107 protein-coding genes and 3 pseudogenes (2 of these 110 running past the window's edge) are annotated in these 115343 nt (G+C 49.0%); 47 read left to right on the forward strand and 63 right to left on the reverse strand.

Going from position 1 to position 115343, the window contains the following annotated elements; all coding sequences use genetic code 11:
• The 3 genes from DCX48_01380 to DCX48_01390 form a co-directional block, all read right to left on the reverse strand.
• On the reverse strand, positions 1 to 312 hold the beginning of the coding sequence (locus tag DCX48_01380) for a carbohydrate porin (protein QXE13271.1). 1068 nt of this gene lie to the left of the window's left edge; 312 of the gene's 1380 nt are visible here — the first part of the coding sequence; its start codon is at positions 310 to 312; the stop codon falls past the left edge of the window.
• Positions 313 to 482: 170 nt separating this feature from the next.
• Complete coding sequence (locus DCX48_01385) at positions 483 to 791, reverse strand: PTS lactose/cellobiose transporter subunit IIA (protein ID QXE13272.1); 309 nt, start codon at positions 789 to 791, stop codon at positions 483 to 485.
• 315 nt (positions 792 to 1106) lie between these two features.
• Positions 1107 to 2417 carry a PTS cellobiose transporter subunit IIC gene (locus tag DCX48_01390; protein QXE13273.1) on the reverse strand — a complete coding sequence of 437 codons (1311 nt, stop codon included), beginning with the start codon at positions 2415 to 2417 and terminating at the stop codon, positions 1107 to 1109.
• Positions 2418 to 2876: 459 nt separating this feature from the next.
• Between DCX48_01390 and DCX48_01395 the strand changes: the two genes are divergently transcribed.
• Positions 2877 to 3836: a LacI family transcriptional regulator gene (locus DCX48_01395; protein QXE17117.1), complete on the forward strand. Its 960-nt coding sequence runs from the start codon at positions 2877 to 2879 to the stop codon at positions 3834 to 3836.
• 93 nt (positions 3837 to 3929) lie between these two features.
• Here the strand turns inward: DCX48_01395 and znuB are convergent, their stop codons facing one another.
• Both znuB and znuC read right to left on the reverse strand, forming a co-directional pair.
• Positions 3930 to 4715 carry a zinc ABC transporter permease subunit ZnuB gene (gene znuB, locus DCX48_01400; GenBank protein ID QXE13274.1) on the reverse strand — a complete coding sequence of 262 codons (786 nt, stop codon included), beginning with the start codon at positions 4713 to 4715 and terminating at the stop codon, positions 3930 to 3932.
• Positions 4712 to 5470: a zinc ABC transporter ATP-binding protein ZnuC gene (gene znuC / locus DCX48_01405; GenBank protein ID QXE13275.1), complete on the reverse strand. Its 759-nt coding sequence runs from the start codon at positions 5468 to 5470 to the stop codon at positions 4712 to 4714. Before znuC ends, znuB begins: the two co-directional genes overlap by 4 nt.
• Positions 5471 to 5546: 76 nt before the next feature.
• On the opposite strand from znuC, the gene znuA reads away from it, so the two are divergent.
• The 3 genes from znuA (at position 5547) to msbB (ending at position 9037) form a co-directional block, all read left to right on the forward strand.
• Positions 5547 to 6548 carry a zinc ABC transporter substrate-binding protein ZnuA gene (gene znuA, locus DCX48_01410; protein ID QXE13276.1) on the forward strand — a complete coding sequence of 334 codons (1002 nt, stop codon included), beginning with the start codon at positions 5547 to 5549 and terminating at the stop codon, positions 6546 to 6548.
• A gap of 12 nt (positions 6549 to 6560) precedes the next feature.
• Positions 6561 to 7883, forward strand: coding sequence for a murein DD-endopeptidase MepM (gene mepM, locus DCX48_01415; GenBank protein ID QXE13277.1), 1323 nt, complete (start codon positions 6561 to 6563; stop codon positions 7881 to 7883).
• Positions 7884 to 8059: 176 nt separating this feature from the next.
• Positions 8060 to 9037, forward strand: coding sequence for a lauroyl-Kdo(2)-lipid IV(A) myristoyltransferase (msbB, locus tag DCX48_01420; protein ID QXE13278.1), 978 nt, complete (start codon positions 8060 to 8062; stop codon positions 9035 to 9037).
• 110 nt (positions 9038 to 9147) lie between these two features.
• On the opposite strand, the gene pyk is transcribed toward msbB, so the two are convergent.
• Together pyk and DCX48_01430 are read right to left on the reverse strand one after the other, a co-directional pair.
• Positions 9148 to 10590, reverse strand: coding sequence for a pyruvate kinase (gene pyk / locus DCX48_01425; GenBank protein ID QXE13279.1), 1443 nt, complete (start codon positions 10588 to 10590; stop codon positions 9148 to 9150).
• A gap of 375 nt (positions 10591 to 10965) precedes the next feature.
• The gene (locus DCX48_01430) at positions 10966 to 11835 is read right to left on the reverse strand and encodes a MurR/RpiR family transcriptional regulator (protein ID QXE13280.1); all 870 of its coding nucleotides are present in this window, start codon (positions 11833 to 11835) and stop codon (positions 10966 to 10968) included.
• A gap of 388 nt (positions 11836 to 12223) precedes the next feature.
• On the opposite strand from DCX48_01430, the gene zwf reads away from it, so the two are divergent.
• Both zwf and DCX48_01440 read left to right on the forward strand, forming a co-directional pair.
• Complete coding sequence (zwf, locus tag DCX48_01435) at positions 12224 to 13699, forward strand: glucose-6-phosphate dehydrogenase (protein QXE13281.1); 1476 nt, start codon at positions 12224 to 12226, stop codon at positions 13697 to 13699.
• A gap of 167 nt (positions 13700 to 13866) precedes the next feature.
• On the forward strand, positions 13867 to 14508 hold the full coding sequence (locus DCX48_01440; protein ID QXE13282.1) for a bifunctional 4-hydroxy-2-oxoglutarate aldolase/2-dehydro-3-deoxy-phosphogluconate aldolase: 642 nt from the start codon (positions 13867 to 13869) through the stop codon (positions 14506 to 14508).
• Between the two features lie 188 nt (positions 14509 to 14696).
• Here DCX48_01440 and DCX48_01445 read toward each other — a convergent pair whose 3' ends face one another.
• Positions 14697 to 15875: a formate-dependent phosphoribosylglycinamide formyltransferase gene (locus tag DCX48_01445; GenBank protein ID QXE13283.1), complete on the reverse strand. Its 1179-nt coding sequence runs from the start codon at positions 15873 to 15875 to the stop codon at positions 14697 to 14699.
• A gap of 200 nt (positions 15876 to 16075) precedes the next feature.
• Between DCX48_01445 and DCX48_01450 the strand changes: the two genes are divergently transcribed.
• On the forward strand, positions 16076 to 18127 hold the full coding sequence (locus DCX48_01450; protein QXE13284.1) for an oligopeptidase B: 2052 nt from the start codon (positions 16076 to 16078) through the stop codon (positions 18125 to 18127).
• 354 nt (positions 18128 to 18481) lie between these two features.
• Here the strand turns inward: DCX48_01450 and DCX48_01455 are convergent, their stop codons facing one another.
• A complete protein-coding gene (locus DCX48_01455) occupies positions 18482 to 18712 on the reverse strand; it encodes a DNA polymerase III subunit theta (GenBank protein QXE13285.1) in 231 nt (76 codons plus the stop codon).
• 372 nt (positions 18713 to 19084) lie between these two features.
• Here DCX48_01455 and ftnA point away from each other — a divergent pair, with 372 nt between their 5' ends.
• The 3 genes from ftnA (at position 19085) to cspA (ending at position 20972) form a co-directional block, all read left to right on the forward strand.
• Positions 19085 to 19591, forward strand: coding sequence for a non-heme ferritin (gene ftnA, locus DCX48_01460; protein QXE13286.1), 507 nt, complete (start codon positions 19085 to 19087; stop codon positions 19589 to 19591).
• A gap of 281 nt (positions 19592 to 19872) precedes the next feature.
• Positions 19873 to 20229 (forward strand): DUF2511 domain-containing protein, encoded by a 357-nt coding sequence (locus DCX48_01465; GenBank protein ID QXE13287.1) that lies wholly within the window; start codon positions 19873 to 19875, stop codon positions 20227 to 20229.
• Positions 20230 to 20759: 530 nt separating this feature from the next.
• The gene (gene cspA, locus DCX48_01470) at positions 20760 to 20972 is read left to right on the forward strand and encodes an RNA chaperone/antiterminator CspA (protein QXE13288.1); all 213 of its coding nucleotides are present in this window, start codon (positions 20760 to 20762) and stop codon (positions 20970 to 20972) included.
• Between the two features lie 218 nt (positions 20973 to 21190).
• Here cspA and DCX48_01475 read toward each other — a convergent pair whose 3' ends face one another.
• The 3 genes from DCX48_01475 to DCX48_01485 all read right to left on the reverse strand — a co-directional run bounded on the left by DCX48_01475 (position 21191) and on the right by DCX48_01485 (position 22888).
• On the reverse strand, positions 21191 to 21499 hold the full coding sequence (locus DCX48_01475) for an excalibur calcium-binding domain-containing protein (protein QXE13289.1): 309 nt from the start codon (positions 21497 to 21499) through the stop codon (positions 21191 to 21193).
• 423 nt (positions 21500 to 21922) lie between these two features.
• On the reverse strand, positions 21923 to 22405 hold the full coding sequence (locus DCX48_01480; GenBank protein ID QXE13290.1) for a hypothetical protein: 483 nt from the start codon (positions 22403 to 22405) through the stop codon (positions 21923 to 21925).
• A gap of 255 nt (positions 22406 to 22660) precedes the next feature.
• Entirely contained in the window at positions 22661 to 22888 is a 228-nt protein-coding gene (locus DCX48_01485; GenBank protein ID QXE13291.1) for a DUF1471 domain-containing protein, read from the reverse strand.
• 171 nt (positions 22889 to 23059) lie between these two features.
• On the opposite strand from DCX48_01485, the pseudogene DCX48_01490 reads away from it, so the two are divergent.
• Both DCX48_01490 and DCX48_01495 read left to right on the forward strand, forming a co-directional pair.
• A pseudogene (locus DCX48_01490) lies at positions 23060 to 23212 on the forward strand (lactate dehydrogenase).
• A gap of 39 nt (positions 23213 to 23251) precedes the next feature.
• A complete protein-coding gene (locus DCX48_01495; GenBank protein ID QXE13292.1) occupies positions 23252 to 23947 on the forward strand; it encodes an extensin family protein in 696 nt (231 codons plus the stop codon).
• An 18-nt stretch (positions 23948 to 23965) separates the two neighbouring features.
• Here DCX48_01495 and DCX48_01500 read toward each other — a convergent pair whose 3' ends face one another.
• The 4 genes from DCX48_01500 to DCX48_01515 all read right to left on the reverse strand — a co-directional run bounded on the left by DCX48_01500 (position 23966) and on the right by DCX48_01515 (position 29795).
• Positions 23966 to 24157 carry a DUF1482 family protein gene (locus tag DCX48_01500; protein QXE13293.1) on the reverse strand — a complete coding sequence of 64 codons (192 nt, stop codon included), beginning with the start codon at positions 24155 to 24157 and terminating at the stop codon, positions 23966 to 23968.
• A 133-nt stretch (positions 24158 to 24290) separates the two neighbouring features.
• A complete protein-coding gene (gene rsmF / locus DCX48_01505; protein QXE13294.1) occupies positions 24291 to 25745 on the reverse strand; it encodes a 16S rRNA (cytosine(1407)-C(5))-methyltransferase RsmF in 1455 nt (484 codons plus the stop codon).
• Positions 25746 to 25869: 124 nt separating this feature from the next.
• The gene (locus DCX48_01510; protein ID QXE13295.1) at positions 25870 to 28512 is read right to left on the reverse strand and encodes a PqiB family protein; all 2643 of its coding nucleotides are present in this window, start codon (positions 28510 to 28512) and stop codon (positions 25870 to 25872) included.
• 2 nt (positions 28513 to 28514) lie between these two features.
• Positions 28515 to 29795: a paraquat-inducible protein A gene (locus DCX48_01515; GenBank protein ID QXE13296.1), complete on the reverse strand. Its 1281-nt coding sequence runs from the start codon at positions 29793 to 29795 to the stop codon at positions 28515 to 28517.
• A gap of 303 nt (positions 29796 to 30098) precedes the next feature.
• On the opposite strand from DCX48_01515, the gene DCX48_01520 reads away from it, so the two are divergent.
• From DCX48_01520 to DCX48_01530, 3 genes are all read left to right on the forward strand, one after another.
• Positions 30099 to 30605 (forward strand): GAF domain-containing protein, encoded by a 507-nt coding sequence (locus DCX48_01520; protein ID QXE13297.1) that lies wholly within the window; start codon positions 30099 to 30101, stop codon positions 30603 to 30605.
• Positions 30606 to 30689: 84 nt separating this feature from the next.
• Entirely contained in the window at positions 30690 to 31439 is a 750-nt protein-coding gene (gene proQ, locus DCX48_01525) for an RNA chaperone ProQ (GenBank protein QXE13298.1), read from the forward strand.
• Positions 31440 to 31458: 19 nt separating this feature from the next.
• The gene (locus DCX48_01530; GenBank protein QXE13299.1) at positions 31459 to 33474 is read left to right on the forward strand and encodes a carboxy terminal-processing peptidase; all 2016 of its coding nucleotides are present in this window, start codon (positions 31459 to 31461) and stop codon (positions 33472 to 33474) included.
• A gap of 241 nt (positions 33475 to 33715) precedes the next feature.
• Here the strand turns inward: DCX48_01530 and DCX48_01535 are convergent, their stop codons facing one another.
• The 3 genes and pseudogenes from DCX48_01535 to DCX48_01545 all read right to left on the reverse strand — a co-directional run bounded on the left by DCX48_01535 (position 33716) and on the right by DCX48_01545 (position 35676).
• Positions 33716 to 34582 carry an AraC family transcriptional regulator gene (locus DCX48_01535; GenBank protein ID QXE13300.1) on the reverse strand — a complete coding sequence of 289 codons (867 nt, stop codon included), beginning with the start codon at positions 34580 to 34582 and terminating at the stop codon, positions 33716 to 33718.
• On the reverse strand, positions 34579 to 35211 hold the full coding sequence (locus DCX48_01540; protein QXE13301.1) for a YbhB/YbcL family Raf kinase inhibitor-like protein: 633 nt from the start codon (positions 35209 to 35211) through the stop codon (positions 34579 to 34581). The genes DCX48_01535 and DCX48_01540 overlap by 4 nt, the downstream gene beginning before the upstream one ends.
• Before the next feature lie 258 nt (positions 35212 to 35469).
• Positions 35470 to 35676, reverse strand: a pseudogene (locus tag DCX48_01545) (AraC family transcriptional regulator).
• On the opposite strand from DCX48_01545, the pseudogene DCX48_01550 reads away from it, so the two are divergent.
• Both DCX48_01550 and DCX48_01555 read left to right on the forward strand, forming a co-directional pair.
• Positions 35673 to 36779: pseudogene (locus DCX48_01550) on the forward strand (MFS transporter). The pseudogenes DCX48_01545 and DCX48_01550 sit on opposite strands and share 4 nt — an antisense overlap.
• 182 nt (positions 36780 to 36961) lie before the next feature.
• Entirely contained in the window at positions 36962 to 37498 is a 537-nt protein-coding gene (locus tag DCX48_01555; protein ID QXE13302.1) for a methylated-DNA--[protein]-cysteine S-methyltransferase, read from the forward strand.
• 67 nt (positions 37499 to 37565) lie between these two features.
• On the opposite strand, the gene potD is transcribed toward DCX48_01555, so the two are convergent.
• The 4 genes from potD to potA all read right to left on the reverse strand — a co-directional run bounded on the left by potD (position 37566) and on the right by potA (position 41432).
• Positions 37566 to 38609 (reverse strand): spermidine/putrescine ABC transporter substrate-binding protein PotD, encoded by a 1044-nt coding sequence (gene potD, locus DCX48_01560; protein ID QXE13303.1) that lies wholly within the window; start codon positions 38607 to 38609, stop codon positions 37566 to 37568.
• A 90-nt stretch (positions 38610 to 38699) separates the two neighbouring features.
• Positions 38700 to 39476: a spermidine/putrescine ABC transporter permease PotC gene (potC, locus tag DCX48_01565; protein ID QXE13304.1), complete on the reverse strand. Its 777-nt coding sequence runs from the start codon at positions 39474 to 39476 to the stop codon at positions 38700 to 38702.
• A complete protein-coding gene (gene potB, locus DCX48_01570) occupies positions 39473 to 40333 on the reverse strand; it encodes a spermidine/putrescine ABC transporter permease PotB (GenBank protein QXE13305.1) in 861 nt (286 codons plus the stop codon). The genes potC and potB overlap by 4 nt, the downstream gene beginning before the upstream one ends.
• Entirely contained in the window at positions 40317 to 41432 is a 1116-nt protein-coding gene (gene potA, locus DCX48_01575) for a spermidine/putrescine ABC transporter ATP-binding protein PotA (protein QXE13306.1), read from the reverse strand. The genes potB and potA overlap by 17 nt, the downstream gene beginning before the upstream one ends.
• Before the next feature lie 367 nt (positions 41433 to 41799).
• On the opposite strand from potA, the gene pepT reads away from it, so the two are divergent.
• Complete coding sequence (gene pepT / locus DCX48_01580) at positions 41800 to 43032, forward strand: peptidase T (GenBank protein QXE13307.1); 1233 nt, start codon at positions 41800 to 41802, stop codon at positions 43030 to 43032.
• A 78-nt stretch (positions 43033 to 43110) separates the two neighbouring features.
• Here the strand turns inward: pepT and DCX48_01585 are convergent, their stop codons facing one another.
• The 8 genes from DCX48_01585 to rluE form a co-directional block, all read right to left on the reverse strand.
• On the reverse strand, positions 43111 to 44232 hold the full coding sequence (locus tag DCX48_01585) for a cupin domain-containing protein (GenBank protein QXE13308.1): 1122 nt from the start codon (positions 44230 to 44232) through the stop codon (positions 43111 to 43113).
• 136 nt (positions 44233 to 44368) lie between these two features.
• Entirely contained in the window at positions 44369 to 45823 is a 1455-nt protein-coding gene (gene phoQ / locus DCX48_01590) for a two-component system sensor histidine kinase PhoQ (GenBank protein ID QXE13309.1), read from the reverse strand.
• Positions 45820 to 46509: a two-component system response regulator PhoP gene (gene phoP / locus DCX48_01595; protein QXE13310.1), complete on the reverse strand. Its 690-nt coding sequence runs from the start codon at positions 46507 to 46509 to the stop codon at positions 45820 to 45822. The genes phoQ and phoP overlap by 4 nt, the downstream gene beginning before the upstream one ends.
• Before the next feature lie 360 nt (positions 46510 to 46869).
• Complete coding sequence (locus DCX48_01600) at positions 46870 to 48240, reverse strand: adenylosuccinate lyase (protein QXE13311.1); 1371 nt, start codon at positions 48238 to 48240, stop codon at positions 46870 to 46872.
• A 175-nt stretch (positions 48241 to 48415) separates the two neighbouring features.
• Positions 48416 to 49051: a lysogenization regulator HflD gene (gene hflD / locus DCX48_01605; protein ID QXE13312.1), complete on the reverse strand. Its 636-nt coding sequence runs from the start codon at positions 49049 to 49051 to the stop codon at positions 48416 to 48418.
• Between the two features lie 2 nt (positions 49052 to 49053).
• Positions 49054 to 50160, reverse strand: coding sequence for a tRNA 2-thiouridine(34) synthase MnmA (gene mnmA / locus DCX48_01610; GenBank protein ID QXE13313.1), 1107 nt, complete (start codon positions 50158 to 50160; stop codon positions 49054 to 49056).
• Between the two features lie 141 nt (positions 50161 to 50301).
• The gene (locus DCX48_01615; GenBank protein ID QXE13314.1) at positions 50302 to 50748 is read right to left on the reverse strand and encodes an NUDIX hydrolase; all 447 of its coding nucleotides are present in this window, start codon (positions 50746 to 50748) and stop codon (positions 50302 to 50304) included.
• Positions 50741 to 51397 (reverse strand): 23S rRNA pseudouridine(2457) synthase RluE, encoded by a 657-nt coding sequence (gene rluE, locus DCX48_01620; protein QXE13315.1) that lies wholly within the window; start codon positions 51395 to 51397, stop codon positions 50741 to 50743. The genes DCX48_01615 and rluE overlap by 8 nt, the downstream gene beginning before the upstream one ends.
• 101 nt (positions 51398 to 51498) lie before the next feature.
• Between rluE and DCX48_01625 the strand changes: the two genes are divergently transcribed.
• Positions 51499 to 52752, forward strand: a complete 1254-nt coding sequence (locus tag DCX48_01625; GenBank protein ID QXE13316.1) for an NADP-dependent isocitrate dehydrogenase — start codon at positions 51499 to 51501, stop codon at positions 52750 to 52752.
• Between the two features lie 117 nt (positions 52753 to 52869).
• Here DCX48_01625 and DCX48_01630 read toward each other — a convergent pair whose 3' ends face one another.
• The 3 genes from DCX48_01630 to DCX48_01640 form a co-directional block, all read right to left on the reverse strand.
• A complete protein-coding gene (locus DCX48_01630; GenBank protein QXE13317.1) occupies positions 52870 to 53979 on the reverse strand; it encodes a 4Fe-4S binding protein in 1110 nt (369 codons plus the stop codon).
• Positions 53980 to 54453: 474 nt separating this feature from the next.
• Entirely contained in the window at positions 54454 to 54804 is a 351-nt protein-coding gene (locus tag DCX48_01635) for a DNA-binding protein (GenBank protein QXE13318.1), read from the reverse strand.
• Positions 54805 to 55257: 453 nt separating this feature from the next.
• Complete coding sequence (locus DCX48_01640) at positions 55258 to 55992, reverse strand: helix-turn-helix transcriptional regulator (GenBank protein QXE13319.1); 735 nt, start codon at positions 55990 to 55992, stop codon at positions 55258 to 55260.
• 393 nt (positions 55993 to 56385) lie between these two features.
• Here DCX48_01640 and DCX48_01645 point away from each other — a divergent pair, with 393 nt between their 5' ends.
• The 20 genes from DCX48_01645 to ihfA all read left to right on the forward strand — a co-directional run bounded on the left by DCX48_01645 (position 56386) and on the right by ihfA (position 78703).
• A complete protein-coding gene (locus tag DCX48_01645) occupies positions 56386 to 56643 on the forward strand; it encodes a hypothetical protein (GenBank protein QXE13320.1) in 258 nt (85 codons plus the stop codon).
• 392 nt (positions 56644 to 57035) lie between these two features.
• Positions 57036 to 59204 (forward strand): GGDEF and EAL domain-containing protein, encoded by a 2169-nt coding sequence (locus DCX48_01650; GenBank protein QXE13321.1) that lies wholly within the window; start codon positions 57036 to 57038, stop codon positions 59202 to 59204.
• Positions 59205 to 59351: 147 nt separating this feature from the next.
• Positions 59352 to 61094, forward strand: coding sequence for a sensor histidine kinase (locus DCX48_01655; GenBank protein ID QXE13322.1), 1743 nt, complete (start codon positions 59352 to 59354; stop codon positions 61092 to 61094).
• On the forward strand, positions 61091 to 61840 hold the full coding sequence (locus DCX48_01660; protein ID QXE13323.1) for a response regulator transcription factor: 750 nt from the start codon (positions 61091 to 61093) through the stop codon (positions 61838 to 61840). Before DCX48_01655 ends, DCX48_01660 begins: the two co-directional genes overlap by 4 nt.
• 183 nt (positions 61841 to 62023) lie before the next feature.
• Complete coding sequence (locus DCX48_01665) at positions 62024 to 63247, forward strand: MFS transporter (protein QXE13324.1); 1224 nt, start codon at positions 62024 to 62026, stop codon at positions 63245 to 63247.
• 250 nt (positions 63248 to 63497) lie between these two features.
• Positions 63498 to 64835, forward strand: a complete 1338-nt coding sequence (ugpB, locus tag DCX48_01670) for a sn-glycerol-3-phosphate ABC transporter substrate-binding protein UgpB (protein ID QXE13325.1) — start codon at positions 63498 to 63500, stop codon at positions 64833 to 64835.
• Positions 64836 to 64865: 30 nt separating this feature from the next.
• On the forward strand, positions 64866 to 65714 hold the full coding sequence (locus DCX48_01675; GenBank protein QXE13326.1) for a glycerophosphodiester phosphodiesterase family protein: 849 nt from the start codon (positions 64866 to 64868) through the stop codon (positions 65712 to 65714).
• A gap of 164 nt (positions 65715 to 65878) precedes the next feature.
• Positions 65879 to 66760 carry a protease HtpX gene (gene htpX, locus DCX48_01680; protein ID QXE13327.1) on the forward strand — a complete coding sequence of 294 codons (882 nt, stop codon included), beginning with the start codon at positions 65879 to 65881 and terminating at the stop codon, positions 66758 to 66760.
• Between the two features lie 342 nt (positions 66761 to 67102).
• Entirely contained in the window at positions 67103 to 68269 is a 1167-nt protein-coding gene (locus DCX48_01685; GenBank protein QXE13328.1) for an oligogalacturonide lyase, read from the forward strand.
• Between the two features lie 214 nt (positions 68270 to 68483).
• On the forward strand, positions 68484 to 69275 hold the full coding sequence (gene kdgR / locus DCX48_01690) for a DNA-binding transcriptional regulator KdgR (protein QXE13329.1): 792 nt from the start codon (positions 68484 to 68486) through the stop codon (positions 69273 to 69275).
• 229 nt (positions 69276 to 69504) lie between these two features.
• Positions 69505 to 69768 (forward strand): hypothetical protein, encoded by a 264-nt coding sequence (locus DCX48_01695; protein ID QXE13330.1) that lies wholly within the window; start codon positions 69505 to 69507, stop codon positions 69766 to 69768.
• 113 nt (positions 69769 to 69881) lie between these two features.
• Positions 69882 to 71258 (forward strand): amino acid permease, encoded by a 1377-nt coding sequence (locus tag DCX48_01700; GenBank protein QXE13331.1) that lies wholly within the window; start codon positions 69882 to 69884, stop codon positions 71256 to 71258.
• Positions 71259 to 71537: 279 nt separating this feature from the next.
• Entirely contained in the window at positions 71538 to 73466 is a 1929-nt protein-coding gene (thrS, locus tag DCX48_01705; GenBank protein QXE13332.1) for a threonine--tRNA ligase, read from the forward strand.
• 2 nt (positions 73467 to 73468) lie between these two features.
• On the forward strand, positions 73469 to 74011 hold the full coding sequence (locus DCX48_01710) for a translation initiation factor IF-3 (protein ID QXE13333.1): 543 nt from the start codon (positions 73469 to 73471) through the stop codon (positions 74009 to 74011).
• A gap of 95 nt (positions 74012 to 74106) precedes the next feature.
• Entirely contained in the window at positions 74107 to 74304 is a 198-nt protein-coding gene (locus DCX48_01715; GenBank protein QXE13334.1) for a 50S ribosomal protein L35, read from the forward strand.
• Between the two features lie 43 nt (positions 74305 to 74347).
• Positions 74348 to 74704 (forward strand): 50S ribosomal protein L20, encoded by a 357-nt coding sequence (locus DCX48_01720; GenBank protein ID QXE13335.1) that lies wholly within the window; start codon positions 74348 to 74350, stop codon positions 74702 to 74704.
• 104 nt (positions 74705 to 74808) lie between these two features.
• Complete coding sequence (gene pheM / locus DCX48_01725; protein ID QXE17118.1) at positions 74809 to 74853, forward strand: pheST operon leader peptide PheM; 45 nt, start codon at positions 74809 to 74811, stop codon at positions 74851 to 74853.
• Between the two features lie 163 nt (positions 74854 to 75016).
• Positions 75017 to 76000 carry a phenylalanine--tRNA ligase subunit alpha gene (locus DCX48_01730; protein QXE13336.1) on the forward strand — a complete coding sequence of 328 codons (984 nt, stop codon included), beginning with the start codon at positions 75017 to 75019 and terminating at the stop codon, positions 75998 to 76000.
• 14 nt (positions 76001 to 76014) lie between these two features.
• On the forward strand, positions 76015 to 78402 hold the full coding sequence (locus DCX48_01735; protein QXE13337.1) for a phenylalanine--tRNA ligase subunit beta: 2388 nt from the start codon (positions 76015 to 76017) through the stop codon (positions 78400 to 78402).
• A gap of 4 nt (positions 78403 to 78406) precedes the next feature.
• Complete coding sequence (gene ihfA, locus DCX48_01740) at positions 78407 to 78703, forward strand: integration host factor subunit alpha (GenBank protein ID QXE13338.1); 297 nt, start codon at positions 78407 to 78409, stop codon at positions 78701 to 78703.
• Between the two features lie 41 nt (positions 78704 to 78744).
• Here ihfA and DCX48_01745 read toward each other — a convergent pair whose 3' ends face one another.
• The 4 genes from DCX48_01745 to nadE form a co-directional block, all read right to left on the reverse strand.
• On the reverse strand, positions 78745 to 79179 hold the full coding sequence (locus DCX48_01745; GenBank protein ID QXE13339.1) for a nitrous oxide-stimulated promoter family protein: 435 nt from the start codon (positions 79177 to 79179) through the stop codon (positions 78745 to 78747).
• 137 nt (positions 79180 to 79316) lie between these two features.
• Positions 79317 to 81035, reverse strand: coding sequence for an ABC transporter ATP-binding protein (locus tag DCX48_01750; GenBank protein QXE13340.1), 1719 nt, complete (start codon positions 81033 to 81035; stop codon positions 79317 to 79319).
• A gap of 114 nt (positions 81036 to 81149) precedes the next feature.
• Entirely contained in the window at positions 81150 to 82037 is an 888-nt protein-coding gene (locus tag DCX48_01755; GenBank protein QXE17119.1) for a drug/metabolite DMT transporter permease, read from the reverse strand.
• A gap of 143 nt (positions 82038 to 82180) precedes the next feature.
• Positions 82181 to 83005: an ammonia-dependent NAD(+) synthetase gene (gene nadE, locus DCX48_01760; GenBank protein ID QXE13341.1), complete on the reverse strand. Its 825-nt coding sequence runs from the start codon at positions 83003 to 83005 to the stop codon at positions 82181 to 82183.
• A gap of 225 nt (positions 83006 to 83230) precedes the next feature.
• Between nadE and osmE the strand changes: the two genes are divergently transcribed.
• Positions 83231 to 83560: an osmotically-inducible lipoprotein OsmE gene (gene osmE / locus DCX48_01765; GenBank protein QXE13342.1), complete on the forward strand. Its 330-nt coding sequence runs from the start codon at positions 83231 to 83233 to the stop codon at positions 83558 to 83560.
• 110 nt (positions 83561 to 83670) lie between these two features.
• On the opposite strand, the gene DCX48_01770 is transcribed toward osmE, so the two are convergent.
• The 11 genes from DCX48_01770 to DCX48_01820 form a co-directional block, all read right to left on the reverse strand.
• Positions 83671 to 85065 carry an L-cystine transporter gene (locus tag DCX48_01770; GenBank protein QXE13343.1) on the reverse strand — a complete coding sequence of 465 codons (1395 nt, stop codon included), beginning with the start codon at positions 85063 to 85065 and terminating at the stop codon, positions 83671 to 83673.
• A 176-nt stretch (positions 85066 to 85241) separates the two neighbouring features.
• A complete protein-coding gene (locus tag DCX48_01775; GenBank protein QXE13344.1) occupies positions 85242 to 85817 on the reverse strand; it encodes a metal-dependent hydrolase in 576 nt (191 codons plus the stop codon).
• Between the two features lie 108 nt (positions 85818 to 85925).
• Complete coding sequence (locus DCX48_01780) at positions 85926 to 86888, reverse strand: alpha/beta hydrolase (protein QXE13345.1); 963 nt, start codon at positions 86886 to 86888, stop codon at positions 85926 to 85928.
• Between the two features lie 339 nt (positions 86889 to 87227).
• On the reverse strand, positions 87228 to 87944 hold the full coding sequence (locus DCX48_01785; GenBank protein ID QXE13346.1) for a porin: 717 nt from the start codon (positions 87942 to 87944) through the stop codon (positions 87228 to 87230).
• A gap of 256 nt (positions 87945 to 88200) precedes the next feature.
• Positions 88201 to 89490 (reverse strand): carbohydrate ABC transporter substrate-binding protein, encoded by a 1290-nt coding sequence (locus DCX48_01790; GenBank protein QXE13347.1) that lies wholly within the window; start codon positions 89488 to 89490, stop codon positions 88201 to 88203.
• A gap of 15 nt (positions 89491 to 89505) precedes the next feature.
• Positions 89506 to 90633 (reverse strand): ABC transporter ATP-binding protein, encoded by a 1128-nt coding sequence (locus DCX48_01795; protein QXE13348.1) that lies wholly within the window; start codon positions 90631 to 90633, stop codon positions 89506 to 89508.
• Positions 90634 to 90646: 13 nt separating this feature from the next.
• Entirely contained in the window at positions 90647 to 91552 is a 906-nt protein-coding gene (locus DCX48_01800; GenBank protein ID QXE13349.1) for a carbohydrate ABC transporter permease, read from the reverse strand.
• Positions 91545 to 92435, reverse strand: coding sequence for a sugar ABC transporter permease (locus DCX48_01805; GenBank protein QXE13350.1), 891 nt, complete (start codon positions 92433 to 92435; stop codon positions 91545 to 91547). The genes DCX48_01800 and DCX48_01805 overlap by 8 nt, the downstream gene beginning before the upstream one ends.
• A gap of 47 nt (positions 92436 to 92482) precedes the next feature.
• Complete coding sequence (locus DCX48_01810; protein QXE13351.1) at positions 92483 to 94114, reverse strand: pectate lyase; 1632 nt, start codon at positions 94112 to 94114, stop codon at positions 92483 to 92485.
• Between the two features lie 274 nt (positions 94115 to 94388).
• Entirely contained in the window at positions 94389 to 95150 is a 762-nt protein-coding gene (kduD, locus tag DCX48_01815; GenBank protein ID QXE13352.1) for a 2-dehydro-3-deoxy-D-gluconate 5-dehydrogenase KduD, read from the reverse strand.
• Positions 95151 to 95231: 81 nt separating this feature from the next.
• Entirely contained in the window at positions 95232 to 96068 is an 837-nt protein-coding gene (locus DCX48_01820; GenBank protein QXE13353.1) for a 5-dehydro-4-deoxy-D-glucuronate isomerase, read from the reverse strand.
• Positions 96069 to 96433: 365 nt separating this feature from the next.
• Between DCX48_01820 and DCX48_01825 the strand changes: the two genes are divergently transcribed.
• Complete coding sequence (locus DCX48_01825; GenBank protein QXE17120.1) at positions 96434 to 96766, forward strand: cupin domain-containing protein; 333 nt, start codon at positions 96434 to 96436, stop codon at positions 96764 to 96766.
• A 90-nt stretch (positions 96767 to 96856) separates the two neighbouring features.
• Here DCX48_01825 and hxpB read toward each other — a convergent pair whose 3' ends face one another.
• Positions 96857 to 97522, reverse strand: a complete 666-nt coding sequence (gene hxpB, locus DCX48_01830; protein ID QXE13354.1) for a hexitol phosphatase HxpB — start codon at positions 97520 to 97522, stop codon at positions 96857 to 96859.
• Positions 97523 to 97821: 299 nt separating this feature from the next.
• On the opposite strand from hxpB, the gene DCX48_01835 reads away from it, so the two are divergent.
• The gene (locus tag DCX48_01835; protein ID QXE13355.1) at positions 97822 to 98370 is read left to right on the forward strand and encodes a hypothetical protein; all 549 of its coding nucleotides are present in this window, start codon (positions 97822 to 97824) and stop codon (positions 98368 to 98370) included.
• A gap of 69 nt (positions 98371 to 98439) precedes the next feature.
• Here the strand turns inward: DCX48_01835 and DCX48_01840 are convergent, their stop codons facing one another.
• The 5 genes from DCX48_01840 to DCX48_01860 all read right to left on the reverse strand — a co-directional run bounded on the left by DCX48_01840 (position 98440) and on the right by DCX48_01860 (position 103208).
• On the reverse strand, positions 98440 to 99300 hold the full coding sequence (locus tag DCX48_01840) for a fructosamine kinase family protein (protein ID QXE13356.1): 861 nt from the start codon (positions 99298 to 99300) through the stop codon (positions 98440 to 98442).
• 389 nt (positions 99301 to 99689) lie between these two features.
• Positions 99690 to 100547, reverse strand: coding sequence for a metal ABC transporter permease (locus tag DCX48_01845; protein QXE13357.1), 858 nt, complete (start codon positions 100545 to 100547; stop codon positions 99690 to 99692).
• Positions 100544 to 101407, reverse strand: a complete 864-nt coding sequence (locus DCX48_01850; GenBank protein QXE13358.1) for a metal ABC transporter permease — start codon at positions 101405 to 101407, stop codon at positions 100544 to 100546. The genes DCX48_01845 and DCX48_01850 overlap by 4 nt, the downstream gene beginning before the upstream one ends.
• Positions 101407 to 102297: a manganese/iron ABC transporter ATP-binding protein gene (locus DCX48_01855; GenBank protein QXE13359.1), complete on the reverse strand. Its 891-nt coding sequence runs from the start codon at positions 102295 to 102297 to the stop codon at positions 101407 to 101409. The genes DCX48_01850 and DCX48_01855 overlap by 1 nt, the downstream gene beginning before the upstream one ends.
• A complete protein-coding gene (locus DCX48_01860) occupies positions 102294 to 103208 on the reverse strand; it encodes a metal ABC transporter substrate-binding protein (GenBank protein ID QXE13360.1) in 915 nt (304 codons plus the stop codon). The genes DCX48_01855 and DCX48_01860 overlap by 4 nt, the downstream gene beginning before the upstream one ends.
• Positions 103209 to 104145: 937 nt before the next feature.
• On the opposite strand from DCX48_01860, the gene DCX48_01865 reads away from it, so the two are divergent.
• From DCX48_01865 to DCX48_01875, 3 genes are all read left to right on the forward strand, one after another.
• Positions 104146 to 104262: a DUF2627 domain-containing protein gene (locus DCX48_01865; GenBank protein QXE13361.1), complete on the forward strand. Its 117-nt coding sequence runs from the start codon at positions 104146 to 104148 to the stop codon at positions 104260 to 104262.
• A gap of 41 nt (positions 104263 to 104303) precedes the next feature.
• Positions 104304 to 104513 carry a cold shock-like protein CspC gene (gene cspC / locus DCX48_01870; GenBank protein ID QXE13362.1) on the forward strand — a complete coding sequence of 70 codons (210 nt, stop codon included), beginning with the start codon at positions 104304 to 104306 and terminating at the stop codon, positions 104511 to 104513.
• A gap of 107 nt (positions 104514 to 104620) precedes the next feature.
• The gene (locus DCX48_01875; GenBank protein QXE13363.1) at positions 104621 to 105451 is read left to right on the forward strand and encodes a 23S rRNA (guanine(745)-N(1))-methyltransferase; all 831 of its coding nucleotides are present in this window, start codon (positions 104621 to 104623) and stop codon (positions 105449 to 105451) included.
• 170 nt (positions 105452 to 105621) lie between these two features.
• On the opposite strand, the gene mntP is transcribed toward DCX48_01875, so the two are convergent.
• The 5 genes from mntP to manX form a co-directional block, all read right to left on the reverse strand.
• Positions 105622 to 106185, reverse strand: coding sequence for a manganese efflux pump MntP (gene mntP / locus DCX48_01880; GenBank protein ID QXE13364.1), 564 nt, complete (start codon positions 106183 to 106185; stop codon positions 105622 to 105624).
• A 428-nt stretch (positions 106186 to 106613) separates the two neighbouring features.
• Complete coding sequence (locus DCX48_01885) at positions 106614 to 107072, reverse strand: DUF986 domain-containing protein (protein QXE13365.1); 459 nt, start codon at positions 107070 to 107072, stop codon at positions 106614 to 106616.
• Between the two features lie 74 nt (positions 107073 to 107146).
• Positions 107147 to 107989, reverse strand: a complete 843-nt coding sequence (locus DCX48_01890) for a PTS mannose transporter subunit IID (GenBank protein QXE13366.1) — start codon at positions 107987 to 107989, stop codon at positions 107147 to 107149.
• A gap of 14 nt (positions 107990 to 108003) precedes the next feature.
• On the reverse strand, positions 108004 to 108801 hold the full coding sequence (locus tag DCX48_01895; protein QXE13367.1) for a PTS mannose/fructose/sorbose transporter subunit IIC: 798 nt from the start codon (positions 108799 to 108801) through the stop codon (positions 108004 to 108006).
• Between the two features lie 177 nt (positions 108802 to 108978).
• The gene (manX, locus tag DCX48_01900; GenBank protein QXE13368.1) at positions 108979 to 109947 is read right to left on the reverse strand and encodes a PTS mannose transporter subunit IIAB; all 969 of its coding nucleotides are present in this window, start codon (positions 109945 to 109947) and stop codon (positions 108979 to 108981) included.
• A 566-nt stretch (positions 109948 to 110513) separates the two neighbouring features.
• On the opposite strand from manX, the gene DCX48_01905 reads away from it, so the two are divergent.
• A complete protein-coding gene (locus DCX48_01905) occupies positions 110514 to 112070 on the forward strand; it encodes a TerC family protein (protein QXE13369.1) in 1557 nt (518 codons plus the stop codon).
• Between the two features lie 122 nt (positions 112071 to 112192).
• On the opposite strand, the gene DCX48_01910 is transcribed toward DCX48_01905, so the two are convergent.
• A complete protein-coding gene (locus tag DCX48_01910; GenBank protein ID QXE13370.1) occupies positions 112193 to 113023 on the reverse strand; it encodes an isochorismatase family protein in 831 nt (276 codons plus the stop codon).
• 30 nt (positions 113024 to 113053) lie between these two features.
• Positions 113054 to 113686 (reverse strand): NADPH-dependent F420 reductase, encoded by a 633-nt coding sequence (locus DCX48_01915; protein QXE13371.1) that lies wholly within the window; start codon positions 113684 to 113686, stop codon positions 113054 to 113056.
• Between the two features lie 102 nt (positions 113687 to 113788).
• Here DCX48_01915 and DCX48_01920 point away from each other — a divergent pair, with 102 nt between their 5' ends.
• Entirely contained in the window at positions 113789 to 114730 is a 942-nt protein-coding gene (locus tag DCX48_01920; protein QXE13372.1) for a LysR family transcriptional regulator, read from the forward strand.
• Between the two features lie 158 nt (positions 114731 to 114888).
• On the opposite strand, the gene DCX48_01925 is transcribed toward DCX48_01920, so the two are convergent.
• Positions 114889 to 115343, reverse strand: the 3' end of a protein-coding gene (locus tag DCX48_01925; protein ID QXE13373.1) for an L-serine ammonia-lyase. Its footprint extends 910 nt past the window's final position; the window shows 455 of its 1365 coding nt (coding positions 911-1365); its start codon lies off the right edge, out of view; the stop codon is at positions 114889 to 114891.

Below are 115343 nucleotides of genomic sequence, written 5' to 3' on the forward strand. Positions count from 1 at the left end.
ACCGTCAACCGCAACATATTTCTGGTCACCGCTCTGGAATTGCGCGCCGTAACGCGCATAGCCAGTGAATGCGACGCCATACGGTATCGCCATGTCAGGGGTTTTGGGGGACTCAGGCGTCGTCAGAGGATCGACCTGTTTGCTGGCAATCGCGTCTAACTTGGCCTGACGCTCCGCCAGCGCTTTTTCCACGGCCTGAGCAACGGCACGATCGAGTTGTTCCTGAGTAATGATTTCTTGTGCGAGTGCGGAACTGGAGCAAAGGGCGGCCAGCACTGCCAGCGTAACTGGAAGTTTTTTGCAACTTTTCATAGTCATCTCAATTCAGTAAGTTATTATTCAGACAATAACCATCCCGCTCTGATTGACGTGAATAATGGCACGGCGCTCAGAACAAGGTGATTGTTATTTTTCTAATAGTGCAACGTAATTAAATAACCGACGTAATCGACCCTCCCTTTAAGAGGCGTTCATTATTTACATTATTGTCGTTGATAAAGGTGAATTATTTCTTCTGATAATTCGCGGGCGAGTAATGATGTCATTAAATGATCTTGAGCATGAACCATAATTAACGTCATCGGCTGTCTGGCTTCACCTGCATCCTGTTCGATCAGCTGAGTTTGCATATGGTGTGCCTTGCGCGCGTAGCCATCGGCTTCTTTCAACAGATTTTTGGCTTCATCAATGTTGCCTTTACGTGCAGCGTGCAGTGCCTCAAAACACAGGCTGCGTGACTGCCCAGCATTGACGATAATTTCCATTACTGCATCTTCTAATGTAATCATCATATGACCTATTTTTTTATGTGACAGAATACTCGCGGCAATAGTTTTATTCCCTATGCCGCGCTCTTAAATACTAGTCAGAACGGTGAATATGAATAATAAAAATATGCCGCGTCCGAACGCTTTATTTTCTTTCTTCTATTTAATATGTTTAACTCGTTCTTTATTCACTTCATTAATTACTACTCGCTGTTTTTGTCATCGATATACCCGTAATACTTCAAGTTGCATGTACGTTGGCTACGTTCACTTACCCGAATCACTTACTTGAGTAAGCTCATCGGGATTCCTTCTCTTGCCGCCTTCCTGAAACTCGAATTATTTGGTGTATAGATTGCTCTGCATTTTTTGTTCCTCGCTTTTCATCAACGTATGTTCATAAGCCCGCAGGAACGGTAAATACATTAATGCGGAAAACAGCATACACAGCATGCACATGATAAACGGGCTGAAACTCCAGTTTGCGGCCCACGATGCACCAATGGGTGCTGGTGTCGTCCAGGGCGTTAGCGATACGACCTGTGCCAGCCACCCCATTTTGGTTGCCGTGTAAGCCAGCACGGCGTTAACCATCGGTACGAAGACAAAGGGGATGAACAACATCGGGTTCATAATGATGGGTGCACCGAACATGATAGGCTCGTTGATGTTAAAGAAGCTCGGTACGATGCCCATTCTGCCTATGGTGCGTAGGTGAGTCACTTTGCTGCGTAACAGCAGGAAAGCCAGCGGTAGCGTTGACCCTACGCCACCAATCAACAGATAGTGATCCCAAAAACCCTGTAAATAGATATGTGGCAGCACATCGCCTGCCGCGAGCGCGGCTTGATTCACGGCCAGATTGGTCATCCAGAATGGATTCATGATGCCCGTTACAATCAGTGAGCCGTGGATCCCCGAAAACCAGAAAAGCTGACACAGCAGCACAGACAGAAGGATGGCAGGCAGAGAGTCTGAGGCAGAAACCAGCGGCGCCAGCAGATGCATAATCGCTTCGGGAATGATCATGCCCGTTTGCGCTTCAATGAAGAGGTTGAGTGGATGCAGTGTCGCGACAATAACCAACACGGGAATGAGGATTTCAAACGAGCGAGCAACCCCCGTCGGCACTTCTTTCGGTAAACGAATGGTAATGTTGTGCTGTTTCAGCGCGGCATAAACACGGGTGGAATAGATAGAGGTCAGTAAAGCGGTGAATATCCCTTGCCCTGACAGGTATTCAGTAGAAATTTTGTCATCGGCGTAAGGAGCAGCGACGAGCAGAAAAGCCATAAATGCCAGCAGACCGGACATCACTGAATCGAGGTTAAACTGTCGCCCCAGGCTGGCCCCGACGCCCACGGAAATGAAAAATGTCATCACGCCCATGCTCAGCTCGAAAGGCAGCATCAGCTGTTCGCGGTAGGTGATGGAAAAGTCCAACCAGGTGCGGGCAAATCCGACGGTGGTATTGGCAGAGAACGGGGGGAAAATAAACACCAACATAAATGAGCCGATGATCATAAAGGGGAGCGCGGCGGTAAAACCATCGCGGATAGCGATCACATACTTTTGTTGCCCCAAACGCCCAGCCAGCGGGGTAATCGATTGTTCGATAGTGGCAATCATCGATTGATATAAGGAACTCATGTGAACACCTTCTCGTGTGCCACCGCAACGGCGACAGATCATCATCAAGTACATATCGCCACGTTGCATACCGTAACCCATTGTATTAGCAGGTCGGATAGATAAATCGTATGTGGCAGCCTTTTGTGAAAGTGAGCCTATATCCGTTATATGTCTTCCGCGACGGACCGCATTTTCCGCCAAGCAGGATGTAAAAACTTATTGCTAAGATGATTGGATATCATATGGAAACCGTTTTCCATGCAAAGAAAAGAGAAGTGTGATGACCGTCAATATGTGATGGTTTCTGGCGGTATTAATTAGATTTACATCACATCTTATTGGCAGGAATGCCTATTGGATGTTAAATGGATAATCGGTTTCCATGCTGAATGGAAACGGTTATACTGCGAAGCAATACAATGCGCTGTTGGTGTTAAGGGTTTCAAGTCGGGTTTAGCGTTTTTCCAGGGGCAAATGATGTCTACAATCAACGATGTATCGCGTTTAGCTGGGGTGTCCAAAGCCACAGTCTCCCGGGTGTTGAGTGGTTCACGCGGCGTAAAGGAAGCCAGCCGCCTTGCAGTGTTAAAAGCGGTTGATGAGCTGAAATATCGGCCAAACGTCATCGCCCAATCGCTGTTAAGCCAGTCAACCGGATGTATTGGCGTCATTTGCGCTCAGGACAACATCAACCAGACAACTGGCTATCTTTATGCGTTGGAAAAACACTTTAGTCGGCATCAAAAACATCTCTTGTTGCGGTTTGCCAGCAGCAGGGCAGAAGTGATGAATGTGCTGGATGAACTGACTAGTGGCTTGTGTGATGATATTTTAATCATCGGTGCGCGCTTTCCACTGAATCTGGCCGATAAGAGCATCATTCTGATCGATTGTATGGAGGCGGATACCACCAACAGCCTGCAATTCGATCACGCTTTCGCCACAGAAACGGCATGTAATTACCTGATTCGTCAAGGAAGGCGTCAAATCGCGCTGATCAATCCTGCTGCCAGCAGCTCTGCGGAACAGGTTCTGTTAGGGTATAAACGGGCACTGGAAAATAACTTCTTGCCGTTTAACCGCAACCTGATTTTTATGGATGCGTCTTCCTCGTCGTCGGTTGCGCTGCAAGTGTTGCTCAATAACAGCACGACGCTGAATTTCAATGCGCTTTTGGTCGCTGATGAGCAAGAAGCAAAACGTGTCATCACACAGCTTCAGGCGTTTAATAAATCTGTGCCAAAAGACATTATGGTATTCAGCCTTGCCGGTTCTCTTGATATTCCTGGCATTCCGGCGATACCGGCGATTGAATATTCGATGGATGCGGTGGCGGCCAGAATCGTGTCTTGGCTTAATGAAAAAACGCAGGGTGTGTTGGGATCGTATGTCTTGCGCGGCGATTTAATTATCCCCGATATGGCTAATAGGAACTAACGCTGTTCGCGCGAAATTACCGATCTTAAAAAGAAAAAGCCCCTCTGAAGCGTGTGCTCAGAGGGGCTTTTTCTTTTTAGTTTTTATTGTTGGCTAAGCGGGTTGTGGCTTAAGCAGGCTGACAATAAATAGCAGTGATGCACACAGCACCACAGACGGTCCGGCTGGTGTATTGTAGCCAGCTGAGAAAGCTAAGCCGCCCGTTACAGCAATCATTCCAATCATAACGGCGATGATTGCCATTTGTTCCGGCGTCCGTGCGAAGCGTCTGGCGCTGGCGGCGGGAATAATCAACAGTGAGGTAATGATCAGTGCGCCAACAAATTTCATGGCGATGCCAATCGTTAATGCGGTAGTCAGCATTAAAAGCAGCTTGGTGCGTTGTATCTTCACTCCATCGACGTGTGCCAGTTCTGGGCTAATCGTCATGGAAAGCAGTGCGCGCCATTGCCAACGCATAACAGCGACAACGATTATCACACCAGCACCGATCACCCACAGGTCCTCTGTTGTGACGGAGAGTAAATCACCAAATAGGTAGGCCATTAAATCCACACGTACATTGTTCATCAGGCTGACGACAACCAATCCAAGCGACAGGGCGCTGTGAGCCATGATGCCGAGTAACGTATCGACAGCCAGGTAGGGACGACGCTCTAGCCAGACGAGGCCCAGTGCAAGAATGAGCGTCACGGCAATGACGGCAGAAAACAGGTTAATGTTCAGCAGTAGGCCGAATGCGACGCCAAGCAAGGATGCGTGCGCCAGCGTATCGCCAAAATAAGACATCCGCCGCCAGACGACGAACGAACCGAGTGGGCCTGCCGCAATCGCCAGTAAAATCCCTGCCAACCAACCGGGAAATAGCAGTTCTATCATGCGTCGTTTCCACCTTGTCTTTTCAGAATGATACGTCCTTGTAGGTCATGACGATGATTATGATGATGGCGATAAATGGCTAATTGCTCCGCGCCGCGGTGGCCAAACATCGCTAAAAATTCGGGGTGAAGGGAAACGACTTCAGGCGTGCCGGAGCAGCAAACATGTTGATTAAGGCAGAGAACTTCATCGGTTTTTGCCATCACCAAATGCAGATCGTGCGACACCATCAGCACGCCGCAGTGGAATTCCTGCCGCAACTGATTAATCAGATCGTACAGTGCCATTTGCCCATTGACATCGACACCCTGTGTCGGTTCATCCAGAACTAGAAGTTGGGGCTGATTGAGCAGTGCGCGGGCTAACAGCACGCGCTGGGTTTCGCCACCGGAGAGTTTCTGCATCGGCTGTTCCAGCAGATGTGCAGCCTGAACACGTTTGAGGGCGGGTAAGATATCCTGCTTTTTCACGCCGGGGCGCAGTTGCATAAAGCGGCTGACGGTCAGGGGCAGGGTGGTATCCAGATGCAGCTTCTGCGGAACGTAACCGATACGCAATGCGGGATCCCGCACCAGTGAACCGGAGGTGGGTGCAAGCAGCCCCAATACCACGCGCACCAGCGTCGATTTCCCTGCGCCATTTGGCCCCAGCAGCGTCAGAATTCGACCTGCCTGCAAGGTCAGAGAGATATCTGACAGGATCTTCCGACTGCCAAATGTCACTGAAATATTATTAAGTGATACCAATGTAGACATATAATTCGGTTTGCATAACCCATGTAATGTTATAATATAACAAACAACACGACAAAAATCGATGGGATCGACTTTCATGCAGCAATCTATTCAGCAAAAAAAATGGTTAAAAAGTGTGTTTGTTGCCAGTGCGCTACTCGCATGCGGGATGTCAATCAGCGCGGCATCCGCTGCGGTAATTACGTCAATTCGTCCTTTAGGGTTCATTGCGTCGGCCATTGCCGATGGTGTGACGCCAACCGAGGTTTTGTTACCTGATGGCGCGTCGCCTCACGATTATGCCTTGCGCCCGTCTGATGTCCAGCGTTTACAGTCTGCCGATCTGGTGATTTGGGTCGGGCCGGAAATGGAAGCTTTCCTTGGGAAACCGTTAGCGAAAATTCCATCCACAAAACAGATCGCGCTTTCCGTACTACCCGGCATTAAATCTGAGCTGGAAAAAGAAGCCGGACACGATCATGAAGATGACCATGGGCAGGCACATGATGAGCATGAAAAAGGCCACGATCATAGCCATGCGGCCCATGATGACGGCGACGATGGTCACCATCATGGCGAGTACAATATGCACATTTGGCTCTCACCGGAGATGACAAAACAGGCGGCAACCGCCATTCATGCAAAATTATTGGAACTTATGCCTCAGAATAAGGACAAACTAGACGCGAATCTGCTTTATTTTACGGATAAAATTGCGCAAGCAGATGAAAAAATTGTTAAGATGCTAGCGCCTGTGCAGGGTAGAGGCTATTTCGTGTTTCATGATGCCTATGGCTACTTTGAGAAACACTACGGGTTAAATCCCTTGGGTTACTTTACGGTTAACCCCGAAATTCAGCCCGGTGCACAGCGTTTACATCAAATACGAACACAGTTGGTTGAGCACAAAGCCGTATGCGTTTTTGCTGAACCACAATTCAGGCCAGCCGTTATTAATGCTGTTGCCAAGGGAACCGACGTGCGCTCGGGTGTGCTCGATCCATTGGGAAGCAACATTGCACTGGGTAGAGATAGCTATGCCGATTTCTTGTTGCAGCTATCGAACCAGTATGTGAGCTGTCTGGAGGAAAAATCATGAGGATACGAATAAGTGCAGCAGATAGTCCGAACTATCGCTCTGGCGTATAACAGTTTACCTCGGCCCCATCGCGTCATGCTGGGGTCGCTTACCGTTGTGACATTGGCCGTTGCTGTTTGGCGGCCTTTTGTTTACCCCCATGTCGATGATGCTCCCGCCATCGTGAAAGATATCGACCTGGAAACCAGCCAACTGCGTACGCTGACGCCTGAAGCCAGTGAACCGATAGACCAACCCTCGCCAGATGACGACATTCCGCAAGATGAGCTCGATGATAAGGTTGCCGATGAAGGTGGCGTACATGAGTACGTGGTTTCTACGGGTGATACCTTAAGCAGCATTTTGACACAGTACGGTATCGATATCGCGGATGTCACTCAGCTCGCAGAGCAGAATAAAGATTTACGTAACCTGAAAATTGGTCAGCAAATTTCGTGGACTCTGGCAGAAAACGGCGATCTGCAAAGTTTGACCTGGCAGATGTCTCGCCGCGAAACACGTATTTATGAGCGCGTAGGTGCCGATTTCAAAGAGCGTATTGAGACGCTGAAAGGCGAGTGGCGCAACAGTGTTCTGAATGGTCGGGTCAGTGGCAGCTTTGTCAGTAGCGCGAAAAGCGCCGGTTTGACCAGCACAGAAGTGCGGGAAGTGATCAAAGCGCTGCAATGGCAGTTGGATTTCCGTAAGTTACGCAAAGACGACACCTTCTCTGTCCTGATGTCCCGCGAAATGCTCGATGGCAAAAGTGAACAGAGCGAACTGGTCGGCGTTCGTTTGAATACTGGCGGTAAAGACTATTACGCTATTCGGGCAGAAGACGGTAAATTCTACGATCGTGAAGGTTCCGGTTTGACGCGTGGCTTTATGCGTTTTCCGACCATGAAACAATTCCGTATTTCCTCCAACTTCAATCCGCGTCGTTTGAACCCGGTGACTGGGCGTGTTGCGCCGCATAAAGGGGTCGATTTTGCCATGCCAGTCGGTTCGCCAGTTCTGGCCGTCGGGGATGGTGAAGTGGTGATTGCGAAACGCAGCGGTGCAGCGGGTAACTATGTAGTGATTCGTCATGGTCGCCAGTATACGACGCGATTTATGCACCTAAATCGCATATTGGTTAAACCTGGGCAGAAAGTGAAACGTGGCGATCGCATCGGGTTGTCTGGTAACACTGGTCGTTCCACTGGCCCGCACCTGCACTACGAATTCTGGATAAACCAGCAGGCGGTAAACCCGCTGACGGCTCAGCTGCCGCGTTCTGAAGGGCTGGCGGGTAAAGATCGTCGTGATTATCTGGCGCAGGTGAAGGAAGTGGTGCCGCAGCTTAAGTTTGATTAACCATACTGACTGCATGTTGTGCCGGTGGCTTGCTGCCGGCATTTTCATTTATAGAACAGCTGCCCCTGATTTTTTATTGTCGAGCAGACGTGTTTTTGCTTAATTGTCAGTGGGTGTTGCTAAACGCCGAGCAGCAATTATGATTATGTTTATTGATTGATATGAAGAGTTTAGGCATGGAAAAAGAAAAAAAATCGAACGCTGAATTTGTTCCCCAGTTTCAACGCGCCTTTTTTCATCCGCGCTATTGGGGTGTTTGGTTAGGCGTTGGCGTGATGGCACTTACTGCCTATATTCCCGCTCGGTTAAGAAACCCAGTATTGGGTGGGTTAGGGCGTTTTGTCGGGAGAATATCAAAAGGTGCTCGCCGCCGTGCCCGCATTAATCTGCTGTATTGCATGCCAGAGTTAACGGAAGCACAGCGCGAAACCATCATCGATGACATGTTTGCGACAGCGCCTCAGTCGATGATCATGATGGTTGAAGTGGGAATTCGTAACCCAAAGAAAATCGAAAAATATGTTCGTTGGCACGGCGAAGACATTCTTGAACGTATTAAAGCGCAAGAGAAAAACGTGATTTTTTTGGTTCCGCATGGATGGGGTGTTGATATTCCTGCGATGTTGCTGACTTCTCGCGGACAGCGCATGGCGGCAATGTTCCATAATCAGAAGAATGCGCTGGTGGATTATTGGTGGAATCGGCTACGCCGTCGTTTTGGTGGACGCATTCATGCTCGCAATGACGGTATTAAGCCGTTTATCAGCTCCGTACGCTCTGGATGCTGGGGGTATTACTTACCCGATCAAGATCACGGCCCTGAGCATAGCGAGTTCGTTGATTTCTTTGCAACCTATAAGGCAACGCTACCTGCTGTCGGACGGCTGATGAAAGTGTGTCGCGCTGATATCGTACCGTTGTTTCCGGTATATAACGCCAAAGATGGTTGCCTGGATGTGTTTATTCGTCCGCCGATGGACGATTTGGCGGAAGCGGATGATGCATATATTGCACGGCGCATGAATGAAGAAGTGGAAATTCTGGTCAGACCGAACCCTGAACAGTACACCTGGATTCTGAAGCTGTTGAAAACCCGCAAGCCGGGTGAGATTGAGCCATATTGTCGGGATGAGTTGTATCGCAACAAGAAGTGAGATGAGTAGCGTATAGCCGCATGGATAAAAAAGCCGGATGAGAAATCGTCCGGCTTTTTACTATCATAATATCGACCGCTAACTTAGCAGCGGATCGGTGATTACAATGATTATTCCACGCGCAGAATGCGAATGGTGTTGGTTGTGCCTACGGTACCCATGATGTCACCTTGTGTGACGATGACCAGATCCCCAGACATCAGGAACCCTTTATCACGCAGTAGGATCACCGCATCATTGGCCGCGGCAACGCCATCCGTATAGCTGTCGAAATGTACCGGTGTGACGCCGCGATACAGCGCGGTCAGGTTCAGTGTGTGCTCATGGCGAGACATGGCGAAAATCGGCAAGCCAGAACTGATACGAGACATCATCAGAGCGGTACGGCCAGACTCCGTCATGGCAATCAGTGCAGTAACCCCTTTCAGGTGGTTGGCTGCATACATGGAAGACATCGCGATGGATTCTTCCGTGTTATCAAACTGCACGTCAAGGCGATGCTTGGAGACGTTGATGCTTGGGATTTTTTCCGCACCTAAACACACTTTCGCCATGGCAGCGACGGTTTCAGCCGGATATTGACCCGCAGCGGTTTCTGCTGAGAGCATCACCGCATCGGTGCCATCCAGCACGGCGTTGGCGACGTCCATTACCTCGGCGCGTGTCGGCATCGGATTGGTGATCATCGATTCCATCATCTGCGTGGCCGTAATGACTGCACGATTCAACTGACGGGCACGGCGAATCAATTTCTTCTGAATCCCTACCAGCTCAGGGTCACCGATTTCAACACCCAGATCGCCCCTTGCGACCATTACCACGTCGGAAGCCAGAATAATGTCATCCATTGCGGCATCTGAGCAGACTGCTTCAGCACGTTCAACTTTTGATACGATCTTGGCGTTACAGCCTGCGTCGCGTGCGAGGCGGCGTGCGTAGTTGAGGTCTTCACCGGTGCGTGGGAAAGAGACTGCCAGATAGTCGACGCCAATTTTTGCAGCAGTAATAATGTCGGCTTTATCTTTTTCCGTCAGGGCTTCGGCAGACAGACCGCCACCGAGTTTGTTGATGCCTTTATTGTTAGACAGCGGGCCACCAATGGTGACTTCGGTGTAAACTTTCAGGCCTTCAACTTGGAGGACTTTCAGCTGTACGCGGCCGTCATCCAGTAACAGGATATCGCCAGGCACCACGTCGCTCGGCAAGCCTTTGTAATCGATCCCGACTTTTTCTTTATCGCCTTCGCCTTTCGCTAAGTTGGCATCCAGCAAGAATTTGTCGCCGATATTCAGGAAGATTTTACCTTCTTTGAAGGTAGAAACACGAATTTTTGGACCCTGTAGATCGCCAAGAATGGCAACATGGCGGCCTAATTTAGCCGCAATTTCACGAACTTTGTTGGCACGTAATTGATGGTCTTCTGCTGTGCCGTGAGAAAAATTCATGCGTACAACGTTAGCGCCCGCATTGATAATCTTTTCGAGATTATTATCGCGGTCGGTAGCGGGCCCCAGGGTGGTAACAATCTTGGTTCTTCTGAGCCGTCTGGACATGTATAACTCCGTTCACTTGTGAAGCTGTAGTGTTGCGATTAAGCGTCGAATAACGGTGCAAAATGTCACTTTACAACAAAACTATTTCACCTGCGTTATCCGAACATCGAGTTGAGTCTGATTATCATACTGTACAGGTAATCCCTGCCATCTTTCCATAACCGTGGCCTCTGGCCACATTGAGATGAGGCAGGTAGATGATACCGCTCATTTTTGTTACCCGTCATACTTCAAGTTGCATGTGCGTTGGCTTCGCTTACTCACCCGAATCACTTACTTGAGTAAGCTCATCGGGACTCCTTCGCTTGCCGCCTTCCTGAAACTCGAATTATTTAGGATATAACTAAAAACAAAGCACAACGTAAAACTTACCTATCACCTGAAAGGATTAATCAATCGTTCGTCTTTATCAAAGCGTGATTCACGCAAGGCCTCTTTGACCCGTTTCAGGTTATCACGAAATTTTTCCCCGCGACGCAGTGTGAACCCCGTAGCCAGAACGTCGATTAGCGTCAACTGAGCGATGCGGGATACCATCGGCATATAGACATCGGTATCTTCAGGCACGTCAAGTCGCAAGGCCAGCGAGGCTTCACGCGCCAGCGGCGTGCCGTCTGAAGTGATGGCGATCACCGTCGCATCGTTTTCGCGTGCCAACTGCGCCATTTCGACCAGACTTTTGGTTCTACCGGTATGGGAGATCAATACCACGACGTCACCGTCGCTGGAATTCATGCAACTCATGCGCTGCATAACGATGTCATCAAAATAAACGACGGGGATATTGAAGCGGAAAAATTTGTTCATCGCATCGTGTGCGACCGCTGCGGAAGCGCCTAGACCAAAAAAAGAGATTTTCTTCGCCTGCGTCAGTAAATCCACAGCGCGGTTGACCGCGGCAAAATCAAGGCTCGATTTTACCTGCTCTAAGCCAGCCATCGCGGATTCAAAGATTTTACTGGTATAGGCGTCAACGCTGTCATCTTCTTCCACGTTACGGTTCACATACGGTGTACCGTTCGCCAGACTTTGCGCCAGATGTAGTTTAAAATCGGGAAAACCTTTAGTTTCAAGGCGACGACAGAAGCGATTAACCGTTGGCTCGCTCACGTCGGCCATTTTGGCTAAGGTCGCGATGCTGGAGTGAATGGCCGTCTGTGGAGTGCTCAGAATCACTTCAGCCACTTTCCTTTCTGATTTGCTCAAGAGTTCTAAGTGACTCTGGATTTTTTCCAGCATATTCATACGACAAGGGCCATGTAAGTTTTTTCCAATTTCAACTTAAGTTTTTCCAATTTCAACTAAAGGTACAACTGGCATTCATTACGTGAAAATATACTACGACCCTGTGGTGGTTGGCAGAGGGCAACACGCTAAGTTGGGGCCTTTTTTTGCCAGAACATGACATGTGTCTAACTTTCAGAAAAGTAATTGACTGTCAGAAACGACGAAAAATTTCGTTTTAGGGCGAATGCATAAGTGACTTCAGCCACTGCACAGACCGATTTACGCATTGTTTTCAGTCAATACCGACCATTATTTGGCATTTTTATGATGGGTTTACTGGCTGTAGTCAAAAAGAGTACATTATCGCTGTAATAAAATTACAGCATCCTGCAACGAGGAGATGAACATGGCGGTAACTTCAACAGCCCAAGCGTGCGATCTGGTTATTTTCGGTGCCAAGGGCGATCTGGCGCGCCGTAAATTGCTGCCTTCCCTGTACCAGTTGGAAAAAGCAGGTCACATCCATGCGGACACCAAAATTATTGGGGTGGGCCGTGCGGATTGGGATAAAGCGGAGTATACCCGCGTCGTGCGCGAAGCGCTTGACACCTTTATGAAAGAAGCCATCGACGATAAGTTGTGGGAAACGCTAAGCAGTCGGCTGGATTTCTGCAATCTTGATGTGGAAGACACGAAAGCTTTCAACAAGCTGGGCAAGATGCTTGACCAGAAAAATCGTACCACGATCAACTATTTTGCGATGCCACCCAGCACATTCGGAGCGATCTGCAAAGGGTTGGGAACCGCAGGGCTGAATAAAGAGCCTGCACGCGTGGTGATGGAGAAACCGCTGGGTACCGATCTGGCGTCTTCCCGTGCCATTAATGATCAGGTCGCGGAATTCTTCAACGAGTGTCAAGTTTACCGTATCGACCACTATCTGGGTAAAGAAACCGTTCTGAACCTGCTGGCGCTGCGTTTTGCCAACTCGCTGTTCTCCTCAAATTGGGACAACAGGACGATCGATCATGTACAGATCACGGTAGCCGAAGAAGTCGGAATTGAAGGACGCTGGGGCTATTTTGATAAAGCCGGCCAGATGCGTGACATGATCCAGAACCACCTGTTACAGATTCTGACGATGATTGCAATGTCGCCGCCGTCTGATTTGACGACCGACCGCATCCGTGATGAAAAAGTAAAAGTGTTGCGCTCGCTGCGTCGTATCAATCGCTCCAATGTGCATGAAACGACGGTGCGTGGCCAATACTCTTCTGGCTTTGTTCAGGGACATAAAGTGCCGGGCTACCTGGAAGAAGAGGGTGCGAACAAAAGCAGCAGCACGGAAACCTTTGTCGCAATTCGTGTCGACATTGATGACTGGCGCTGGTCTGGCGTGCCGTTCTATCTGCGTACCGGTAAACGTCTGCCAACGAAATGTTCAGAAGTGGTGGTGTACTTTAAAAATCCAGCACTGAACCTGTTCCATGATTCTTACCAGCAGTTACCGCAAAACAAACTGATCATCCGTTTGCAGCCGGATGAAGGCGTGGAAATCCAGATTCTGAATAAAATCCCAGGATTAGAGCACAAGCACCGTCTGCAAACGGTGAAGCTGGACCTGAGCTTCTCGGAAACCTTTAATCAGCAGCACTTGGCGGATGCCTATGAGCGTCTGTTGCTGGAAACCATGCGTGGGATTCAGGCGTTGTTCGTTCGCCGTGATGAAGTTGAAGAAGCCTGGAAATGGGTGGATTCCATCATGGAAGCCTGGGCGATGGATAATGATGCGCCGAAGCCGTATCAGGCAGGAAGCTGGGGTCCGGTAGCATCCGTCGCGATGATTACCCGCGATGGCCGTTCCTGGAATGAGTTTGAGTGACTTTTTGATAACAAGTCAGTAACGGGAATGCTGAGGTTATTAGGCATTCCACCGTTTTAATGTATGGCTAACGGTGCGGTCGGACATCTGCGGCGACGCAGATCCCTGTGGCAGGGGCGCGCTATATAATTAATGATGCCTTCGGGCATGACTGGAGATAATTTTTGATGAAAAACTGGAAAACGAGCGCGGAACAGATTTTGACAACGGGTCCCGTTGTTCCTGTGATTGTGGTCAACAAACTGGAACACGCTGTGCCGATGGCAAAAGCGTTAGTCGCGGGCGGCGTTCGCGTTCTGGAACTGACATTGCGTACCGACTGTGCCATCGACGCGATCCGTGCGATTGCGAAAGAAGTGCCAGAGGCCATAGTCGGTGCGGGTACGGTGACAAACCCTCAGCAACTGGCTGCGGTGGTTGAAGCCGGTGCACAGTTTGCCATCAGCCCCGGTCTGACCGAGCCGCTGTTGAAAGCCGCGATAGAAGGCAACATCCCGTTGATTCCAGGTATCAGCACCGTGTCTGAACTGATGCTGGGTATGGATTACGGCCTGCGTGAGTTCAAATTCTTCCCAGCAGAAGCTAATGGCGGCGTGAAAGCGCTCCAGGCAATTGGGGGGCCGTTTGCTCATATCCGTTTCTGCCCGACTGGTGGCATTACGCCGAATAACTACCGCGATTATCTGGCGCTGAAAAGCGTGCTGTGCGTTGGTGGCTCTTGGTTGGTACCGAACGATGCACTGGAAAGTGGTGATTACGCGCGTATTACTGAACTGGCGCGTGAAGCGGTTGCAGGCGCAAAAGCCTAAGTTTGTCGGTTACTGAATGACGAAGGCCACTCACTGCGAGTGGCCTTTTTTTATGACGGACATCCTTGTCCGTCACCCTGCGGGCCGTTGCTTCGCAACGTTGAAAAGCGTTCCCTACGTTTTTTATGGCCGGCTATTCTGTCCGCTGTCAGTGAGGTTTTCCCTCATCCGATCAGCAATAAAACGTATCAGCCGCTGACTTTAACGCTCGCCGCGACACGCTTGGCGATTTCAATGGCATCGTCTGTCGTTTCCGCACTGGCTAACGCGACACCCATACGGCGTTTGCCGCTGATATCTGGTTTACCAAACAGGCGAATTTGCGTATGAGGAAGTAGTGCGCTTTCCAGTTCTTGATAGCGCACATTGTCGCTATCCAATTCCGGTAAAATTACTGCGGAAGCCGATGCGCCATACTGACGAACCGCGCCAATTGGCAGCCCTAGAAAAGCGCGAACGTGCAGGGCAAACTCGGACAGATCCTGAGAAATCATCGTCACCATGCCGGTATCGTGAGGGCGAGGAGAAACTTCACTGAAAATAACCTCATCGCCGCAGACGAACAGTTCAACGCCGAACAGACCATAGCCGCCAAGCGCTTTCACAACATCGCTGGCCATCTTCTGTGCGCGTTCCTGCGCCAGCGCACTCATCCGCTGTGGCTGCCAGGATTCACGATAATCACCGTCTTCTTGTCGATGGCCGATGGGTGCACAGAAATGAATTCCGTCAACGGCATGGATGGTCAGGAGGGTAATCTCAAAATCAAAATTAACTAGCCCTTCAACGATGACGCGTCCACCACCCGCCCGTCCACCCTGTTGGGCATAGACCCATGCCTGCGCTAACTGCTCAGCGGAGCGAATCAGGCTTTGTCCTTTGCCGGATGAACTCATGACGGGCTTTACAATGCAGGGATAGCCAATGGCTTCTACGGCCTGATGAAAGCGCTCTTCGCTATCGGCAAAACGATAGGTGGATGTGGGAACGCCGAGCGTTTCTGCAGCCAGACGACGGATACCTTCACGATTCATCGTCAGGCGTGTCGCTTCAGCACAGGGGACAACATGGTGACCCTGATTTTCTAGCGTGACCAGCATGTCGGTAGCGATGGCCTCAATTTCCGGCACGATGTAATCAGGGCGTTCGGCTTCAACCAACGCTTTTAATGCATCGCCATCCAGCATATTGATGACGTGGCTGCGATGCGCAACTTGCATCGCGGGTGCATCCGCATAGCGATCGACCGCAATCACTTCGATTCCAAGGCGCTGACACTCAATCGCCACTTCTTTGCCTAATTCACCGGAGCCAAGCAGCATCACTCGTGTGGCGTCCGCACGCAGGGCGGTTCCAATCGTTAACATAACCTTATACCTGATCGGGTTGTGAAAAATGGCCTCAGTATAAACGAAAACGTTTGCGTACGCATTAAAGAGGGAACGCCTTGGAATGCGTTACGCAAAAGCGCACCAAGAGACAAGGACGCGGCTTGGCATTGCTGGGCAATCGTGCCACTCTTCTTGCCGAGTTAAAATTTTATGTCAAGACAACGAGATCCGACGCGATGAAGACACCGCAAGCTGAAAAAAGACCCCACGCGATAAGTACACATGGCGATACGCGTATCGACAACTATTACTGGCTGCGTGATGACGAGCGTGCCGATCCGCAGGTGTTAGCCTATCTGGAACAGGAAAACGCCTACAGCGAAGCCATCATGGCACCTCACGAGGCGCGCAAACGATCGCTGTATGATGAAATGGTTAAGCGTATTCCGTCGACGGATATGTCTGTGCCGTATGTCAGAAAGGGGTATCGCTACCAAAGTCGCTATGAGCAGGGTAAAGAGTACGCCATCTATCTGCGCCAGCCTGAGCAGGCAACAGAAGTGTGGGAAACGCTGTTGGATGGTAATCAACGTGCGGAGGGGCATGAATTTTATAGCCTCGGCGCGCTTGAGATTAGCCCGAGCAACTCGCTGCTGGCACTCTCGGAGGATTTTTTATCTCGTCGGCAGTACACGCTTCGCTTCCGTGATCTGAACCGCGACGAATGGCTACCGGATGTGATCGAAAATGTGACCGCAGGTGCTGAATGGTCGGCAGATTCAACGGTGCTGTACTACGTGCGTAAACATGAGAAAACGCTGTTACCGTATCAGGTCTACCGTCATCGCTTAGGCAGCGATCCGGCGCAGGATGAGTTGGTGTATGAAGAGAAAGACGATACTTATTATGTCAGTCTGAGTAAAACGACATCAGAGCACTATATTACCATTTATCTTAGCAGCACCACGACGACCGAGGTTCTACTGCTCGATGCGACGCTCCCAGATGCGGTGCCGCAGGTACACATTCCGCGTCGGAAAGATCATGAATATGGTATTGATCACTATCAGGACCAGTTTTATCTGCGTTCCAACCGAGAGGGAAAGAACTTTGGTCTTTATCGTTCGGATAAGCCTGATGAGCACGCGCTGGAAACACTGATTGCCCCACGTGAACAGTGTGTGCTGGAGAGTTTTGAGCTTTTCCGTGATTGGCTGGTGGTGGAAGAAAGAGCGCGCGGTTTGACCAGCTTACGTCAGATTCACTGGCATACGCAGGAAGAAAAAACGATCACCTTCAATGATGCGAGCTATGTGACGTGGCTGTCGTACAACCCTACGCCAGAAACGGCATTGATGCGATATGGTTATTCATCAATGACAACCCCCAGCACGTTGTATGAACTGAATCTGGACACGGGCGAACAGCAGTTACTTAAACAAGCCGAGGTGAAAGATTTCTCCCCAGATAGCTATCGGAGCGAACGCTTGTGGATCACGGTCCGAGATGGTGTCGACGTGCCCGTTTCGTTGGTTTACCATCGCGACCATTTCAGCCCAGGTAAGAATCCGATACTGGTCTATGGCTACGGCGCATATGGTAATAGCATGGATCCTGACTTCAGCGTTAGTCGTCTGAGCCTGCTAGACCGAGGGTTTGTTTTTGCCTTAACGCACATTCGCGGCGGTGGTGAACTTGGGCAGCAGTGGTATGACGATGGTCGGTTGCTCAATAAAATGCATTCCTTCACGGATTTCATCGATGTGTCTCAGGCATTGGTAGAAAAAGGCTATGGCGACAGGAAAAATATGTTTGCCATGGGTGGCAGCGCGGGAGGTCTGCTGATGGGGGCGGTCGTGAATATCGCCCCTGATCTGTTTAAAGGCGTTGTCGCTCAGGTTCCGTTCGTTGATGTGTTGACGACAATGCTGGATGAGTCTATCCCGCTGACGACCGGGGAGTATGACGAGTGGGGCGATCCGAATGAACAAACCTACTATGACTATATCAAGCAGTACAGCCCCTATGATGGTGTTACCGCACAGCACTACCCACATTTGCTAGTGACTACTGGGTTACACGACTCGCAGGTTCAGTATTGGGAGCCTGCAAAGTGGGTGGCGAAATTGCGGGAAGTCAAAACGGACGATAGTCTAGTACTGTTGTATACCGATATGGAGGCTGGGCACGGCGGAAAATCCGGTCGTTTCAAACGTTATGATGATATCGCGCTGGAGTATGCTTTCCTGTTGATGGTGCTTGAAAAGGCTGCAGAAAGTCATGAATAAAGGCTAGTAACTGCGGTTATGAGGGTAAACCCGTTTTCGGGTTTACCCTATCAGCATGGCACATTACGCAGGCAACATTAGTACTTAGGTAATATCAGCCTGTGGTTTCTTTGCCTTTTTATCGGCCTTTTTTTCGGCGGCCGTTTTCAGGGGCTTTTTCTTGCTGTTCTTTTTACTATCTAGTCCTTTACTCATATCTTGCCTCGCTTGATAAAAGAGTAGGTTACCACCCCATTAACCTCCTGTACGGGCCGATATGCAAGCAGAAAATCGTTTTCGCTGTGTAAGAATGTAACCCGTGGAAAGGGATGTTTTCCACGGTAAAGCCGTCTTAGATTGGAATGAGATGAATCGCTATTTAGACTTAGGCTCGTAGGGTAAACGAGAGAACTGGAGTGAACGCTGGCGGTAAAACATGACGCGCTCACGAAAATAGTTACGCAAGTGTTGGGGCTGTTCTCTCTCAATAACCTCTGGAATGACTGGCATATTGTAACGTTCTTTGAAGGCAACACCTGACGCTGCCAAGTCCACGTTAATCTTATCCATATCTTCTTTGGATAATTCTGCCAGATTATGTCCCATACCGCTTTCTCCTGCCTATTGTCCACAGACTGATGTGTGCCACGGTAAAGTAGCGATGGGGAAATGGCAAGTGTTCACCTTTCATGTGCATGTTTATTATTCTCATTACGAAGTGGGAATCATTTTTTAATTCACTCGAATCATAAATTTTATATATCGATGTTGTTATTTTTGATAATAAAAACGATTCGCAATAGTATAGTAAAATCCATGATTAAATGATAATGAATATCAATAGCAATAATCATAAATTATTGTTTTTACTTTCAATTTAACTTAGATATTATCTATGTTAATAAAGTGTTTTTTATTTTATTTTTTCAGGCATAATTCTCAGAATAATTTCACCTGCCGGGAAAATAGGGAGTTACTATGTTAAAAAAAGAAATGATTCAGAAGCTGAATGAACAACTTAATTTGGAGTTTTATTCCGCGAATTTGTATCTGCAAATGAGCGCATGGTGCGGTGATAAAGGTTTTGAAGGTGCATCCAGTTTCCTGAAAACGCATTCTCAGGAAGAAATGCAACACATGCAGCGCCTGTTTGACTATTTGGATGACACGGGAAGCCTACCTATATTAGGCGCGATTGCGGCACCGCCGATTGATTTCGATTCACTGGCTGATGTCTTCAAGCTGACCTATGAACATGAACAGCTGATTACAGCAAAAATTAATGAGCTTGCGCACGCTGCGATGGCGCAGCAGGACTACTCTACATTTAACTTCCTGCAATGGTACGTTGCTGAACAACACGAAGAAGAAAAACTGTTCCGCTCTATTCTGGACAAACTGGCGCTGGTTAATGCCAGTGAGGGCGGCCTGTTCTTCATCGATCAGGATCTGAAAAAAATGTCTGCGGCAGCACCGTCAGCCTAACGACAATCGATGCTTTTGTCGGCCAATGCGCATTTGAATGACGCGGGATAATGTTCTCTTTATCCCGCTATTTTTCTTCTCGAACGACCTTTCTATCTACTCCTCACCGTAGATTTTATTCTTGGCTTCGCGCTCGACTTCATCTTCCTCTGTCGCTATGATCACGCGAGTAGTGATACACAACTTTATGTTTTATAAGGTTTGAGGCTGTCTTTCTCTGATTCGGATAAGGCTGCAAAACTCACACACATCATTGTCTGAATACGCATGTTGGGAATACCATGATGAAGAAATTTTTGCTATCTATCGTGCTTACCTCACTTTCTGCTAATGCTTTTTCTGCCGCCAAACTGGCAAATATCAGTCGGCTGGAATATGGCGAACGCTGGGCTTTCTCGCGAGAAGAGGTTCAACTGATTTGTCGCCCTGGCAATGCGCTATACGCATTACATACTGGAACGTTGATGCAATATCCGCTGAATGATGTTGCCATCGAGCAGATGAAGTCTGGGCGGGTGAGTGCGCAACCGATAGACGTCATCTGGCTGGACGATCCTAAACATCCTGGACAGAAAAAAAGCCTTCAGCCATTTATCGAACGTGCAGAGCAACTGTGTCAGCCAGACGCTAAACCATGAAGTAATTGATTTGCTTATTAATGTTAATTGGTCGCTTCTTTATGGTTAATGCAAAGTGTGAAATCTGTTCCATTTGTGATAATTGCGAGCGGGTTAAAGCTGGAAAACGCGGGGGAGTTGGCTACGCTTAAGGTTACAGGGCTAGTACAGCTTGTATAAATGCCAACTTTTAGCGCACGGCTCTCCCAAGAGCCATTTCCCTAGACTGAATACAGGAATCGTATTCAGTCTTTTTTTTGATGTCGCCGTTGGTGAACCATTACCGATGAACGAGTGGAGTGAGACGATTTCCCCATCTGTCCGACTTTTAAAGGTTTTTAAGAATAAATGCTTGCTAAAGATTGTTGTACATGCGTTAATAGCTCGTCGGTTTGGTTCGCAGACCTAAAAAGCAGTTTAGTAAAGCAGTTCTCATTTCAAAGTGTTATCCATAGATATCCCTTCTTTGAGCCTCCTTATTGTTGCTAATTAAATTCTGTGCACAGGCCCTATTCCGCCGGAAGGCACTATAAAAAATTAAGGTAATTTCTATGTCTAATAAAATGACTGGTTTAGTAAAATGGTTTGACGCTGGTAAAGGTTTTGGTTTCATTACTCCTGACAACGGTAGCAAAGATGTATTCGTACATTTCTCTGCTATTCAGAGCAACGATTTCAAAACTCTGGACGAAGGCCAAAAAGTTGAGTTCACCATTGAAAATGGTCAGAAAGGCCCATCAGCTGGCAACGTTGTTGCGCTGTAATTGAATTAATATTTCTCTTGCGATAGCGATGATGGTGTAAACCGGAGCAGCCAAGAAGAATAGTAAAAAAACCCTAGCGTAAAGCTGGGGTTTTTGTTTATGTATCATAGTGAATTGCAACGAATTTTTTATACTTAGGGCTCACCAAAATCACTGGGCGATCATCTCAATCGCGCATGATTTTTTAATCCATGATGCACGATATGCTCATGAGATAGTTAATATCGACCGGCTCTAATTGGAGGGAAACGTGAGTCGCGTTCGCAAGGCACTCCATCATGGTCGCCATCCATTTTGGTCTTAGGGCAGTTTTGAATGAAAAAGTACGCCTCTTCTCTCGAGTTCATCTGGCTACAATACTGTCTGCCATCACAAACAAATCGATTTTCTTTTTGTTTTCGATCTTCCGCTTTTATTTTTCCCGCATCTTGACTATCACCATCATGGCGATATTGATAGGACGATGCTGTCTGAACAGTAAAAGAGAATGCTGTAGATAATAGAATAACGAAGAGTTTTCGTTTCATCGATACATCCATGAAAGAATTAATAAGAGAAGCCTATCATTCTTGATAGGGCATAATTATTAATAATTCTTCATTATCAGTGGATAGGTTGTGATGATAACCATATTGATGTTGTTTGAAAATTAAGCTTTTCTATACAGTGTCGTCTGCCACACTGTGCATTTTTACTGGTTTATCTCTCATTCTAATGATTATCGACTAAATTTATAGAACACGAAATGATGGGAGGAAACGATGACTGATAAAAATCCGGGTACCGAACATACGGACAAAGACGAGCATCCTGCAAAAAATGCGCCGAAAGATCAGGGTGAAATTCCTCGCAAGCGTGATGACAGTAAGGACGATGTCGAAGATCCGTTTGATGCTAATAAGGATTAACTTGCTGGCGACAAGCCTCTGTCGCCAATTTTCTGTGAAAAATTAGTGTGCTTTAGCCACCACCGTAACCGATGAATTTGGGATGAAGTAATCATTATCTTCCACTATCGGAATATAAATTCTGACCCACTCTGTGCCTTCAACCATCTCCCAGCTATGTCCTTCGCCCTGCGTATCGGCGGCAATCAAAACCGTTCCGGGAGAAAGCAGGAAAGTGGAACCATCGCTGACTCGAAATTTTAATGTGCCCTTCAGCGTGATGACATATTGTTTGCGCGGCGCTGCGTGAACGTTCATCTCCCACGCTTCAGTAGAGTTACTAAGCCAAAATTTTTGTGCGGTGATTTTTTCCAGAGCGGGAACACTGCCTGTTACGAAGGCTGAGTGATTATCCGGCGTATTGATCAGTTTAATAGCCGGTATCCGAGTTTCCTCAGTATGAGGTGAAGGGGAGGTGGCAGAATAAGTAGTAATGGAAACCAATAATCCGGCAAGCGCCAGTAGAAAACACGATGTCTTTTTCATTTAAATAAAATCCATATTATTTATGCCTGATGAACAGGCAACCCTATGTATGTCAGCCGCTTATGTTTACGCCTTACAATGTCGGGGATGGTACTGCTGAGGTTTATTTTTCACCAGATGGTTAAAGCAATTGCATTGATTGGTATATCACGTGATTTGTTTATATTTTATTCGCGATTGTGTGGTGCGCGGGAGGGGAATTGTTGAGCAAAATACGACAGAGGAGCCCTGAGGCTCCCTGACGTCGGGCTTGATTTATTTATACAGAACCGCAGTGCCGTGTAACTGATCTCGCCCGGTGGCGGAAACAATGCGATATGACGACGCGCCAGCTTGTTGGGCTTTTTGAGCAACCTGTACTTCGAAAGCGTCTAATGTTTTTGCACCGCTAACGGAGACCGTTGCGATTTCCTGCGCAGCAAACGCACCGAAAGACAAAGTAGAAAGAGCGATAACTGCGATAAAGTTTTTGATAGTTTTCATGACTTATTCCTTCACGCTTTATTGTGTTAATTAGGCGATTTTACCTGATGTGAGAAATGATAGCGCCATGATGTAGCAATGAATATCAGAGAGATTTGTTATTCTCTTTCAAAAATACTGTTCTTTTTTTTGCTGTGCTGTTCACACCTATTCAGCAGTAGAATGAACCCGGTGGATAACATGACGACGATTATCATCGATCCCGCCAGTATGGTTTCCATGACATGGTTGCATGTTTATCTGTCCGATCAGGAGTGGCAGAAAATCGTGGAGGCGGGGGTATCGTTGGGGATGAACCCGGCCGAGTTTGCGTTAATAGCATAATATTACTTAGGAGAAGAAAATAACTGGGAGACAAAACTGATGCGAAGATGGGTGATATTTGCGGTGATACTGGGGGTATTAGTGGCTCTGGCTCCCTGGATTCAGCGTCAGCTCCCGCCCGGTTACGATCCTTTCTCTTCGTTGTCCGTCGATGACCCACCTACGTTTATTACCCGTCTAAAAATGAAGTCTGTCGCCAACGATCCCGAAGCCTGTCTGGCAGTGTTAAAGCAGGCGCAGCAAAATGGGCGGCTACGATTCGCCGAGGCCAGTGACATCAGTGGACAATGCCCGGTGGCATCACCTGTTCGGGTGCAAGGTTTTGGTTCGGTCACACTCAGCTCCAGTTTTCTTGCCAGTTGTCCACTGGCGCTGAGTAGTACGATGTTTGTGGCGCAGGTTGCAGTGCCTCAGGCGGCGTCTCTTGGTACGTCGCTGACGCGTATCGACCATATGGGCAGTTATGCTTGTCGAAATGTCTATCATCGGCCAGAAGGACGCCTGAGTGAGCATGCAACGGCAGATGCGTGGGATATCGCCGCTTTTCGCCTATCTGATGGGCGGCAGATTAGTGTTCTGAATCAGTGGTCGGAAACGGGCGATCGCGGCAATTATTTACGTACCACGTTCAGTGAAAGCTGTCGTTTTTTCGGTAATTCGCTAGGGCCGGAATATAACGCTGCACATGCCAATCATTTTCATTTTGGCATGCGTGGTTTTGGCGTGTGTCGGTGAGAATGCGCAGATTGGGGATTAAAAATCAGCGTACTCCTGCGCGGGGATCCAGAAGCCATCAATATACTCTTCGATAGGGAAGCAGCCAGCGCGACGCAGGCGCTGTTCACCCATCGCTTGCAGACACTGTGCTTCGGTGTTGTAGGCACCGACGACCAAATCGTCACAGCCATGCCCGAGATAACAAACAAAGATGACTAACGCAAACATGCCGTTCTCCAGACATTACTATTACCGCGATTCTTTCTCTCTATCGAGATAATTGTAGATGAGAATCAGTGAGAAAAGAGATAACGGGCTGTTCATCAGGTGGTTTTATCGCCACCTGATGCAGAAACCGCATTTATTCTTTAGCTAGAGGTCGCGCGGAGGACGCGCCATCCCGGACTAAATCGCGCGGCAGGCTGTTTTTTATCCGACTGCTGATGCGCTTTGCCAGACCAACGGGTGTGTTCTGGTAGGTTAAAATTAACTCATCCGCAGTAGGAAGCGGTTCCGGGTAGCTGTCTTTACCCTGAAACCACTCACAGGCGATGCGATCGTTCAGTGCGTAGGCATTGCTCGCGTTCGGGTCTGCTAGTGCGACAATGGCTTCATGCTGCCAGCGAAAACCTTTGGGGAAACGCTCGGCGAGTTTAATGCCAATGCGTGAGAATTTGATGTTGCCGAAAGCGGAAGTCAGTGCCGCAGGGAAGAGCCAAACCTCGCTATCGCGTTGCCACAGCTGAAGTAATTCCTCATCCCAGCGAATACCCTGTTTACGCGCAGCCTCTGTGAGTAACGCACGATCTTTGTGGGCAACCGGAGAGAACGGGAATTTACCGACTTTATAACCAGGGCGTGGCAGCGGCGGCACGCTGCCGGTTTTACGCAAGCGTGCAACAAAGAAGCCTTCACTGTCATAAATCTGAGGGAATACGTGCAAGAAGCCTTCTTCCGTTGTGGCGCGTTCGGCGCCGGCGAAGAGATCGTCTAACGATTCAAACTCACACGCATCAGGGAACTGTGCCTGTAGCCAACGACAGACCTGCTGATTTTCCTGCCTATTCAGTGTACAGGTGGAGTAAATCATTACACCACCCGGTTTCAGAGCATGGAACGCGCTCAGAATTAGGTCGCGCTGCGTAGCGGCAATGTCAGTAATGCTCTCTTGCGACCAGTGGCTCATCGCCGCCGGATCTTTACGCACCACACCTTCGCCTGAGCACGGGGCATCCAGCAAAATCGCATCAAAATATTCCGGTAGGGCAGCGCCGAAAACTCGCCCGTCGAAGTGCGTGATCGCGGTATTGCTGACTCCGCAGCGGCTGATGTTGGCATGCAGCACTTTTACCCGACTCGCTGAATATTCGTTGGCGACGATAGCCCCTTCATTATTCAGTCGTGCCGCGATCTGCGTTGTTTTGGAGCCTGGAGCCGCTGCGACGTCCAGAATAGTACCCGGCGCGTCATTATGGTGGAATAGGGCGCTGGCGGGCAGCATGGAGCTGGCTTCCTGAATGTAGAATAGCCCGCTCAGGTGCTCCAATGTATTGCCTAGCCGCGTATTTTCCTCTTCAGCATTAAGCAGCCAGAAACCTTCTTGGCACCAGGGAATCGGCTCAAGCTGCCAGCCATAAGGCTGCGCGAGCTGAAGAAAGGCATCGACGCTGATTTTTAACGTATTGACGCGAATGCTCCGGCGCAATGGGCGCTGGCAGGCGGCAATAAAATCCTCCATCGAAAGCGATGAAGGCATGATGTCCCGCATAGTGTCGAGAAATTCAGCAGGCAGGCTGGCTGGGGTAAATTTTGCCACGGCGTGGTTCCGTACAGGTTATTCAGTAAAACGAGGGGAAGAAGCGGCGAAGTGTAGCACGGATCTTTAATAGATAACGTGAAAACGACAGGGCGGCAATCGCCGCCCTGATAGGTGATGAACGTTAATTATCCGAGATATTGGGGATCGCCGTACCCCATTGCCGCCACTCTTTAGGCTCTTCGTTCCTCAGCAGGAAATGTTTTCCTTCCTGTGCTTTGGGGGCGAGTGGCGTGCTGGGTGGCGTGGCAAAAGCGATACCGCCGCGAATGAACTGCTGGAAGGTTCCGCTCTTGATAACGCCGCCAACCAGTCCGAATTCCAGATTGTAGCCCGAAGCCTGCCAGAAGACGGAGTTATCGCGTACCAGATGCTGATAGCGTTTGCTGATGCGTAGCGACACGGCGATGCGATCCGACAAATTGCCCAACGACAGTCCGGTTACTGTACCCACCTCGATACCGCGGAACAGAACCGGTGTGCCGACCTGCAATGCTCCCGCTTCTGGCGCATCAACGCTGATATTCAGGCCGTCCTGATAGCGGGAGTCAGTGATAGTAGCCTGTTGCAGTTCAAAATTGCGCGTCACGCTGCCGTTGCCCGGCTCGACGTTGATATAAGGCTGGAATAGCGTTTCCAGATGATTCACTCCCGCCGCGGAAATTTCTGGGGTGACAACGGAAAAGCGCGTCCCAGATCGAGCGAAATTGCGCACATATTCAGGATAGAGCACGGCCTGCACCAGCACTTCGTTACGTTGTTCAGACAGCTTCAGCGAATCCAACTGGCCGATATCGATGCCCAAATAGCGGATCGGCATACCCGGTGCGAGTTTGCTGGCATCGTAGGTACGCAGAATGATCCGGCTCCCCACGGCGCGCGCGGCTGTTTCGGTGTTGTACAGAACGCGCTTACCGCCTTTAATTTCCGGTGCACCTTCCAGATTATCAAAACTGATCGCACCTTTAAGCGCGCGATTCAACGGAGAGGCCTGCACAGTCAGGCCCGAGGTGTTCAACTGCACGCGGGCCCCGCCTTCTGCCCAGAACACGCTGTTTTCCGTCAACAGTTTGCGGTGTTCAGGACGGATATAAACCTCGACCTCAAAGGTATTCGCTTTGGGGCGCACTCGCATGATTTCACCCACCTGGAATTTACGATACAGCACGATGGAACCGTCCTGAATATCCGGCAGGCTATCGGTCACCAAGGTGAGGGTAGGCGAGGGGGTGGAACCGCGAATGCCCTCTTCGGCTTTTTCAATATCGCTGAACAGCGGGTAACGTGCCTGAATCTCGCCCTTGCTGCCCGGCAACACCTGAATACCGCCGCTGACCCACTCTTGTGCGCTGGCACCCAGCACTTGAATCCCATCCAGTCCCATTTTCACATTCAGGCGGCTGTTAACGATGAATTTGCTGTCGCGATGCAATAGCTGACGATATCGCGGTTCGATCACCAAAATGAAGCTGACACCTTGCTCGTCCAACGTACGTTTCACTACCTGACCAACTTGCACGCCGTGCAACAGTACGGGCTGTCCGCTATCAATGCCGTAACTTTGTGCCGCTGTAAGCTGAATGGAGAGCGCACCGGGCTGGGTGAGCTGCTGTTGCGCGCTATCTAACACCTCGAAGTGCTGTCGTGGTTCGCCTTCCCCGGGGAGTAACGTCAGCGTTGGGCCGCTCAGCAGGCGTGACACATTCAGGTCGCTGAGCGAAAGCTGGGGTTTGCTGAGTTCGATACGCGTGCCTTCCCGCATCAGCGAAATTACAGAGGGATCGATGATCAACTCTCCGCTGACCTTACCGCCGTCTGGATTCAGCGTGATTTTATTGAGCGTCCCGACTTCCAATCCTTGATACATCAGCGGAGTACGTCCTTCGGATAAGCTGTCGCCCGAAGGTAAATCTAGCGTGATTTTCACCCCGCGCTGGCTTTGTGCCAGATCGGGATAGAGGCGATAGGATTGCTCGGCACCGGCGTCTTCGCTCTCTTCCGGTGAATCGAATGCAACGGCACCGTTCACGAGCGCCGCCAGATTTTCCATCTCAATTTTTGCACCACTGACGCTGATGTCGGCATTAAAACCAGACACATTCCAGAAGCGACTATTTTTCTTCACCAAATGGGTGAAACGGCGTTCAACCAGCACGTCAATCATCACACCGCTGCGATCCTGAGAAACGGTATAGTCGTAGACTTTCCCCACCGGAATTTTACGGTAGTAAACCAGCGAGCCGGTATTCAGTGAACCCAAATCGTCCGCGTGGAGATGAATCAGTAATTCCCCAGTGTTAACGCGATATTTGGGCTGCGTATCCAGCGCGGAGAAGTGTTCTTGCGCCTCGCCGGAACCAGGCATCATACCGATGTAGTTGCCGCCCACCAGCGCATCTAATCCTGAAACGCCGGCGAGAGAGGCTTTCGGTGTAACCAGCCAGAACTGCGTACCGCTGCGCAACGCTTCCTTCATATCGCTTTTGATACTGGCTTCAACCTCTATCGTGCGTAGGTCGTCGCTTAGCTTGATATTTTGTACGGTGCCTACCTCTACCCCTTGGTAGCGTACGGGCGTACGTCCGGCGACAATACCGTCGGCGGAGACAAAATCAATGGTGACCGTCGCCCCGCGTTCCTGCTGATTGGTGTAAATCAGCCAGCCGGCAATCATCAGTGCAATGAGCGGCAGCAGCCAAAATGGCGACAGGCGACGCTTGTTTTTTACAGCAGCTTCGGTTGGTGTCCCGGACGTATTATCTTGCATTGTTATTCCACATCAGTGTTATCCCACATCAGCCGGCTATCCAGCCATTCGACTGCGAGGATAGTGAGAATCACCGCTGCGCCAAAATAAAAGGCAGCAGGCCCCATGGTAAAAGCGAGTAGTTGATCGCGGTTGACGAGCGACATCGTCAAAGCAATCACAAATAAATCGAGCATAGACCAGCGACCGATCCAACGGATAACGCGCAGCATCTTCATGCGCATCATTATGCTGCTTTCTGATCGGATATGAATACTTATCAGTAGCCCAAACAGCACAATAACTTTAGTAAACGGCACCAGAATACTGGCGATAAAGACCACCAGTGCGACCGGAACATTGCCTGATGCGAGTGAAAGGATGCCGGAAAAAATGGTGTCCTCCGTGCGTGCGCCATTGACATAAATAATCGATATCGGCAACAGGTTAGCGGGGAACAGTAAAATTATAGAGGCAATGAGCGCTGCCCAAGATTTTTGCAGACTTTGCCGCTGACGCAAGCGGAGCGGAATGTGGCAACGTGGGCAGCGTCCCTGATTGTCAGGTGAGCTGGTGAAATGGCAGGAAAGGCAGATTCGGTAGCGTTCTGGTGAAATCAATGGCCTCAGCCGTGGGTAAAACCGCTGCCAAAGCTGGTCGGTATTTAAGTGGATCAGCGTCAACAGGCTTAAGATCATCAATGCCAGAAAGGCGACCAGCCCGATCCCCACCTGAACATCCGCGAATTCACGGACTTTGATCGCGGCGACGGCCATACCAACCAGATAGATATCCAACATCATCCACTCTCTTAGCCGTTGCAACATGAGCAGGATGGGCCGCAGATTCATGCCGATTCGGGGAGCGAAAAACAGGTATAACAGCGAAAAAACTAATGTTAGCGGCGCGCCAACGGTACAAAAGGCGACCATACTTGCCGTGAGCGGGTGCCCCTGACGGGTGATTTGCCAAATGCCTTCGAACAGGCTGGCATTGATGGTAACACCCAGCAAACGAATGCTGATCAACGGTTCGGTAAAGGCAAACGGCATGAGCACTAGCATGGCGACGGCCATTGCAGCAAGTCGGGAAATGGTCCAGTCTCTGCCTGAACTGACTGTGGCATAGCAGCGTGGGCAGCTTGCTGTCTGGTTTCGCTTCAGCTGTGGCAGCGCAAAAAAAGCATCACATTCCGGGCAGCGATGGTAGCGATCTAAAGTAGACACGGCGCTTTTCACACCGCCGGTTAGCGGTGGTCGGGGAGAAGAAAACGGTGCAGGGCTGGATATATTATGTATTTTCATCTTTCCTGCGATCCGGTAGAAGGTGTCGACTCTGTTATTCCCGATGGATAACGTATTCACAGCTATTCAGTGTAACTGAAGGCTCACTGAATGATAAATTCATAAAAGGATATGATCTCTGCCCGATATTATTTTGCAGGTGGGAATAGCACGATATGCACGACAACGATACAGTAAGGCGAATGATTCTTCGCGCGAAGGCGTTAATCTTATGGCATTCTGTAATAGATGCTTATGCAGTCTGTGTGGGATTTTTCCGCACTGTTTTGAAAAGACAACGATATACTTTATGAATAAACAAGTATGAATAAACAAGAATTTTATCAGGACCTCATCCGCGATATGTCATCGCTTATCGCGGATGAAAACCGTTTTATTACGATTTTATCAAACAGTAGTGCGCTGCTGTTTGAGCGTTTGGATGGGGTTAACTGGGCAGGGTTTTACCTGTTGGATAACGACACGCTTTTCTTGGGACCATTTCAGGGCAAGGTTGCCTGTGTGCGTATTCCAGTTGGCAAAGGCGTATGCGGTGCGGCAATCGCTGAAAATCGCATTCAGCGCGTGGATGATGTTCATGCGTTCCCTGGTCATATTGCCTGTGATGCCGCGAGTAATGCTGAAATTGTGCTACCGCTTGTCGTTAACAGGCAGTTGATTGGCGTTCTGGATATTGACAGTACCCTTTATCAGCGTTTTGACGCGGATGATGAAGAAGGGCTGAAGGCCGTGGTGAGCGTACTTTGTGCTCAACTGGAAGCGAGCGATGTGATGACATTCATCAATTCTCTCACGTTGAGACAAGGTTAACGTGGCAATTGCCGATGGCGTCATTATAATGACGCCTGTTCATGCCTGCGCCGGTTGGCAAACCCGTTGTAATCAGGAAATTTCATGGAAAATCAACCTAAGTTGAACAGTAGTAAAGAAGTCATTGCCTTTTTGGCAGAGCGGTTCCCGCTTTGTTTCACCACTGAAGGTGAAACTCGTCCGTTAAAGATCGGTATTTTTCAAGATCTTGTTGAACGTGTACAGGAGTCCGATAACGTCAGTAAGACGCAATTGCGCTCTGCGCTGCGCCTTTACACATCAAGCTGGCGGTATCTGTACGGTGTAAAATTGGGTGCCCAACGTGTGGATCTGGACGGTAATCCGTGCGGTGAGTTGGAACAGCAGCATGTCGATCATGCCCGTAAGCAGTTGGAAGAAGCAAAAGCGCGAGTTCAGGCTCAGCGTGCTGAGCAACAGGCGAAAAAACGTGAAGCAGCCGGAGAAACGGCAGAAGCGGCACGCACCCCTCGTCCTGCTCAGAAGCGTGCGCCGCGCCGCGATGGTTCAAACGATGCATCTCGAAACCATGCATCTAGAAACAATACGCCGCGTAAACCTTCTTCCGGCCAATCGCAGTCCTCTTCTCAACAACCAGCGAACGCTCAACCGCGTCAGGCTAAGCCTGTCAGCAATGAACGTCAGCGGGTTGCGGTTACGGATGTTTCCAAACTGCAAATCGGTCAGGAAATCAAAGTCAGAGCCGGCAAAGACGCCATGGATGCCACCGTGCTTGAAATTGCCAAAGGCGAAGTCAGAGTACAATTGGCTTCTGGACTGGCAATGATTGTACGCGCAGAACACTTGCAGTTCTGATACGGAGGCCAACCTGGGCATGAACAACTTAATCAGAATAACCGCCATTGCAGGTTTACTGCTGGCGGGCTCTAGTTTTGCAAATGAAAACATTACGCGTGTTGAGCAGATCCCTCAGCTACATCAGGAGCCTCAACATGCTACCGTTAGCGACAGGGTGGCCTCACGTTTCCTGCGTTCGCATTATCGTCAGTTTATGTTGGATGCGCCGTTCTCCGAGAAAATTTTTAACCGCTACCTCAACATGTTGGACTACAGCCACAACGTGCTGTTGGCCTCTGATGTGGCGCAATTTTCCGGGCAAAAAGCCCAGTTGGGCGACGCGCTGAAATCTGGGCAACTGGATATTCCGTACGCGTTGTACAATCTGGCGCAGAAACGCCGGTTTGAGCGTTTTCAATATGCACTGTCGCTGCTGGATAAACCGGTAGATTTGACGGGCAATGACACGTTTGAACTCGATCGCAGCAAAGCTCCTTGGCCGCAGAACGCGGGCGAACTTAACCGCCTGTGGGATGCCAAGGTAAAATATGACTGGCTCAGCCTAAAGCTGACCGGTAAAGATGATAAAGACATCAAAGAGACGCTGACCAAGCGTTATCAGTTTGCGATTCGCCGTTTGGCGCAGAGCAACAGCGAAGATGTTTTCCAACTCGTCATGAACGCCTTTGCGCGTGAAATTGACCCGCATACTAGCTACCTGTCACCGCGTAACACCGAACAATTCAATACCGAAATGAGCCTGTCGCTCGAAGGGATTGGTGCGGTGCTGCAGATGGATGACGACTACACCATGATTAATTCCATGGTGCCAGGCGGTCCGGCAGCGAAGAGCAAAAACATTACCGTTGGTGACCGTGTGGTTGGCGTAGGCCAAAGCGGCAAACCGATGGTGGATGTTATCGGCTGGCGTCTGGATGATGTGGTCGCGCTGATCAAAGGGCCGAAAGGCAGTAAGGTGCGTCTGGAAATTCTGCCCGCAGGCAAAGGGACGAAAACCCGTATTATCACGCTGACGCGCGAACGTATTCGTCTTGAAGACCGTGCGGTTAAAATGTCTGTTAAGACGGTCGGTAAAGATAAAGTCGGCGTGTTGGATATCCCCGGCTTCTATGTCGGCCTGACGGATGACGTAAAAGTTCAGCTCCAGAAACTGGAAAAACAGAACGTCAGCAGTATCGTGATTGACTTACGGACTAACGGCGGCGGTGCGCTGACGGAAGCGGTAGGGCTTTCCGGTCTGTTTATCCCAAGCGGCCCCGTGGTTCAGGTACGTGATAATAATGGCAAGGTGCGCGAAGACAGCGACACTGACGGCATTGTGTATTACAAAGGCCCGCTGGTGGTGCTGGTAGACCGCTTCAGTGCTTCCGCTTCCGAGATTTTCGCGGCGGCGATGCAGGATTATGGTCGTGCACTGATCGTGGGTGAGCCGACGTTTGGTAAAGGCACCGTACAGCAGTATCGCTCGCTGAATCGGATTTACGATCAGATGCTGCGCCCTGACTGGCCTGCGCTGGGTTCCGTGCAATACACGATTCAGAAGTTCTATCGCATTGACGGCGGCAGTACTCAGATGAAAGGCGTGACGCCTGACGTGATGATGCCAACGGGCACCGAGACGGTAGATACCGGCGAGAAGTTCGAAGATAACGCGTTACCGTGGGACAGCATCAAAGCGGCCAACTACATCAAGAGCGGCGATCTGAAAGCGCTGATTAGCAAACTGAATGAGCATCATCAGGAGCGTATCGCCAAAGATCCTGAGTTCCAGTTTGTTGCGCAGGACATTGCCCGCTACAACGCGATGAAGGATAAACGCAACCTCGTGTCGCTCAATCTTGCTCAGCGTGAGAAAGAGAATGACGACGATGAGGCGATGCGTCTGAATCGGATTAACGATCGACTGGCGAGAGAAGGTAAGAAACCGCTCAAATCGCTGGAAGATTTGCCGAAAGATTATCAGGCTCCCGATCCTTATCTGGATGAAACGGTGAAAATCGCTAACGATTTGGCGCAAGACCAGAAAGAGTAATACGCCACGTTGTTATGATCATCTTTTGACCGTCCTCAAGCGCCCTGTTGGTTTATCTGACAGGGCGCTTTGTTTTATACCCAATAGATTTCGAGTCGCAGGAAGGCGGCAACCGCAGGAATCCCCAGGAACTTACTCAAGTAAGTGACTGGGGTGAGTAAGGGAAGCCAACACACCTGCAGCTTGAAAGATGACGGGTATAGATATTGCAGGATGGTGGCGCTACTCCGCCAAGAGTGGATTAACGAATCTTGGTAGGTGAACAGCCAAAACGGGTTTTAAATCGTTCGGAAAAACGAGCCGAGGATTTATACCCACAGGCCTCAGCCAGACGTTGCATATTCCATGACGTCGTCTGTACCAACATCATGGCGTGCTGCATTCGCGTCTCCAACAGTAGCAATTCAAAACGCGTTTGCTCAGCGGATAACCTCCGGCGTAGCGTGGCTTCGCTCATCGCCAGCAAACGGCCTGCAGACTGTGCGGTCCAGTGGCGTTCCGGTTCCTCACTGATCAGCGCACGTAGCTGGGTGGAAACGCCAGGCTGTGGCGGTGCGCCAAAGCGATATCCGCGTTCTGATAGCACCAGCAGCATATCCATCAGCCGGAGTTCGAGACGTGATTCATTGAGCTCGTTGCCTGTAATCCCTTCAACCAAATACTGCAATGTGCTGGTGAGTGCGCTATCCAGCGTGAGGGTAGTGAAGGGTTGAGGATGATGCGCTGATGAGGATTCATCAGGATAGCGGAGATAAAAACGCGCCAGAAGCGTGGGTGAAAACGTCAGGAAGATTGATCGAAAAACGGAGTCATAACCGCTGGGTATTTTCGTCAGATCGGCATTCGCATCAGGTGTAATCAGGCAAAGCTGAGACGGCGTGTCGACAGTCGTTGTTTTATTCTGTTCGATAATGGTCAATTGACCCGAAAGAACCAGCAGAAGCGTGGCCTCATAAAAATGAAAACGCGTTGTTTGCTGTGGTGTGCGCAGGTGAGGCTGTGCCAATGCGCACAGACCATACCGCTGTAGCGGCTGGCCTGATGGCAAACGCCAGTCCGCCTCTTCAATGAGAGACGGAGAAGCAGGGCGTAAAGCGGTCACGCTCATAACAATTGAGGATTCAGCGTATACAGTCCGGTAAGTTTCGCTTCTGCCAATACTGGCGCGTTAGCCAGCGCGGCATGGACATTCGCCCCGTTAATCTCACCCTCTATCGCTAAAGACGGCGTCGCGAGAGCGTACAGTGTGAAAATGTAGTGATGGACGAGCGCATCGTTCCACGGCGGGCACGGGCCATCATAGCCATAGTAGGTGCCTTTCATCTGTTCGTCGGTGGCGAACCAAACGGTGTAATCGTTGACGCCGTGTCGGAGCTCTGTTGGGGCATCTGGACCTGCTTTTCCGCGCGGAGTAATGCTATCGGAATGCGAAGCGGCGGCGATCTCGCTGACGCTGGCTGGAATATCCAGCAACAGCCAATGGTAGAAATCAACACGGGGCAGAGAGGCGCTAACCTCGCGGCCTTCCTGATTCACATCATCACCGCGGCTGGGTACATCTGGGTCGTGACAGATCAACACGAAAGACTGTGTCCCTTCGGGAGCGCCGTGCCAGGCAAGGTGGGGATTGTGGTTAGAGGACAGCGAAATGTGATTGGTTGCATCCGGAATGGCAAAAGCAAATTCGCCTGGGATATTTTCGCCGTCCTGAAAACTATGGCTGGAGAGGTGTAGCATGGTGGTGATCCTTATCGTAATCCTTATGAGTGTTGGATCATTATAGAAGAAGCTGCGCGTAATTATTTTCCTAATACCGTCAGGATAATGCTTTTAGCTGTCAATATGATGGTTTTAGGTGCGAAAACTTGCCAGGTGATGTTAAAGAAATGACGTCAGATAGGGACAAACAGGGGGCTGACAAAACCCGTCGAGCGGTCATACGGATACGCTAAACGAGCGTTCAAGCCGCCTGTACACGTTAGCGCATGAACTACGTCACTTATCACTGTGAGTGTCAGACAACCCTGAAAAACAGGAAGGAGTCTGACCCGTCACTGTGCGAAATGCGGCAACGAAAGAAGATGGGCATGAAAAACCCAGTTTATAGGCCACATGTTTGACTGGCATACCGTTAGAAAGCAGGTCCATGGACACAAAAATCCGCGCCCGCTGCTTCCAGATACGAAAACTGCATCCGGTATCCGATGCTAAAAGAAAATTTCACGCTGTCATACGCACAAATCGGCATGATTGCGCTGGTTTACCAAATCACGGCCTCCCTTCTTCAACCCTGGGTTGGTTTATATACTGACAAACGTCCTAAACCCTATCTTTTACCGGCAGGGATGGTTGTTACGTTTCTGGGTATCGGCTTGTTGGCAATAGCTGACAGCTTTACCTTGTTACTCATCTCTGCGGCGTTAGTTGGTGTGGGTTCATCCACATTTCACCCTGAGGCTTCACGGGTTGCCCGAATGGCTTCCGGTGGGAAGTTTGGCACAGCTCAGTCAGTTTTTCAGGTTGGGGGAAATGCTGGCACCGCATTCGGTCCTTTGATCGCCGCACTATTGATACTTCCCCACGGGCAAATGTCAGTCGCGTGGTTGATGATCATTGCGCTCATTGCCATCGTTATTTTGACTCGCATAAGCCGTTGGACTATCGCTCACGGACATGCGCAGAGCAAAAAACACGATAGCCTCAGTGGTGAAAAGTTACCCCGAGACAAAGTCATTCTTGCCGTTGCGATTGTCAGTATTTTGATGCTGACGAAGTTCACCTATATCGCCTCCATCAGCAATTACTATACATTTTACCTGATTCAACGCTTTGATATTACCTTACGCGACGCACAGTTCTGCCTGTTTGCTTTCCTTGCAGCCGTAGCTATTGGAACGTTTGCGGGTGGACCGGTTGGCGATCGTATTGGTCGCAAGGCGGTGATCTGGATATCATTTTTAGGGGTTATTCCGTTCGCTCCGATCCTGCCGCATGCAAATTTTTTCTGGACCGTCACGCTAACACTCATCATTGGTTTTGTACTGTCTTCTGCGTTTGCTGCACTTGTGGTATACGCACAAGAAGTTGTGCCAGGAAGAACGGGCGTGGTGGCTGGAATTATGTTCGGCACCATGTTTGGTGTGGGCGGAATTGCCGCCGCCGGTTTAGGTAAGTTGGCAGATATCTATGGAATTGTGTCTGTTTATGATGCCTGTGGTTATCTTCCGTTGCTTGGACTAGCCACTTTGTTGATGCCGGATTCGCGCAAAAAATCAAAATCGCTGCCGCTGAACAATCTGTCTTGATATTTATAAGTCATTTATTGTAAGGGTGATTCGCTTTTGCATGACTGGTGAGTGCATCAGTGTTGTTAGATCTGTCACTATTTCATCACAGAAAGTCTTTGCGTTGTTTCTACCCAAAGTCACAGATAGCCAATACTTAGGATATTTGTTAAGACATTTCACCCAACAAAAAGGGGCACAATATGTTTTTCAGTCAGTATGATTCTCCAATGGGGGAAATTACGATAGCCGCCGATGGGAAAAACTTGACCGGACTCTGGTTTGTCGGTCAAAAATATTATGCCCAGTCCCTTCAAGTCGAACTGTCGATAGGCTCCGAACTTCCGCTTTTTTCTGCCATTAGACGATGGTTAGATGCTTATTTCTCTGGCCATAACCCTTCCCTCGATGCTCTGCCATTGGCACCAAGCGGCAGTGATTTTCGACTGGCTGTTTGGCAACGATTATGTCAGATCCCGTATGGTGAATATGTTACATACGGAACCGTAGCCAAAGATGTTGCGGCTGTTATGGGTAAAACCAGCATGTCAGCGCAGGCTACCGGTGGGGCGGTTGGTCACAACCCAATATCTATTATCATTCCTTGCCACCGGGTCATAGGCACCAATAACAGCTTGACCGGGTATGCTGGAGGTATCGCAAAAAAAATTCAGCTACTTGAACTAGAAGGTGTTAACACCGTGAATATGAGCGTCCCTATCAAAGGGACGGCTTTATGATAATAATCGTCTCTAGCCGATCGGATAAAGAAGCAGCATTGCTATCGCGTGACACGGTATCTCGCGATTAACGCCCGGCTTTTAGCTGCTGAAAATAGGTTTCATACAACGTGCTGGCGCTGCCAACGTCGTTCTGCCATTCGCCTTTGGCGATGGTTTCATCATCTGGGTACAGTGTTTTGTCACTTGAAACCTCCGGTGGCAGTAATTTTTTCGCCGCCAGATTCGGCGTCGGATAGCCGATGGTTTCTGCAACCTGCGCTGCCACTTCTGGGCGCAGTAGGAAGTCGATCAGCTTCATCGCACCGTCAACGTTTTTGGCGTTGGCCGGAATAGCCAGGCTGTCCATCCAGAAGATACCGCCTTCTTTTGGCCAGATGACATCCAGCGGTGTGCCGGCCTGACGTGCCACGTAGGCAGAACCGTTCCACACCATACCCAGATTAACCTCACCCTCAATGAACGGGTTACCAGGGTTATCCGAATTGAACGTCAGCACGTTCGGCATCAAGGTTTGTAGCGCTTTATAGGCCGCCTCAATCTCTTTGGGGTCGGTGGTGTTCGCTGAGTAACCCAACTTACGCAGGGCAATTTGGAACACTTCACGTGCATCGTCCGTCAGCAGGAGACTGTCTTTGTATTTCTTGTCCCACAGATTGGCCCAACCGGTGACGCTAGCAGGGTCAATCACTTCATGATTAATGCCAATCGCCGTTGCGCCCCAGATATAGGGAATCGAGTAATCGTTGTTCGGATCGAAAGATTTGTGCAGCAGGTTCGGATCGAGATTATGGAAGTTGCTGAGCTTGCTGGTATCAATCTTTTGCAGCATGCCTTCTTTGCTCATCTTGGAGATGAAATAGGTCGACGGCACGACTAAATCGTAGGCACTGTCTTTATAGGTTTTCAGCTTGGCGTACATGCTCTCGTTGGATTCATAGGTGGAGTAAATCACCTTGATTCCCGTTTCTTTAGTGAACTGCTCCAACAGGCCCGGCGGCACGTATTCGGTCCAGTTATAGAAATAGAGCGTTTTCCCGTCGTTGGCATTGGCGGTACTGATACCAAACATCATCGCGCAGGCTGCCAGTAGGTGTGGCCACTTTTTCATTATGTTTACCTCCTTATTAGTCCCAAAGAAAATACCTGCCTGATGCCGACAGGTATGAAAATAACGGTATTTATCGTGCGAGCTGCAATCTTATTTTCCGGTGCGGTCGCGTAAAATTAGCTGGCTACTGAGCACCAACACGAGCGACAGAATCAGCAGGATCGTCGCCAGCGCATTGACTTCCGGAGATACGCCGACCTTTACCATCGAGTAAATCTTCAAGGGCAGAATTTCATACGCGGGCCCGGTGACAAACGAAGAAACCACCACGTCATCCATCGACAGCGTAAAGCTGAGCAACCAACTGGCCGCTACCGCTGGCATCGCCAGTGGCAGAATGATCTTGCGCAGAATAATCACTTCGCTGGCACCCAAATCGCGCGCGGCTTCCAGCATCCGTACGTCAAACCCTTTCAGACGCGAGTAGACGGTCACCACCACAAACGGCAGGCAGAACGTGATGTGGGAAAACAGCAGCGACCAGAACCCGAGCGATATGCCCAGCAGCATGAAGAGCACCAGCAGGGAGATTGCCATCACGATATCCGGCGACATCATCACCACGAACAGCATGCCGCCGACAAAAGGCTTGCCGCGAAAGCGGTAGCGATACAGTGCGACAGCCGTCAGGGAGCCAATCAGCGTGGCAAACGTCGCGGAAAACACAGCCATCGTCAGCGAGTGCTGTGCGGCCTGAAGCAAGCTGTCGTTATTCATCAACAGCCGATACCAATCCAGCGTAAATCCTTGCCAATTGATACCGAAACGCGCCTGATTAAACGAATTCACGATCAGAATAATGATCGGAATGTACAGGTAAGCGTAAATGATGGACATAAATCCACCGCGGATTAAGCGTCCAGTCATTCCAGCTCTCCCTTTTTATTCAGCAGGCGGGCCGTGCGGTAGTAGATAAACAGCAGTATACCCATGACCAACGTCAGGCAGATGCTGGTGGCGGCACCAAACGGCCAATCGCGGATATTAAGAAACTGGCTTTTGATGACGTTACCGATCAGCAAATTCTTGGCACCGCCCATCAGGTCGGCCACGAAGAACAGCCCCATTGCGGGCAGCAGCACCAGTAGACATCCAGCGATAATCCCCGGCATGGTCAGCGGGATCACCACACGAATAAAGGTTTGCCATTTATTGGCACCCAGATCGCGGGCGGCTTCAAGGTAGGCTTTATCGAGCTTTTCAATACTGGAGTAGAGTGGCAGCACCATGAAAGGCAGCAGGATATAAATCAGACCGAGAATCACTGCCTCTGAGGTGTACATAATCCGCAACGGCGTATCGATAAGGCCGATCCAGAGCAGGAATTCATTCAGATGGCCGCGTGTACTGAGGAAAATTTTCAGCCCGTAAATGCGGATCAGTGAGTTAGTCCAAAACGGCACAATCAGCAGAAACAGCATCAGTGGCTGAATTTTTTTCGGTAAGCGCGCCAGAATAAAGGCAAACGGATAGCCTAGCAGCAGACAGCAGAGCGTGGCGATAACGGCCATATTCAGCGAATGCAGTAGGACTGAAGCATAAAGTGGATCGGCCAGTCGCGTATAGTTTTCGAGCGTAAAGACCAGACTGACGAAATGGGTGTCATCGCGCGTCAGAAAACTGGTTCCGATGATCATCAGATTGGGCAGGAAAACAAACAACACCAGCCAGGCAACGATGAGTGTGATAATGATATTTTGAAAGCGTTTACGCGACGTCTTCATCGTGCAGGACTACCTCCCAACTTTCCACCCAGGTAACGTCCACTTTCTGGTTGAGTGAATGATCGAAGTCGGGATCGTCTTCGTTAAAGAACTCGCTGACCATGACCATTTTGCCGTTTTCCAACTCGATATTGGATTCCAGCGTCATACCTTTATAGTTGCGCTCGCGCACGTAGCCAACCATCCCTTCTGCCTGCATGCCATCGCCAAGCTCTTCAACGCGTAAATCTTCCGGCCGCAGCAGCACGTTGAGGTGTTGGCCGATGTTGACCAAAAAGCTGACGGTGATAACACATTCGTGGCCTTCGACCAGAGCGCGCACTCGCTGTGCGTCCAACTGTTCCAGTACGATGGCATCAAAAATATTGATTTCACCGATAAAACTGGCGACGAATAGATTTTTCGGTTCTTCGTAGATTTCACGCGGCGTGCCGTCTTGCTCGATGCGGCCATCACGCATCACCACGATGCGGTCGGACATGGTCAGGGCTTCTTCCTGATCGTGCGTGACGAAAATAAAGGTAATGCCCAGCTTACGTTGCAGCGCTTTCAACTCGTTCTGCATCTGTTTACGCAGCTTATAATCGAGTGCGGACAGAGACTCATCCAGCAGCAGAACCTTTGGCTGGTTGACGACGGCGCGGGCGATAGCGACGCGTTGTTGCTGGCCGCCGGATAATTGGTGTGGGCGCCGTTGCGCCAGCTCGTCCAACTGCACCATTTTTAGCGCTTCAATCACGCGCGGAGTCATTTCTGCGGCGGGTGTTTTCTGCATACGCAGACCAAATGCTACGTTTTCAAACACGCTGAGATGAGGGAACAATGCGTAACTTTGGAATACGGTATTAACGTGCCGCTGCTCGGCGGGCTGGTGGGTAATATCCTGCTTTTCCAGCATGATATTGCCGCTATCGACTGTTTCCAGACCGGCAATCAGACGCAGTACGGTGGTTTTTCCGCAGCCGGATGGCCCGAGGATCGTCAGGAACTCACCGTTATTAATAGTGAGATTAAAATGCGAAATGATGTCTTTGCCATCAAAGCCTTTATGGACGTTGAGCAATTCAACGACCGGCACAGTCAGGGAGTTTTCTTTCATTAAGGTATAGCTCTGCTTCCTGATTTGGCAGATCAACGGCATCTCCGTTGCGATCGTGCCAAGGGTTATCACCTTTCAGCTAGCGTGTGCGGTTAAGGGCTGCATTTTACGGGAAACGCTGCCTAACGCCAACTTGTGTGGCCCGACTTCCCGTAAATGGATTCGTGAATGGCGGTGACTAGGTCAATGAATTAGCGCACATGTTTCCTGATTGTTACCTGATTTGGGCACACTTCGTGACGCTGTCGCCGCTTTTTGCTCTGAATTCTGGTCCTATGGTTTGTTAAATCGGGAAAAAACTGACCTGACGCAATATCTGCCGTGGTAGCCCTATCCATAATGCCTTTCAGGGTTCAGGGGGCATAAGATGGATAAATTACTCGACAGATTTTTAAACTACGTTTCGTTTGATACACAATCTAAATCCGGTGTTCGGCAGGTGCCGAGTACCGACGGCCAGTTGAAACTGGCGCGTGTGTTGCAGCAGGAACTGCTCGAACTGGGATTTGAACAGATAGTACTAAGCAAGCAGGGTTGCTTGACGGCGACGCTTCCGTCGAACGTTGCCTGGTCAGTACCCGCCATCGGTTTTATTTCACATATGGATACATCGCCGGACTTTAGCGGCAAAAATGTTAATCCACAGATTTTGGAAAACTATCGCGGCGGCGACATTGCCTTGGGCGTGGGAGATGAAGTGCTGTCGCCTGTGATGTTCCCGGTGCTGCACCAGCTACTGGGGCACACGCTGATTACGACAGACGGCAAAACGCTGCTGGGGGCGGATGATAAAGCAGGGATCGCGGAAATTATTACCGCACTGGTGCGCCTGAAAAAGAGTCAACTGCCGCACGGGGATGTTCGCATTGCCTTTACGCCTGATGAAGAAATTGGCAAGGGCGCGCAGTTTTTTGATGTCAAAGCGTTTAACGCCCAGTGGGCTTACACCGTAGACGGCGGTGGCGTCGGCGAACTGGAGTATGAGAATTTTAATGCCGCGTCGGTTCAGGTGAAAATTGTCGGTAACAATGTACATCCTGGTAGCGCCAAAGGCGTGATGGTGAACGCGTTGACGCTGGCCTCTCGCTATCATCAGCATGTACCGGAGAGTGAATCACCGGAGCAGACGGAAGGCTATCAGGGTTTTTACCATCTTCACAGCATGAAAGGCTCTGTGGAGCGGGCTGACCTGCACTATATCGTCCGGGATTTTGACCGCAACGGCTTTGAACAGCGTAAACAGACAATGCTGGATATAGCAGAAAAGGTCGGCGCGGGGCTGCATCCGGATTGCTACATTGAAGTCACGATTACCGATACCTACTACAACATGCGTGAGCAGGTTGAGCAGCATCCGCACATTATCGCGTTGGCACAGCAGGCGATGCGGGATTGCAACATTGAACCAAACATGAAACCGATTCGCGGTGGTACTGACGGCGCGCACCTGTCATTTCAGGGATTACCGTGCCCGAATCTGTTTACCGGTGGCTACAACTATCATGGTAAACATGAATTTGTCACGCTGGAAGGGATGGAAAAGGCTGTGTCTGTGATTATGCGGATTGCAGAGTTGACGGCGCTGCGTGCGAAGCCGTAAGCGAGTCCATTTTGCAGATATGAGTAAGGCGGGAAATTCCCGCCTTATCTTTGTGCGAACGATTAGCTTGGTCTGTTTTTAATCTGCGAAATACCAGTAACCGCTGTTAATCAGTATCGTGAGCTGTGCGAGGAAAGAAGGATCTTCTAACGCGTCACCCAGTCGCTCTGCATCAATGGCGGGGTGCTCAGCCAACGCAAACAGCGCAGCCTTGTGCGTACTGTTCACTTTCTCCCCGTTAACAAAGCAGCCATCCCCAACGCAGATGACACGCAGCCCGCCTAAACGGCGCAGTGGTTCACCCTGTTGCAGATACTCATACACTTCGCCAGCCTGATAAGGCGGTTCCGGCGGAGAGAGGTCAAGCTCATGACGAGACTGGGAAATAAATTCACCAAACCAGTTCTGGAAATGTTCCGGTTGCTGCACCAGCTCCAGCATCATTTTTTGCAACGCATCCAGCTCTTGCGGTAGCACGCTGGCAATATGCTCACGGGATGGGATATTGGGATCGCTGTAGCGATAGCTGCCGAGTTCGCGGGAAAGCACATAATCCGCAAAGCCGCTAACCAGTTCGCGAGCGTTTGGTGCCCGGAAACCCACTGAGTAGTTCAGCGAATTCTCTAGCGAATAGCCTTCGTGTGGGAAGCCCGGTGGAATATACACGATATCACCCGGTTCCAGCTCTTCATCAATAATGGCTTCAAACGGGTCGACTTGAAGCAGGTCTGGATGCGGACAGTGCTGCTTCATTGGTATTTTTTCACCGACACGCCAGCGGCGACGTCCCGTTCCCTGAATGATGAAAACATCATACTGATCCAGATGTGGCCCTACGCCACCACCGGGAACGGAAAACGAAATCATCAAATCATCAGTACGCCAGTCTGGCAACTGTCGAAACGGCTGCATCAAAGCGGAAGAGGGCTCATGCCAGTGATCGACAGCCTGTACTAACAGCGACCAGTTGCTTTCACCCAGATGGTCGTAGCTCTCGAAAGGACCATGGCTCACCTGCCAGCGTCCGTTCTGATGGCTGACTAGTCGGCTATCAACCTCGTTTTCCAACGCCAAACCCGCAAGTTCGTCGGGCGAAATCGGATCGATAAAATGAGTGAAGCCGCCTTTAATCAGGAGCGGACGTTTTTGCCAGTAGTTCGCTAAAAAATCCTGCCAGTCGAGATTAAGCTGATAGTCCATACTGTTTTCCAGAAATTAGTTTTTTGAGGAAATGACTGTTCTTGAAGACATGATTTTTCTTAAAGTAATCCGTATTTTAAAACAATCCGCATTTTGGCACTAAGTATAGCGGAAGCATCGCTCGCTGTACGGCCTTTCACCCCTCGTTCTGGCTAAGGTTCTGGCGGGAGAAAATGGCTTCGACTCGGGCTCCACCCAGTGCGCTGTCGCTGATGAGGATCTCACCCTTATACTGTTCGATAATTTCGACGGCAACGGCGAGGCCAATACCTTGTCCGGGGCGCATGCGGTCGGCGCGTTGCCCACGCAGAAAGATCATTTCGCGCTTGCTTTCGAGGATGCCGGGTCCGTCGTCATCGATAATCAGATGCAGCTTGTGATCGGAATATTGCACGCTGATTTCGACAAATTCCAGGCAGTACTTACAGGCGTTATCAAGGATATTGCCCAGTACTTCCATGAAATCATTCTTCTCGCCCACGAATGTCAGTTCGGGCGGAATATCGAGCGTCAATACCACGCCCTTGCGCTGATACACCTTATTTAACGCGGAACACAGGCCATCCAGCAGCGCTGGAACCGAGTGTACTTCACGTATCAGAAGGTTATGTTCTGAGCGCACGCTGGCGCGATGCAGGTAATAGCCAATCTGCTGCGAGATACGGCTGATCTGCGCCAGCATGATCGGCTCAGCCTGATCGATAGTGATCTCTTTGCCGGTTCGCAGCGCGCGTAACGTGGTCTGCAAGACGGCCAGCGGCGTTTTCAGGCTGTGGGTGAGGTCGGTGAGCGTCGTGCGGTACTTATGGTATCGCTGGCGTTCGTTATTCAGCAGAATATTCAGGTTTTTCACCAAGCTAAATAATTCACGCGGCGGATTTTCATCCAATTGATCGCGAGTGCCTTTCTCTAGTTCAGCAATTTGTTTTACCAGATGCTGAATAGGGCGCAGGCTCCAGTGAGCGCCAAGCCAAAGCAAGGGAAGCACCAGAAGAAGATTGGCGATCAAAACATAGCTGAACCATTCCCACACCACGTCCTCCTGTTGCAACTCTTGCGGGATACGGTCGACGACGACAATGGTGATGGAAGGGAGATGCTCGGTCTTCGGATAAACGTTCACGGCGATGGAATGGGTTAGTGCATTACTATGTGCGCCATTCAGCGCTCGTAGGCTGCTCAGTAATAAGGTGTTGCCCGTTAATACCGCGCTGCTGGTATCGGTGTCGGTATCCAATTCGTGATAGGCCGTCTTGCTCAGCCACTCTGGTTTTATCAGTGCTTCCAGCTCGGGAACGTGCTTTTCGCGCCAGAGTACGTTGCCATTCTCATCGTATATCAACACCAGCGTGGGAAAATTGATGTCAACATCGGGAGGGGTGACGATATTCAGCTGATTATCGCGCCACTGCGCAAGGCTGTAGTAAAGGTTACTTTCGCCACGCAGTAGGCGGAATGAGGTTTTATCAAAGTTGACGCTGTAGCCGATAATAGCGACAACGCCATAGGCCAACGACAGCGCTAACACGATGGCCGCTGTCGCGAGTAGAAAACGAATGCGAAGCGAGAAGGGCAGCTTCTTCTCACTCATGCCGGGCCTGGGGGCGTATCAATATCAAAGCGATATCCTTGTCCGCGTACGGTAGTAATCACATCTTGCGCTTCAGCCTGCTGGATTTTCTTGCGTAACCGTCCCATTAGTACATCAATGGTGTGGCTTTCCCGCAGCTCCGCATCCGGGTACAGCTGTAGCATCAGCGACTCTTTGCTGACGACTTTACCTTTGTTGCGAATTAACGTCTCGATAATCGTGTATTCAAACGCAGTCAGCTTGATCGGAGTGCTATTGATCATCAGTTCGCGGCGTGACAAATCGATCTCGAAGGGCGGTAGGCTGATAATTTGCGACGCCAAACCACTGTTGCGTCGCATCAGCGCCTGCAAGCGCGCCACAACTTCTTCCATATGGAACGGTTTGGTCACGTAATCGTCCGCACCCGCTTCCAGTACGGCCACTTTGTCCTGCCAGCCTTCACGGGCGGTCAGCACCAGAATCGGGAGTTTGACTTGATGCGCGCGCCAGCGACGAATCATGCTCATGCCGTCTTCATCGGGCAATCCGAGGTCGACAATCGCGATGTCCGGCATATTCTCATGCAGGAAATAATCCGCTTCTTTAGCGTCAGACGCCGCGTCAACCTGATGTCCCATTTCGTTCATCTGAACGGTTAAATGATGGCGTAGTAATACATTATCTTCAACGACCAGAATCCGCATCGTTATACCCTCTGTCGAATAGAAATGGTTATTGCAACGAACTTATGCACCATGTCTTTCACGTATTTCGCCTCCGCGTATCATAATTGTACACGGGACAAATAGTTTATTTTATTTGCTAAATTATCCACAGGAAGGGTAAACCGAGTGTAAACAGGCTGGAAATGGTCATACTCGTCATACTTCGAGCTACATGTGTGTTGGCTACGTTCAGTCACCCGAATCACTTACCTGAGTAAGCTCATCGGGATTCCTTCGCTTGCCGCCTACCTGAAACTCGAATTATTTAGAGTATGGTGAGCGAGAAGACTGGCGGGCAGGGCGCCCGCCAGAGGGAGTACGAAATTTGTTTGAGAACGCTTATTTCAAGTCATCAACCATGGCGATAGCGCGGCCAATATAGTTGGCTGGCGTCATCGCCTTCAGACGCGTTTTTTCCGCTTCAGGTAATTCAAGACCATCGATAAATGCCTGAATGCCTGCCGCGTCAATGCGTTTGCCGCGCGTCAGTTCTTTCAGTTTTTCGTAAGGTTTTTCAATCCCGTAGCGGCGCATCACGGTCTGGATCGGTTCTGCCAACACTTCCCAGTTGTGATCCAGTTCATCAGCCAGACGATCGCGGTTCACTTCCAGTTTGCTGATGCCTTTCATTGTGGCCTGATAGGCAATCAGCGCATAGCCCACACCCACGCCCAGATTACGCAGCACTGTAGAGTCGGTGAGGTCGCGCTGCCAGCGAGAAACCGGCAGTTTGCTGGCCAGATGCGCCAGCACGGCGTTCGCCAGCCCCAAATTGCCTTCCGAGTTTTCGAAGTCAATCGGGTTAACCTTATGCGGCATGGTGGAGGAACCGATTTCGCCCGCAATGGTTTTCTGTTTGAAGTGATTCAGTGCGATGTAGCCCCAAATATCACGGTCAAAGTCGATCAAAATGGTGTTGAAACGCGCGATGCAGTCGAACAGTTCGGCGATGTAGTCGTGCGGTTCGATCTGTGTGGTGTACGGGTTCCAGTTGATACCCAGCGAGGTGACAAAGCTTTCGCTGAACTGGTGCCAGTCCACTTCTGGGTAGGCAGCCAGATGGGCATTATAGTTGCCGACGGCACCATTAATTTTACCCAGAATTTCAACCTGTTGCAGTTGACGATATTGGCGCTCCATACGGTAAGCCACGTTGGCGAATTCTTTACCGATGGTGGATGGCGTAGCGGGCTGACCGTGTGTACGGGAAAGCAGCGGGATATCGCGATATTCCTGTGCCCGCGTTTTCAGGGCATCAATAATTTGACGCCAGTGGGGCAGGATGACGTCGCGGCGAGCAGTATCCAGCATCAGCGCGTGAGACAGGTTGTTGATGTCTTCTGAAGTACAGGCGAAGTGAATGAATTCGTTAACAGCATGCAACGCTGGAATAGCGGCGACTTTCTCTTTCAGAAAATATTCAACGGCTTTCACATCGTGGTTGGTCGTACGCTCGATAGTTTTAATGCGTGCCGCATCTTCTTCGCTGAATTCGGCGACAATTTTATCAAGGAAAGCGTTTGCGTCAGCGTCAAATACAGGAACTTCCTGGATCTCTGCACAGGCTGCCAATTTTTGCAGCCAACGTACTTCAACCTGCACACGGAATTTCAGCAAACCAAATTCGCTGAAAATGGTGCGCAATGTGCTGACTTTATCGCCGTAGCGTCCATCAATAGGGGAAACGGCGGTCAGTGAGGATAATTCCATCGCAAGCAACTCCTGAGATTGGTTTCAATAACAATTATTTTCAAGAATAATTAGTTTCAATAACAACTAGTTTTAACAACTGACTGATTTCGAGACAGCCAGTTTTAATACGGAATCGATTATTGCAACGCTGGCGTTAATCACACCAGCGTCAGCCGTAATGCCAAGAATACCATCAAACGGATTGGCAACGCGCCAATATCTGTTTCGCTTCTTTGACCAGTTGGCTGCGTGAGAACATCAGTTGCAAGCGTCCGCCGCCAATCTGTTGCCAAAGCACCGTAGAGCGGATACCGGCCAGCAGCGCGGCGCGTACTTTCGCCTGCACCTGACTGTTTTTTAGCACTTCCGGTGAACCGGTAACTTGAATACGTGGCCCCAACGTACTGATGACATCCACGTAAATTGCGGCCAGCGCGCTTACAATCGTTTCGGAAAGCAGCTCAAAATGCTCTAGTTGGCGTTCCAACTGCCCGATGCGCTTACCCAATTCGTCCAGCGCGGCAGATTTCGCGTTTAGCTTACGTTCTAACGCAATCATGCTAAATGCATAACGCGAGAGTTCCGCGCCAGGGCCTTTGGTGCTGGTGTTCAGAATGCCCAGCAGCGTTTCCAGCCCAACTTTCAGGTTCTGCTCGTCATTGCCGTAAACGGCCAACGTGGATGCTGGGTTGAGGTTCAATACGCTGTTCAGCGAGGTATGCAGCACATCGTTATTACAGTTCCCCGTGTGGGCCAACTGCTGGACTAAATGCGCCGATTGGCAAACGCCTGCTAGTGCCAGCGTGATTTCATAATAATTCTTAGCCACGGTTACTCCTGTAAGCGTTCTTCGATGATGCCGCCGCCAAGGCAAACGTCGTCCAGATAAAAGACGGCAGATTGGCCCGGAGTGACGGCAGCGACAGGCTCATCAAAACGTACGGTAATGCGATCGTCACCAAGCGGGGTGACGGTGCAGGGGATATCCGCCTGACGGTAACGGGTTTTCACCATGCAGCGTAATTCAGCGGTCAGCGGCTGGCGATCGACCCAGTGTAACTGCTGTGCGATTAAGCCGTACGACATCAGGCGAGGGTGTTCGTGACCCTGCGCAACATACAGAATATTGTTGGCGACATCTTTATCCACCACGTACCAGGGATCTTCGCCGCCGTCTTTGACGCCGCCAATACCCAGCCCTTTGCGCTGCCCCAGCGTGTGGTACATCAGCCCCTGATGTTGTCCCATCGGTTTGTTGTCGTCGACGGACAGAATCGGACCCGGTTGTGCGGGTAGATAGCGCGCCAGAAAATCGGTGAATTTGCGCTCGCCGATGAAGCAAATACCGGTAGAGTCTTTCTTCTTCGCGGTGGCCAACTCAAGCTCTTCGGCGATCTTGCGCACCTGTGGTTTTTCCAGTTCGCCGACCGGGAACAGGCTCTGCGCAATCTGTTCATGGCCCAGCGTATAAAGAAAATAGCTCTGGTCTTTGTTGCCGTCCATGCCGCGTAGCAAACGGCTTTTACCGTCAACGTCGTGACGACGGACATAATGGCCTGTCGCGATATAGTCCGCCCCGAGATCCTCGGCAGCGAACTCAAGGAAGGCTTTGAATTTGATTTCTTTATTGCACAGGATATCGGGATTGGGGGTACGGCCCGCTTTATATTCTTCAAGGAAGAGTTCAAAAACGTTATCCCAATATTCAGCGGCAAAATTGACGGTATGTAACTCGATACCGAGCTTGTCGCAAACGGCCTGCGCATCGGCAAGGTCAGTAGCCGCTGAGCAATATTCCGTGTCGTCGTCCTCTTCCCAGTTCTTCATGAACAGGCCTTCAACATGATAGCCCTGTTGCTGTAACAGGTAAGCGGAAACGGAGGAATCAACACCGCCGGACATACCGACAATCACTTTTTTCTGGCTGTTATCTGACATGGGAGTAGTCTCACGAACTGAAATTTACTGACGCATTGATGCGAAAAACAAGCGGCATATTTTAGCATGTTGAACCGAGGGCTGCATCGCTATTCCTGCCGCGTGGTGGTTAGCCTGTACATGGCAAGAATAGCAATATGTCTAAAAAGGCCAGTTGAACGCGCCCAATACGGTTAACGGATAGCGCTCTGACTGCTGATAGCAGCGAATACTTTCGGCCACCAGCGGTGAACGGAGCTGACGAGAATGCAGAATTTCCTCTGCAGTCACCCAGCGACAGCATTCAATGTCACTGTCGTGTGGCTGGGTGTCGACCCGCTGAGGCAGATCGAGCGCGAAGCAAAAGCGTAAAAAGGGTGTGTTATCTGGGGCAATCCATTGATGCAGACGCAAGAAACTCTGTGGTGCGGCCTGAATGCCGGTTTCTTCCCATAGCTCACGGCTTGCCGCCTGAATCAGCGTCTCATCGGCTTCCAAATGGCCTGCAGGTTGGTTCCACAATAATTTGTCGTTAATTAACTCTTCGACGACCAGAAAATGGTTTTCGGCCTGTACTACACAGGCAACCGTTACATGGGGTTTAAACATCCGCTATCTCCTTCCATTCTCCGGGTAACAGGTTTTCTACGGTTTGGTTGGCCATGCCGTATCGAATCAGACGCAGGGTAGGATACCCGATATTTGCCGTCATACGACGAACTTGCCGATTACGACCTTCATACAGCGTAATTTTTAGCCAGCAGTCGGGAATGCTTTTACGTTCGCGTATTGGAGGATTACGCGGCCACAGCCAGTCAGGTTCTGGCACGATCTCTGCACCTGCGGGCTGCGTTTTGCCGTCATTCAGCTCCAGACCGGTACGAAAGCGTGTCAGTATGGCCTCATCAGGAATGCCTTCAACTTGCACATAGTAAATTTTGGCCGTTTTTTTCGTTGGCTGAGTTAGCTGTGCTTGAAGTTTGCCGTCATTGGTGAGAATCATCAGGCCTTCGCTGTCGCGATCCAGACGCCCGGCGGCATAAATACCGCTAATCGGAATGTAATCTTTCAGCGTGCTACGTCCGGCTTCATCAGTGAATTGCGGCAAGACATCAAAGGGCTTATTGAACAGAACAATCCGGCGCGGCGTATTGTCAGGCTGCCTTTTTCTGGCTGGCTGTGAGCTGAATCGTTTAACTTTGTGATTTTTAACAGGGAATTTATTCATCATCTTTATAGTCGCGGGTAACAAAAGCATTATACTCGAAATGGTTTGCGATTGGCGCGGGCTAAATATTCAAGTAGTATTGACACGCATCTTACAAGTCATTAACAAAATTGCGCTCGAAGGAGAGGTTAATGGAAAGCAAAGTAGTGGTACCGACAGAAGGTCAGAAAATCACGGTTGATGCTCAAGGTAAACTGGTTGTTCCAAACAATCCGGTTATCCCGTTTATCGAAGGTGATGGCATTGGTATCGATGTAACGCCAGCCATGATCAACGTAGTGGACGCCGCCGTGAAGAAAGCCTATCAGGGCAAGCGCGCGATCTCCTGGATGGAGATCTACACCGGTGAGAAATCCACGCAAGTTTACGGTAAAGATGTCTGGCTGCCAGACGAAACGCTGGATCTGATCCGTGAATATCGTGTGGCGATTAAGGGCCCGCTGACAACGCCAGTCGGTGGTGGTATTCGTTCTCTGAACGTTGCACTGCGCCAACAGTTGGACCTGTATGTTTGCCTGCGTCCGGTACGCTACTACGAAGGTACACCTAGCCCGGTTAAACAGCCTGAATTGACCGACATGGTGATCTTCCGCGAAAATGCCGAAGACATCTATGCTGGTATTGAGTGGAAAGCGGGTTCTGCTGAAGCAGACAAAGTGATCAAATTCCTGCGTGAGGAAATGGGCGTTAGCAAAATCCGTTTCCCTGAGCAGTGTGGTATCGGCGTGAAGCCGTGTTCCGAAGAGGGTACTAAACGTCTGGTTCGCGCTGCGATCGAATACGCGATTACCAACGACCGTGATTCCCTCACGTTGGTACACAAAGGCAACATCATGAAATTCACCGAAGGCGCGTTTAAAGACTGGGGCTACCAGTTGGCGCGTGAAGAATTCGGCGGTGAGCTGATCGATGGCGGCCCGTGGGTGAAAATCAAGAACCCGAACACAGGCAAAGAGATCGTTGTAAAAGACGTCATCGCCGATGCATTCCTGCAACAAATCCTGTTGCGTCCTGCTGAATATGACGTAATCGCCTGTATGAACCTGAACGGTGACTACATTTCTGATGCGCTGGCAGCACAGGTTGGCGGTATCGGTATTGCTCCGGGTGCGAACATCGGTGACGAATGTGCACTGTTTGAAGCCACGCACGGTACGGCACCGAAGTATGCTGGTCAGGATAAAGTGAACCCAGGTTCCGTTATTCTGTCTGCTGAAATGATGTTACGTCACCTGCAATGGTTCGAAGCGGCTGACCTGATTGTTAAAGGCGTTGAAGGCGCGATCAAGAACAAGACCGTGACTTACGATTTCGAACGTCTGATGGAAGGTGCTACGCTGCGGAAATGTAGCGAATTTGCGCAAGACATCATCGATAATATGTAATCTGCTATTCAGTGCAGATGAATATCAGGGGCCGATTTGGCCCCTTAATTTTTCCCTCAGATTCCTTTCCCCAAAACCATCCTATTTTGTATTAATCACCGTTGACCTAATTATCTTTTACGGGTGACCAATGCTCTGTGACCCGGGGATGAGCCGGAAGTACATCTGTTCGGGAATCGGACTGTCCCAGCCGCCAATGTACATTGCGAAGCCGATCATTCCGAAAAGGATGCCGAGAACCAGTGCTGTCATCGCGATACCGGATAGTGCGGTTTGTCGCCATAGCGGTTTGGCTGCCTCACTCCCTTTTTCCTGCGATCCTGAAGGTTGAACTAATGAGAAATGGAGCGTTGACGCTACAGGGCAGGATTCGACGCAGGTCATGCAGGCTGTGCATTCTGCGGTTCTCACCTGAATCAGTTTATCCACCGGAATGTTAGATGGACAGGCCTTGGCGCACTTGCCGCAATCGATACAGCTGGTGGCATTTCGGCGGATTTTGAAGGGTGACAGCAGTGAAAACATTCCCAAGAGCGCACCGTAAGGACATAGATAACGACACCAAAAGTGGCGGACGAACAGGCTGGCAAGCATAAAGAGAAAAACGCAGACCAGCGTGATGGTGCCGATATTACGGAAGAAACCGAGCATTTTGACGTCGGCGATTAGACCGTAAGGTGACATCAAAAACATATAAATGCTCTGTGCTGGCATTGATAAGGCGATGTAGAGGAAAAAGCTCAATAACAGGTATTTCAGACTACGCAACGGAATATCCAGCCACCTCGGAAGAATGAAGTGGCGGCCAAACATTTTTCCCCCCAATGCACCCACCCACTCGGAAATCGTGCCTACAGGGCACAGCCAGGAGCAGAATGATTTCTTCAGCAACAGGCTGGTGAGAATAAATGCGAGAAGTAATAGCATTGACGCAAGATGGATTGGAGGAAAACTGCCCGTTTCCCACGTGAACTTAGCGTTCATCAATCCGGCAATCGGTAGCCAGCCCTCAATGCCGCCCGGTCTCGACATATAAAGAGTCGTGCCGCCGGTTTCAAAGTAGCGTACCCAGAAATAGAAAGTGACACCGATATAGACATTGATCGCCAGTAGCAGAATTTGTGTGGCTCCGCGCCAGGTCAGCGCGTTACGCCAGTCGTTCCAGGGAAGTTTACCGCCAGTGGTTCCGGGTCGGCGTTGCCACCGTTTTCTTACTTTTTCGCTCATTGCTCTCAATTACCCCCATTTATTTTTTTCACTCGGTGTTTTCAACCTACCGAAGGGATCGTGGGGCAACGTTATCATGCTCTTAACGGTTAAAAATTGATTTGTGCATTGTAAATGCATGTTTTGGGGGTCGGCTGATTGATTTGTATAAGAAGCTAGGAAAATAACGTGATTGACATGACATATGTATTGAATGACTTGATACAGTGTTGGAGGGGAGGGCCGTAAAAGATAGAGATTTATATATAAATAGAATGGGTACGGTTGAGTACCCATTCTATTAATTACCTAGCGGCATTATAGTTGAATATATCTGTAATATTTTAAACTGCGCATATTAGCCGGAGTCAGCGTATAGGAATGCCTTACCGCATTCGCCGCAACTCGAATTTTTAATTTGTATTTAATTAAGTAATTTATCTGTTATTTTTTATTTTAATTTATTTCTGATGTTTTAATTTCTTACCATTTACATTACGCCTGATTTTTTTGTTTTGCCTGTAGCTCATCTTTTCGCATGGTTCTGACAATTTTATAAATCCATTGCAGTGAGACATTATATTTCTTAGCCAGAGCACTATGATTGCGGCCATCAAACTCCTCATAGATTTGAAGATCGCGCTGAGAGGCACGCCACGATATTCCCATCGGAAAATAAACATTTTGCCCGCCCCATACGGTCATCATATGTTTGGCAACGGCATTGCCGACCAGCTCAGCAGTTTGTGGATCCAACTCTGTGACGTTTTTGACCGTATCGGCAACGTGTTGAGAAAGTTCGACCAGAAGCTCAGGGCCTTTACTACGAAATTGTGGCTCAGTCATAAATTACCTTATCCTTAAAGAAAATAATTACTGCCTATGTGAAGATTCGAGGATTGCTATCTTGGAGGGATAACAACCGCGTTATGTGTTCATATAAAACTATAGTTGTTTTTGTGTCAACATCTTTAGTTTTAATTCAGGTTGTTTTTGGTTGTAAAAGAAGAGTTCCACTACAAAGTGATATGTAGAAAAGAGGCCACAGAGAAGCAAAAAAATCCCGCCATAGGGCGGGAAAGCAACACATAGACAGGAGGAATAACACAACATCAACAAGGGGTAATAAAACCATAGCATGGTGATTGTATAAAACTGTTGTGCGTGGGTAAGGTTATCTGGGTGAGGGTAAACGTTTTTGAAGTATGGAGGAAAGCCGGTGCTCGCATTGGCTCACCGGCTTTAGTTAGAGGAAAAATGCGATAGCTACTACGTAAGCGAAAAACCACCTACGTCGGACTATAACAGTACCGAATACCAGAACACACGGCCGATGATTTCGACCTCTGATTCGTAGGCTTCTTCGTCAGCATCGCGGTTAAAGCTATGGATGACGAGTAGGCCGCCAGGCTTGCGGTAAAGTTGTTTGATTCGCTTGAGCTTATCATTGCCGCTGCCCTCTTGAGCAATAGCGTAGAGCTTCCCATCGATGATGCGCTTGTTGTTGGTATCAACTGCGACGGTGGTGCCATCCGGGATGATGGGTTCCATACTGTCACCCGCTGCCGGGAAACAAAGAACGCCTGAACCGTCAGTATTTGCACCGACCTTGCGCAGCGTGGCTTTGGAAAAACGGAGCTTAAAGCCGTTGTAATCCTCACTTTGAATGCGCCCGTCGCCGCAGGCAAACTCAATATCCTTTAAAAAAGGCACTTCCACCTCGTCCTCTGATAGTTTTGTCGTGCTGTCCCAAGCTGATACGGTGCCCCATTTTGATGTTGGCGGAATGCTTGATTCCTGGAGTGATCGAACCACCCTGTCGCTATGCATTGGTCCTCCGCCATTTGCCAACCATTCAGGGCGAATATGCAGTGCATTAGAAAGCTCAACAATTTTGGTTGTTTGCGACGCTTTCCCCACCTCAATCTTCTGTATGGCGGCCTGAGATACACCAATCATGTCGCCAAGTGCTTTTTGGCTAAGCCCTTGTGCAGTCCTGGCGGTCTTTAATCGTTCTGCAAGTGTCGTTTTCATTCGTTCAATTTACAACCTAGGTTGTAATTTATCAAGTGGATATTAATCTTGTTTAAAAAAAGCAAAGCTATGTATCGTTGGTGTGCAAAGGACATCATAAATACAACCATGAAAACAATTTAAGTTGTTATTCCGCGAAGGGAAACCCGTGCGGATGTATGAGATAACATCAAAATAATGCTATCGCCTGACTATCAAAAATTCTAATAAATGTCAGGCTGTCATAGTATCGTCTTATTCCATCTCCTGATTTGACTTAAACATGTGTGTAGATTGATCTAAATCACAATCTGACCGTATGTATTTTGCTCTTATGGAAATCCCGTTGTGGGAAATATAATCAATAAATTCGTTTCATTAAGCATGCGCATGATTGCGTGTCGCGGAGGATGTATGTCTGTAATTCGCACGTGTTTAAGTCTGTTTGGCGGTGATACGGTAATTGTACGGTGTGCTAATACATTTGAAGTGAAAATGAGTAATGGTGAACAGGAAACCATGACCGAAAAGAATAGTGCTACGCAGGATTCTATTTGCCGTCATGCTGAAGGAGAAGTGTATTTAACCGTGCCTTATACAGGAACTTGGGATGTCGTGATTCGAGCAAGAAATGACACACCTGAGCATTCAATAACCTATTTCCCCGCCTGATAGTTCCTTGGTTGGTTATATTCTGTTAATGACTTGATAATATATTGTCGTTATCCGGTAGTGAGTCTCTGAATATACCAACCTTTTCCTTTCTTTTCTGCCTGCATTGCTCAACGTTGTGAGTGCGTCGGTATCTTTCTATTTCGTTTTTCATCTATCATTTTAATTGATACTTCCACTTGTTATTATTAATGATTCGAAAGGATGATAGAGTCTGGATCTTTTGCCATACTCACACTCAGCCACCATGCGTCTTGGCTCTTGGCAAGAGAGGGAGCGTTGGTTTACTCATGCTGGCCTGTTGCTCTTGTCGTGCTCATTGCTGCAACATTTTGGATTTATAGCTAAATTTTGTCTAATCTGAACATTAATACGATGGGAGGGGGGAACCCATGAGCCGTGCCCCAATAAGCAAAGATGAAGACAAACGTCTTGCTGCTCTTCGTGAGTATGGCATTAAGAACGTATTATTTGACCCAGGTCTGAGTAACCTGATTAGTCTGGCCGCTAACATCTTTAGTGCGCCTATTGTTTTGGTGTCGTTGGTAGAGGCTGAACGTCAACTGTTTGCCGCCAGCGTGGGGGTTCCTTTTTGTGAAACGCCTCGCGATATCTCTTTTTGTGCCCACACGATCCTAAAGAAAAAGATCATGGTGGTGCCTGATGCGCTCAAAGATGCGCGTTTCAAAAATAACCCGCTGGTTGTGGGCATTCCCTACATTCGTTTTTATGCAGGTATCCCACTAATTACGCCGTCCGGACATGCCATCGGTACGCTGTGCATTATCGATTTGAAACCCAGAACGACCTTCACCAAGCGTGATGAGCACAATATGCAGGATCTGGCTTCATTGGTCATGGACAAGCTGGAAATGCGACGCCTTGAACTCGCGCGTAAAGCCAGTCAGGTTCGTTTTGAAAATATTGCTAATACCTCACCTGATACGATTTTGTGCGTTAATGAGAAGGGGATGATTACCTTCTGGAATACCGCTGCGGAACACATGCTGGGATACAGTGACGAAGACATTATTGGTCGCAATATTAATACTATCGTGCCTGATGCCTTTATCGTGCAGCTCAACCATTTAGTCACCGATCGTGATTCACTGATGAAAGGAGTGATGCTGGAACTGAATGTGCAAGCTAAAAGCGGCAGTTTGGTACCGGTTGAATTGTCGGTTTCTATGTGGGAAGACAACGACAATGTTAGCTATGGCGCGATATTGCGTGACATTACAGAGCGCCGCCGCAATGAAGAACGACTATTTTTGTTAGCGCATATGGATCCGCTCACGGGTTTGGCAAACCGGACGTTATTAACATCCAATCTCGAAACCGCGCTAAAGAATGAACCTGCGGTCTGTATCATGATGGTCGATCTGGACGGATTTAAAGATGTTAATGATAGTCTGGGGCATTCCAGCGGCGATGATATTCTGGTGCACGTCGCTAAAAAAATAAAAGCGGCGGTCCGTTCCGGTGATGTCGTGGCGCGAATGGGCGGGGATGAGTTTGCACTGCTGTTTCCCGGCCTGAGTGATAAAAAGGTCGCGGGAAAAATTGCCGAGCAAATCATTCATGAAATTTCGCAGGCGATGATTATTGACGATCACCAAATCAATATTAGCGCCAGCATCGGGGCCGTGCTGTATCCCGACTATGGATTGACCGTGCAAGATCTTTTGACCAGCGCCGATTTAGCTCTGTATCAGGCGAAGTCCGAAGGTCGAAATTGTTACCGTTTTTTCACACGTGAACTGCTTGAAGTCTTTCAGGCCAAGCATGCTTTTCAGCTCGAGTTTGTGCGAGCCTACGAGCAGCATGAATTTGAAATGTTCTATCAGCCACAGGTAAAACTGGCGACCAATGAGATTGTTGGTGCGGAAGCACTGCTGCGCTGGCGTCACCCAGAAAGAGGATTGCTTGGCCCAGCCGCATTCCTCACCGCACTGGAAAATGGCCCGTGGGCTGAGCGAATCGGTGATTGGATCGTAGAAACGGCATGTAAGCAGGCCGCAGAATGGTGTCAGACTAGCGACAAATATTTTCGTATCAGCATTAACCTTTTCAGCGCGCAGTTTCGTACCGGCCTTCTGGCGCAGAAGATTATGGATACCCTTGCTCGAACAGGGTTGGAACCAAGCTCGCTGGAGCTTGAAATAACGGAGAATATAATTCTGCGTTACGATGAGAATATGTTGCAGCCGTTAAAGATGTTGCGGGAAGCGGGAATCGGCATCGCATTTGACGATTATGGGACGGGCTATGCATCTCTCAGCATGCTTAAAAACTACCCAGTGACTCGACTGAAGATCGATCAAACCTTTGTCAGAACCATGTGTGAATCTCCGCCGGATGCGGCGATTGTCAGGGCGATCTTATATCTTGGCAAAAGTTTTGGTCTGGGCGTGATTGCCGAGGGTGTGGAAACATTAGAGCAGAGTGAGCGGCTACGGGGCAAAGGGTGTGAGGAAGCGCAGGGATATCTGTTTGGGCATCCGATGCCTGCGGAGGAATTCACTCAGCTACTGAAATTGAATAAGCCGATAGACGTGTAAATGGTCGTGCCATGCCAGTTTTCCCTAAAAGCCAGCGTCTGCTGGCTTTTATACTTTGCGCTTCCCACTCGGTTAACAGACTAAAAAGTGGAATGTGGATCACATTTTTCCTATAGTGCAGGCTTGTAACCCAGTACCGGATGTCCCGTGCACGAAATATTTGAAATGCTCCTTGCGGTCTTTGACCGCGCCGCCCTGATGCTGATTTGTTTATTTTTCCTGACAAGAACGCGCCAGTTCCGGCAATTACTGCAAAAAGAGCAACATTCTCCGAGAGAACGGGTGATGGTGACAGCCATCTTTTCACTGTTTGCGCTGTTTGGTACGTATTCCGGTATTAATGTTGAAGGGTCGCTTGTCAACGTGCGCGTGATTGCCGTGATGTCTGGCGGTATTCTCTTTGGCCCTTGGGTGGGGATCGCGACAGGTATCATTGCGGGGGCACACCGTTATTTAATTGATATTGATGGCATCACCTCTGTACCTTGCTTGATTACCAGCATCATCGCCGGTATCACTTCTGGCTACATCAATAAGAAAGTCAAAAAAGAGCAGCAGTGGAGCATAGGGATTCTGGGCGGGATGCTGTGTGAGTCATTAACTATGTTGCTGGTTGTAGCATGGGCGACGCCGATCGAGTTAGGGCTGGATATTGTTTCAAAAATTGCCGTGCCGATGATTCTTGGCTCCATCTGTATTGGCCTGATTGTACTGCTGGTGCAGAGTGTAGCGAATGAAAAAGAGGTGATTGCCGCTAGGCAGGCCAAACTCGCACTCGATATCGCACACAAAACACTGCCGTATTTCCGCAATATCAACAGTGATTCACTGACGGCCATTTGTAGAATCATCCGTACTGAAATTAATGCGGACGCAGTAGCGATAACGAACACGCAGCACATTCAGGCTTATGTGGGGATTGGGGAAGACAAATATAATATCGGCCACGACATTATCAGCCCGATGACGCAGCAGGCGATTCATGACGGAAAAATCATCATTAAAAATAATGATGAACAGCATCTTACGCCGGAAATTCATTCGATGATTGTCATCCCGCTGTGGGAACATGGGCAGGTGACAGGCACGCTGAAAATCTATTATCGCCATGCACATAAAATTACCTATTCATTACGCGTGATGGCTGTCGGCCTATCGCAAATCATGTCAACGCAAATTGAGGTTTCCCGTACAGAACAACTGCGCGATATGGCAAATAAGGCGGAATTGAGAGCGCTGCAAAGTAAAATCAATCCGCACTTTCTTTTTAATGCTCTGAATGCGATCTCCTCGTCCATTCGAATTAATCCCGATACGGCGCGCCAGTTGGTCATCAATCTGTCTCGCTATTTGCGCTATAACCTTGAGCTCAATGACGATGCGCTGATCGATATAAAAAAAGAGCTGTACCAAATACAGGATTATATCGCGATTGAGCAGGCGCGCTTTGGCGCTAAGTTGACGGTGATTTACGATATTGACGACGATGTGGCGTACAAAATTCCTAGCTTATTAATTCAGCCGCTGGTGGAAAATGCGATTGTGCATGGTATTCAGCCTTTCAAAGGAAAGGGAACCGTAGTGCTGTCCGTGAAAGAGCAGGGCGATAAGCTGCTGGTGGCGGTAAAAGATACAGGCCACGGCATCAGTCAGGAGACGATAGATCGCGTCGCGCGCAATGAATTGCCGGGGAATAAGATTGGCCTGCTTAATGTTCATCACCGAGTCCGCTTGCTCTATGGTGATGGCTTACATATTCGCCGTTTGGAACCTGGGACTGAGATTTATTTCTATATTCCACGAGAAGATAAAACCCCGTCGGCATTGCCGGATACCGTGCAGGTGCCGTCATCAAGATATTCTGCTGAGAAAACAGGAGGCAACCCATGAAAGCCATTATTGTTGAAGATGAGTTCCTCGCGCAGCAAGAGCTGAGTTATCTCATCAAACAGCACAGTGATATTACGATTGAGTCAACATTTGATGACGGGCTGGATGTCCTGAAGTATCTGCAACATAACGAAGTCGATGCGATCTTTTTGGATATCAATATCCCGTCGTTAGACGGTGTTTGGCTGGCGCAAAACATCAGTAAATTTGCGCATAAGCCTTACATCATTTTTATTACGGCGTACAAAGAACATGCGGTCGAGGCGTTTGAAGTCGAGGCCTTCGATTACATTCTCAAGCCATATCATGAATCTCGTATCATCACGATGTTGCGTAAGCTGGAAGCGGCCTGGCAACAGCGGCAAGTTGCACCTGCTGTCGAAACGGGCGCGCATGCGGGTGCACCAAGAGGCGCACAGCAAACGATTAATCTGATGAAAGATGAACGGATTATCGTCACGGATATTAACAATATCTACTACGCTGCCGCGCAGGAAAAGGTCACGCTGGTTTACACCCGACGTGAAGAGTTCATCATGCCGATGAATATTACGGAGTTTTGTAGCCGTTTGCCGGAAGACTATTTCTTCCGCTGCCATCGCTCTTACTGCGTCAACCTGACGAAAATCCGTGAAATTGTGCCGTGGTTTAACAATACGTATATCCTGCGATTGAACGATCTGGATTTTGAAGTCCCGGTCAGCCGGAGCAAGATAAAGGAGTTCAGGTCATTGATGCGCCTTTAAAGGCATTTCATTCCGCGTTTCAGGCATCTCATTCCCCATTCGATCAATCACTGTCAGCCCGCTTGTATACTGGCCTCAGCCCATAAGCTGACAGTGTTTTGATGGATTTTTTCTTCTCCACATCAGCTTATATTTTTAGTGTGCCGAGTGAATCGGACCAATTTTTGATGTAGGGGAAAATCCATGAATACCAAACCTGTTAATCGGGGATTGATTGTCCTCGGTACCATTATCACCCAAATGGGACTCGGCACGATTTACACCTGGAGTTTATTCAATCAGCCTCTCGTGGACAAATTTGGCTGGGCGCTGAGCTCCGTTGCGACGACGTTTTCAATTACCAGTTTCTGTCTGGCATTTGCAACGCTATTTGCCGGTAAGTTTCAGGAACGTATTGGCCTGCGCCGCTTGACCATGATCGCCGGCATCGCGCTGGGTGCTGGTCTGATGGCGAGTGCGGTGAGCCCATCGCTGACACTGATTTATCTGCTGATGGGGGTTGTTGTCGGTTTTGCTGATGGCACGGCTTACATCACGACGCTGTCCAATTTGATTAAATGGTTCCCTAACCGCAAAGGGCTGATCGCGGGTATTTCGGTTGGCGCATTTGGTACCGGAAGCCTGTTGTTCAAATATGTAAACAGCTTTTTGATTGCGGAAGTGGGTGTATCAGAAGCCTTTTTCTACTGGGGAATTATCGTTATGGCGATGATTCTGGTCGGGAGTTCATTGCTGAAAGAGCCTGCTGCGGTGCCAGTACAACAGGTTGCGGTTCAAGGGCAGACGCGTGATTTCTCTCTTGCCGAGATGTTGGCGACCAAAGAATCGTATTTGCTGTTTATTATCTTCTTCACTGCGTGCATGAGCGGCCTGTATTTGATCGGTATCGTGAAAGATATCGGCGTGCAAATGGCTGGGATGGATATGGCGACGGCGGCAAATGCCGTGTCTGCGATTGCGATTTTTAATACCGTTGGGCGTATTGTGCTTGGCGCACTTTCCGATAATGTCGGACGTATACGAGTCATCACCTTTACGCTGTTTGTGACGATTCTGGCGGTGTCCGTGATGACGTTTCTGCCGCTTAGTCCCATTCTGTTCTTTATCTGTGTCAGCGCGATTGCTTTCTGCTTTGGCGGTAACATCACCGTGTTCCCAGCGATTGTCGGCGACTTCTTCGGCCTGAAAAATCACAGTAAAAACTACGGCGTGATTTATCAGGGATTCGGTATCGGCGCGTTGTCTGGATCGTTTATCGCCGCACAACTCGGGGGCTTCCAGGCGACATTTATGGCAATTATCATTATGTCTGTCGTCTCGCTGCTGATTACCCTGTGGATTAAACCGCCTAAACATCAGCCCGTTGCTGCCTCAATGCGTGTGGATATGGTACACGCACAGAGCTGATAGAACGCCACGCTAACAGAACATCGCGCTGGGCTCCACATGCTGCCCAGCGCGATTTTTTTTCCCCTTTCCTGCCACCAAATCCCCTCTCTTTACCTGCTGAAATATCGCGATACAGTTCATCACTTTCCCAGTCATCTACGTGTCACAGGCGAACCCTAGCGTCGTTATCGGCACGTCTTTTTCCTAAAACGCGCTTTCGCTATAAATGACTTCCCTTTGAAAATGAAAAGTAACCGGAGAAAACACCATGATGATTCGGTTTAGGTTCACATCTGTTTTTTTGATGCTATTGAGTATGGTTTTACTTGTCCCCCTGTCTGCCAGAGCTGCCGTTGAACTGACGTTTTGGCATGGCATGGACAGCAACCTGAACACGGAATTGATACGGCTGGTCAATCGGTTTAATGAATCTCAGACGACGTATCATGTTGAACCGATCTATAAGGGCAGTTATGAGCAGACGCTGGCTGCTGGTATTGCCGCTTATCGCACGGGTAACGCGCCGGATATTTTGCAGGTTTATGATGTCGGCACACCGAATATGATGCATAGCGGGGCGATTATCCCAGTGTTTGATCTGTTCAAACAGGTCGGTATCGATAATGACGAAAAAGCCTTTCTGCCCGCCGTGGCGCTGTTTTATAGCGACAGCCAGACCGGGCATCTGATTTCCCAGCCGTTTAATAGCTCAACGCCTGTTCTTTACTACAACAAAGATGCGTTTATCAAAGCGGGACTCGATCCCGATAAACCCCCTCGGACCTGGAATGAGCTGGCGTACGATGCGGCGCGGTTGCGACAGAGTGGGATGACATGCGGTTATACGAACGCAGGGCAGCAAGGCTGGATATTATTGGAGGCTTTTAGTGTGTGGAATGGGCTGCCGATTGCGACGAAAAACAATGGCTTCGACGGTGTCGATGCGCATCTATTGGTGAACGGTCCGTTGCAGGTCGCACACGTTGCTCAGCTTGCAGAAATGATGAAGAAGAAGGAATTCAGCTATTTCGGTCGCAATGACGAGGGCACTACACGCTTTTATAACGGTGATTGCGGCATATTGACCACCTCATCGGGTGGGCTACGCAAGATTCAGAACTATGCCAAATTTCACTACGGTGTAGGAATGTTGCCTTACAGCGAAGAGGCTAAAGGCGCGCCGCAGAATACATTCATTGGAGGCGCAAGCCTCTGGGTCATGAAAGGGAAAACGGCATCGCATTATCAAGGGATTGCGGAGTTTCTACATTTTCTGACGCAGCCGGAAAATGCCGCGGAATGGCATCAGATGACGGGCTATTTGCCGGTGACGCAGCCTGCCTACGATCTGACGCGCGAGCAGGGGTTTTATGCCAGATACCCCGGCAGTGATGTTGCCATGAAACAGATAACAAATAAGCCACCATTGCCTTATACGCGCGGATTTCGATTAGGCAATATGCCGCAAATTCGCACCATCATGGACGAGGAGTTGGAGAAAGTCTGGGCAGAGCAGGAAACGCCGCAGCAGGCGCTGGACAATGTGGTTTTGCGCGGTGATCTTCTGTTGCAGCATTTTGCGCAGTCGGTTTCCCGTCATCCGTGATATTTCTCGTTTATGTGGAGTTTTCGTCTGATGACAAGGCAAAGTAAAGGTATAACTCAGGAATTGATTGCGGCGCAAAACACGACGGTTCTGACAGTAGCACATCGCGGTGTCTGGGCGTCGGCGCCGGAAAATTCGCTGAAGGCACTGCGGGAAGCCATTCTTCTGGGCGTGGATATTGTGGAAATAGATGCGCAATTAACGGCAGATAGTCACGTTGTCGTGATTCATGATGATACGCTTGATCGCACGAGTGATATGAACGGCAGCATTGGTCGGATGACGCTGGCGGAGATTCGTCAGGCGTGTCTACGTGGAAGTGACGGCGGTTCGGCATGGCCGCTGAGTAACGAACAGGTCCCGCTGTTGTATGAGATTCTCGAAGAGGCGCGAGGGCGTGTTGCCATCAATGTGGATGTTAAGCACGATCGCGAATTTGGTGCTATCGCACGCGATATTCGTGATAAAGGCCTTAGCGCGGGCGTGATCATGAAAAGCCCGATGAATCTTTCTTCAGCCTGTTTTCCTATTGCCTCTCCGTCTCAGGATACCCAGATACCTTATATGCCGTTGATTCGCCTTCAACGGGGGATAACCGTCGATATTCTGCGGCAGGTTGACGATTTTGGTGTTGCCATTGTGGAAGCCAATTTTGACCACATTGAGGCAGTGGTTGAGACGTCTGCCGAATTTCAACGGCTTGGCGTACGGATTTGGGTGAATACGCTGGATTGCGCGCATTCGCTCGACTATAGCGATACGCGAGCCTTAGCCGATCCTGACGCGGTGTGGGGAGCATTAATTCGCGCTGGCGTGGGCGCGATTCAGGTGGACCACGCCGCAGCATTTATCGATTTTCGGTCAACGCTGTCGCGCTGATGCATAAGGATTACCAGTAGGCAGGACGCCGCTTTCCTTTTGAAAAGTGTAAAGTTATGTGGATTTAGTAACTGAAAAGTTAAGAATGCTTGAAAATGCCACGGCAACCCATACGATGTAGGTGTTGCAAACTTTATCTTTCTGCGAGAGGAAATCAGACTTTTATGATGCGTATTGCGCTTTTCCTGATCACCAACCTGGCGGTGATGTTGGTTTTCGGGCTGGTACTCAGCCTGACGGGAATTCAGTCCAGCAGTGTCCAGGGCTTAATGATAATGGCTGGGCTGTTTGGCTTTGGCGGTGCGTTTGTTTCACTGCTGATGTCTAAATGGATGGCGTTACGGTCCGTTGGCGGTGAAGTCATTGAACAACCACGTAACGAAACCGAACGTTGGCTGGTAGAAACCGTTCGTTCACAGTCACAGCAGGCTGGGATCGCGATGCCACAGGTGGCAATCTATCATGCACCTGACATCAATGCGTTCGCAACGGGAGCTCGTCGTGATGCATCGTTGGTGGCGGTAAGCACCGGTTTGTTGCAAAACATGAGCCGTGATGAGGCTGAAGCGGTTATCGCGCATGAAATCAGCCACATTGCAAATGGCGACATGGTGACGATGACGCTGGTTCAGGGGATAGTTAACACCTTCGTTATCTTTATTTCTCGTCTGATCGCTCAGGTTGTTTCCGGTTTTCTGTCCGGTAACCGCGATGAAGGCGAAAGTAGCAACGGCAACCCGATGGTTTACTTTGCTGTCGCAACTGTGCTGGAACTGGTTTTTGGTATTCTTGCCAGCATCATCACCATGTGGTTCTCACGTTACCGTGAATTCCATGCGGATGCCGGTTCCGCCAAGCTGGTGGGGCGTGAAAAAATGATCGCTGCACTGCAACGCTTGAAGACCAGTTATGAGCCGCAGGAAGAGGGCAGCATGATGGCTTTCTGCATTAACGGCAAATCGAAATCCTTCAGTGAATTGTTTATGTCGCACCCGCCGTTGGATAAGCGAATTGAAGCGCTGCGCTCCGGCGAGTATCTGAAGTAATTTACGATAGTTTCTTTCCAAAGGCCCATTCGGGCCTTTGTTATTTCAGCGTTTATTGATTCATCAAACCTGCGCTTTCTCTGCTCGAATGTTTTCACGAGATCTGAAACAGGTGGTGAAAACATGAAGAATGTTTTATAAAATAAAACCACGATCACGGAAAAATGAAACATTGTTTCTATAATACCGATATGACAGGCGTCTCGCGTGAGATTTGTGGCCTGATTTTTGAACAACCGGTGTCGGGGTGACCGATTCGTCGGACGTTCAGTAATGTCAGGTTATCGAAGCGTATGCGTGTGTGGCGTCAAATTCTTCATGATAAGTTCTAAGGATTTACGGATGGCCAAAGGTAATAAGATCCCCCTAACGTTTCATACCTACCAGGATGCAGCAACCGGCACCGAAGTTGTGCGTTTAACCCCGCCCGATGTTATCTGCCACCGCAACTATTTCTACCAGAAGTGTTTCTTCAATGACGGTAGCAAGCTGCTGTTTGGCGCTGCATTTGATGGCCCATGGAACTACTATCTGCTGGATTTAAAAGAGCAGAACGCCACACAGTTGACGGAAGGCAAAGGCGACAACACCTTTGGTGGTTTCCTGTCTCCGAACGACGATGCGCTGTATTACGTTAAAAATACCCGTAATTTGATGCGTGTCGATCTGACTACGCTGGAAGAGAAAACGATTTATCAGGTGCCTGACGATTGGGTCGGCTACGGCACTTGGGTTGCCAACTCCGATTGCACCAAAATGGTCGGTATTGAGATCAAGAAAGAAGACTGGAAGCCACTGACCGATTGGAAAAAATTCCAGGAGTTCTACTTCACTAATCCTTGCTGTCGTCTGATTCGCGTCGATTTGGTAACGGGCGAAGCGGAGACTATTCTTCAGGAAAACCAGTGGCTGGGCCACCCAATCTACCGTCCGGGTGATGACAACACGGTTGCTTTCTGTCACGAAGGCCCGCATGACCTGGTTGATGCTCGTATGTGGTTCATCAACGAAGATGGCACCAACATGCGCAAAGTGAAAGAGCATGCAGAAGGCGAAAGCTGCACCCACGAATTTTGGGTGCCGGATGGCTCCGCGATGATTTATGTCTCTTATCTTAAAGACGATACCAACCGTTATATTCGCAGCATCGATCCCGTTACGCTGGAAGATCGCCAACTGCGTGTAATGCCGCCGTGTTCTCACCTGATGAGTAACTATGATGGCACACTGTTGGTCGGTGATGGTTCCGATGCACCGGTCGACGTGCAGGATGATGGTGGCTACAAAATTGAGAACGATCCGTTCCTGTATGTTTTCAACCTGAAAACTGGCAAAGAACATCGTATTGCGCAGCACAATACATCCTGGGAAGTGTTGGAAGGGGACCGTCAGGTCACTCACCCGCACCCGTCTTTCACGCCGGATAATAAACAAGTTCTGTTTACTTCTGACGTAGATGGAAAACCTGCGTTGTATCTGGCGAAGGTTCCTGATTCAGTCTGGAACTAATAATACTAATAAATCCGCGTCACGTTTCATGGCGCGGATTATTTTAAAATATTTACTTACATATTATTTTATTAAGTCTCTGACGCGGTTATTTCTCAAACTTAACTTGATTATCGTTGTTGCTCCATTGCCATAATCAAAGCGTTCCCTTTATACTAAAACCATTGTTCTATTTTTTTTAAAACAAAAAAACCTGAGTAGGGTAACCACAAAAATGGCTAGTGCAGATTTAGATAAACAACCCGATTCCGTGTCGTCCGTTTTAAAGGTTTTTGGTATTTTGCAGGCATTAGGTGAAGAGAGAGAAATTGGTATTACCGAGCTTTCTCAGCGAGTCATGATGTCTAAGAGTACCGTTTACCGTTTCTTGCAGACGATGAAATCCCTGGGCTATGTCGCGCAGGAAGGTGAATCAGAGAAGTATTCGCTAACGCTCAAGTTGTTTGAACTTGGTGCAAAAGCATTGCAGAACGTAGACTTAATCCGCAGTGCGGATATACAGATGCGCGAGTTGTCTGTGCTGACGCGGGAAACGATTCACCTTGGCGCGTTGGATGAAGACGGCATCGTTTATATCCACAAGATTGATTCTATGTATAACCTGCGTATGTATTCGCGCATCGGTCGCCGTAATCCACTACACAGTACCGCAATTGGTAAAGTGTTGCTGGCTTGGCGCGATCGCGGTGAAGTGGAAGAGGTTCTGTCGACTGTCGAATTCACGCGTAGTACGCCACACACATTGTGTACTGCTGAAGATCTTCTCAATCAACTGGATGTCGTGCGTGAGCAAGGCTACGGGGAAGATAAAGAAGAGCAGGAAGAAGGGCTGCGTTGTATCGCTGTGCCAGTATTCGATCGTTTTGGTGTGGTGATTGCCGGCCTCAGTATTTCCTTCCCAACGATTCGTTTTTCAGAAGAAAACAAACACGAATATGTGGCCATGCTGCACACCGCAGCTAGAAATATCTCTGAGCAAATGGGCTACCACAATTTCCCTTTCTGATATTTCCTATCAATTCCTGAGCCTGTCTTTACCGACAGGCTTTTTTATGGCGTGCCATCGCAAGCGACGTTGAAAAACGTTCCCCCACGTTTTTGATTTTTGTACCAATACGATAGCGATGTGCATCAACACGATGTGGTTAACGGATGGTTTGGGTATCGAACTTGGCTACGCCACGGTGTTAAGATAGCCAGCAGGTACCTGTCATAGTGGTTATAGTGGAGTCGTTGTGAACATATTAGAAGTGGTTTTTGTCTTGCTGGTTGTGCTGCTGGCTGCGCTGGTCTGGTTTTTTGTCAATCGGGCGAGTGTCAGAGCGAATGAGCAAGTGAAATTGTTGCAAGAGATCGTAGAGCAGCAACGTCAGCAGTTAGCATTATTGAAAAAACTGCTGCCCCAGAATGTAGAGCAAAGTGAGCCTGAAGCGCTTGCCGTCGAGCTCGATCGTGATGATGTAGAGCTAACGTTTAAAAATGTCATCCCTGAACGTTAATGGCTTAGTCTCTGTGTAGCACTTTTACCTGTTTACGCCATATTTTATGCTGATGGCGTGAGTAGGTATTGATATAAAAATGAAGAAAGCTTTACAGGAAGCACAAAAACAACATGGCAAATGATCAACAGGAACTGGTTTTAAAACGAGGGTTAAAAAACCGACACATTCAGTTGATTGCGCTGGGTGGCGCTATTGGTACAGGATTGTTTTTAGGGATATCGCAGACTATCCAAATGGCGGGGCCGTCCGTCTTATTAGGCTACGCTATCGCCGGAATGATTGCGTTTCTGATTATGCGACAGCTGGGTGAGATGGTGGTGGAAGAGCCGGTAGCGGGTTCGTTTAGCCACTTTGCTTTTAAATACTGGGGTGATTTTGCAGGTTTTCTGGCCGGCTGGAACTACTGGGCGATGTTTATTCTGGTCGGGATGGCAGAACTGACGGCCGTAGGGATTTATATCCAATATTGGTGGCCTGATACACCGACTTGGCTGTCCGCAGCGATATTCTTTGTGCTGATTAACCTTATCAATCTGGTTAATGTGAAGATGTTTGGGGAAACAGAATTTTGGTTCGCTATTATCAAAGTACTTGCCATTGTCGGGATGATTGTCTTCGGCAGTTGGCTGTTGCTGAGTGGTAATGGCGGCGAAACGGCAACGGTACGTAACTTATGGATCCATGGCGGATTCATGCCGAATGGCGCAAGCGGATTGATCATGGCGATGGCGGTGATCATGTTTTCATTCGGCGGCTTGGAGTTAGTTGGAATCACAGCCGCTGAGGCTGCCGATCCGAAGCGCTCTATTCCTCAGGCGACCAATCAGGTGGTGTACCGTATCCTGATTTTCTATATCGGCGCATTGTCTATTTTATTGTCGCTCTACCCGTGGGGTAATGTGGTCGGAGGCGGTAGTCCGTTTGTCCTGATATTCCAAGCACTTAACAGCAATATAGTGGCGAACGTGCTCAACGTCGTGGTTCTGACAGCAGCGCTATCAGTGTATAACAGCGGCGTATATTGCAATAGTCGGATGCTGTACGGCTTGGCAAAACAGGGAAATGCGCCGAAATCTCTCGCTAAGGTCAATGCGCGCGGTGTGCCCGTTCGTTCAATCGCGCTGTCGGCGTTGGCGACATCGCTCGGTGTGGCGATTAACTATGTGATGCCGGGTAAAGCCTTTGAACTGTTGATGGCACTGGTGGTGTCAACGCTGGTGATTAACTGGATCATGATCTGCTTTGCACACCTGCGTTTTCGTCAGGCAATGATGGAGAAGGGGATTGTGCCCGCGTTTAAAGCTTTCTGGTATCCGTGGAGTAACTACCTGTGTCTGGCGTTTTTGGCGGGGATTTTGGTGATTATGCTGCTGTCACCGGGGATTCGCATTTCGGTAATGTTAATTCCGTTCTGGATTGCCGTTATTTGGCTTGGCTTCCGGTTCTCCCGCAAAACCTATTCTCCCGCAAAAATAGTGCCGCGATGAAATCCACTCAAACGCAGTAAACGCTTTTGTGGCCTGTTCATTACGATGCAAAGATGAGCAGGCTACCCATCCGGCTTTAACACATAACTTATAAGGTGTATTATTGCCGCGACGTTTTCCATGTCACGCTAATGCGCACCTGCAGTCGTGTGCTTCATGTGTATATATTTCGCAGAGTACAGAGAAATAGCATGGTTAACACTTTTTGATTTTCAATTGATATGCGATTTTTGCATGTGAGCTTTCGTGTGGCTCACCACTGTAAATAAGGGAATTATAATGCCAGTTATCACCCTTCCTGATGGAAGTCAGCGTCATTACGACCACGCCGTTTCTCCCCTGGATGTTGCACTTGATATCGGTCCTGGTCTGGCAAAAGCCTGCATCGCCGGACGCGTCGATGGCGAGTTGATTGACGCCAGCGATAAGATCGACACTGATGCGCAGTTAGCCATCATCACCGCTAAAGATGATGCGGGTCTGGAAATTATTCGCCACTCCTGTGCGCACCTGTTGGGTCATGCGATCAAGCAACTATGGCCAGATACCAAAATGGCGATCGGTCCGGTTATCGACAACGGTTTTTACTATGACGTTGACATCGACCGTACCCTGACTCAGGAAGACATTGAGCTGCTCGAAAAGCGTATGCACGAGCTCGCTGACACCGACTATGACGTAATCAAGAAAAAAGTCAGCTGGCAGGAAGCGCGCGATGCGTTCGCTGCACGCGGTGAGACCTACAAAATTGCAATTCTGGATGAGAACATCAGCCACGATGATCGTCCGGGTCTGTATCACCATGAAGAATACATCGATATGTGCCGTGGTCCGCACGTACCGAATATGCGTTTCTGCCATCATTTCAAATTGCAGAAAACCTCCGGCGCTTACTGGCGTGGCGATAGCAAAAATAAAATGCTGCAACGCATTTACGGTACCGCGTGGGCGGATAAAAAGCAGCTGGCTTCTTACCTGCAACGCCTTGAAGAAGCCTCTAAGCGCGACCATCGCAAAATTGGCAAACAGCTTGACCTGTATCACATGCAGGAAGAAGCGCCGGGTATGGTGTTCTGGCACAACGACGGTTGGACGATCTTCCGCGAGCTTGAAGCGTTTGTACGTATGAAGCTGAAGTCGTACCAGTATCAGGAAGTGAAAGGTCCATTCATGATGGATCGCGTGATGTGGGAAAAAACCGGCCACTGGGATAACTATAAAGAAGCGATGTTCACGACTTCATCAGAGAATCGTGAATACTGCATCAAACCGATGAACTGCCCAGGCCACGTACAAATTTTCAATCAAGGATTGAAATCCTATCGCGATCTGCCGCTGCGTATGGCTGAGTTCGGTAGCTGTCACCGTAATGAACCGTCAGGCTCTCTGCATGGTTTAATGCGCGTGCGCGGTTTCACTCAGGACGATGCGCATATCTTCTGTACGGAAGAGCAGGTGCGTGATGAAGTGAACAGCTGTATCAAGATGGTGTATGACATGTACAGCACCTTCGGTTTTGAAAAAATCGTGGTGAAACTGTCTACACGTCCTGAGAAACGTATTGGCAGCGATGAAATGTGGGATCGCGCTGAAGCCGATTTGGCCGCTGCGTTGACTGAAAATAACATCGAATTCGCCTATCAGCCGGGTGAAGGGGCGTTCTACGGCCCAAAAATTGAATTTACCTTGCATGACTGTTTGGATCGTGCGTGGCAGTGTGGTACGGTGCAGCTCGACTTTTCATTACCGGGTCGTCTGAGCGCGTCTTACGTTGGCGAAAGCAACGAGCGTCAGGTGCCGGTTATGATTCACCGGGCTATTTTGGGATCAATGGAGCGTTTCATCGGTATTTTGACCGAAGAATTTGCTGGTTTCTTCCCAACTTGGTTAGCTCCGGTTCAAGTGGTTATTATAAATATCACCGATAGCCAGTCTGATTATGTCAACGAATTGACCCAAAAACTGCAAGAAGCGGGCATTCGTGTAAAAGCAGACTTGAGAAATGAGAAGATAGGCTTTAAAATCCGAGAACACACTTTACGACGTGTTCCCTATATGCTGGTTTGTGGCGACAAAGAGGTCGAGGCAGGAAAAGTTGCTGTCCGCACTCGTCGTGGTAAAGACCTGGGGAGCCTAGACGTCAGTGAAGTTATCAGTAAGCTGCAGCAAGAAATTCGCAGCCGTAGTCTTCATCAATTGGAGGTATAGGTATTAAAGGCGGAAAACGAGTTCAACCGGCGCGTCCTAATCGCATCAACAGAGAGATTCGCGCAAATGAGGTACGCCTGACAGGCGTCGAAGGCGAACAGCTGGGCATCGTAAGTCTAAATGAAGCATTAGAAAAAGCCGAAGAAGCAGGTGTTGATTTAGTTGAAATCAGTCCGAACGCCGAGCCGCCGGTTTGCCGAATTATGGATTACGGCAAGTTCCTTTATGAGAAGAGTAAGGCTACAAAGGAACAGAAGAAAAAACAAAAAGTTATTCAGGTCAAGGAAATCAAATTCCGACCTGGTACCGATGATGGCGACTATCAGGTCAAACTACGCAACCTGATTCGCTTTCTTGAAGATGGTGACAAAGCTAAAATCACACTGCGTTTCCGCGGTCGTGAAATGGCACACCAACAGATTGGTATCGAAGTGCTTAACCGCGTTCGTGACGATCTGAGTGAACTGGCAGTTGTCGAGTCCTTCCCATCGAAGATCGAAGGCCGCCAGATGATCATGGTGTTAGCACCGAAGAAGAAACAGTAAGGCATTCAAGTAGCAATGCCGTGCGGCCTCTGTATTGTACGGTTTTGTTCGCCTTATCTGATTCGTTTTATTAACAATGCGAAGTGGAAATAACAATGCCAAAGATTAAAACAGTACGTGGCGCCGCTAAACGCTTTAAAAAAACCGCCGGCGGCGGTTTCAAGCGTAAGCATGCTAACCTGCGTCATATTCTGACTAAAAAGTCGACTAAGCGTAAACGTCATCTGCGTCCTAAAGGTATGGTTTCCAAAGGGGATCTGGGCCTTGTGATTGCATGTCTGCCGTACGCATAAGTAACCTTTTTTTAATTCAGAATAAGACTTTAGGAGAGAGCATATGGCTCGCGTAAAACGTGGTGTAGTTGCCCGTGCACGTCACAAGAAAATATTGAAACAAGCGAAAGGTTACTACGGTGCCCGTTCGCGCGTTTATCGTGTTGCCTTTCAGGCAGTAATCAAAGCTGGTCAATACGCTTACCGCGACCGTCGTCAACGTAAACGTCAATTCCGCCAGCTGTGGATTGCACGTATCAATGCAGCAGCCCGTCAAAATGGCTTGTCTTACAGCAAATTCATCAACGGCCTGAAAAAAGCCTCTGTTGAAATTGACCGTAAGATCCTGGCTGATATCGCAGTATTCGACAAGTTAGCGTTCAGCGCTCTGGTCGAAAAAGCGAAAGCGGCACTGGCGTAAGTCAGTTAAGAGAGGGAGCTTTGGCTCCCTTTTTTCGTTAAGTACGACCATTATTTGTTATTTACAAGGCTTTTTATTATCCACATGATCAAGGTCACGCAAGTATGAACGCTGCTATTTTCCGTTTCTTTTTTTACTTTAGCGCCTGAACTCAGGGGGCTTTGCGCGTAAGAAAAGAAACGAAAAGTAGCGCTTAAGCCTCCCTCAGGGAGGCTTTTTTGTTTATAATTATCGGTTTTTACTATCGTTTTTAGTAAAACGACATTCTTCAATCATGACCGTTGGCCGCATAGGCAGAAAAAGAGGAACACAATGCCACATCTCGCAGAGCTGGTTGCCAAAGCCAGAACAGCTATAGAAGAGGCCCAGGATGTTGCCGCACTGGAAAATGTGCGTGTCGAATATCTGGGTAAAAAAGGTCACTTAACCCTTCAGATGACCTCGCTGCGCGAGTTGCCGGCTGAAGAACGTCCTGCCGCTGGCGCCGTTATTAACCAAGCTAAGCAAGACGTTCAGGACGCGCTGAATGCCCGTAAGCAAACGCTGGAATCCGCTGAGTTAAATGCGCGTCTGGCGCAAGAAACTATCGATGTCTCCTTGCCGGGGCGCACCATTGAGAATGGTGGTTTGCACCCAGTGACGCGCACCATCGATCGTATCGAAACTTTTTTCGGCGAGCTGGGTTTTTCGGTGGTTACTGGGCCAGAAATCGAAGACGACTATCACAACTTTGATGCGTTAAATATTCCAGGTCATCATCCTGCACGTGCCGACCACGACACGTTCTGGTTCGATGCTAAACGCCTGCTGCGTACACAGACTTCTGGTGTCCAGATCCGGACCATGGAAAAGCAGCAGCCACCTATTCGTATCATCGCGCCGGGCCGCGTTTATCGTAACGATTACGATCAGACCCATACGCCGATGTTCCATCAGATGGAAGGGCTGATTGTCGATAAAGACATCAGCTTCACCAATCTGAAAGGCACGCTGCATGATTTCCTGCGTAATTTCTTTGAGGAAGATTTGCAGGTTCGCTTCCGTCCGTCTTATTTCCCGTTTACCGAGCCATCCGCAGAAGTGGATGTCATGGGTAAAAACGGTAAATGGCTGGAAGTGTTGGGTTGCGGCATGGTGCACCCGAATGTCCTGCGTAATGTCGGTATCGATCCCGAAGTGTATTCCGGTTTCGCATTTGGTATGGGCATGGAGCGTCTGACGATGCTGCGCTATGGCGTGACCGATCTGCGTGCATTTTTCGAAAACGATCTGCGTTTCCTCAAACAGTTTAAGTAAGGCGGGTATACATCATGAAATTCAGTGAACTCTGGTTACGCGAGTGGGTAAACCCGGCAGTTGACAGCGAAACGCTATCCGAACAAATCACGATGGCCGGGCTGGAAGTGGATGGCGTTGAGCCTGTTGCTGGCGCATTCCACGGTGTGGTTGTCGGTGAAGTTGTTGAATGTGGGCAGCACCCGAATGCAGATAAACTGCGTGTGACAAAAGTCAATGTAGGCGGTGAACGCTTGCTGGACATCGTCTGCGGTGCTCCGAACTGCCGTCAAGGCCTGAAAGTGGCGGTAGCGACAGTCGGTGCTGTGTTGCCGGGTGATTTCAAAATCAAAGCAGCCAAACTTCGTGGCGAACCGTCTGAAGGCATGCTGTGCTCATTTTCCGAATTGGGCATTTCCGACGATCACGATGGCATCATTGAACTGCCAGCAGATGCACCGATTGGCACCGATATTCGTGACTATCTGAAGCTAGATGACAACGCGATTGAAATCAGCGTGACGCCAAACCGGGCGGATTGCTTAGGCATCATCGGTGTGGCGCGTGATGTCGCTGTGTTGAACCAGTTAGCGTTGAATGAACCGACTATTGAACCGGTTGCCGCGACGATTCAGGATACCTTCCCGATTCAGGTCGAGGCACCACAGGCATGTCCGCGTTATTTAGGCCGTGTTGTGAAAGGCATCAACGTTAAGGCCGCAACGCCGCTGTGGATGCGTGAAAAACTGCGTCGCTGCGGTATTCGTTCTATCGATCCCGTAGTTGACGTGACGAATTACGTTTTGCTGGAACTCGGCCAGCCGATGCATGCATTCGATCTTGACCGTCTCAACGGCAGCATTATCGTGCGTATGGCGGAAGAGGGCGAAACGCTGACGCTGCTGGATGGCAACGAAGTGAAGCTGAATGCGGATACGTTAGTTATTGCTGACCAACAGAATGCGCTGGCGATGGGCGGCATCTTTGGCGGCGAGCATTCCGGCGTCAATGAAGAAACGCAAAACGTTCTGTTGGAGTGTGCCTATTTTAACCCGCTGTCGATTACCGGCCGCGCACGTCGTCACGGTTTGCACACCGATGCTTCTCACCGCTACGAGCGTGGCGTCGATCCGGCGTTACAACACAAAGCCATTGAACGCGCCACTCGTCTGCTGATCGATATCTGTGGTGGCGAAGCGGGTCCGGTAGTTGATATCACCAGCGACGCTGATTTGCCAACGCGCGCAACGATTACGCTGCGTCGTGAGAAGCTGGATCGTCTTATTGGCCATGTGATCGCCGATGAGCAGGTGAGCGATATCCTGCAACGTCTGGGCTGTAACGTGGTGAAAACCGACGCTGGTTGGCAAGCGACTGCACCGAGCTGGCGCTTTGATATGGAAATTGAAGAGGATTTGGTTGAAGAAGTCGCGCGTATTTACGGCTACAACAACATTCCGAATATTCCGACTCAGGCTCCATTGATCATGACCTCGCATCGCGAAGCGTCGTTGGCATTGAAGCGCGTGAAGACATTATTAGTCGATCACGGCTACCAGGAAGCAATTACTTACAGTTTTGTTGACCCGAAAATTCAGGGACTAATTCACCCTAATGAGGCGTCACTGAGCTTGCCGAGCCCGATTTCCGTAGAGATGTCGGTGATGCGTTTATCGCTGTGGAGCGGCTTGCTGAGCGCGGCGGTGTATAACCAAAACCGTCAACAAAGCCGCCTGCGCCTGTTTGAAAGCGGTCTGCGTTTTGTACCGGATGCCAGTGCTGACTTGGGTATTCGTCAGGATCTGATGCTGTCTGGTGTGATTACTGGCACGCGTTATGAAGAGCATTGGGATCTGGCGCGTCAGGCCGTTGACTTCTATGATTTAAAAGGCGATTTGGAAGCGGTACTGGCATTGACGGGTAAGTTGGATGAGGTCGAATTCAAGGCTGAAAATAATCCGGCATTGCATCCAGGGCAAAGTGCTGCTATTTATCTGTGCGGAGAACGCATTGGATTTATTGGCGTTATTCACCCAGAACTGGAGCGCAAGTTGGATCTGAACGGGCGCACCGTGGTGTTCGAATTGTTGTGGGATAAGGTCGCAGACCGCGTATTGCCTGATGCGAACGAGATTTCCCGCTTCCCTGCGAACCGTCGCGATATTGCTGTTGTGGTAGCTGAAAATGTCCCCGCGGGAGATATTTTGGCCGAGTGTAAGAAAGTTGGCGCAAATCAGTTAGTTGGCGTAAACTTATTCGACGTGTACCGAGGGAAGGGCGTAGCGGAAGGTTATAAGAGTCTGGCTATCAGTCTGACCCTGCAAGATACCACGCGTACACTGGCAGAAGAGGAAATTGCCGCTACCGTTGCAGAATGCGTAGCAGCATTAAAACAGCGATTCCAAGCATCCTTGAGGGATTGAACCTATGGCGCTTACTAAAGCTGAAATGTCAGAATACCTGTTTGAGAAGCTCGGGCTGAGCAAACGGGATGCCAAAGAACTAGTCGAGCTGTTTTTTGAAGAAGTTCGTCGCGCTTTGGAAAATGGCGAGCAGGTCAAGTTGTCAGGTTTTGGCAATTTTGATTTGCGAGACAAGAACCAACGTCCGGGGCGTAACCCAAAAACTGGCGAAGATATTCCGATTACGGCGCGCCGTGTGGTCACGTTCCGTCCGGGGCAAAAGCTAAAAAGTAGGGTAGAGAACGCCTCTCCCAAAGAGTAACAGTGTCACCCAAAAAGGCCGCGTAAGCGGCCTTTTCCTATCTATACACTTTTCACTTTATCAGCGTCATTGTCTGCTGATGTAGCGTGCTGCGTTGCTAAACGAGCTGCTCGTCCGGTTGACGTCTTTGACGATGTTCCTCTTTTGGGATAATCCGGCACTGGCCGATGATCGTCAATCAAATGGCGTATCGCCAGAATCGGGTGGCGTAGCAACATTCGTGGCCCCGACCAGCGCATAATCGCTTTGATCGCCTCGCGTCTTGCGGGTTGATAGCAGTGAATAGGACAATGCTTACACGCGGGTTTATCTTCACCGAAATGACAACGCTCCAGACGCTTGATGGCGTAGCTGAATAAGTCGTTATACTGCGTACTAGCGTCGGTTTCAGGGTGGCGTTTTTCATACAATGCGATCATCAATCCGACGGTACGAATCTCCCGCTGTCGATATTTTCCCAGGGGTTTTCTCGCCATGTGCGTCATGTCCTGATGAAATCATAATAGATGCATTTTAAATGCAATTTATTGCAAGGGGAACCACTGAAGTCACATCTATGTTTAAAAGAAGGAGGGGAAAAGGCGAGGAGACCCTCGCCGAAGAAAGGTGGGAATCAGGCCTGGCCGAACTGTGCCTGATGTAGTCTGGCATAGATGCCACTTTGTTCCAGCAGTGTCTGGTGGCTACCTTGCTCAATGATACTGCCGTTATCCACCACCACAATACGTCCCGCGTTCTGTATGGTTGCTAGCCTGTGGGCGATGACTAGCGTGGTGCGCCCCGTGGAAAGCTCGCTGAGCGACTGCTGTATCGCTTGCTCCGTCGCGGTATCCAGCGCGGATGTTGCTTCGTCCAGAATTAGGATCGGCGGATTTTTCAGGAAAATTCGGGCAATAGACAAACGCTGTTTTTGCCCGCCAGAAAGTTTAACGCCGCGTTCGCCGACCATAGTATCCAGCCCCTCAGGGAGATTCTCGATAAGTTCATCTAACCTGGCTTGTCGTGCGGCTTCCATGATTTCGCCGTCGCTGGCGCCAAGTTTGCCGTAAGCGATGTTTTCCCGGATGGTGCCGCCGAACAGGAAGACATCTTGTTGTACGATGCCGATTTGGCTACGCAAGGATGCCTGTGTCATCTGGCGGATATCCATGCCGTCAATGGTGATGGTACCGTGGGTTAAATCGTAGAAGCGCGGTAACAGAGAACAAAGCGTGGTTTTGCCCGCGCCTGACGGGCCAACAAACGCGACTGTTTCCCCTGCGCGAACCGACAGGTCGATATTGCGCAGAATCGGGCGGTCGGCGGAATAACCAAAACTAACCTCATTAAACTGGATGTCGCCTTTCAACGGGCCGGCATCACGCGCATCGGGCGCATCAGCAATCTCGGGAATCGTATCGATCAGTTGAGTAAAGCGTTTGAATCCCGCAATGCCCTTGGGATAGCTCTCTAGCACAGAGGTAATTTTGGCGATCGGACGGAAGAAAACTTCAATCAGCAGCAGGAAGCCAATAAAACCGCCGTAAGTGAGCTCGCCCTGAATGACATACCAGATACCTGCTAGCATTACGATAAGCTGTATCAGGCGTGTGCTGAGGTAGCTGAGCGTCATGCTGGCTGTCATGATGCGATAGGCCTGCAATTTGGTACGGCGGTAGTTTTCGTTATCGTGAGAGAACAGTTTCTTCTCATGGGCTTCATTGGCAAAAGCCTTAACGACACGGATACCGCCCACACTCTCTTCGATTCGGGCGTTGAAATTGCCGACCTGACCGAAGAGTTGGCGCCAGGTTTCCGTCATGCGTGCGCCATAGCGGCTGACGAGATACCCCATGAAAGGCACGATAATAATCGTCAGCAGCGCCAGATTCAGGTGAACCGTTGCCATCAGAATGAACGCGCCAATAAACGTCATGATAGCGAGAAAGAGGTCTTCCGGGCCGTGGTGGGCGATTTCACCGACTTCTTCCAGATCTTTGGTGACGTGAGTGATGATATGCCCGGTCTTCATATTGTCGTAGTAACGGAATGGCAAATTTTGCAGATGCTCAAATGCCTGTCGACGCATGTCGGTTTCAATTCCCACGCCCAGCGCATGTCCCCAATAGTTGACGATGGCCATCAGCGCGGTATTCAGCAGATACACTGCCAATAGCGCCACCGACGCTAACAGGATCAGAGACCAATCCTGAGCTGGTAACAATTTATCGATGAACGCTTTAATCGCCATCGGAAACCCTAGTTCAAGCAGGCCAGCGATAATAGCGCAGCCAAAATCGAGGACGAATAACCCCTTGTAAGGGGAATAATACGAAAAGAAACGCCTTAACATGTATGACTTTTTTAGGTAACGAAATGTGAAGGTGACTATAACAGGTTAGCGAGAAGAATGTGACCGCGTGCAAATTAGGGTTTTTAGTGGCCGAGAAGCCCGGCCGAAAACGGATCAGCGAGTGGACGATCGTGTTGCATACCAACAAAGCAGTGAGCCGGCAGTTACCATTGCGACGCCTTGCCAGAACGAAATGGCCGGTGTGATGTTGAGCCAGAGCGCGGCCAGTAATGTGGAAAGCACGGGCGTAAAGTAAGAGGCGGTTGCCAGTAACGTCAAATTGCCATACTGAATACCGGCATTCCATGCTGAATAGGCCAATGCGGCTGAAGCACCCATAAAGAGCAATTCCAGCGAACTTGGCAACGTTAATGAAATTGGCCCTTCGGCACTGAAGGAATACTGAATCCATAACACGAGCGAAGCGATGAAAAAGAACAGCGACACGCCACTTTTTCCCTGCCCATAACGCTTGGTGATATTGCAGTATAGCGCCCAGGTCAAGGCCGCAGAAAATGCCAGGCTGTAGGCTAGCGGGTTAGCAAGAATGTTGTTCCACAGTAGCTCTGGCGTCCAGTCACTTTCTCCTTTCATAATCCACACGATGCCGCCCAGCGAGATCACGAGGCCGGGCCAGAGCAGGAAACGACTTTTCTGCTGATTGATAAAAAGAGAAAAGAGTATGGTTAAACTGGGCCACAAATAGTTAATCATCCCTATTTCCATCGCCTGCATGCGGCTATCGGCTAATCCGATGGATAGAGACAGAAATATTTCATAGCAGACAAATAGTGCACCGCCCGCGAACAAATAGATTCTGGGTAATGTTTTAATGCGTGGAAGACCATAAAAGACCAGTAGACACAGCGTGCTGGTGGAGTAAATCATCGCGGCGCCCCCAATGGGGCCGAGCGCTTCGGTCAGACTGCGAATAAGCCCAACGGATGTGCTCCATAGAATGATAGCCAGCAGGCTCGTGAGTGTGGCGCGCTGTGGCGTCATGTTTATACCCGTCATGCTTCACGTTGCCTGTGCGTTGGTTTTCCTGCCACTCGAATGATGAGGGAATCGATGAAGAGTGCGCAGAAGGAATCAATAGCAATCCGGACGCCGTATCTGCGTCCGGTGATATTCATAGCGATAGCTTACTGCCAGAAGTCATCAAAAACAGTAATCGGTGGGCGACGCTTGTGCTCGGTTTTGCGATACCAGTTTTCGATAGTGGCTGCATCACTAGCATCGATCTGCTTGCCTTCCAGATAGTCGTCGATCTTTTCATAGGTGACGCCCAGTGCGACTTCATCAGGGAGAGAGGGACGGTCTTCTTCCAGATCGGCGGTTGGGGCTTTCGTATAAAGATGAGAAGGGCAGCCAAGTTCGCGCAGCAGCGCTTTCCCCTGACGCTTGTTCAGTCGGAAAATCGGGTTGATATCGGTACCGCCGTCGCCGTATTTGGTGAAAAAGCCCGTTACCGCTTCTGCTGCATGATCGGTACCCACAACAAGTCCGGCATTCATACCCGCGATACTGTACTGCGCCTTCATGCGTTCTCTGGCTTTCTCGTTGCCTTTTACAAAATCGGAAAGTTCCACGCCAATGGCTCGTAAGGTGGCTTCACTGGATTCGATCGCGGGCTTGATGTTTACGGTTAATACGCGGTCAGGTTGGATAAAGGCGATGGCATCCTGACAGTCAGCTTCATCAGCCTGAACGCCGTAAGGCAGTCGAACAGCGATGAACTGATAGCGAGATGTCCCCGTTTCATTACGTAATTCCGTGATAGCCGTTTGGCACAGTTTGCCTGTCAACGTAGAATCCTGACCGCCGCTGATACCCAAAACTAACGACGTAATGAACGGGTGAGCATTCAGATAATTCTTTAAAAAATCAACGCTAACACGAATTTCCTGTGCTGGATCGATGCTGCTTTTCACGCCTAACGCAGTGATAATGTCGTTTTGTAGTGACATGCCATCTCCCTCCTGAACTTATTGATACTGCAAAAGAATTATTACGATTGCTTGAGTGTAAAACGAATCGACGTGAAGAAAAAGGACAAGCTGTCAGGTAGTCCTTTTCCCTATAGATAACCTGTTTTTGACTATCGACCAATATGTTACATACTCGCGTTATAATTTGAAAAAGTGGTCGCCGCCGACTAGCCTTAGTGTGACCCATAATAATGAGGTGATGAGATGAAGAATAATAGATTATTAGTGTGTATTGCGGCAGCTGGCGCTGTCCTGTTGGCGGGATGTACGGCTTATAACAAGGCAGAAAGCTATGTTAACGAGCCGGTGGTAAAAGATGTGAAAGTGGGAATGACGAAGCAGCAGGTCCAGCAACTTGCAGGCAGCGGAATGGAAAAACGGTTGGTGAATGCTAAGGGAACCTGTAGCGATTATCTGCTTAAGAACCGCGATGGTACCGCGCAGAACTATTTCGTGAGCTACAACGACACGGGCAATGTTCTCAATAAAGGTTTCCAGACTTGCCAGGCTTATGACACAAATCCACAGCGCTAAGTAACCTGATTGCACGAAATCGTCATCAAAAAGAGCATGTGAAGACGTCATAAATAAAAAAACGCCGACAGCATCAGCCGTCGGCGTTTTCTTTTATGTAGCAGCGTGGTTTAGCGATGTGTCAACTCAGCGTCATCCTGCGCGTTGAAAATCGTCTTATCTGTCTGCTTCATCAACTGGCTGGTGACGGTACCGGCCGTCATCGATCCGCTAACGTTAAGTGCAGTACGGCCCATATCGATAAGCGGCTCAATGGAGATCAGCAGCGCGACGAGGGTCACTGGCAGCCCCATCGCGGGCAGGACGATTAACGCGGCAAAGGTTGCGCCGCCGCCCACACCGGCCACACCGGCAGAACTGATGGTGACGATACCGACCAGCGTCGCGATCCAGACGGGATCCAGCGGGTTGATTCCCACCGTTGGTGCGACCATCACAGCCAGCATCGCCGGGTAAAGCCCTGCACAGCCGTTCTGACCGATAGTGGTACCGAAAGAAGCCGCAAAGCTGGCGATAGATTGCGGTACGCCAATGCGGCGTGTTTGCGCTTCAATGCTGAGTGGGATCGTGGCGGCGCTGGAGCGACTGGTAAATGCGAACGTCAGTACTGGCCAGACTTTACGATAAAAACGCGCTGGATTGACACCCGTGAAAGACAGGATCAATGCATGGACACCGAACATAATCGCCAGTCCCAAATAGGACGCGACAACGAAGCTGCCCAACTTGAGGATATCTTGCAGGTTAGAGCTGGCGACCATTTTGGTCATTAGCGCCATAACACCATAAGGTGTCAACTTCATCACCAGACGAACAAGCTTCATTACCCAGGATTGCAGCGTATCAATCGCGGTTAAAACACGTTCGCCTTTCACTGCGTCATCTTTCAGCAGTTGTAGCGCTGCAACGCCAAGGAAAGCGGCGAAGACGACGACACTGATGATAGATGTTGGGTTAGCACCGGTCAGCTCAGCAAACGGGTTTTTAGGAATGAATGACAGGATAAGCTGTGGAACGTTAAGGTCGGCGACTTTACCAGCATAGTTGCTTTCAATCGCCGTTAATCTCGCGGTTTCCTGCGCGCCCTGCACGAGCCCGGTTGCCGTCAGACCAAACAGATTGGTGACAAAAACGCCGACTAACGCAGAAATTAGCGTGGTGATCAGCAGGGTAGACAGCGTCAAGACGCTGATTTTCCCTAATGACGAGGCATTATGTAGTTTGGCAACGGAATTGAGGATGGAAATAAATACCAGCGGCATCACGATCATTTGTAACAGCTGCACATAGCCATTACCCACGATGTTAAACCATGAGATGGACTGCTTAACAACGGGATTGTCGCCGCCATAAATCAGATGCAGCGCCAGACCAAATAACACCCCGACAACCAAACCCAACAACACTTTCTTTGCCAGACTCCAGGATGGGTTGCGGCTGACGTAACCTAATCCGAGTAGTAATGCGATAAATAGCAGAATATTTATGAGTAGCGGAAAATTCATCCGGCCTTGCTCCCTATCAGTGAATCGCTTTGCGTCACACTGTCCACGAATGTGCAACAACGTACAGCGCTGTAAGCGACAGTATGATCTTTCGCGATAAAAAATAACAAAGACGCACAGGATAACAGTTCTTTTGGCATTGTGTTACACCGATATGGGTGCAGCAGATAACGTCACTATTTCACGTATTGGAAGAAGTACGTCTGTGCTGACTGCAAGAAGCGAAATGATTGTTCGTAGGTGCAGCAATCCAAATTTTTTTGCGGTTGATACAGCGAAAAGCCGATACAGGCAATACACAGGAAGCGTTCTAATTGGTTGCCTTTTTGACTGTTTAAAATCGGTAACCTGAAACGCCAGCGGCAAGGCCAGAGTAGGGGAACGCCTGAGGGGGTCAACATATCAGCGAGAATGTGGCTCAGATAACCGACGATCATGGCATGGTAGGCATCTGTCGGAATCGGCCAATCTGGCGGCAGACGCGTCTGAATAAAGAAAATACCGGCGACGATAGCAAGAAGGCTGTGGGTAAATCCTCGATGCCCAAAGAGGCGGGCAATCGGTGCTGAAAGCCACTTCAGGCGTTGCCCGAGAACGGATTTTGGGTGATCGATGTCAGGCAGCAGCGCGGTAAGGAGTGCACCGGGAATAATGTGCCACCAGTCTCCGGCAGCCAGCGCTGGCGATAGCTCAACTTTTTTAGCCAGAATCGCGCAGGCAACAGAAAACAGCAGGTGTCCTTCCGCAGTCATGAAACTTCTCAAATAAAACTGTTATTTTATACAGTATAAGAGATTATCCCTGTCTGCGGAAGCGGTGACGGCGTAACGATTTATTTCGGTTACGATGTTTGCTATACCTTATGGCGCGGCTTTCGGCAATTCGTTGCTTGCAGGTAAAGCGCGTAGCCAGTTGTCCAGCAGTTGAGGCCAGGCAGCGGCAGGAAGCCCCTTGGTGCCGCGGAGACCGAAGCCGTGTTTACCTTTCTCAAAGAGATGCATTTCGACCGGAATCTGCTTTGCCCGCAGCGCGCTAAACATCACCAGGCTGTTATCAACCGACACTGACGGATCGTCAACCGCATGCACCAAAAACGTGGGGGGAGTCTGATCAGTAACCTGTTTCTCAGGAGAATAACGTACCGCTTGTACTTCCATCGGTTGCTCGCCGATTAACTGTTTACGTGAACCGGCGTGCGCAATATCTGCCTGCATAGAAATTACGGGGTACATCAACACCATGAAGTCAGGGCGTGCGCTTACGTTATCAACGGCGTCCATCGCGGGGTAAACGGACTGTGCGAATCGGGTTCCAAGGCTGGCGGCAACGTGACCACCGGCGGAGAACCCCATAATACCGATGCGCTGCGGGTTAATGTGCCACTTTTCGGCGTTGGCTCTCAGTGTTCTGATGGCTCGTTGGGCATCGGCTAGCGGAGCGTCAGCGCCTTCTTTATGGCCTTCACCGGGCATACGATAGGTCATCACGAAAAGGGTGTAGCCTTGTTGATTAAAGAAAGGGGCTAGATCGCTGCCTTCTTTATCTAGCACGACGCGCTGATAAGAACCGCCCGGCGTAATGAGTAATGCCATGCCATTGGGTTTTTCTGCCGGATAAACGGTAATTTCAGGGCTGCGAATACCCGTTGCGGCTCGATCGGGAAGAGAAGGATCTTTACTCCGTTCGACCACTTGCGGCTGTGCCGTTGAAGAAGAGGCACCCGGTGCTTCACCGTGTGGCCAGACAGAGAAAACAGGTTGTGCGTAACTTAATCCATTTACAGACATCATAATGGCCCCGACAAGCAGAGAACGAACAATCATGATAGATCACCTGACAAAGGGAATGAGGGGGGAATCGTTGGGCGGTGGTAAAAAATAGGGTAGCCATCACATCGGAGAAAAAATGACTACCCTGAACCGCAAATTTTAATAAAGAAATAACATTCATACACGAAGAGGGTAAATCAGACACAGCAATTACAGCAGCTAAAACGCATATAACTAAATCATGTACAACAAAGAAACGTAACTAACCTGCTTAACCTACAACGGACACCATAATAAAGGGATGTTAATGATAAAAGTAGATCTGAGTAAATCGATTAACAATAACATCCCTTCTGCTACCTAATAACGCTTATTTAAATAACAAGGCCGTTATTAGAAGCTGTATTGCACACCAACACGGTAACGAGTTTGACGATGATCGTTGGTGCCGGAATCTGCAACATTACCTACAGCCATATAAGGCTTCCAGTTTTTATCCATTTTATAAGACAATTTTACATCATGGTCGAAATTGTATGTTTCATTGTCGTATTGATACGCACCGGCTTTATTTGCTTTTTTGTAGTCCAGTTCGTAATCAACTTGGAAATCTTTCAGGAATTTATAGCTGAGAACGGCGGTTAGGTTATAACCATTCTCTTGGTTGTTTTTTGATGCATTTGGAACATCACCGCTGTTACGTTTGTAGTAAGGACGATAACGTAAAGAGGTAGAAAGATCGTCAGTGATATTCACTTTACCGCGCAGATAAGGGCGATAGTTGTTAGAGGTAGAGCTTGAATCTAAAGAGAAACCTGGCTCCAGAGAAAAAGTTTTGTTGAAGTTGTAAACATAGCTGGCGACAACTTCAGTACCGTTGCTGACGGTTTCATTAAATGGTTTATTCGGTGTGCTGTCAGCACTGGATTGACGCCATTTTGCTTCAACGGATAAACCAAAGCCATTGGCAAAACGGTGTGACATTGACAAACGATCGCGGTGATCATTTTTCGGTGTATCTTTCATTTCATGACGGTAATCGATAGTTACAGCCATTGCATTCACACTAATTAATGATGTAACAGCCAGAGCTAATAATTTAAATTTCATTGTTATATTCCCCATTGGTTAGGACTGTGCTTAATACTTTAATTCGAAAGGCGCATTATGTTTTTTGGGACAAGTTCTATTCTATTTATTATTAAATTACGTTCTGTGATCGAGATCGTTTTGAGTAACAAAAAGTAAAATAGGGTTTCAAATTGTGAGGGAGATCGAATTGAATATAGAGGATGTTTTAATTTAAATGAAAAATCCCTGCCGTCGGTGCGGCAGGGATGAATTACAGGGTAAATCGAGTGCTACATTATTTCATTGCGCGTTTCAGAACACGCTCAGATTGACGCTGGAAGTATTTCGCTGCGTCTTCCACAGATTTCTGACCATAATCGATAGATTGGATGGTATCACCAAACAGAGAAACGATTTGTGGGTCGTCGAAATAAGGAGAAACAGCAACTTCATGCGGCAGAGACAGCGCCAGCTTCAACCCGGCAACTGCTGGAGCATCATCTTTGATGATGCCATCAGCGGTCAGCTGAGCCACAGCCGCTTTACTCAACGGTACACCACGTTCCAGACCCAAAGCCTGAGCACCTTCTTTGCTGTTCAGCAGGAAGTTGATCAACTGAGCAGACTCTTTAGGATGCTTGGTTGACTTACCGATAGACAGCATTTGTGCAGGTTTGAAGAACAAGCCAGCATCTTTTGCACCAGGCAGCATTGGGTAGTTACCTAACGCCAGTTTTGCTGGTGGTTGCAAGTTGTCAGAGTACTTAGTGATAGTGGAGTTCCACATGTAAGTACCAGACCACTCGCCATTGATCCATGGCTTCATCTCATACATGTTGCTCTTACCGAAAGAGGCATAGTATTTCGCATCAGGCATGACATGGCTGTCGATCAGTTTCTTATACATGCCAAAGAATTCAACCCATTGTGCATCGGTATAGGCGAATTTCTGACTTTTCACATCAATAGCAGGAATGTTGTATTTTTGAACCATGTAAGAGTTCAGCAGTGCCAGAGAATCCTGGTGTTCCAACACGATAGGGTAGTATTGGTCGCCCAGCTTCTCTTTGAACACTTTACCGGCGTTCAGCAGTTCGTCCCACGTTTTCGGGTATTCCAGTCCCGCTTTTGCCCAGCTTTCGTTGTTGAAATAGAACACGCGAGCGGTAACAGAAATAGGAATACCGTTCAGCTTGCCGTTAACCGTGGTGTTTTGCAGTTCTTTTGCTTCGAACTGGGTCAGATCCAGAGAATCTTTCACTTTGTTCAGATCATAAAAACCATCGCCGTTTTTGGAGAAAATCGGCAGCCAGTTCCAGTTAGTCTGCATCACATCTGGCTCAGTGTTACCGGCAATCTGTGTTGTCAGACGAGACAGGTGACCATCCCATCCGGTGTATTCCGCTTTCACGGTGATGTCTGGGTGCTGCTTATGGAACTCTTCAATCGCCTTGAGCGTCTGTTGGTGACGGCTGTTGCCGCCCCACCAGGACATTCTCAACTCAACCTGATCGGCTGCCAGAGATGGCATTGCAACTAATGCCAAAGATGAAGCTATTAACGTGTGTAGGATCGCTTTTTTCATCGGTTACTACTCCTGTTAAAGAGAGATATTTTTTTCTGTTTTTGCATCAAAAATATGGCATTTTTCCATGTCGAACTGGAAATATACCGGACGATGCAGTCCCTTCTCGATAATCAGCCGACCTTCGTCATAAGGAATGCGGCTGGTTAATTCAAAGCCATCGACTTTAATGTACATAAAGAATTCGTGACCCATGTTTTCTACGCGAACCAGTTCACCCTGTGAGTGGCTGCCTTCAAATGGCGTATCTGACAAGGAAACATAGTCTGGGCGAACGCCGAAGAATACGTCTTGTCCTACGTAGCTGCGCACTTTATCTTGTTTTTCAGTATTTAATACCAGCGCGTTATTACCCACAACAACGCCAATCTGACCGTCTTTCTCGACCAGTTTGCACGGCTTAATGTTCATTTCTGGTGAGCCAATGAAGCCAGCAACGAACATGTTGACAGGGAAATGGTACAGGTTATCCGGCGTATCGACCTGCATGATGTGACCCAGCTTCATAACGCAGATACGGTCGCCCATGGTCATGGCTTCAGTCTGGTCGTGGGTAACATATACCGTCGTTGCCGCTTTACCGCTTTTCTTCAACTGCTTATGCAGGTCAGAAATACGGATACGCATGGAAGCACGCAGTTTGGCATCCAGGTTAGATAACGGTTCATCAAACAGGAAAACATCCGGCTTTTTAACGATGGCACGGCCTACGGCCACACGCTGCGCCTGACCACCAGATAGCTGGCGTGGCAGACGATCCATCAGGTCTTCCAGCTCCAGAATTTTGGCTGCTTCCGTTACTTGCGCTTCAATTTGATCTTTAGGCATTTTGCTCAGCTTCAGACCAAACGCCAGGTTCTCTTTTACCGTCATATGAGGGTAGAGCGCATAGTTCTGGAACACCATTGCAATCCCACGCTCTTTCGGTGCCAGATTGTTAACAACGCGCTCGCCGATGCGAACTTCACCGCCGCTGATGGTTTCCAGACCCGCTAACATACGCAGCGTCGTTGATTTCGCACAGCCTGACGGGCCGACGATAACCATGAACTCACCGTCTTTAATGGTCAGGTCGATGCCGTGAACCGCTTTGAAGCCGTTGGTGTATACTTTTTCCAGTTTATTGAAAATAACTTCAGCCATGATAAATCCTCTATTAACCTTTAATTCCGCTGCTGGTCACGCCTTGTACGAAGTAACGCTGTGCCAGGAAGAAAACAATAATGGATGGCAGAATGGAGATGCTGGACATTGCCAGGATTTCATTCCACGGAGCGCCTTCAGTAACGTCGATAGACATTTTCAGCGCCAGCGCAATCGGATATTTATCCACGCTATAGACATAAATCAGCGGACCGATGAAGTCGTTCATTGACCACATGAACTGGAACAGCGCAACAGAGATGATGGCTGGTTTCAAAATCGGCACGACCACATACCACAGAACCTGGAAGGAGTTACAGCCATCGATCTGGGCGGCTTCTTCCATATCACGTGGTACACCACGCAGGAACTGGATCAGCATGAACACAAAGAACCCTTGTGTTGCAAACGCCATCGGCAAGTACAGTGGCAGATAGCTGTTCAGCATGCCCATTTCACGGAACATGATGTACTGCGGAATCAGCAACACGGTGCTTGGTAACAGCATGGTGGTGATCAGCGTCCCGAACCAGAAGCCCTTCCATGGAATCTCGAAACGGGCAAAGCCGTAAGCGACAATGGTGGAAGAGATAATGGTCAGTAGCACTTTCGGAATCACGAACTTGAGCGTATTGATCATGTAGTGACCGAAATTGTATTCCGTACCGGTTTTCCAACCGTTAACGAAACCGTCCCATGTGGCGTGTTCCGGCCACAGGCCCAGTGTCGTGAAGATCTCTTGGTTCGGTTTGAACGACGCTGAGAACATCCACGCTAGTGGGTAAAGCATCAGTAAGCCAACGAACAGCAGTATCACGTAACGGATGGAGGCACTGAGTTTCTCTTTACGCAGCGTGCGGCGTACTTCTGCAGCAGCAATTTCTTGTGCTGTAGTCAGGTTTGAATGCATGTCAGCCATTTTTTCCTCCTTTATCAGCGGAGTAGAACACCCAGTATTTCGACGACTTAAAGGAGATTGCCGCAAATACCGCAACAACCAGGAACAGAACCCATGCCAGCGCAGCACCATAGCCCATATCGAAATACTTGAACGCGGTATCATAGATATAGAGCGAGAACAGATAGGTGTAGTGCGTTGGACCGCCGCCAGTGATGACGTAAGGTGCCGTAAACTCCTGGAATGCCTGAGTGGTCTGCATGATAAAGTTAAAGAAAATAACCGGCGTAATCAGTGGAACCGTTACTTTCAGGAACATTTGCCATTTGGATGCACCGTCGATCATGGCTGCTTCATACTGTGATTGCGGGACGTTCTGCAATGCAGCAAGGAAGATAACCATGGCGGAACCAAACTGCCATACGCGCAGCAGGGTTACCGACATCAGTGCCAGCGAAGGTTCGCCCAGCCAGTTGATGGCATCAAAGCCAAATACGCCGAGGAAGCTGTTCAGCAAGCCATCGATGGCGAATAGGGCACGCCACAGAACGGCAATGGCCACGCTGCTGCCCAGAATAGAAGGCACATAGTAAGCAGTACGGAAGAAACCGATACCACGTAATTTGAAATTAAGTACAAACGCAATTAACAGTGCGAAGATTAATTTCAATGGAATGGTCAGAAATACATAGGCAAAGGTGACGCCCATTGATTTCCAAAAAAGATCATCCTCCATGAACATACGGTGATAGTTCTCAAGACCCGTAAACTCAGGCGGACTCATCAAATCATACTCAGTAAAACTGAGGATAAATGACGAAATAAAGGGGAAAGCGGTAAAAACTATCAGCCCTATAATATAGGGGGAGATATAGGCTAACCCCAGCATTCTGTTTTCATTCATAATGCTTACCTATTGATTAATTGTGAATCATTAAAAAAAACATAAAATTAAGCTGTTAATAACTCTGGATAAATTAATTCCACGTCATAAACAATTCTATTTTCCCCGTTAACGTGAAAATCGCCGTGAACATATCCACCTTGTGTCAGATACGGCGGGATATCGTTTAATTTGTTGCGACAGGCGGCAACGAAAGTCAGTAAAGCCAGCGGATAGGTATCATCCAGACGAACATAACGATGCTGTGCAGAGCGAACAAACAAACCACGATGGAAATGTTGTTCAAACATAACGCCCGCCAGTTGTGCGGCGTAATGTGCCCAGGATTCTGATTGCTTGTGATCGGCCAGTTCGATAACGGTCAACAAAAGTAGCGGACTGGCGATGTGCTGAATATCTTCTTTATTCAGCCGTGTCAGCATGGTGTTAACCAGTGCGTACAGGTCTTCATCACCGCTCAGACGATAAGCACGAACCAGAGGTAATAAATAATCACCTTCTAATGCGAACGGTTTTAATTCCGTTCCCGCTTTGCCGTAATAGCCATCGCGTTTAAAACGGTAGCCTGTCATGTCCTGCCCGTTGTTCCACATCGGGCGCAACGTATTGCTGGTGACATCGTAGGCGTACTGGTAATAATTTTTTAATCCAGAGATTACCCAATTCAGCATTTCTGCATCAGGCTGTGTGCGGAGGATATCCAGCATTGCCAGCGGGTTATCAATCAGCAGTGGACGCATATCGCGGAACAGCACATTGGCTTCACGTGCGATTTCACCGAACTCTGGGCCAAACTGGCGTTGAGCGCGATCGCCAAACCAGGACTGCGTCTGGTTATCGTCTTCCGGCACTGGCTGGCGCTGCTGTGGTGAACTGAATTGATACACCGGCATACCGGTTTCTGGGTTGCGAGCCAGAACGTATTGGCGATAAAGGTGTTTACCCCATGCCGCGGCATGGCTATCGCCCGTATATTCTGCATATTTGAATGCGGCGTAAATCAGATCCGTGCCGGCATTAACAAACGTCAGGCCTTTCGTTAATGGCAGAACGGGCCACTGTGCCGGATCGACGACATCATGACGGTTATGCAGGAAAACATCAGGATCGCGTTTTTTGCTGTAATCGCCATGACGACCCAGATCCAGTGAATTCCAATCTTCAACGTGTGCGTTCCAGAACCCCTGAAAGAAGTTCAGCGTCTTTTCCGCGTTAACACGATGTAACAGCGCGTAATAGGGCAGGTGGTGCTTTAATTCATGCACCTGAGCTTTGGATTCTGGCCCTTCGCCTTCCAGCGTATCCAGATTAATAAAGCGATGGCCGCCCCAGTAGAACAGGCCGCTATTATCATCAACGAAATGATCCAGGAAATATTCGCTTTGTGCGATAGCGTGCTGTTGGTAACTATCATTACCCGTAACGACGCTCATGGCGCACAGCGTTCTTAGCCAATTCTGCTGGCTGGCAAAATTAGAAATAGGCGCGCTGTGCCCATCCGGAAATTGCCATACCGCAGGCGCATAATTTTCCACATCAAAACCATCGGCCAGTAATAGCGTCGGTTGGCTTTGGCTGCGGCCTTTTTCCTGAACGCAGGATATGTGGCTATCAAGTGCAGCAACCCATTCGTCGAGCTGCGATTTCCTGCTGGTGTATAAGTTTTCAAAAATACTCATGGAGTACCTTCTTATGGAACTGCGTGAACAGTTCCTTATAAATAGAAACACTGTTTTGATTGATTATATTGCGCTATTAACCTTGTCGTCATGCACGCAATATCGAAAGTGTGATCAAAGTCGGAACGTTGTTTTGATTTTTTTTTAAGAAAGGATTTAGGCAGAAAAGAGAATTATAAAAAACGAAATAACAACTTGAAAAATAAATAAAAAGCACAACCTAAATTGTGCTTTTTATCGTGGATTAGCGAAATGCCGCTAAGAAAAATTACACTTAGCGAGCCAGCCAGCCACCATCAACGGCAATCGTGTAGCCATTGATGTAATCAGATGCGCTGGATGCCAGGAAGACGGATGGGCCCATCAGATCCTGTGGTAAACCCCAACGGCCAGCCGGGATACGGTCCAGAATCTCTTTGCTGCGGTCTTCATCGGCGCGCAGTTGCTGAGTATTGTTGGTTGCCATGTACCCTGGAGCAATGGCGTTAACGTTGATGCCGTGTTTTGCCCACTCGTTAGCCAGCAGACGGGTTACACCCATAACGGCGCTTTTTGACGCAGTGTAAGAAGGCACGCGGATACCGCCTTGGAAGGACAGCATAGAGGCGATGTTGATGATCTTGCCGCCTTTACCTTGTTTGATAAACTGGCGTGCAACAGCCTGAGACATAAAGAAAACGCTCTTAATGTTCAGATTCATGACGTCGTCCCAGTTTTTCTCGCTGAACTCGATAGCATCTTCACGACGGATGATACCGGCGTTGTTGACCAGAATGTCAACGTGACCAAATTCAGCAACGGCTTTCTCTACCAGCTCGGCATGACCCGCTACGTTGCTCATGTCAGCGGTCAGGCTGAGGAAACGGCGTCCCAGTGCGGTAACTTTTTCGATGGTATCTTTTGGTTCAACGATGTTGACGCCAACGATATCACAGCCAGCTTGTGCCAGACCGATAGCCATACCCTGACCTAAACCCGTATCACAACCCGTGATAAGAGCAACTTTACCTTGCAAATCAAAAGAATTTAAAATCATATCAATAATCTCTCTATAAGCGACAATACTTAGTCGTTAGCTGTTACTGTAGGGAACACCGGTAATTCCGGTTGAAAGCGATTAACGTAACTCGCTAACCTTGACGTGATCCATGTCACCGAAAACTTGATTCTCGCCAACCATGCCCCAGATAAAGGTGTAGCGTCTGGTGCCAACACCGGAATGAATCGACCAGCTCGGTGAAATCACCGCCTGCTCGTTTTTAATAACTATGTGACGGGTTTCCTGCGGTTGCCCCATCATGTGGAAAACGGCCGTTTCCTCATCCATATCAAAATAGAAATAGACTTCCATCCGGCGCTCATGCGTATGACAAGGCATGGTGTTCCACAGGCTGCCTTCAGCTAACTTGGTTAATCCCATGGTGAGCTGGCAGGTTGGCAATACATCGGGAACAATGTATTTGTTAATTGTGCGACGATTACAGCTTGCATCTTCTCCCACGGTTTGTGGTGAAGCGTCAGCTTGGGTAATCTTGCGGGTAGGATATGTCGTATGTGCAGGCGCGCTGTTGTAGTAGAACTTGGCCGGGTTAGTGGCATCAGTGCTGGTAAACTGCACGTCTTTCACGCCCATGCCAACATAAATTGCTTCTTCATTACCCACGTCATAGCGCTCGCCATCGACAGTAACGGTACCCGCGCCGCCAATGTTGATGGCTCCGAGTTCGCGACGCTCAAGGAAATAGCTAACGCCGAGTTGTTTACCCACTTCACCGCCAATCGTTACGGCGCTGTGTACGGGCATGATGCCACCGACGATGATTCGGTCGATGTGGCTATAGGTCATAGTGTAGGCATCGGCAGAAAAAATCTGTTCGATCAGGAATTCACGACGCAGGCCTGCTGTATCTAGCTGCTTCGCGTGATCGCTGTGAATGCTTTGACGAACTTGCATTTCTTAGCCTCTCTTTCAGAGAAAAACAAAAATCAGGCGCCGTTCCAAGAAGAGGAATCGTTCCTGGCGAAAGCGCCGGGCGAAACAGATGATGTTGCGTGGCAGTGACAACGTCACCTGTTCCTCAACATGCCCGGTTCTTTCTTGTTATGCGGGATGATAGTTTGGATGAGATGCGAATTCAATAAAAATGAAATAATGTTTTATTTATTTCTTGAGGGCCGTCATGGTTTTGCTTATTTTATGTTTCTTCTGGTACTGATGTGGCTAAAATGTCGCAATCCATAGCCATGCATTCGTTGTCGTACACGGTTTGTTGACGCAATAGAAGGTATGGGCAAAAAGAGCGTTAGAGGAGAGAGATGATGAGAAGATACTTTATTGATGATGAAACGCCATGGGAAGAGCTGGGCGGTGGCATTAAACGTAAAATCATGACATGGAGCGATGAGCTGATGATGGTTTACGTGCACTTTGATAAAGGTGCGATTGGTACGCCGCACTTCCATGAGATTCACGACCAGATTGCTTATGTTGCCGCTGGCAGCTTTGAAGTCGTGATCGAAGGTGAAAAACGCACCCTGAAAACGGGCGACGCCTATCTGGCGGTGAAACACGAGATGCACGGCGTGGTTTCGCTGGAAGACGGTAGCGTACTGATCGATGCTTTCTCGCCTAAGCGAGCTGATTTCCTGTAATTCCTCAAAGCGTGGCCGGTATAGTCGTCGGCCACGCTTTCGTCATATCCTGCAACTTCTGCTTTTTTCTATTCTTCTACTTCTTTATTCCTACACCAAATGTTCAGCGGTCAGCTGATTCAGAGAATCCAACTTATAGTCGGCTAGCGCCCAGCGTGCGTCAGCGAGAAATTCAGCCTGTGGAATAACGATAGAGCGCATGCGCGCTGCTTTGGTTGCGATCATACCATTCACCGAATCTTCCAACGTAACGCACTGCGCAGGAGAAACGCCGAGTCCGTTTGCTGCATTCAAATACACTTTTGGATGAGGTTTACTGTACGGCAGCGTCTCGGCTGACATCAGGACATCAAAGTAGTGATCCAGATTAAACATACGCAGCACCTGCTGCTGCATGTGGAGCGGTGAAGCTGAAGCAAGTCCGATCTTGAGATTCTGTTCACGACATAGTTGCAGCGCATGTTCGACGCCAGGCAGAAGAGGACGCTGTTCGGCAACGAGTTCGATAGCGCGCTCGATAATACGGCGGACAACCTCATCCCGACTTGGGGTCGCCCAGGGAGAATGTTGATACCAGAGATCGACAACCATATCGATGCGTAAACCCAGGGTATCTTTCATTGCGTGTCGTAGCGAAATATCTACGCCCAGTGAGGCGATCACCTCCAGCTCGGCCTTATCCCACAATGGTTCTGAGTCGATCAGCAGCCCATCCATATCGAAAATAGCTGCTCGTATAGAAGAATCAAAGGACATACCACTGTCTCCGTCAGCAAAGAAAAAGGAAATTTAATGGTAAACTATACCCTAAATAAGTCGAGTTGCTGGACAAAACGCTAGCGTTTTGTCCAGCAACTCGGAGCGTTGGCTCGTCAGAGCGACGCTATGAAGGACTACGTAACGCGTGGCTTGAAGTATGACGGGTATAACGTTGCTATTGTGGCTTATCAGGCGGTGCGGGAGATAAAGTGTTGACTGCACGTAAACTTACAGTAGGCTACCCGTCGTACTAAAACGATACATTACCAATGTTGCGTCGCTAAGAAGGGGTTCTCATGACGTATCAACAGGCTGGCCGTATTGCCGTAGTTAAACGTATTGCCGGATGGATCCTTTTTATTCCTGCGCTGCTTTCGACTTTCGTCTCGCTGGCTAACTATCTCTACGCTTACACCCAGAAGAAACAGGGTATTGACGCGGTTCTTCTGGATTTTTTGCATCTAATGGTCGACATGGTGCGCTTTAATACGTCTTTCCTGAACATTTTTTGGTACAACTCGCCAGTACCGGATTTTACGCGTTTTTTCAGTGCGGCGACGCTGATGTTTTGGCTGATTTACATCCTGATTTTCATTGGCCTGGCGTTGCAGGTTTCGGGTGCTCGGATGTCTCGTCAGGCGAAGGCAATTCGGGAAGGTATTGAAGATCAAGTGATTTTGGAAAAGATGAAAGGTGAAACAGGAAACACACGTGAGACGTTGGAGTCACGGGTCGTTGTTCCCGGGCACACGATTTTTGTGCAATTCTTTCCGCTTTACATCCTGCCAGTGATTATCGCTGGTGCTGGCTACATGGTATTACGCCTACTAGGATTGCCAGTCTGAAGACGGTCTGGCGCAACTTTTGCGCCAGACGCTAAAACTCCCTACCTGCCTTAGATCAAACATCTCACATTAGCTCAAAAGCTGTCGCTCGATGAGTTGTTGCGCCTCAACAATATTCTTGCCGCCGAAAAGATTGGCACGGTTAAGCAGATAGTAAATCTGGTAAATGGGTTGGCGATCGATAAAGTCTTTATCCAGCGGCCATACGCTCTGGTAACCATCATAAATCTGTGCGGGTAGGGCCGGATAGCGTGGCAGCATTGCCAAATCGCACTCTCTGTCTCCCCAATAGCAGGCCGGATCGAACAGATACCCTCCATCCTGACTATTCGCACAATTATCCGGCCACAGGTCACCGTGCAAGAGCGACGGCTGAGGCTGATGCCCAGCGAGACGTTCATCGACGCGTGCGATCAGTGTTTCAATGTGGCCAAAATGCATCCCTTTTTCTGCCGCTAGCTGCAATTGCCACCCGATTCGCTGTTCGGCAAAAAAGGTCGCCCAGCGTCGCTGCCAGCTGTTTGGCTGCGGCGTTGTCGAGAGGTCGTTATCGAAATCCAGCCCAAACTGTGGCTGATCGCTCCACTGATGTAGACGTGCTAATTGTTCGCCCAAACACCAGGCGCTGTGGGCATCTAACGGTTTGACGGGCAGATATTGCAGAAGCAGGAAGCTATAATCACGTGAACTACCGACACCATACACCTTAGGCACACGAACCGTATTACTGCGGCTCAGTAGGTGAAGCTGATCGGCTTCAGCCGTGAATTTAGCCAGCATTTCACGACTATCGCATTTTACGAAGACGTCATGTTCGCCGTAGCGGACGTACCAAGCTGGGTGTATTTCACCGCCGGGTAATTCGCGGTGTTCCTGAATATCCGCAGTACCGTGATGCTCTTCCAAAAGTCGGCTGATAGCTTGCCACATAAGGTCATCCTCCCGTTGATGTTGCCCGATACAATGCTGTTCACTGGGGTGATTCGTTTACGGTAACTCATTGAGCGCAATAAAAATGGAATCTATACCTCAAATAATTCGAGTTGCAAGAAGGCGGCAAGAGAAAGAATCCCGATGAGCTTACTCATGTAAGTGATTCGGGTGAGTGAACGCAGCCAACGCACATGCAGCTTGAAGTATTACAGGTATACAGCACAGTGATACCGATAGGTTGAGATAGCGAGAAACAAGTATAGTCGGAATTAACAATAGCGGAGTTAGGATGACGCTCAATCCGGCAGATAAGGCAGTGAAATAAAGCATTTAATGACGTAACCGACGGCTATTTCCGGTTACGTCATGCTAAAAGGCTGAGGATATTACAGCGCGTCGGTGACAGCCTGAGATGCCGCCTGACGACGCTGTTTAAGCTGGTGGTAAGTCAACGCCAGCGTGAAGAACAGCGCCTGAACGATGACGATGCAAGGGCCGGTTGCGCCATCAATATAGAAACTGATCAGGGTGCCAGCAATACAAGAAATGACGGAAACCAGCGTTGCGACAAGGACCATGCGCTCGAAACGTTTACAGATCATGAAGGCAATAATGCCCGGTGCAATCAGCATCGCGATCACTAAAATAACGCCGACGGCCTGTAAGGACGCGACGATGGTCATCGCCAGCAGGCTCAGCAACCCGTAGTGCAGCAGCTTAACGGGCAGGCCAATGACTCGGGCATGATTGGGATCGAAGCAGTACAGCATGAAGTCTCGACGTTTTAACAAGATTATAGCCAGCGTCACCCCAGCAATCAGTAATATTTGCGTCAGTTCTTGCTGAGTGATGCCCAGCACGTTACCAAACAGAATGTGGTTCAGATGCTGATCGGTATCGATGCGCGCAAACATAACGAGCCCCAGCGCAAACATGCCGGAAAAGATAATTCCCATTACGGTATCTTCTTTGACCCGACTGTGTTCTTTCACGTACCCCGTTGCTACCGCACAAAAAATACCGGAAACGAAAGCCCCTATAACCAGGGGGATCCCCAGCAAGAACGCAACAACGATACCAGGCAAGACGGCATGAGAGATGGCATCGCCCATTAGCGACCAGCCTTTCAGCACCAGATAACAGGACAGGACTGCACAAACGGTTCCGGTTACCACCGCGGCGAGTAGCGCACGCTGCATGAACGGATAGGACAGGGGATCAATTAGCCAGCTAATGAGCGTCATAATGCATCTCCTGATTGATCGCGTAACCGCAGGCGGCGCGATGCGAGTAACCCATGCTTGGGTGCAAAGACAAACGCCAACAGAAAAACGACGGTTTGCAACGTGACAATCACGCCGCCGGTTGCACCATCAAGGAAGAAGCTCAGATACGCGCCTACCGCGCTGGTGATCGCGCCGAGTGCAATAGAAATCACAACCAGACGACCAAAGCGGTCGGTGAGCAGATAAGCCGTAGCACCCGGCGTAATCACCATCGCGATGACCAAAATTGCCCCGACGGTTTGCAGCGCCGCAACAGTACAGGCACTCAGCAGCGTAAAGAACAGAATTTTTAGCTTCAGAGGGGAAAGACCAATCGAGCGGGCATGGTTCTCATCAAAGAACACAGCCAGCAAATCCTTCCATAGCAGGCAGAGAATCACGAACGTCACGCCGATAATAATTTCAACCTGCAGGACATCTTCGTCGGCGATGCCCAAAATATTGCCGAAAATGATGGACTGCACGTTAACCGATGTCGGATTGAGCGAAATAATCAGCAGACCGACGGCGAAAAACGTTGAGAAAATAAAGCCGATAATCGCATCTTCGCGTAATCGGGTAATGTGACGGATTAGGGTCATTGCCAGTGCAGCGAGCATACCGGTAAAAAATGCACCAGCCGCGTAGGGCAGGCCCAAGGCATAGGCACCGGCAACGCCGGGGACGACGGAGTGGGAGAGCGCATCGCCCATCAACGACCAGCCTTTCAGCATCAGGTAGGCGGAAAGAAACGCGCACACGCCGCCGACTATCGCGCTGACCCAGATCGCTTTGACCATGTAGTTATAGCTGAATGGCTGCAACAGGATATCGATCATCAGGGCTTTTTCTCCTCCGGTATCACGCGTGATGCAGGAGGATCGCTCTTAGTCGAACCATAGAACACCGCCGGACGCTCATCATCTGTCAACACTGTCACCGAGCGGGCATCGTCGTCGTCATGAAGATGAGATCCCCCGAGGTTAATGTGCCGTAGAACGCCGCCGAACGTTTTCTCCAAATTGCTTTGGGTAAAGGTACTGTGCGTCGGTCCTGCGGCTAAAACGGTGCGATTGACCAAAATAACGTTGTCGCAAAACTCGGGAACGCTACCGAGGTTATGGGTCGCCACCAGAATTAAATGCCCTTCGTCGCGCAAGGTGCGAAGCAGATCGATAATCGCATTCTCTGTTTTGACGTCTACACCGGTAAAAGGCTCATCCAGCAGCAAAACACTGCCTTGCTGAGCCAGTGCCCGCGCCAGAAAAACGCGCTTTTTCTGCCCACCAGACAGTTCACCGATCTGACGATGTTGTAGCGATGAAAGCCCAACACGCTCCAGCGATTCCGCCACAATTGCGCGGTCTTGTTTACTGGGGATGCGCAGGAAATTCATTCTTCCATAACGTCCCATCATGACCACATCGGAGACCAAAACGGGGAAATTCCAGTCCACGTCTTCTGTTTGTGGAACATAGGCAACCAGATTCTGTTTCAGCGCCTGATAGATCGGTTGCTGATTGAGCAGTACCTGCCCTGAGGTTGGCTTGACCAACCCCATGATGCTTTTGAACAACGTCGATTTTCCACTACCGTTTACGCCAACCAAGGCGCAAATTGTACCGCCAGCCAAAGAAAATGAGGCGTGGCGAATGGCCTGATGCCCGTTGCTGTAAGTAACCGAAACATCATTGACTTCTAATGACTGTACTGCTCGATCACTACTCATTGATTAAATCCTTTAGCGATGGTTTCCACCGTCACTTGTAACAGGTCGATATAGGTCGGCACCGGGCCTTTTTCTGTAGACAGCGAATCAACATACAGCACGCCGCCATATTTCGCCCCCGTTTCTTTGCTGACCTGTTTCGCTGGTTTATCGGAAATAGTGCTCTCGCTGAATACCACAGGGATAGCCTTTTCACGCACGGTGTCAATCACTCGGCGCACCTGCTGCGGCGAACCTTGTTCATCGGCATTGATTGGCCAGAGGTAAACTTCATTGAACTGATAATCCTTCGCCAGATAGCTAAATGCGCCTTCACTGGTGACTAACCAACGCTGCTGTTCTGGGATGCGGGCGAGACGTTCACGCAACGGTGCGTCGAGAGCCTTAATCTTTTCAGCATAGGCTTTCGCGTTACGGTTGTATGTCTCTGCATTGGCAGGATCGGCTTGAACCAGACCTTTGCGAATATTTTCAATATAAATTAATGCATTGGAGGGAGACATCCAGGCATGCGGGTTCGGGTTGCCATTATAGGCACCTTCACGAATAGGAAGCGGTGTGATGCCTTCCGTTACCACAGCAGCGGGTACATTTTTCACGTTCTCGAAAAAGCGCGTAAACCAGCGTTCGAGATTCATACCGTTCCACAGCACCAGCTGTGCAGACTGTGTCTTCACGATATCACGTGGTGTCGGTTGATAATCGTGAATCTCTGCCCCAGGTTTGGTGATGGATTCAACGGTTGCTGCATCACCTGCAATATTCTGTGCGATATCCTGAATGATGGTAAAGGTGGTGATGACTTTAAGCTTTTCAGCCGCCTGAGCGGATGTGTTGGCTAAAAGCAGCAATGCGCACGGCAGCGCGACACGGCGAAATAGGGCAGGCAAAGGGATGTGAAAGCCAATCATGCGGATATCCTTACAAACCGTGAAAATGTCACTTGAGAATAATTATCAATATCATTTAAGTCAAGAGGCAGAGAAAAGCGGGGAGTTAATATTGGAGGGTGTCTCATGACACAAAAAATCACTGTTCGCAGGCACGTAGCACGCGCTTGCGTGAGTAAGGAACGCATCATGCTCCTTTGGTAACAGAAATGTTGCTTTAATTTAATGAATCGTACTTAAGGTTACAACGAAAGTCTAACGGTAACGGTGGTGAACTGTCTTGCAACTATACATGTGGTGAAATTTACGCCAAAAAACGAGAGAAATCTTCTGTAACCTTAAGAAAGTTCCGATGTTTGCCGATAAACCATAAAGAATGTGAGAGATGTCTCTATTTTATACAAAAGGATTGTCAGTGATATGAGCACAAAATCGGAACGACGTTGGAAGTTGGCAAGTTTGGCCTTATTGACTTTTTTGATGGCACTAATAGTGCTGCTGGTTCAAACAAGTTAATTTCCAGCGTAATGAAAGGTTAGGCTATAAATAATTTCTATTATGTAATGTATTAATGCAAAAGATATAGATAGCATAAAAATGACAATCGTTTTTAAACATTGATATAAGCGTGGCCGATATCTGGCACGCTTTTCGTTAATGGTCAATCTCTCTTCATATAAGAACGCGAATTATAGCTTTTTGTTATGATTACATGAGTGTTTTTCTTGAATTGCGACAGCTATCGCGTATTTTTTTACATAATAGAATCCGATTTCTGCTTATTGCTTAGCGTCAGACGGTGCTTGTGAATATAGGTGTCAGACTGCGTTATCGTGTATTAATGAACCAGTGGTGATGTGAATTTGTGCGGCACATCCATGACTGATAAAAAAGCCCTTGCCATCGTTTTCATAGTGTGTAATAACGCTTCTGGGTAAAACGAGGTACAGTTCTGTATATGAATGGCATTTTCAGTAAAGAAGACTTAAGTACAACCTTTAGCGTTGCATGTTGCTTCTCTGCCGATCCTTATCTTAGTGCCTCAAGCAGTAACGACTTTGGTTTGTCTGTATAACGCCTTTTTGGCGGTTTAAACAATTAAAGGAAATATTTGAAATGGCAAAGATTAAAGGTCAGGTTAAGTGGTTCAACGAGTCTAAAGGCTTTGGTTTCATCACTCCTGCTGACGGCAGCAAAGATGTATTCGTACATTTCTCTGCAATTCAAGGCAACGGCTTCAAAACTCTGGCTGAAGGCCAGAACGTAGAATTCGAAATTCAGGATGGCCAGAAAGGTCCTTCCGCAGTAAACGTCACTGCGCTGTAATTTTACAGCTCTGTTGCAAAACCCGCCATGGTGCGGGTTTTTTGTTGTCTGCGTTTTATCTGCATCCGTGATGCAATAAAGACGTTTTTAATGAGGAAAATGTGCCGATGAGTTATCAGTGTCCGCTATGCCAGTTACCTCTGGAGCGACACCCGCGGCAATGGACGTGTGGTAAACATAGTTTTGACTGTGCGAAAGAAGGGTACGTCAACCTGTTGCCAGTACAGTTTAAACGTTCGAAACAACCCGGCGATAGCGCGGAAATGATGCAAGCCCGGCGCAGCTTTCTGGAAGCCGGTCATTATCAACCGCTACGCGATGCTGTCGCACAACAGCTTGATAATGTTGTGGCCGATGACGCCGCAGCGTTGCTGGATATCGGCTGTGGGGAAGGGTATTACACCGCAGAGCTTGCACATCGTCTTACATCGCGCAGGGCGATGACGATATATGGGTTGGATGTGTCCAAAGCAGCGATTCAACGTGCGGCAAAGCGGTATGACAACGTTGAGTTCTGTGTTGCTTCCAGCCAGAGATTGCCTTTTCGCGATCAATCCCTTGATGCTGTGGTAAAGATTTATGCGCCGTGTAATGACGCGGAGTTACAGCGTACTATTAAGATTGGCGGCTGGGTGGTGACGGTGTCTCCGGGGCCTAGACATCTTTATCAACTGAAGTCGGAAGTTTACGATGAGGTGTTATTGCACCCGAGCAAAGATGAAGTGCTCGCAGGTTTTCAGCTTATGGATCGGCAGACACTCGCGTATCCCATGCAGTTATCCGGAAGTGGGGCTGCTGCGCTATTGCAAATGACGCCTTTCGCCTGGCGGGCAACACCTGATGTGAGTGAACGGTTGCAGGCAACTACGCAGTTTAGTTGCGAAACGGATTTCATTATCCGCCTCCATCAGCGTGTTGAGAGTGATGCTGGCGCGTGATCGGCAAGAATAAAAACGGGCTGCCCGTTGCTTTTATACCCTAAATAATTCGCGTTGAGTGAAGGCGGCAACTGCGCGAATCCCCAGGAGCTTACATAAGTAAGTGACTGGGGTGAGTAAGGGCTGCCAACGCACAAGCAACGTGAAGTATGACGGGTATATCAGGCGGCCTAGCCGAGATGTTCGTACAGGATATTACAGCCGATACCAATCAGAACCAGCCCACCTATAATCTCTGCTTTTTTACCGAGAATCGGACCGATGTAGCGGCCAATCATCATCCCAAGCGTAACCATAATCATTGTGGCACAACCAATAACCATTGCAGTATGGAAAATATTGACCTGAAGGAAAGCCAAACCAACGCCAATCGCCATGGCATCCAAGCTGGTGGCAATGGCCGTGCAGACCAACAGCGCCAGACTATGATTTTTGACTTTTTCACAGCGGCAGTCGGGAGAGTCTTTAAACCCTTCAACGACCATGCGGCCACCGAGAATCAATAACAGCGTAAATGCAACCCAATGATCCCATTCGAGAATATATTGACTGGCAAAAAAACCAAGCGCCCAGCCGATGAGCGGGGTGATCGCTTCGATAACGCCAAAAATGAGACCAGTACGGATCGCATCACGGAAACGGGGATTATGCAGGACGGCACCTTTACCGATTGACGCGGCGAAGGCATCCATTGACATAGCAAATGCTAGGATAAGTGTTGCTGACATATTCATTGTAAACTATAGCCTCGGCTGGACGATTAACCATATACACGCAGATCATCCCCAACCCGAATGATGATGCTACGTGTCTATGGTCTCGCCTGCCAATCACGCTTGGCCGCCCGCACCACGCTTTATGCTCCGATAATATGGAGATAGAACGAGTATGTTGATACGAGCATTTCTGACGAGTTACTATGAATAGTAATTAATCAGAAATCGGCTACTCCCCAATGACGGCGCAACCTTACCATATTATTTATGATGCAAACAACACTAAAAGTTTTAGGTGTTAATAATGCAATTGATAATTATTTTCATTTGGCGGGTGGTGACGAAAAATTGTATAAAATAACGTCAAGGTTATTGAGGTTAAAATACCATCAAAACATGAGGGGTATATCTCAGGCTATTTTAAATGATTTGAACGAAAACTTACCTTATTGATTATCAATCATAAATTTATATATTTTTTCTAAATCATCGAGCTGAGTAACCTGTATCAATAAACGGCGTTTCTCAAGGTCGATAACTAATATCCCATCCTCAGATAAATTCATATTTTTAATTCTGCTATAAGGAATGAATATATTCGCATAAAAGAAACCGGTTGATTTAAACAGCAGTTTGGGGCGGCGAATATAGGCCAGATAGCACGCCATGAAGGCCAGGGAAATCAAAAGATAGGTTGTGATGATGGCACCATTACTCATCACATTCTGATAAATAAGAATGCCCACTAAACCGATAAAAATCAGCGTATCGAGCCGGTTCATTCTCTTTAAAGGCACGAGGAGCCGTGTTTTTCCTTTGAGTTTATCCATGATGAACTCGTCATAGATGGCATAAGCCAGTGCTAAAGCAATCAACACCACCAGCGCGATATCTGTCATCGTCATCCGTATTTTCCTTGTCCGTTATGTGTCCGTGAATAAAAAAACAGCCGGACGCGTTTACGCCCGGCTATTGAGTATTACACGCCGAGCAGGCCGATCCAGTATCCGAAGATACCAATGGCGAAGAAGCCCATAATCAGCCACAGCGCGTTCACCTTGCGCCGTAACAGCCACATACAACCGAACGTCAGCAGTAGGGGAACGAGCCCCGGCATGAGTTGGTCAAGGATGGATTGAACCGTGGTTACCGTGGTTTCCCCGTTTTGGTTTGTCACCGTCGACACCACCATCGGAATGTTGACGTGCGTCCATTTATTAACCAATGCCCCCATAACGAACAAACCGAGGATAGAGGCCGCTTCGGTCATTTTTTGCAGAAAGCCGCCGCCCATATCACTAACGATATCGATCCCTTTGCGATAGCCGTAGGCTACGCCATAGTAACGTACCAGTAGGCGAATCAGGTTAAACAGGACAAAGAAGAGTACCGGTCCTAGCAGGCTGCCGCTCATGGCAATCCCCGCGCCTAGCGCAGCGAATACCGGACGTGCGGTGCCCCAGAATATCGGGTCGCCGACGCCAGCCAATGGCCCCATCAGCCCGACTTTTAGGCCGTTTATCGCTGCGTCGTCAATGGGGGCACCGTTAGCTCGTTGCTCTTCCATTGCCATGGTTACGCCGAGTATCGGAGCGGCAACAAAAGGCTGCGTATTGAAGAATTCCAGATGGCGCTTTATCGCTTGCTTACGCTCTTCTGAATTTTCAGGATAAAGACGACGAATCACTGGCACCATGGAAAAACAGAAACCGAGTGCCTGCATACGCTCAAAGTTCCAGGAGCCTTGAAACAGGTTGGAACGGATAAACACCGCGCGGATATCGCCGTCAGTGAGTTTTTTGACATTCGTATTTTCGACCATTTTTCTCACTCCTGTTAATCCAGTTCGTTATCAAGACCGTTATTGCCTGATGTAACAGACTGGCCTTGAACCTTGTTATATTTCGGGCTGAGTTGGATATACAGCACCGCCATCACAATACCGATTACGCCCAGAGCGACCAGATTGAACTCAGTGAACGCGGCGGTAACGAAGCCAAGATAGAAGAATGGCATCAGGTAGCCCGCACGCATCATGTTGATGACCATCGCGTAACCGACGACGACAATCATCCCACCGGCGATATTCAGGCCGTTGGTGACAACGTCCGGGATGGAGTTCAGCAGGGCGTGAACAGTGTCAGTACCGACAGAGACCGCGACAATAACGGCAGGAATCGCGATACGCATCGCTTGAAGCAGCAGGGCGGAAACGTGAATCCAACTGATGGCCGTCAGGTTACCTCGCTCTGCCGCACTGTCTGCTGCATGCTGGAACGCAACCGTGATGGTACGAACAATGATGGTTAATACTTGCCCCGCAGCGGCGAGTGGAATCGCCAGAGCAATCCCGGCGCCGATCCCCTGGCCACCAGCAATAACCAGAATGGTTGAGATAATGGAAGCCAGCGCCGCATCCGGTGCGACTGCCGCACCGATGTTCATCCAGCCTAGCGCGATCATTTCTAGCGTACCGCCAATAATGATCCCGGTTTTTAAATCACCTAATACTGCGCCAATCAGCGTACAAGCGACGAGTGGACGGTGGAACTGGAATTCATCGAGAATCGAACCCATCCCCGAAACACACGCGACGATAAATATCAGCACAATTTGAAGTGTGGTAATCTCCATCGTACTTCTCCTATAAAATGCGTCTGAGTAAAAATAAATCGCCATCCCTATTGATTTTCTATGTCGACATAAAGCTTTTCAATACCGACATAAATACATATCTTGAAAATCGTCAGGTCTATAAAACTATTATTGATGGTGATGTTAGCGTTAATAACCTTCGTATCGCGACAGGCATCAACGCGGCATTTTGTTAATCAAGTCCATCATTTTAATCCGGGAATCGGTTGATACTTTACGAACCTCCAATTCAATACCGCGTTTATCTAATTCACGGAATGCCACAATATCCTTCTCATCGATAGAGACGGCATTATTTACCTGCGTTTTCCCCTGTTTGAATGCCATCCCGCCAATATTGACCGAGGTGATTTTTACGCCATTTTCGATCAGCGTTAATACATCCGTCGGATTGGTGAATAGTAGCATCACGCGATCGGCAGCATATTTTGGGTTGTCATAAACACGAACGGCTTTTGCCACATCCACCACGTGCGCGGTAACGCCCGGTGGCGCAACCTGAGTCAGCAACGTTTTACGCACGTGATCGGCAGCGACTTCATCGCTGATAACAATAATGCGCGAAACATTGGTTTCTTTCGTCCAGCGGGTGGCGACCTGGCCATGAATCAGACGGTCGTCGATACGTGCCAACCCAATCTTCATATGTTCGCCGGGACCTGCCGGTATAGGTACAGCGTTGGATTTGGGGGGCGGTGGGGGAAAAAGAGGAGCTGCTTTGAGTTTTTCCTGATGCTTCAGGGCTTTTACGCCATCTCTGCCGGCTTCCAGTGCGATAGAAACCAGATCGGAGAAGGACGGATTATCATCCCGAGCCATAAAGGTTTCCGCTAGCATGGGGATATTCACACCGGCGATAACATCATGGTTTTCTTTGTCAGTGACGAGGCGACTGGCGGCGTTAAACGGGCTGCCGCCCCAGGTATCAACGAGAAACAGCACGCCTTGCGATGTGTCTAAGTGCGTGAGTTTTTCCTGATATTTTTCTATCAATGTTTCGGCGTTTTCTCCGGGAACGAAATCGATCCAGGCGACATTACTTTGTTCGCCAAGAATCATTTCTGCTGTCTTTAACAGCGGTCCCGCAGTGGCGCCGTGAGTGCATAACATGATTGCAATACTCACTTGCTACCTCCTCACGTTCACGATCAAAAGAGTCAATGTGTCAGGAAACAGGGTTAACGCTGAGCTACTGAATGTTAACCGTCGCGGTATTAGTATGGCTGCAAGAAAAAATTTTACCGTGGATTCATGACATTCACTGTGTTCCTCCAGGTTGTCAGGCGAGAAATCGTGACTGACGGATTTATTTTACTTATCGAAAAAATAAATAGTGTGATGATGCTCTAATGCTGACCAGTTAAGCAGGGGGCTAAAATGGGGCGAAATAGGAAAATTTGAACGCGTTATCAATGCGAAGCTGGTCTACGAAATTCTTTGTGAAAAATGGTAACAACCTGTTAGAGTAAACATCCCATAAATTGCTTAGGAGCACCGGGCATCAGCCCTTCCCATGGACTGTCACCGACAAACTGTTCTCTGTTTTCCCGCTAATGCTGGCGGTTTTCTGTACACAGCTGGTCACTCAGACCACATTCAGAATCTCTCTGATTCACATCAACTCTTTTTATTACCATTCAATGCGGTTCATGCATTGATGTCATCTGCTCGTTCATTTTCTGGAGTCTGACATGGAATTTTTGCTAGATCCTTCAATCTGGGCAGGCCTATTGACGCTGGTGGTACTTGAAATTGTTCTGGGTATCGACAATTTGGTGTTTATCGCCATTTTGGCGGATAAATTACCCCCCAAGCAGCGAGATAAAGCCCGCATTATCGGTTTAAGCCTGGCGTTGTTCATGCGTCTGGGCCTGTTGTCTTTGATTTCCTGGATGGTCACACTGACGCGTCCATTGTTTAGCGTTGGCGATTTCAGTTTCTCGGGTCGTGACCTGATTCTGCTGTTCGGCGGGGTATTCCTGCTGTTTAAAGCCACAGTGGAGTTGCATGAACGGCTAGAGAATAAAACGCACGATGGCAACGGCAATCGCGCTCATGCCAGTTTCTGGGCGGTGGTTGCGCAGATCGTCGTGCTGGATGCCGTATTCTCGCTGGATGCCGTCATTACCGCGGTGGGGATGGTCGATCACTTGGGCGTCATGATGACGGCGGTGATCATTGCAATGGGCGTCATGCTGATTGCTTCTAAGCCACTGACCAATTTCGTCAACGAGCACCCAACGGTGGTTGTCCTGTGTCTCAGCTTCTTGCTGATGATTGGTCTGAGCCTGATGGCGGAAGGTTTCGGTTTCCACATTCCGAAAGGTTATCTGTATGCAGCGATTGGTTTCTCTATCTTGATCGAACTGTTTAACCAAATTGCCCGTCATAACTTTATGAAACATCAGTCGCACCGACCTTTGCGTGAACGTACCGCCGAGGCCATTCTGCGCCTGATGGGCGCACGTAAAAACACGGACGACGTAGATGCGGATGAACCGCAGAAGAAACTCACGACAGAGGAATTCGCCGAAGAAGAGCGCAATATGATCAGCGGTGTGCTGACATTAGCCTCGCGTTCGCTGCGTAGCGTGATGACGCCGCGTACTGAAATTTCCTGGGTGGATAGTGGCAGTTCTGTCGAACAGATCCGGATGCAATTGCTGGACACGCCTCACAGCCTGTTCCCAATATGTCGCGGCTCTCTGGATGAAATTATCGGTGTCGTCCGTGCTAAAGATCTGCTGGTGGCGTTGGAAACACAGACCGATGTGGAAAGCTATGCCGCCGCCAATCCGCCAATTGTGGTGCCGGAAACGCTGGATGTGATAAACCTGCTGCCCGTTCTGCGTCGTGCGAAAGGTAGTCTGGTTATCATCGCCAACGAGTTTGGTGTGGTGCAAGGGTTGGTGACGCCGTTGGACGTGCTGGAAGCGATTGCGGGTGAATTCCCGGATGAAGACGAAACGTTGGATATCATCCCAGACGGCGAAGGTTGGTTGGTGAAAGGCGGAACGGACCTCCACGCTTTACAACAGGTAGTGGATAGCAGCGTTCTGGTTGATCCGAAGGAAGAGTATGCTTCACTGGCGGGGATGCTGCTGGCACATAGCGATGAGTTCCCGAAAGTCGGTGCCATCATCGAGTTGTACAACCTGCGCTTCCATATCATTGAGGTTTCCGAATACCGTATTGAACTGGTGCGTGTAGAACGTATCGTCGATCGGGAAGAGGATGAATCCGCGTAATTAGCGCTTTGCGAGTCATAAATAATCTGGAATCAGGTCTCTGATTCCAGATGAACGAAGTGATATGACACCCTGTGAGCGGTGCGCTGACAGGGTGTTTACTTGTTTGGTTCGGATGTATATTACTTCACCACTTTGAACGGGTCTGGAACGGTATGTTGGTTAGCATTGTTCCAATAGTTCTGTAATACCCAGCCATATTCTGGCAATCCATTAATAAATGGTGGAAGCATCGCGTCAGCGGTTGGGTTTTTCCAGTCTGCCTGTAACTCAGCACCCAGCGCAAACACACTTTCAAGCTCAGCGCCTGCTGCGGTCATTCTCTGCATCGCGGCATCTGCTTCGTATTTGCTCCATGCACCAGATGCATCAACAACAGGATATACTTGGTACCCATCATTGATCATTGCTAACGTCGGTAAGGTTACACACGTTCCCAATGTGACACCGGAAATGATAATGTGCCGACGCCCAGTTTTAGCCACTAAATCTTCTAAAGCTTTACGGAACGTCGGATCTTCATAAGCATTGATAATACCCGTACGACGGTAAATCGGCTGATCTTTGAATATTTCTTTCAATTCCGGCAGTGTATCGCCATTTTGCCATTGTGCATTGGAACTTGTAATTAATACGGGAATATTCAATGCCTTCGCCATCTGCGCCAAGGCAATAACATTATTTTTATAGCCTGATGCCTGTTGAAAGTCTCGAACACTTGCCATCAAACCCACTTGGTGATCGACAAACAGCATAATGCTGTTTTCAGGCGTTGGCTTATCATAAGCTACGCGACCCGCTTTACGTGCTTCTGAAGGACTCGCCTTATATGGCAAAACTTTGTTCGTAATAGGACTAACAATATCTGTTGATTTCTGTTCCGCAAAAGAAAATGAAGAAACACAAAGTATGGTTAAAGCGAGAGAGAGTTGAGTCAATTTTGTACGTGGCATAGTTATCTCGAAAAAATAATAAATAGTGATTTAAATACGACTAATCCAAGTCGGCGCAATTTGAGTGCCTTTATTTGCTCCGTACCCAAAATAAATATTGAGTCCGCCAAGCGGCTCCAGATAACGTGAATTTTTTAGGCCACCCGAATATATTGGAGAGAACCCTATACTTTCGATTAATTCACGGACAGATTCTTTTGCGGATTCGCTATCTGTGGCATAAAAAGCAGGGACAGTGGCATTTTGGGCGAATTTTGCTCCTTCTGACAAAACTTGAGCAAAAATGGTGTTAAATGCTTTAACAACAATAGCCTCCGGAACCATTTTTGCGATTTCTTCTCCCGCTGAGGTGCTATGCCCAAGGGTTAGTCCCATGTAGTCGGCTGTGAGTGGGTTGGTTATATCAACAATCACTTTCCCTTTTAGATCGCCAAGCGAGCGTAATGCGGAGTGCGCATCGTTGTAACCTACCGCCAAAATCGCTATGTCTGAATCCTGCAACGCGCCACCAGACTCGACTGCCACAGCCCCCGGATATTGAGCGGCAAGCGCTCTGGCTTTTGTGAGATCGCGAGCGGTTACACGTACTTCATGCCCAGCTAACGTAAGTTGCTTGACGAACCCTTGTCCCATATTTCCAGTACCTATAACGGCAATTCTCATTGTGTAATCCTCGTGTAATAAAAGTATCAACGACACTTTATTAGTAATGCTGATAATGATAAATAAGGGGTAAATAGATATATTGTCTCTTTGGAGGAGACTATGGATAAATTGCAGGCGATGACGACCTTTGTTGCGGTAGTTAAGGCAGGAAGTTTTGTCAAAGCGATGGAAAGTACCGGGTTTTCTAAACCGGCAGTGTCACGACAAGTTATTGAACTTGAAAAGTTTTTGGGTGTGAGGTTACTCCACCGCACCACTCGACGCATTTCTTTGACGAGTGAAGGCGAGACTTATTACCAGCGCTGTAAAGAGGTGTTATCGGTTATCGAGGAGGCTGAAAATCAAGTTTGTGCACGCGCCAATCAAGCTCATGGGCGTTTGCGAATCGGTGTACCGCAGGATTTCGGTGTACTTCAATTGACTCCACTATGGGCACAGTTTATGGATAGAAACCCGAAAGTTGAGCTTGATATTGTTCTTTCTGATCGTAACGTCGATCCAGTGGAAGAAGGCTACGATTTAGTGGTTCGCATCGGCAATTTACCTGATTCAACGCTGGTATCCTCTCTGTTGGCAACAACGCGTCTGATATTGTGCGCCTCACCCGAATACCTTCGCTTACGGGGGACACCAACACACCCGACAGACTTAGATAAACATGTAGTCATTGCTTATAGTTATAACGCCAGTGGCAACGAATGGTTATTCTGCAAGGAAAAAAGAGAACAGGTAAAGGTTAGCACCCATCCGCGTCTCAATGTTAATAGCGGCGCAACATGCCGACTTCTCGCGATTGAAAGCCAAGGGATAATCTTGCAACCAGATTTTCTGGTACACAGTGATATTATAAAAGGGAAATTAGTCGAAATTATCCCAGAATGGCAAGCGCAAACACTGGAAATACATGCCCTTTACCCCACACGCATCCTATTGCCCCTTAAAGTGCAACTTTTACGTGACTTTCTATCTGATTCTTTACGTCCCAAGCCATGGTTATCGCCCGCTTATGACCCGTGGGAAAAATTGTTAACAGGAAACTGAATGTTTAATCATTGAATATCTGCCTATTACGACAAATAGCGCTTAGCTCTTTAAGATTAAGACGGCTTTATTAAATAAATTGAATTTTCAGAGATAGCCAGAAGATGTGGGAAAGGATGGCGGGGATACCCCGCCTCCTGTTCGATCGCCGAGTACTTTTAATCACACTGCACTTTGATCGCCAATCCGCCCCGTGAGGTTTCACGGTATTTGGCATTCATGTCTTTACCTGTCTCATACATGGTTTCAATCACCTTATCCAGCGATACGCGTGCTTCACTGGTACGGCGGATGGCCATCCTAGCAGCATTAATTGCCTTAACGGAAGCAATCGCGTTACGTTCAATACACGGAACCTGTACTTGACCCGCAACCGGATCGCAGGTTAAGCCCAGATTGTGTTCCATACCGATCTCGGCGGCGACGCAAACTTGTTCCGGGCTAGCACCCATTAGCTCTGCCAGTCCCGCTGCTGCCATGGAGCAGGCTACGCCCACTTCACCCTGACAGCCCACTTCGGCACCGGAGATGGAGGCGTTCATTTTATACAGAATGCCCACTGCGCCCGCGGCGAGGAAATAACGAATATAAATGGTCGGACTAACCGGCTCGA

Origin of the sequence: Pectobacterium atrosepticum, assembly GCA_019056595.1 — a bacterium.
Taxonomy (GTDB): domain Bacteria; phylum Pseudomonadota; class Gammaproteobacteria; order Enterobacterales; family Enterobacteriaceae; genus Pectobacterium; species Pectobacterium atrosepticum.

Bases quoted from the DNA above. Each gene is read 5' to 3' on its own strand.
- DCX48_01890 (QXE13366.1), bottom strand. From the start codon at position 107,989: ATGGTCGAAAATACGAATGTCAAAAAACTCACTGACGGCGATATCCGC.
- DCX48_01790 (QXE13347.1), bottom strand. From the start codon at position 89,490: ATGAAAAAAGCGATCCTACACACGTTAATAGCTTCATCTTTGGCATTA.
- DCX48_01885 (QXE13365.1), bottom strand. From the start codon at position 107,072: ATGACGATGACAGATATCGCGCTGGTGGTGTTGATTGCTTTAGCACTG.
- zwf (QXE13281.1), top strand. From the start codon at position 12,224: ATGGCGGTAACTTCAACAGCCCAAGCGTGCGATCTGGTTATTTTCGGT.
- DCX48_01785 (QXE13346.1), bottom strand. From the start codon at position 87,944: ATGAAATTTAAATTATTAGCTCTGGCTGTTACATCATTAATTAGTGTG.
- DCX48_01895 (QXE13367.1), bottom strand. From the start codon at position 108,801: ATGGAGATTACCACACTTCAAATTGTGCTGATATTTATCGTCGCGTGT.
- DCX48_01920 (QXE13372.1), top strand. From the start codon at position 113,789: ATGGATAAATTGCAGGCGATGACGACCTTTGTTGCGGTAGTTAAGGCA.
- DCX48_01480 (QXE13290.1), bottom strand. From the start codon at position 22,405: ATGAAAAAGACATCGTGTTTTCTACTGGCGCTTGCCGGATTATTGGTT.
- rluE (QXE13315.1), bottom strand. From the start codon at position 51,397: ATGCTTTTGTTACCCGCGACTATAAAGATGATGAATAAATTCCCTGTT.
- DCX48_01515 (QXE13296.1), bottom strand. From the start codon at position 29,795: ATGAAAATACATAATATATCCAGCCCTGCACCGTTTTCTTCTCCCCGA.
- DCX48_01635 (QXE13318.1), bottom strand. From the start codon at position 54,804: ATGACTGAGCCACAATTTCGTAGTAAAGGCCCTGAGCTTCTGGTCGAA.
- DCX48_01685 (QXE13328.1), top strand. From the start codon at position 67,103: ATGGCCAAAGGTAATAAGATCCCCCTAACGTTTCATACCTACCAGGAT.
- DCX48_01615 (QXE13314.1), bottom strand. From the start codon at position 50,748: ATGTTTAAACCCCATGTAACGGTTGCCTGTGTAGTACAGGCCGAAAAC.
- znuC (QXE13275.1), bottom strand. From the start codon at position 5,470: ATGTCTACATTGGTATCACTTAATAATATTTCAGTGACATTTGGCAGT.
- DCX48_01755 (QXE17119.1), bottom strand. From the start codon at position 82,037: ATGACGCCACAGCGCGCCACACTCACGAGCCTGCTGGCTATCATTCTA.
- DCX48_01905 (QXE13369.1), top strand. From the start codon at position 110,514: ATGGAATTTTTGCTAGATCCTTCAATCTGGGCAGGCCTATTGACGCTG.
- DCX48_01810 (QXE13351.1), bottom strand. From the start codon at position 94,114: ATGAGTATTTTTGAAAACTTATACACCAGCAGGAAATCGCAGCTCGAC.
- DCX48_01860 (QXE13360.1), bottom strand. From the start codon at position 103,208: ATGATTGGCTTTCACATCCCTTTGCCTGCCCTATTTCGCCGTGTCGCG.
- DCX48_01520 (QXE13297.1), top strand. From the start codon at position 30,099: ATGAATAAACAAGAATTTTATCAGGACCTCATCCGCGATATGTCATCG.
- mnmA (QXE13313.1), bottom strand. From the start codon at position 50,160: ATGTCAGATAACAGCCAGAAAAAAGTGATTGTCGGTATGTCCGGCGGT.
- DCX48_01735 (QXE13337.1), top strand. From the start codon at position 76,015: ATGAAATTCAGTGAACTCTGGTTACGCGAGTGGGTAAACCCGGCAGTT.
- pepT (QXE13307.1), top strand. From the start codon at position 41,800: ATGGATAAATTACTCGACAGATTTTTAAACTACGTTTCGTTTGATACA.
- DCX48_01475 (QXE13289.1), bottom strand. From the start codon at position 21,499: ATGAAACGAAAACTCTTCGTTATTCTATTATCTACAGCATTCTCTTTT.
- cspC (QXE13362.1), top strand. From the start codon at position 104,304: ATGGCAAAGATTAAAGGTCAGGTTAAGTGGTTCAACGAGTCTAAAGGC.
- DCX48_01500 (QXE13293.1), bottom strand. From the start codon at position 24,157: ATGTTTGCGTTAGTCATCTTTGTTTGTTATCTCGGGCATGGCTGTGAC.
- DCX48_01630 (QXE13317.1), bottom strand. From the start codon at position 53,979: ATGAGCGAAAAAGTAAGAAAACGGTGGCAACGCCGACCCGGAACCACT.
- phoQ (QXE13309.1), bottom strand. From the start codon at position 45,823: ATGAGTGAGAAGAAGCTGCCCTTCTCGCTTCGCATTCGTTTTCTACTC.
- DCX48_01675 (QXE13326.1), top strand. From the start codon at position 64,866: ATGACAAGGCAAAGTAAAGGTATAACTCAGGAATTGATTGCGGCGCAA.
- DCX48_01440 (QXE13282.1), top strand. From the start codon at position 13,867: ATGAAAAACTGGAAAACGAGCGCGGAACAGATTTTGACAACGGGTCCC.
- DCX48_01540 (QXE13301.1), bottom strand. From the start codon at position 35,211: ATGCTACACCTCTCCAGCCATAGTTTTCAGGACGGCGAAAATATCCCA.
- DCX48_01450 (QXE13284.1), top strand. From the start codon at position 16,076: ATGAAGACACCGCAAGCTGAAAAAAGACCCCACGCGATAAGTACACAT.
- DCX48_01665 (QXE13324.1), top strand. From the start codon at position 62,024: ATGAATACCAAACCTGTTAATCGGGGATTGATTGTCCTCGGTACCATT.
- DCX48_01455 (QXE13285.1), bottom strand. From the start codon at position 18,712: ATGGGACATAATCTGGCAGAATTATCCAAAGAAGATATGGATAAGATT.
- DCX48_01855 (QXE13359.1), bottom strand. From the start codon at position 102,297: ATGAGTAGTGATCGAGCAGTACAGTCATTAGAAGTCAATGATGTTTCG.
- DCX48_01585 (QXE13308.1), bottom strand. From the start codon at position 44,232: ATGGACTATCAGCTTAATCTCGACTGGCAGGATTTTTTAGCGAACTAC.
- DCX48_01840 (QXE13356.1), bottom strand. From the start codon at position 99,300: ATGTGGCAAGCTATCAGCCGACTTTTGGAAGAGCATCACGGTACTGCG.
- DCX48_01485 (QXE13291.1), bottom strand. From the start codon at position 22,888: ATGAAAACTATCAAAAACTTTATCGCAGTTATCGCTCTTTCTACTTTG.
- DCX48_01745 (QXE13339.1), bottom strand. From the start codon at position 79,179: ATGGCGAGAAAACCCCTGGGAAAATATCGACAGCGGGAGATTCGTACC.
- mntP (QXE13364.1), bottom strand. From the start codon at position 106,185: ATGAATATGTCAGCAACACTTATCCTAGCATTTGCTATGTCAATGGAT.
- DCX48_01835 (QXE13355.1), top strand. From the start codon at position 97,822: ATGACGTATCAACAGGCTGGCCGTATTGCCGTAGTTAAACGTATTGCC.
- DCX48_01700 (QXE13331.1), top strand. From the start codon at position 69,882: ATGGCAAATGATCAACAGGAACTGGTTTTAAAACGAGGGTTAAAAAAC.
- DCX48_01430 (QXE13280.1), bottom strand. From the start codon at position 11,835: ATGAATATGCTGGAAAAAATCCAGAGTCACTTAGAACTCTTGAGCAAA.
- DCX48_01445 (QXE13283.1), bottom strand. From the start codon at position 15,875: ATGTTAACGATTGGAACCGCCCTGCGTGCGGACGCCACACGAGTGATG.
- DCX48_01650 (QXE13321.1), top strand. From the start codon at position 57,036: ATGAGCCGTGCCCCAATAAGCAAAGATGAAGACAAACGTCTTGCTGCT.
- thrS (QXE13332.1), top strand. From the start codon at position 71,538: ATGCCAGTTATCACCCTTCCTGATGGAAGTCAGCGTCATTACGACCAC.
- nadE (QXE13341.1), bottom strand. From the start codon at position 83,005: ATGTCACTACAAAACGACATTATCACTGCGTTAGGCGTGAAAAGCAGC.
- ugpB (QXE13325.1), top strand. From the start codon at position 63,498: ATGATGATTCGGTTTAGGTTCACATCTGTTTTTTTGATGCTATTGAGT.
- DCX48_01865 (QXE13361.1), top strand. From the start codon at position 104,146: ATGAATGGCATTTTCAGTAAAGAAGACTTAAGTACAACCTTTAGCGTT.
- DCX48_01465 (QXE13287.1), top strand. From the start codon at position 19,873: ATGATGAAGAAATTTTTGCTATCTATCGTGCTTACCTCACTTTCTGCT.
- DCX48_01660 (QXE13323.1), top strand. From the start codon at position 61,091: ATGAAAGCCATTATTGTTGAAGATGAGTTCCTCGCGCAGCAAGAGCTG.
- DCX48_01845 (QXE13357.1), bottom strand. From the start codon at position 100,547: ATGACGCTCATTAGCTGGCTAATTGATCCCCTGTCCTATCCGTTCATG.
- cspA (QXE13288.1), top strand. From the start codon at position 20,760: ATGTCTAATAAAATGACTGGTTTAGTAAAATGGTTTGACGCTGGTAAA.
- DCX48_01385 (QXE13272.1), bottom strand. From the start codon at position 791: ATGATGATTACATTAGAAGATGCAGTAATGGAAATTATCGTCAATGCT.
- DCX48_01820 (QXE13353.1), bottom strand. From the start codon at position 96,068: ATGCAAGTTCGTCAAAGCATTCACAGCGATCACGCGAAGCAGCTAGAT.
- kdgR (QXE13329.1), top strand. From the start codon at position 68,484: ATGGCTAGTGCAGATTTAGATAAACAACCCGATTCCGTGTCGTCCGTT.
- potB (QXE13305.1), bottom strand. From the start codon at position 40,333: ATGAAGACGTCGCGTAAACGCTTTCAAAATATCATTATCACACTCATC.
- DCX48_01805 (QXE13350.1), bottom strand. From the start codon at position 92,435: ATGAATGAAAACAGAATGCTGGGGTTAGCCTATATCTCCCCCTATATT.
- DCX48_01715 (QXE13334.1), top strand. From the start codon at position 74,107: ATGCCAAAGATTAAAACAGTACGTGGCGCCGCTAAACGCTTTAAAAAA.
- DCX48_01395 (QXE17117.1), top strand. From the start codon at position 2,877: ATGTCTACAATCAACGATGTATCGCGTTTAGCTGGGGTGTCCAAAGCC.
- DCX48_01775 (QXE13344.1), bottom strand. From the start codon at position 85,817: ATGACTGCGGAAGGACACCTGCTGTTTTCTGTTGCCTGCGCGATTCTG.
- DCX48_01850 (QXE13358.1), bottom strand. From the start codon at position 101,407: ATGATCGATATCCTGTTGCAGCCATTCAGCTATAACTACATGGTCAAA.
- ihfA (QXE13338.1), top strand. From the start codon at position 78,407: ATGGCGCTTACTAAAGCTGAAATGTCAGAATACCTGTTTGAGAAGCTC.
- phoP (QXE13310.1), bottom strand. From the start codon at position 46,509: ATGCGGATTCTGGTCGTTGAAGATAATGTATTACTACGCCATCATTTA.
- DCX48_01530 (QXE13299.1), top strand. From the start codon at position 31,459: ATGAACAACTTAATCAGAATAACCGCCATTGCAGGTTTACTGCTGGCG.
- potD (QXE13303.1), bottom strand. From the start codon at position 38,609: ATGAAAAAGTGGCCACACCTACTGGCAGCCTGCGCGATGATGTTTGGT.
- pyk (QXE13279.1), bottom strand. From the start codon at position 10,590: ATGTCCAGACGGCTCAGAAGAACCAAGATTGTTACCACCCTGGGGCCC.
- msbB (QXE13278.1), top strand. From the start codon at position 8,060: ATGGAAAAAGAAAAAAAATCGAACGCTGAATTTGTTCCCCAGTTTCAA.
- znuB (QXE13274.1), bottom strand. From the start codon at position 4,715: ATGATAGAACTGCTATTTCCCGGTTGGTTGGCAGGGATTTTACTGGCG.
- DCX48_01915 (QXE13371.1), bottom strand. From the start codon at position 113,686: ATGAGAATTGCCGTTATAGGTACTGGAAATATGGGACAAGGGTTCGTC.
- DCX48_01795 (QXE13348.1), bottom strand. From the start codon at position 90,633: ATGGCTGAAGTTATTTTCAATAAACTGGAAAAAGTATACACCAACGGC.
- DCX48_01495 (QXE13292.1), top strand. From the start codon at position 23,252: ATGCGAAGATGGGTGATATTTGCGGTGATACTGGGGGTATTAGTGGCT.
- DCX48_01730 (QXE13336.1), top strand. From the start codon at position 75,017: ATGCCACATCTCGCAGAGCTGGTTGCCAAAGCCAGAACAGCTATAGAA.
- znuA (QXE13276.1), top strand. From the start codon at position 5,547: ATGCAGCAATCTATTCAGCAAAAAAAATGGTTAAAAAGTGTGTTTGTT.
- DCX48_01780 (QXE13345.1), bottom strand. From the start codon at position 86,888: ATGATTGTTCGTTCTCTGCTTGTCGGGGCCATTATGATGTCTGTAAAT.
- DCX48_01510 (QXE13295.1), bottom strand. From the start codon at position 28,512: ATGCAAGATAATACGTCCGGGACACCAACCGAAGCTGCTGTAAAAAAC.
- proQ (QXE13298.1), top strand. From the start codon at position 30,690: ATGGAAAATCAACCTAAGTTGAACAGTAGTAAAGAAGTCATTGCCTTT.
- DCX48_01625 (QXE13316.1), top strand. From the start codon at position 51,499: ATGGAAAGCAAAGTAGTGGTACCGACAGAAGGTCAGAAAATCACGGTT.
- osmE (QXE13342.1), top strand. From the start codon at position 83,231: ATGAAGAATAATAGATTATTAGTGTGTATTGCGGCAGCTGGCGCTGTC.
- DCX48_01600 (QXE13311.1), bottom strand. From the start codon at position 48,240: ATGGAATTATCCTCACTGACCGCCGTTTCCCCTATTGATGGACGCTAC.
- DCX48_01770 (QXE13343.1), bottom strand. From the start codon at position 85,065: ATGAATTTTCCGCTACTCATAAATATTCTGCTATTTATCGCATTACTA.
- DCX48_01640 (QXE13319.1), bottom strand. From the start codon at position 55,992: ATGAAAACGACACTTGCAGAACGATTAAAGACCGCCAGGACTGCACAA.
- potA (QXE13306.1), bottom strand. From the start codon at position 41,432: ATGAAAGAAAACTCCCTGACTGTGCCGGTCGTTGAATTGCTCAACGTC.
- htpX (QXE13327.1), top strand. From the start codon at position 65,879: ATGATGCGTATTGCGCTTTTCCTGATCACCAACCTGGCGGTGATGTTG.
- DCX48_01535 (QXE13300.1), bottom strand. From the start codon at position 34,582: ATGAGCGTGACCGCTTTACGCCCTGCTTCTCCGTCTCTCATTGAAGAG.
- DCX48_01825 (QXE17120.1), top strand. From the start codon at position 96,434: ATGAGAAGATACTTTATTGATGATGAAACGCCATGGGAAGAGCTGGGC.
- hxpB (QXE13354.1), bottom strand. From the start codon at position 97,522: ATGTCCTTTGATTCTTCTATACGAGCAGCTATTTTCGATATGGATGGG.
- DCX48_01720 (QXE13335.1), top strand. From the start codon at position 74,348: ATGGCTCGCGTAAAACGTGGTGTAGTTGCCCGTGCACGTCACAAGAAA.
- DCX48_01390 (QXE13273.1), bottom strand. From the start codon at position 2,417: ATGAGTTCCTTATATCAATCGATGATTGCCACTATCGAACAATCGATT.
- DCX48_01800 (QXE13349.1), bottom strand. From the start codon at position 91,552: ATGGCTGACATGCATTCAAACCTGACTACAGCACAAGAAATTGCTGCT.
- ftnA (QXE13286.1), top strand. From the start codon at position 19,085: ATGTTAAAAAAAGAAATGATTCAGAAGCTGAATGAACAACTTAATTTG.
- DCX48_01750 (QXE13340.1), bottom strand. From the start codon at position 81,035: ATGTTAAGGCGTTTCTTTTCGTATTATTCCCCTTACAAGGGGTTATTC.
- DCX48_01645 (QXE13320.1), top strand. From the start codon at position 56,386: ATGTCTGTAATTCGCACGTGTTTAAGTCTGTTTGGCGGTGATACGGTA.
- potC (QXE13304.1), bottom strand. From the start codon at position 39,476: ATGACTGGACGCTTAATCCGCGGTGGATTTATGTCCATCATTTACGCT.
- DCX48_01910 (QXE13370.1), bottom strand. From the start codon at position 113,023: ATGCCACGTACAAAATTGACTCAACTCTCTCTCGCTTTAACCATACTT.
- kduD (QXE13352.1), bottom strand. From the start codon at position 95,150: ATGATTTTAAATTCTTTTGATTTGCAAGGTAAAGTTGCTCTTATCACG.
- DCX48_01555 (QXE13302.1), top strand. From the start codon at position 36,962: ATGTTTTTCAGTCAGTATGATTCTCCAATGGGGGAAATTACGATAGCC.
- DCX48_01875 (QXE13363.1), top strand. From the start codon at position 104,621: ATGAGTTATCAGTGTCCGCTATGCCAGTTACCTCTGGAGCGACACCCG.